The organism is Mesorhizobium sp. M1409 (assembly GCF_040317535.1).
Classification (GTDB): domain Bacteria; phylum Pseudomonadota; class Alphaproteobacteria; order Rhizobiales; family Rhizobiaceae; genus Mesorhizobium.
Window position 1 is genome coordinate 113487 of record NZ_JAMYKV010000006.1, and the last position, 111868, is coordinate 225354.

At 62.0% G+C, this 111868-nt stretch carries 113 protein-coding genes, 1 tRNA gene and 1 pseudogene (1 of these 115 running past the window's edge); 50 read left to right on the plus strand and 65 right to left on the minus strand.

Features of this window, described 5'->3' with window-relative positions; genetic code table 11:
• The first annotated feature begins 105 nt into the window (after positions 1-105).
• Positions 106-261, plus strand: a complete 156-nt coding sequence (locus NKG99_RS07450; protein ID WP_352865834.1) for a peptidoglycan-binding domain-containing protein — start codon at positions 106-108, stop codon at positions 259-261.
• 281 nt (positions 262-542) lie between these two features.
• Here NKG99_RS07450 and NKG99_RS07455 read toward each other — a convergent pair whose 3' ends face one another.
• From NKG99_RS07455 to NKG99_RS07475, 5 genes are all read right to left on the minus strand, one after another.
• A complete protein-coding gene (locus NKG99_RS07455; protein WP_352865836.1) occupies positions 543-1655 on the minus strand; it encodes a lactonase family protein in 1113 nt (370 codons plus the stop codon).
• 35 nt (positions 1656-1690) lie between these two features.
• A complete protein-coding gene (locus NKG99_RS07460; RefSeq protein WP_352865838.1) occupies positions 1691-3214 on the minus strand; it encodes a sugar ABC transporter ATP-binding protein in 1524 nt (507 codons plus the stop codon).
• Entirely contained in the window at positions 3211-4242 is a 1032-nt protein-coding gene (locus NKG99_RS07465) for a sugar ABC transporter substrate-binding protein (protein WP_352865840.1), read from the minus strand. Before NKG99_RS07465 ends, NKG99_RS07460 begins: the two co-directional genes overlap by 4 nt.
• A 68-nt stretch (positions 4243-4310) precedes the next feature.
• Positions 4311-5309, minus strand: coding sequence for an ABC transporter permease (locus tag NKG99_RS07470; protein ID WP_352865842.1), 999 nt, complete (start codon positions 5307-5309; stop codon positions 4311-4313).
• Between the two features lie 29 nt (positions 5310-5338).
• Positions 5339-6103 carry a FadR/GntR family transcriptional regulator gene (locus NKG99_RS07475; RefSeq protein ID WP_352865844.1) on the minus strand — a complete coding sequence of 255 codons (765 nt, stop codon included), beginning with the start codon at positions 6101-6103 and terminating at the stop codon, positions 5339-5341.
• Positions 6104-6246: 143 nt separating this feature from the next.
• Here NKG99_RS07475 and NKG99_RS07480 point away from each other — a divergent pair, with 143 nt between their 5' ends.
• The 9 genes from NKG99_RS07480 (at position 6247) to NKG99_RS07520 (ending at position 15161) form a co-directional block, all read left to right on the plus strand.
• Positions 6247-7161 (plus strand): substrate-binding domain-containing protein, encoded by a 915-nt coding sequence (locus NKG99_RS07480; protein WP_352865847.1) that lies wholly within the window; start codon positions 6247-6249, stop codon positions 7159-7161.
• Between the two features lie 8 nt (positions 7162-7169).
• A complete protein-coding gene (locus tag NKG99_RS07485) occupies positions 7170-8285 on the plus strand; it encodes a mandelate racemase/muconate lactonizing enzyme family protein (protein ID WP_352865850.1) in 1116 nt (371 codons plus the stop codon).
• Positions 8286-8302: 17 nt separating this feature from the next.
• Entirely contained in the window at positions 8303-9103 is an 801-nt protein-coding gene (locus NKG99_RS07490) for an SDR family NAD(P)-dependent oxidoreductase (protein ID WP_352865853.1), read from the plus strand.
• 23 nt (positions 9104-9126) lie between these two features.
• Positions 9127-9960: an amidohydrolase family protein gene (locus NKG99_RS07495; RefSeq protein ID WP_352865856.1), complete on the plus strand. Its 834-nt coding sequence runs from the start codon at positions 9127-9129 to the stop codon at positions 9958-9960.
• A 184-nt stretch (positions 9961-10144) separates the two neighbouring features.
• Positions 10145-11188 carry a sugar ABC transporter substrate-binding protein gene (locus tag NKG99_RS07500; RefSeq protein WP_352865859.1) on the plus strand — a complete coding sequence of 348 codons (1044 nt, stop codon included), beginning with the start codon at positions 10145-10147 and terminating at the stop codon, positions 11186-11188.
• Between the two features lie 91 nt (positions 11189-11279).
• A complete protein-coding gene (locus tag NKG99_RS07505; RefSeq protein ID WP_352865861.1) occupies positions 11280-12290 on the plus strand; it encodes an ABC transporter permease in 1011 nt (336 codons plus the stop codon).
• Between the two features lie 50 nt (positions 12291-12340).
• Positions 12341-13243, plus strand: coding sequence for an ABC transporter permease (locus NKG99_RS07510; protein ID WP_352865862.1), 903 nt, complete (start codon positions 12341-12343; stop codon positions 13241-13243).
• A complete protein-coding gene (locus NKG99_RS07515; RefSeq protein ID WP_352865865.1) occupies positions 13240-14748 on the plus strand; it encodes a sugar ABC transporter ATP-binding protein in 1509 nt (502 codons plus the stop codon). The genes NKG99_RS07510 and NKG99_RS07515 overlap by 4 nt, the downstream gene beginning before the upstream one ends.
• Positions 14749-14942: 194 nt before the next feature.
• Positions 14943-15161, plus strand: coding sequence for a hypothetical protein (locus NKG99_RS07520; protein ID WP_352865868.1), 219 nt, complete (start codon positions 14943-14945; stop codon positions 15159-15161).
• Between the two features lie 386 nt (positions 15162-15547).
• Here the strand turns inward: NKG99_RS07520 and NKG99_RS07525 are convergent.
• Positions 15548-15837 (minus strand): annotated as a pseudogene (locus tag NKG99_RS07525) (SOS response-associated peptidase family protein); the annotation flags it as partial.
• A 379-nt stretch (positions 15838-16216) separates the two neighbouring features.
• Between NKG99_RS07525 and NKG99_RS07530 the strand changes: the two are divergent.
• Positions 16217-17677 (plus strand): PAS domain-containing sensor histidine kinase, encoded by a 1461-nt coding sequence (locus tag NKG99_RS07530; RefSeq protein WP_352865871.1) that lies wholly within the window; start codon positions 16217-16219, stop codon positions 17675-17677.
• A 289-nt stretch (positions 17678-17966) separates the two neighbouring features.
• Here the strand turns inward: NKG99_RS07530 and NKG99_RS07535 are convergent, their stop codons facing one another.
• The 3 genes from NKG99_RS07535 to NKG99_RS07550 all read right to left on the minus strand — a co-directional run bounded on the left by NKG99_RS07535 (position 17967) and on the right by NKG99_RS07550 (position 20492).
• Complete coding sequence (locus NKG99_RS07535) at positions 17967-19067, minus strand: IS3 family transposase (RefSeq protein WP_502913689.1); 1101 nt, start codon at positions 19065-19067, stop codon at positions 17967-17969.
• A gap of 394 nt (positions 19068-19461) precedes the next feature.
• Positions 19462-19707, minus strand: coding sequence for a hypothetical protein (locus tag NKG99_RS07545; protein ID WP_352865876.1), 246 nt, complete (start codon positions 19705-19707; stop codon positions 19462-19464).
• An 83-nt stretch (positions 19708-19790) separates the two neighbouring features.
• Complete coding sequence (locus tag NKG99_RS07550; RefSeq protein WP_352865879.1) at positions 19791-20492, minus strand: Crp/Fnr family transcriptional regulator; 702 nt, start codon at positions 20490-20492, stop codon at positions 19791-19793.
• Positions 20493-20845: 353 nt separating this feature from the next.
• On the opposite strand from NKG99_RS07550, the gene tnpA reads away from it, so the two are divergent.
• Positions 20846-21274, plus strand: a complete 429-nt coding sequence (tnpA, locus tag NKG99_RS07555; RefSeq protein WP_352865882.1) for an IS200/IS605 family transposase — start codon at positions 20846-20848, stop codon at positions 21272-21274.
• Positions 21275-21767: 493 nt separating this feature from the next.
• Positions 21768-22714, plus strand: a protein-coding gene (locus NKG99_RS07560; RefSeq protein WP_352865884.1) for an IS630 family transposase whose coding sequence is annotated in 2 segments (ribosomal slippage) — positions 21768-22106 and positions 22109-22714 — 945 coding nt in all. Because the reading frame shifts where the segments join, the coding sequence is not laid out codon by codon here.
• A 33-nt stretch (positions 22715-22747) separates the two neighbouring features.
• Here the strand turns inward: NKG99_RS07560 and NKG99_RS07565 are convergent.
• On the minus strand, positions 22748-23074 hold the full coding sequence (locus NKG99_RS07565; protein ID WP_352865887.1) for a hypothetical protein: 327 nt from the start codon (positions 23072-23074) through the stop codon (positions 22748-22750).
• Positions 23075-23161: 87 nt separating this feature from the next.
• The gene (locus tag NKG99_RS07570) at positions 23162-23347 is read right to left on the minus strand and encodes a hypothetical protein (RefSeq protein WP_352865890.1); all 186 of its coding nucleotides are present in this window, start codon (positions 23345-23347) and stop codon (positions 23162-23164) included.
• A gap of 333 nt (positions 23348-23680) precedes the next feature.
• Here NKG99_RS07570 and NKG99_RS07575 point away from each other — a divergent pair, with 333 nt between their 5' ends.
• Positions 23681-24211, plus strand: a complete 531-nt coding sequence (locus NKG99_RS07575) for a hypothetical protein (protein WP_352865893.1) — start codon at positions 23681-23683, stop codon at positions 24209-24211.
• A gap of 21 nt (positions 24212-24232) precedes the next feature.
• Positions 24233-24382 carry a hypothetical protein gene (locus NKG99_RS07580; protein ID WP_352865895.1) on the plus strand — a complete coding sequence of 50 codons (150 nt, stop codon included), beginning with the start codon at positions 24233-24235 and terminating at the stop codon, positions 24380-24382.
• Between the two features lie 5 nt (positions 24383-24387).
• On the opposite strand, the gene NKG99_RS07585 is transcribed toward NKG99_RS07580, so the two are convergent.
• The gene (locus NKG99_RS07585) at positions 24388-24702 is read right to left on the minus strand and encodes a hypothetical protein (protein ID WP_352865897.1); all 315 of its coding nucleotides are present in this window, start codon (positions 24700-24702) and stop codon (positions 24388-24390) included.
• Between the two features lie 322 nt (positions 24703-25024).
• Between NKG99_RS07585 and NKG99_RS07590 the strand changes: the two genes are divergently transcribed.
• From NKG99_RS07590 to NKG99_RS07610, 5 genes are all read left to right on the plus strand, one after another.
• Entirely contained in the window at positions 25025-25216 is a 192-nt protein-coding gene (locus NKG99_RS07590; RefSeq protein ID WP_352865899.1) for a hypothetical protein, read from the plus strand.
• A gap of 932 nt (positions 25217-26148) precedes the next feature.
• Positions 26149-26556, plus strand: a complete 408-nt coding sequence (locus tag NKG99_RS07595) for a FixH family protein (RefSeq protein ID WP_352865901.1) — start codon at positions 26149-26151, stop codon at positions 26554-26556.
• A complete protein-coding gene (locus tag NKG99_RS07600; protein ID WP_352865903.1) occupies positions 26553-27980 on the plus strand; it encodes an efflux RND transporter periplasmic adaptor subunit in 1428 nt (475 codons plus the stop codon). Before NKG99_RS07595 ends, NKG99_RS07600 begins: the two co-directional genes overlap by 4 nt.
• A complete protein-coding gene (locus tag NKG99_RS07605) occupies positions 27977-31156 on the plus strand; it encodes an efflux RND transporter permease subunit (protein WP_352865905.1) in 3180 nt (1059 codons plus the stop codon). Before NKG99_RS07600 ends, NKG99_RS07605 begins: the two co-directional genes overlap by 4 nt.
• Before the next feature lie 471 nt (positions 31157-31627).
• Positions 31628-33058 carry an ATP-binding protein gene (locus tag NKG99_RS07610; protein ID WP_352865907.1) on the plus strand — a complete coding sequence of 477 codons (1431 nt, stop codon included), beginning with the start codon at positions 31628-31630 and terminating at the stop codon, positions 33056-33058.
• 46 nt (positions 33059-33104) lie between these two features.
• Here NKG99_RS07610 and NKG99_RS07615 read toward each other — a convergent pair whose 3' ends face one another.
• The 10 genes from NKG99_RS07615 to NKG99_RS07660 all read right to left on the minus strand — a co-directional run bounded on the left by NKG99_RS07615 (position 33105) and on the right by NKG99_RS07660 (position 37858).
• Positions 33105-33299 carry a hypothetical protein gene (locus NKG99_RS07615; RefSeq protein WP_352865910.1) on the minus strand — a complete coding sequence of 65 codons (195 nt, stop codon included), beginning with the start codon at positions 33297-33299 and terminating at the stop codon, positions 33105-33107.
• A 34-nt stretch (positions 33300-33333) separates the two neighbouring features.
• Positions 33334-33732 (minus strand): Cu(I)-responsive transcriptional regulator, encoded by a 399-nt coding sequence (cueR, locus tag NKG99_RS07620; RefSeq protein ID WP_352865912.1) that lies wholly within the window; start codon positions 33730-33732, stop codon positions 33334-33336.
• A gap of 70 nt (positions 33733-33802) precedes the next feature.
• On the minus strand, positions 33803-34021 hold the full coding sequence (locus NKG99_RS07625; protein WP_352865914.1) for a hypothetical protein: 219 nt from the start codon (positions 34019-34021) through the stop codon (positions 33803-33805).
• Positions 34022-34376: 355 nt separating this feature from the next.
• The gene (locus NKG99_RS07630) at positions 34377-35117 is read right to left on the minus strand and encodes a cytochrome c biogenesis CcdA family protein (protein WP_352865916.1); all 741 of its coding nucleotides are present in this window, start codon (positions 35115-35117) and stop codon (positions 34377-34379) included.
• 23 nt (positions 35118-35140) lie between these two features.
• Complete coding sequence (locus NKG99_RS07635) at positions 35141-35917, minus strand: DsbA family protein (protein ID WP_352865918.1); 777 nt, start codon at positions 35915-35917, stop codon at positions 35141-35143.
• Positions 35918-35984: 67 nt separating this feature from the next.
• On the minus strand, positions 35985-36656 hold the full coding sequence (locus NKG99_RS07640) for an SCO family protein (RefSeq protein WP_352865920.1): 672 nt from the start codon (positions 36654-36656) through the stop codon (positions 35985-35987).
• An 80-nt stretch (positions 36657-36736) separates the two neighbouring features.
• Entirely contained in the window at positions 36737-36958 is a 222-nt protein-coding gene (locus NKG99_RS07645; RefSeq protein ID WP_352865922.1) for a hypothetical protein, read from the minus strand.
• Between the two features lie 127 nt (positions 36959-37085).
• Positions 37086-37400, minus strand: coding sequence for a TlpA disulfide reductase family protein (locus NKG99_RS07650; protein ID WP_352865925.1), 315 nt, complete (start codon positions 37398-37400; stop codon positions 37086-37088).
• Positions 37295-37702, minus strand: coding sequence for a TlpA family protein disulfide reductase (locus tag NKG99_RS07655; RefSeq protein WP_352866081.1), 408 nt, complete (start codon positions 37700-37702; stop codon positions 37295-37297). The genes NKG99_RS07650 and NKG99_RS07655 overlap by 106 nt, the downstream gene beginning before the upstream one ends.
• Before the next feature lie 79 nt (positions 37703-37781).
• Positions 37782-37858: transfer RNA gene (locus NKG99_RS07660), tRNA-Met, on the minus strand.
• 239 nt (positions 37859-38097) lie between these two features.
• Between NKG99_RS07660 and NKG99_RS07665 the strand changes: the two genes are divergently transcribed.
• Positions 38098-39057, plus strand: coding sequence for a Gfo/Idh/MocA family protein (locus NKG99_RS07665; protein WP_352865926.1), 960 nt, complete (start codon positions 38098-38100; stop codon positions 39055-39057).
• Between the two features lie 190 nt (positions 39058-39247).
• Here the strand turns inward: NKG99_RS07665 and mnmA are convergent, their stop codons facing one another.
• The gene (gene mnmA / locus NKG99_RS07670; protein ID WP_352865928.1) at positions 39248-40438 is read right to left on the minus strand and encodes a tRNA 2-thiouridine(34) synthase MnmA; all 1191 of its coding nucleotides are present in this window, start codon (positions 40436-40438) and stop codon (positions 39248-39250) included.
• Between the two features lie 309 nt (positions 40439-40747).
• Between mnmA and sciP the strand changes: the two genes are divergently transcribed.
• Entirely contained in the window at positions 40748-41023 is a 276-nt protein-coding gene (gene sciP / locus NKG99_RS07675; RefSeq protein ID WP_013529904.1) for a CtrA inhibitor SciP, read from the plus strand.
• A 183-nt stretch (positions 41024-41206) separates the two neighbouring features.
• On the opposite strand, the gene NKG99_RS07680 is transcribed toward sciP, so the two are convergent.
• Positions 41207-41611: a hypothetical protein gene (locus NKG99_RS07680; protein WP_352866095.1), complete on the minus strand. Its 405-nt coding sequence runs from the start codon at positions 41609-41611 to the stop codon at positions 41207-41209.
• Between NKG99_RS07680 and NKG99_RS35930 the strand changes: the two genes are divergently transcribed.
• Positions 41538-42329 (plus strand): winged helix-turn-helix transcriptional regulator, encoded by a 792-nt coding sequence (locus tag NKG99_RS35930; RefSeq protein WP_502910978.1) that lies wholly within the window; start codon positions 41538-41540, stop codon positions 42327-42329. The genes NKG99_RS07680 and NKG99_RS35930 overlap by 74 nt on opposite strands.
• On the opposite strand, the gene NKG99_RS07690 is transcribed toward NKG99_RS35930, so the two are convergent.
• Positions 42222-42599 (minus strand): hypothetical protein, encoded by a 378-nt coding sequence (locus tag NKG99_RS07690; RefSeq protein WP_056595903.1) that lies wholly within the window; start codon positions 42597-42599, stop codon positions 42222-42224. The genes NKG99_RS35930 and NKG99_RS07690 overlap by 108 nt on opposite strands.
• 451 nt (positions 42600-43050) lie before the next feature.
• Here NKG99_RS07690 and ctrA point away from each other — a divergent pair, with 451 nt between their 5' ends.
• Positions 43051-43746, plus strand: coding sequence for a response regulator transcription factor CtrA (gene ctrA / locus NKG99_RS07695; protein ID WP_006203583.1), 696 nt, complete (start codon positions 43051-43053; stop codon positions 43744-43746).
• Between the two features lie 106 nt (positions 43747-43852).
• Here ctrA and NKG99_RS07700 read toward each other — a convergent pair whose 3' ends face one another.
• Both NKG99_RS07700 and chpT read right to left on the minus strand, forming a co-directional pair.
• Complete coding sequence (locus NKG99_RS07700; RefSeq protein WP_352865930.1) at positions 43853-44257, minus strand: response regulator; 405 nt, start codon at positions 44255-44257, stop codon at positions 43853-43855.
• 237 nt (positions 44258-44494) lie between these two features.
• Positions 44495-45124 (minus strand): histidine phosphotransferase ChpT, encoded by a 630-nt coding sequence (chpT, locus tag NKG99_RS07705; protein ID WP_352865932.1) that lies wholly within the window; start codon positions 45122-45124, stop codon positions 44495-44497.
• Positions 45125-45537: 413 nt separating this feature from the next.
• Between chpT and NKG99_RS07710 the strand changes: the two genes are divergently transcribed.
• Both NKG99_RS07710 and NKG99_RS07715 read left to right on the plus strand, forming a co-directional pair.
• Entirely contained in the window at positions 45538-46074 is a 537-nt protein-coding gene (locus NKG99_RS07710; RefSeq protein ID WP_352865935.1) for a DUF1134 domain-containing protein, read from the plus strand.
• A gap of 252 nt (positions 46075-46326) precedes the next feature.
• The gene (locus NKG99_RS07715; RefSeq protein ID WP_352865937.1) at positions 46327-47457 is read left to right on the plus strand and encodes a coiled-coil domain-containing protein; all 1131 of its coding nucleotides are present in this window, start codon (positions 46327-46329) and stop codon (positions 47455-47457) included.
• A 2-nt stretch (positions 47458-47459) separates the two neighbouring features.
• Here NKG99_RS07715 and NKG99_RS07720 read toward each other — a convergent pair whose 3' ends face one another.
• The 6 genes from NKG99_RS07720 to NKG99_RS07745 form a co-directional block, all read right to left on the minus strand.
• A complete protein-coding gene (locus NKG99_RS07720) occupies positions 47460-48263 on the minus strand; it encodes a TrmH family RNA methyltransferase (RefSeq protein ID WP_352865939.1) in 804 nt (267 codons plus the stop codon).
• A 167-nt stretch (positions 48264-48430) separates the two neighbouring features.
• Positions 48431-48775 (minus strand): ArsR/SmtB family transcription factor, encoded by a 345-nt coding sequence (locus NKG99_RS07725; protein WP_023760638.1) that lies wholly within the window; start codon positions 48773-48775, stop codon positions 48431-48433.
• 155 nt (positions 48776-48930) lie between these two features.
• Positions 48931-49710 (minus strand): HugZ family pyridoxamine 5'-phosphate oxidase, encoded by a 780-nt coding sequence (locus tag NKG99_RS07730; RefSeq protein WP_352866083.1) that lies wholly within the window; start codon positions 49708-49710, stop codon positions 48931-48933.
• A gap of 34 nt (positions 49711-49744) precedes the next feature.
• Positions 49745-50920: a CaiB/BaiF CoA transferase family protein gene (locus tag NKG99_RS07735; protein WP_352865941.1), complete on the minus strand. Its 1176-nt coding sequence runs from the start codon at positions 50918-50920 to the stop codon at positions 49745-49747.
• 6 nt (positions 50921-50926) lie between these two features.
• Positions 50927-51688, minus strand: coding sequence for a 3-hydroxyacyl-CoA dehydrogenase (locus tag NKG99_RS07740; RefSeq protein ID WP_352865943.1), 762 nt, complete (start codon positions 51686-51688; stop codon positions 50927-50929).
• A gap of 62 nt (positions 51689-51750) precedes the next feature.
• Positions 51751-52284 (minus strand): GNAT family N-acetyltransferase, encoded by a 534-nt coding sequence (locus NKG99_RS07745; RefSeq protein ID WP_352865946.1) that lies wholly within the window; start codon positions 52282-52284, stop codon positions 51751-51753.
• A gap of 268 nt (positions 52285-52552) precedes the next feature.
• Between NKG99_RS07745 and NKG99_RS07750 the strand changes: the two genes are divergently transcribed.
• On the plus strand, positions 52553-53545 hold the full coding sequence (locus NKG99_RS07750; protein WP_352865947.1) for a glutathione S-transferase family protein: 993 nt from the start codon (positions 52553-52555) through the stop codon (positions 53543-53545).
• A 1-nt stretch (position 53546) separates the two neighbouring features.
• Here NKG99_RS07750 and NKG99_RS07755 read toward each other — a convergent pair whose 3' ends face one another.
• Entirely contained in the window at positions 53547-54041 is a 495-nt protein-coding gene (locus tag NKG99_RS07755) for an NUDIX domain-containing protein (protein ID WP_352865949.1), read from the minus strand.
• Positions 54042-54094: 53 nt separating this feature from the next.
• On the opposite strand from NKG99_RS07755, the gene NKG99_RS07760 reads away from it, so the two are divergent.
• On the plus strand, positions 54095-55024 hold the full coding sequence (locus tag NKG99_RS07760; RefSeq protein ID WP_352865952.1) for a metallophosphoesterase family protein: 930 nt from the start codon (positions 54095-54097) through the stop codon (positions 55022-55024).
• Here the strand turns inward: NKG99_RS07760 and NKG99_RS07765 are convergent.
• The 4 genes from NKG99_RS07765 to leuA all read right to left on the minus strand — a co-directional run bounded on the left by NKG99_RS07765 (position 55008) and on the right by leuA (position 60415).
• Positions 55008-55625, minus strand: a complete 618-nt coding sequence (locus NKG99_RS07765; protein ID WP_352865954.1) for a hypothetical protein — start codon at positions 55623-55625, stop codon at positions 55008-55010. The genes NKG99_RS07760 and NKG99_RS07765 overlap by 17 nt on opposite strands.
• A gap of 115 nt (positions 55626-55740) precedes the next feature.
• Complete coding sequence (locus tag NKG99_RS07770) at positions 55741-56544, minus strand: alpha/beta fold hydrolase (RefSeq protein WP_352865956.1); 804 nt, start codon at positions 56542-56544, stop codon at positions 55741-55743.
• A 183-nt stretch (positions 56545-56727) separates the two neighbouring features.
• A complete protein-coding gene (locus NKG99_RS07775) occupies positions 56728-58476 on the minus strand; it encodes a tetratricopeptide repeat protein (protein ID WP_352865958.1) in 1749 nt (582 codons plus the stop codon).
• A 184-nt stretch (positions 58477-58660) separates the two neighbouring features.
• A complete protein-coding gene (gene leuA, locus NKG99_RS07780; protein ID WP_502910977.1) occupies positions 58661-60415 on the minus strand; it encodes a 2-isopropylmalate synthase in 1755 nt (584 codons plus the stop codon).
• A 677-nt stretch (positions 60416-61092) separates the two neighbouring features.
• On the opposite strand from leuA, the gene NKG99_RS07785 reads away from it, so the two are divergent.
• The 3 genes from NKG99_RS07785 to NKG99_RS07795 all read left to right on the plus strand — a co-directional run bounded on the left by NKG99_RS07785 (position 61093) and on the right by NKG99_RS07795 (position 64446).
• The gene (locus tag NKG99_RS07785) at positions 61093-62259 is read left to right on the plus strand and encodes an ATP-grasp domain-containing protein (RefSeq protein ID WP_352865960.1); all 1167 of its coding nucleotides are present in this window, start codon (positions 61093-61095) and stop codon (positions 62257-62259) included.
• A 4-nt stretch (positions 62260-62263) separates the two neighbouring features.
• Positions 62264-63040, plus strand: a complete 777-nt coding sequence (locus tag NKG99_RS07790) for an esterase family protein (RefSeq protein ID WP_352865962.1) — start codon at positions 62264-62266, stop codon at positions 63038-63040.
• A gap of 332 nt (positions 63041-63372) precedes the next feature.
• The gene (locus NKG99_RS07795; protein ID WP_352865963.1) at positions 63373-64446 is read left to right on the plus strand and encodes a siderophore-interacting protein; all 1074 of its coding nucleotides are present in this window, start codon (positions 63373-63375) and stop codon (positions 64444-64446) included.
• A 43-nt stretch (positions 64447-64489) separates the two neighbouring features.
• On the opposite strand, the gene NKG99_RS07800 is transcribed toward NKG99_RS07795, so the two are convergent.
• Positions 64490-65389, minus strand: coding sequence for a proline iminopeptidase-family hydrolase (locus NKG99_RS07800; RefSeq protein ID WP_352865965.1), 900 nt, complete (start codon positions 65387-65389; stop codon positions 64490-64492).
• A 111-nt stretch (positions 65390-65500) separates the two neighbouring features.
• A complete protein-coding gene (locus NKG99_RS07805) occupies positions 65501-66262 on the minus strand; it encodes a helix-turn-helix transcriptional regulator (protein WP_352865966.1) in 762 nt (253 codons plus the stop codon).
• A 291-nt stretch (positions 66263-66553) separates the two neighbouring features.
• On the opposite strand from NKG99_RS07805, the gene NKG99_RS07810 reads away from it, so the two are divergent.
• From NKG99_RS07810 to NKG99_RS07830, 5 genes are all read left to right on the plus strand, one after another.
• Positions 66554-68227, plus strand: coding sequence for an ABC transporter substrate-binding protein (locus NKG99_RS07810; protein WP_352865969.1), 1674 nt, complete (start codon positions 66554-66556; stop codon positions 68225-68227).
• A gap of 100 nt (positions 68228-68327) precedes the next feature.
• Complete coding sequence (locus NKG99_RS07815; protein WP_352865971.1) at positions 68328-69356, plus strand: ABC transporter permease; 1029 nt, start codon at positions 68328-68330, stop codon at positions 69354-69356.
• Complete coding sequence (locus tag NKG99_RS07820) at positions 69356-70330, plus strand: ABC transporter permease (protein ID WP_352865972.1); 975 nt, start codon at positions 69356-69358, stop codon at positions 70328-70330. Before NKG99_RS07815 ends, NKG99_RS07820 begins: the two co-directional genes overlap by 1 nt.
• Positions 70331-70334: 4 nt before the next feature.
• Positions 70335-71354: an ABC transporter ATP-binding protein gene (locus tag NKG99_RS07825; RefSeq protein WP_352866088.1), complete on the plus strand. Its 1020-nt coding sequence runs from the start codon at positions 70335-70337 to the stop codon at positions 71352-71354.
• Complete coding sequence (locus tag NKG99_RS07830; protein ID WP_352865975.1) at positions 71351-72334, plus strand: ABC transporter ATP-binding protein; 984 nt, start codon at positions 71351-71353, stop codon at positions 72332-72334. The genes NKG99_RS07825 and NKG99_RS07830 overlap by 4 nt, the downstream gene beginning before the upstream one ends.
• A gap of 8 nt (positions 72335-72342) precedes the next feature.
• Here NKG99_RS07830 and NKG99_RS07835 read toward each other — a convergent pair whose 3' ends face one another.
• From NKG99_RS07835 to NKG99_RS07860, 6 genes are all read right to left on the minus strand, one after another.
• Positions 72343-74448, minus strand: coding sequence for a TonB-dependent siderophore receptor (locus NKG99_RS07835; protein ID WP_352865978.1), 2106 nt, complete (start codon positions 74446-74448; stop codon positions 72343-72345).
• A gap of 170 nt (positions 74449-74618) precedes the next feature.
• Positions 74619-75722: an AbrB family transcriptional regulator gene (locus tag NKG99_RS07840; protein ID WP_352865980.1), complete on the minus strand. Its 1104-nt coding sequence runs from the start codon at positions 75720-75722 to the stop codon at positions 74619-74621.
• A 208-nt stretch (positions 75723-75930) separates the two neighbouring features.
• Entirely contained in the window at positions 75931-76176 is a 246-nt protein-coding gene (locus tag NKG99_RS07845) for a type II toxin-antitoxin system Phd/YefM family antitoxin (RefSeq protein ID WP_352865982.1), read from the minus strand.
• 38 nt (positions 76177-76214) lie between these two features.
• Entirely contained in the window at positions 76215-76523 is a 309-nt protein-coding gene (locus tag NKG99_RS07850) for a putative quinol monooxygenase (protein WP_352865984.1), read from the minus strand.
• 63 nt (positions 76524-76586) lie between these two features.
• Complete coding sequence (locus NKG99_RS07855; RefSeq protein WP_352865986.1) at positions 76587-77369, minus strand: SDR family NAD(P)-dependent oxidoreductase; 783 nt, start codon at positions 77367-77369, stop codon at positions 76587-76589.
• Positions 77370-77431: 62 nt separating this feature from the next.
• Complete coding sequence (locus NKG99_RS07860; protein ID WP_352865987.1) at positions 77432-77869, minus strand: DsrE family protein; 438 nt, start codon at positions 77867-77869, stop codon at positions 77432-77434.
• A 102-nt stretch (positions 77870-77971) separates the two neighbouring features.
• Here NKG99_RS07860 and NKG99_RS07865 point away from each other — a divergent pair, with 102 nt between their 5' ends.
• The 3 genes from NKG99_RS07865 to NKG99_RS07875 all read left to right on the plus strand — a co-directional run bounded on the left by NKG99_RS07865 (position 77972) and on the right by NKG99_RS07875 (position 79770).
• Entirely contained in the window at positions 77972-79075 is a 1104-nt protein-coding gene (locus NKG99_RS07865; protein ID WP_352865989.1) for a hypothetical protein, read from the plus strand.
• 66 nt (positions 79076-79141) lie between these two features.
• Positions 79142-79387: an antitoxin gene (locus NKG99_RS07870; RefSeq protein WP_352866090.1), complete on the plus strand. Its 246-nt coding sequence runs from the start codon at positions 79142-79144 to the stop codon at positions 79385-79387.
• Positions 79384-79770: a type II toxin-antitoxin system VapC family toxin gene (locus NKG99_RS07875; RefSeq protein ID WP_352865991.1), complete on the plus strand. Its 387-nt coding sequence runs from the start codon at positions 79384-79386 to the stop codon at positions 79768-79770. The genes NKG99_RS07870 and NKG99_RS07875 overlap by 4 nt, the downstream gene beginning before the upstream one ends.
• 6 nt (positions 79771-79776) lie before the next feature.
• Here the strand turns inward: NKG99_RS07875 and NKG99_RS07880 are convergent, their stop codons facing one another.
• On the minus strand, positions 79777-80724 hold the full coding sequence (locus tag NKG99_RS07880) for a cation diffusion facilitator family transporter (protein ID WP_352865993.1): 948 nt from the start codon (positions 80722-80724) through the stop codon (positions 79777-79779).
• 5 nt (positions 80725-80729) lie between these two features.
• Positions 80730-82919, minus strand: coding sequence for an anthranilate synthase (locus NKG99_RS07885; RefSeq protein WP_352865995.1), 2190 nt, complete (start codon positions 82917-82919; stop codon positions 80730-80732).
• A gap of 321 nt (positions 82920-83240) precedes the next feature.
• Between NKG99_RS07885 and NKG99_RS07890 the strand changes: the two genes are divergently transcribed.
• Positions 83241-84011, plus strand: a complete 771-nt coding sequence (locus NKG99_RS07890; RefSeq protein ID WP_352865998.1) for an isocitrate lyase/PEP mutase family protein — start codon at positions 83241-83243, stop codon at positions 84009-84011.
• A gap of 1 nt (position 84012) precedes the next feature.
• Here the strand turns inward: NKG99_RS07890 and NKG99_RS07895 are convergent, their stop codons facing one another.
• The 4 genes from NKG99_RS07895 to NKG99_RS07910 all read right to left on the minus strand — a co-directional run bounded on the left by NKG99_RS07895 (position 84013) and on the right by NKG99_RS07910 (position 88294).
• Positions 84013-85068: a M14 family metallopeptidase gene (locus NKG99_RS07895; protein WP_352866000.1), complete on the minus strand. Its 1056-nt coding sequence runs from the start codon at positions 85066-85068 to the stop codon at positions 84013-84015.
• A gap of 88 nt (positions 85069-85156) precedes the next feature.
• Positions 85157-86335, minus strand: a complete 1179-nt coding sequence (locus tag NKG99_RS07900) for an MFS transporter (protein ID WP_352866002.1) — start codon at positions 86333-86335, stop codon at positions 85157-85159.
• Between the two features lie 124 nt (positions 86336-86459).
• Entirely contained in the window at positions 86460-87836 is a 1377-nt protein-coding gene (locus NKG99_RS07905; RefSeq protein ID WP_352866005.1) for an FAD-containing oxidoreductase, read from the minus strand.
• Positions 87833-88294 (minus strand): DUF4126 domain-containing protein, encoded by a 462-nt coding sequence (locus tag NKG99_RS07910; RefSeq protein ID WP_352866008.1) that lies wholly within the window; start codon positions 88292-88294, stop codon positions 87833-87835. Before NKG99_RS07910 ends, NKG99_RS07905 begins: the two co-directional genes overlap by 4 nt.
• A gap of 185 nt (positions 88295-88479) precedes the next feature.
• On the opposite strand from NKG99_RS07910, the gene NKG99_RS07915 reads away from it, so the two are divergent.
• On the plus strand, positions 88480-89037 hold the full coding sequence (locus NKG99_RS07915; RefSeq protein ID WP_352866010.1) for a sugar O-acetyltransferase: 558 nt from the start codon (positions 88480-88482) through the stop codon (positions 89035-89037).
• Positions 89038-89052: 15 nt separating this feature from the next.
• Here the strand turns inward: NKG99_RS07915 and NKG99_RS07920 are convergent, their stop codons facing one another.
• Positions 89053-90045: a GlxA family transcriptional regulator gene (locus NKG99_RS07920; RefSeq protein WP_352866013.1), complete on the minus strand. Its 993-nt coding sequence runs from the start codon at positions 90043-90045 to the stop codon at positions 89053-89055.
• Positions 90046-90172: 127 nt separating this feature from the next.
• Here NKG99_RS07920 and NKG99_RS07925 point away from each other — a divergent pair, with 127 nt between their 5' ends.
• Positions 90173-90817 carry a cysteine hydrolase family protein gene (locus tag NKG99_RS07925; RefSeq protein ID WP_352866016.1) on the plus strand — a complete coding sequence of 215 codons (645 nt, stop codon included), beginning with the start codon at positions 90173-90175 and terminating at the stop codon, positions 90815-90817.
• Between the two features lie 66 nt (positions 90818-90883).
• Here NKG99_RS07925 and NKG99_RS07930 read toward each other — a convergent pair whose 3' ends face one another.
• From NKG99_RS07930 to NKG99_RS07970, 9 genes are all read right to left on the minus strand, one after another.
• A complete protein-coding gene (locus NKG99_RS07930) occupies positions 90884-92563 on the minus strand; it encodes a formate--tetrahydrofolate ligase (protein WP_352866019.1) in 1680 nt (559 codons plus the stop codon).
• A 313-nt stretch (positions 92564-92876) separates the two neighbouring features.
• Positions 92877-94001, minus strand: coding sequence for a DUF2333 family protein (locus tag NKG99_RS07935; protein ID WP_352866021.1), 1125 nt, complete (start codon positions 93999-94001; stop codon positions 92877-92879).
• A gap of 105 nt (positions 94002-94106) precedes the next feature.
• Positions 94107-95408, minus strand: coding sequence for a DUF6638 family protein (locus NKG99_RS07940; protein ID WP_352866023.1), 1302 nt, complete (start codon positions 95406-95408; stop codon positions 94107-94109).
• A gap of 109 nt (positions 95409-95517) precedes the next feature.
• A complete protein-coding gene (locus NKG99_RS07945; protein WP_352866025.1) occupies positions 95518-95934 on the minus strand; it encodes an endonuclease domain-containing protein in 417 nt (138 codons plus the stop codon).
• Positions 95935-96065: 131 nt separating this feature from the next.
• A complete protein-coding gene (locus tag NKG99_RS07950) occupies positions 96066-97976 on the minus strand; it encodes an AAA family ATPase (RefSeq protein ID WP_352866027.1) in 1911 nt (636 codons plus the stop codon).
• Positions 97977-98000: 24 nt separating this feature from the next.
• Positions 98001-99146, minus strand: coding sequence for a hypothetical protein (locus NKG99_RS07955; protein ID WP_352866029.1), 1146 nt, complete (start codon positions 99144-99146; stop codon positions 98001-98003).
• Positions 99147-99177: 31 nt separating this feature from the next.
• On the minus strand, positions 99178-100266 hold the full coding sequence (locus NKG99_RS07960; RefSeq protein ID WP_352866031.1) for a hypothetical protein: 1089 nt from the start codon (positions 100264-100266) through the stop codon (positions 99178-99180).
• Positions 100267-100576: 310 nt separating this feature from the next.
• Positions 100577-100966: a c-type cytochrome gene (locus NKG99_RS07965; RefSeq protein ID WP_352866033.1), complete on the minus strand. Its 390-nt coding sequence runs from the start codon at positions 100964-100966 to the stop codon at positions 100577-100579.
• A gap of 126 nt (positions 100967-101092) precedes the next feature.
• Entirely contained in the window at positions 101093-101704 is a 612-nt protein-coding gene (locus NKG99_RS07970) for a thymidine kinase (protein WP_352866036.1), read from the minus strand.
• A 400-nt stretch (positions 101705-102104) separates the two neighbouring features.
• Here NKG99_RS07970 and NKG99_RS07975 point away from each other — a divergent pair, with 400 nt between their 5' ends.
• The 4 genes from NKG99_RS07975 (at position 102105) to NKG99_RS07990 (ending at position 105529) form a co-directional block, all read left to right on the plus strand.
• Positions 102105-103040, plus strand: a complete 936-nt coding sequence (locus NKG99_RS07975; protein ID WP_352866039.1) for a choline ABC transporter substrate-binding protein — start codon at positions 102105-102107, stop codon at positions 103038-103040.
• Positions 103041-103160: 120 nt separating this feature from the next.
• Positions 103161-104015: a choline ABC transporter permease subunit gene (gene choW, locus NKG99_RS07980; protein WP_352866042.1), complete on the plus strand. Its 855-nt coding sequence runs from the start codon at positions 103161-103163 to the stop codon at positions 104013-104015.
• The gene (gene choV / locus NKG99_RS07985) at positions 104012-105193 is read left to right on the plus strand and encodes a choline ABC transporter ATP-binding protein (protein WP_352866044.1); all 1182 of its coding nucleotides are present in this window, start codon (positions 104012-104014) and stop codon (positions 105191-105193) included. The genes choW and choV overlap by 4 nt, the downstream gene beginning before the upstream one ends.
• 45 nt (positions 105194-105238) lie before the next feature.
• Positions 105239-105529 (plus strand): hypothetical protein, encoded by a 291-nt coding sequence (locus NKG99_RS07990; protein ID WP_352866047.1) that lies wholly within the window; start codon positions 105239-105241, stop codon positions 105527-105529.
• A gap of 117 nt (positions 105530-105646) precedes the next feature.
• Here the strand turns inward: NKG99_RS07990 and NKG99_RS07995 are convergent, their stop codons facing one another.
• Positions 105647-107053 (minus strand): ATP-binding protein, encoded by a 1407-nt coding sequence (locus tag NKG99_RS07995; RefSeq protein WP_352866049.1) that lies wholly within the window; start codon positions 107051-107053, stop codon positions 105647-105649.
• Positions 107050-107766 (minus strand): response regulator, encoded by a 717-nt coding sequence (locus NKG99_RS08000; protein ID WP_352866051.1) that lies wholly within the window; start codon positions 107764-107766, stop codon positions 107050-107052. The genes NKG99_RS07995 and NKG99_RS08000 overlap by 4 nt, the downstream gene beginning before the upstream one ends.
• Before the next feature lie 233 nt (positions 107767-107999).
• Here NKG99_RS08000 and NKG99_RS08005 point away from each other — a divergent pair, with 233 nt between their 5' ends.
• The 4 genes from NKG99_RS08005 to clpS all read left to right on the plus strand — a co-directional run bounded on the left by NKG99_RS08005 (position 108000) and on the right by clpS (position 109574).
• Positions 108000-108302 (plus strand): hypothetical protein, encoded by a 303-nt coding sequence (locus NKG99_RS08005; RefSeq protein WP_136615919.1) that lies wholly within the window; start codon positions 108000-108002, stop codon positions 108300-108302.
• Positions 108303-108341: 39 nt separating this feature from the next.
• Positions 108342-108575 carry a hypothetical protein gene (locus NKG99_RS08010; RefSeq protein WP_013529962.1) on the plus strand — a complete coding sequence of 78 codons (234 nt, stop codon included), beginning with the start codon at positions 108342-108344 and terminating at the stop codon, positions 108573-108575.
• A 219-nt stretch (positions 108576-108794) separates the two neighbouring features.
• Complete coding sequence (locus tag NKG99_RS08015; protein WP_352866054.1) at positions 108795-109133, plus strand: hypothetical protein; 339 nt, start codon at positions 108795-108797, stop codon at positions 109131-109133.
• A gap of 135 nt (positions 109134-109268) precedes the next feature.
• Positions 109269-109574 carry an ATP-dependent Clp protease adapter ClpS gene (gene clpS, locus NKG99_RS08020; protein WP_027039419.1) on the plus strand — a complete coding sequence of 102 codons (306 nt, stop codon included), beginning with the start codon at positions 109269-109271 and terminating at the stop codon, positions 109572-109574.
• A gap of 223 nt (positions 109575-109797) precedes the next feature.
• Here clpS and NKG99_RS08025 read toward each other — a convergent pair whose 3' ends face one another.
• On the minus strand, positions 109798-111868 hold the 3' portion of the coding sequence (locus NKG99_RS08025) for a hypothetical protein (RefSeq protein ID WP_352866056.1). It continues 8 nt past the right edge of the window; 2071 of the gene's 2079 nt are visible here — the last part of the coding sequence; its start codon lies off the right edge, out of view — the gene reads right to left on this strand; the stop codon is at positions 109798-109800.

Sequence of the window (111868 nt, forward strand, 5' to 3'; positions counted from 1 at the left end):
CGAAACGCTCCGCCAGGCGATCACGACGGAACGCCTCGGCAATGAATCGACGAAGACTCGTGTCTTGGCGGGCTGCAGCGTGTGACTTGCACAATAGATCGAGCGATGCTGGCCTTCGGCTACTACAACGGGGAGCTCAACGGCGTGCTTGGTCCAGACATGAGGGCTTCGCTCAAGAAGATGCCGGCGGACTACAATCTCAAGGTGACTGGGACGATCACGCCGGAAACGCTGACGGCATTGCGGATTACCGCGCGGTAGGTCCCAAGCCGAAAGGCGCGAGCCAACTGCCCCTTCAAAACTCGCTTGCCCGTAGAGACGGAGCGCAGATCATCCTCGACTTCGCAAGCATCGGTTCGCCGAAGAAGAAATCAGTTGCCCGAGCGTTTCGACGCCGTTGGGTGGTGGGACTTTACCTATGCCATTGCGTGCCAAAGGCGGCGAAGTGCAATTGCTGCTGCTTTGCCATTTCCTATGCAGCTGCGATAATCAGGATGGCTTTGTTTCCGAGAGTTCTGGCCATGGTCTGTACGGATTGCAACTCAAAGTCGACAGAAGACCACGTTGGTCGGGGTTCCAATGGGGATGTCGGCATCAATCGGCGTGAGTTCGCCTGTTTGTGGGGCCGTTTCGAAAATGCAGATTTGATCGCTGTCCTGGTTCGCCACAGCCATGAAGCGGCCCGAAGGGTCGAAAGCAAGGTGCCTAGGCGTCTCGCCGCCGCTTGGAACTCTCCGGACGAAGGACAACTCCCCAGCGCTGTTGCGCCGGAACAGTGCGATGCTGTCGTCGCCGCGGTTGGCGACATAGAGAGAATGGCCATCCGGACCGACCCGGATCTCCGAACAATGATTGTGAGATCGGGCTTCGATTGGCACGGTGGAAACCATCTGGAGCAAGGCAAGATGCCCACCGAGGACATCGAAGTTGAGCGTCGCTACAGTCGAGCTGAGTTCGTTCACGACATGGATGACATCGCCCTCAGGACCGAAGACGAAATGCCGTGGGCCTGAACCTGGCGGCAGGGATGTTGTATCCAATAGCTTGATCGCGCCGGAGGCGGCGTCGAAGCTGTAGACGACGAGTTGATCAAGGCCGAGATCGCTGGCGATAAGAAAGCGATTGTCGAGGGTGGTCCGCACCGCATGGGCATGAGGCCGATCCTGCCTGTCCGCTTGCGGCCCGGACTTGCCCAAATGAGCAGCCGAAGCGACTGCTGGATCAAGCCCACCGTCGCGTCGGATCGGCAGCACGGCAACGGACTGATTCGGCTGCTGCTCCAGCGAATTCAGACCATAATTGGCGACGAGGAGGAAGCGCCCCGATGCATCAAGGCTGATGTGGGCAGGCGTATTGCCCAGCGTTGGTTGGGTATTGATGCGCGACAGCAGGCCGGTTGTGGCATCAACGTCATAGGCCGAGACGGCACCTTCGTTCCAGGCCAACATCTCCGAATTGGCATAAAGTTTGCCCCGCTCAGGATCGACGGCAAGGAATGTGGGATTGTCGATATCCTCAACCAGGCTCACGAATTCAGCCTGACCTGTTACCTCATCGAACCTGTATGTAGCGATGCCCTTGCCGTTAGAAGATTTGAAATAGGGGGTAGGCCGGTTGCAACATCCGACGAACAGATAGGTGTGGGTCTTGGTCATGTTCCCTCCAGGCCAATATGGGTCATCACGTCACATTATTTCGAACCGGAACGGGCCTGGTCGTTGGAAGCAATCGACGCCAAGGTCAACAATGTGTGTTTGTCCAAACTGGAGCTGGGCAGATCCGCGATTATGCGCCCACTACGCATGCAGACGATCCTATCGGCAATATCGAGCAGTTCTTCCAGATCCGAAGAGGTCAGGCAGATCGCTATGTCATCATCGGCGAGTTCGCGTACCAATTGATGGATCGCCGCCTTCGCCTTCACATCGACGCCGCGGGTGAAGTCGCTTAGGAGCAAGATCTTCGGACGCAGATCCAGGCAACGGCCAAGCAGGACCCGTTGCTGGTTGCCCCCAGACAATCGCCCCGCGAACTCGCGAAGCGCACTGATGCGGACGCCGACCTGCGTCATGCATGCGGACGCCTCCCGGTCCATTCTGCCACGGTTGAGCCATTGAAAGGCGGGCATGCGTGAGACCGGGGCCGTGTTGATATTGAAGGCCGTACTGCGGTCGAGCCACAGCCCGCTCTTCTTGCGATCGGGCGGCATATAGACCACACCACGACTGATAGCCTGGCTGGGATGGCGGAAACCGACCGGTGCGCCCTCAACTTCGATCCGTCCGTCGACACGTTCCACGCCGCCCAGCATCTCCAGGACCGCCGAGACACCCGAACCTTCCAATCCGGCGAGCCCGACGATTTCGCCCGCGCGTAGGGATAGATCGACCGGCGGCAAGCCTGCCGCTGATCCGTTGACCGACATTATGACCTGGCCACTTGAGCCAGCCATGCGCACTGGCCTCAGTGCTTCAGCAGCGTCGCCGACCATGGCGCGGGTGATCGCCGGAATATCAACCTCAGCCGTACGCCATCTTCCGGCGACATGGCCGTCCCGTAGCACCGTGATGCCGTCGGTGATGGCGAAGACCTCGTCGAGGCGGTGCGAAACGAAGATTACCGCTGCGTCCTCCGCCACGATGGATCGGATCGCCGAGAACAAGCCCTCGGCTTCGGGCAGCGATAGCGCCGAGGTCGGTTCGTCGAGTACTAGCACGCGGCCGCCCGAACAAAGAGCCCGGGCGATCTCCACCAGTTGGCGATGGGAAAGCGGAAGCTCGTTGATACGTCGCCGCAGATCGATCACCGCGCCGACACGCTCAAGCGTCGCCTCTACCTTGCGCCTACGCTCGCGCGTATTGACGAAGCTGAGCGGCGCGACGGGCAGGGCGCCTGCGAAAATGTTCTCTTCCACGGTCCGGTCCGGAAAGAGCATGAGTTCCTGATGGACCACCGTGAGGCCCGCCTGCCGTGCCGCGGAGAGGGAACCCAGCGCAACATCGAGCCCGGCAACGCTCAGGGTTCCACTCTCGGGAAGGATCGCGCCCGACAGCACGCCGATCAGCGTGGATTTCCCGGCGCCATTCGCGCCGAGAAGCCCATGCACCTCGCCGGCCTTCACCTCCAGGGATACGTCGCTCAGGGCTTGGAATTCACCGAACCGCTTGCTGATGTTCTGTGCGGTGACCAACGCGGCGCCGGGATCCCCGATCATCCGCGAAACCGCTCTTCCCGGATCAGATATTGGTCGACATTGTCCTTGGTGACGATTTCGTTGGCGAGATAGAAGTTGCCACCCGGCAAGTCGAGCTTGGGCGCGCCAAGGACGACGCGCTGATAGGCGTATGTGATCGGCAGATAGCCTTGGAGATAAGGCTGCTGGCCGATGGTCGCGTCGATATGGCCGTCCTTGATCAGCTGGAGCGTTTGGTAGAGCAGGTCGGTGCCGACGATGGGAATATTCTTGCCTTGGTTTTTGCGTACCAGGCCAGCGGCGGCGGTGTCGGGACCGCATAGCGGCATCATCGCCGCAAGATCCGGATGAGCCTTGAAAATATCCTGGATGGTGCCGAGTTCGCTCGCCATGTCGGCTGGATTGGTGTTGTAGACGCCGACGGCCTCCATGCCGCCTTGCTGCACGCCCTGCTTTGCGCCCTGGACCCGCAAGTCCAGCGCCAGCGATCCAGGGGCGCAATTGGTCATGGCAACCTTGCCCTTGCCGCCGGCGAGCTTGGCAATCAGCTGACCCTGTGCGACTGCGGCAGCGACGAGATCCTGGCCGAAATAGAGTTCCCGTCCGCTCTTGGGAGTATCGTTGTTGGCGGTGAGGACAAGCACCCCCGCCTTCGTTGCCCTCTTGATTGGTGCGATCCAGGCATCGGGCTCGAAGGCCACGACCACGATCGCCTCGAAGCCGGTGTTCACCAGTTGCTCGAATTGGGCGATCTGGTTGATGGTATTGCCATCGGGAACGCCGCCCCATTGCATTTCGATGCCGAGTTGTGCACCTGCGTCCTCTGCGCCCGCCTTGAGGGGCGCGAAGTAGGGGTTGGTCGTTCCGGCGCAGGACACAGCCATCTTGATCGGCTTGCCGTAGAATTTGCTGACCCAGCCCTTCCAGTCCTCGGCCTGTTGCGCCAGTGCCGGCGTGCCGATTGCCGCAGCGGCGCCGAGGCCTGCGAGCCCCAAAAGCCTACCGAATTGGCGCCGGTCGAAGCCGTTCGATTTGCCATGCTCAGTCATTTCATTCTCCTCCTGATAGGGCCGCCCTGGTGGGCCGCCCTGTTTCGCTATCCTAATGGGGTGCTTCACTAGCGTGGATTGGTGCCTTCCCGCCTCGTCAGCCAAGTCAGGGTCATCGCGGCGATCAGCACCAGTCCGGACACACCTTGCGACCAGTTCGGTGAAATGCCCCAGAGCACGATCAGGTTCTGGATGACGCCGATAACGCACAGGCCCAGCAGCACGCCAAGGATCGAGCCTCGGCCGCCGCTCAGCTTGACGCCGCCGATGATGGTGGCGGCGAGAACGGAGAGTTCGTAGCCGGTGCCGCCCGTCGGTCCCGCTGTCTGCAGATAGGCGACGGCACAAACGCCCGATAGACCGGCCATCGCCCCGGAAAATGCCAACAGCAGGATACGAGTGCGCTCGACATGAAAACCGATCAGATGCGCCGCGTGCGGGTTGCTGCCAATGGCCAGCAGCCTGAAGCCGGAGGATGTCCAGCGCAGCATGATCTCGACGATCACGGCCAATGCGAGGAACAGCAGCGTGATATAGGAAACTTGACCGACACTGCCCTGGCCGAACCAGTCGAAGAAGTCGGGAATATCCGGTAGGCCGCCAACCGGCGAACCATTGGCAAGAACCAGCGCCAGCGCCCTGTAGATGCCGAGCGTCGCCAGCGTGATGACCACGACCGGGACTTTGATGATCTCGGCAACTATGCCGTTGATGAGGCCGCAGACAAGGCCAACCACCAAGCCCGCGGCAATAGCGGCAACGACCGGATACTCTGCTTTCAACAGCAGCGCGGTGACGATCGAGGAAAGCCCAAACACCGAGCCAACCGAGATGTCGATCTCGCCCGCCATCAGCGTCAGCCCTACTCCGATGCTGAGAAAGCCAAGGAAGGTGACGTTCTGCAGAATGCCGGTCAAATTGCCGAGGGTGAGAAAATAAGGACTGCTGAAAGAACCAACGACGAAGAACAACAGCACCGCAAGCGCGATGCCGAGTTCGTCGAAGGCGAGGCTAGCGATGCCGCGCCGCTTGAGGCCGTGAGTAACAGGATCCTGCGAACGTGCCATCGTCAAACTCGATTTCCTTCCGCGAGCGGCTACTTCGTCGTCGAACCCTTGATGAACGCACTCAGCACCGCGTCGAGGTGCTGCTTCATCGTCTTTCCGGCGGCTGTCGCATCGCCGGCGGCTATCGCTTCGAAGATCTTCTGATGTTCGGTGGCGGTCTGTCCCGGACGGTCGGGGCCTACGAGCATTTGCTCGAAGCGTTCGAACAGTGGCTTGGTCCGGTACTCCCAGAGTTTGGAGACAACCACTTCGTAAGCCGGGTTTCCGCTTGCGCGGGCGATCTCGACATGAAACAGGCGATCCCCCTCTCGATAGTTCTCCGAGGCGGCAGATTTTGCCGAGTCTTGCCGGTGCATCGCGGCACGCATGCCATCGAGATTTTCTTGCCTATGATTGACGGCTGCCAGTTCCGCGATCCGAGGCTCGATCACTCGTCTCGCCTCCATGATCTGTATTGGCCCGATATCCACTTCAGGCGGATTCTGTGCCGCTGGACGCTGGGGCCCCGCCAGTACCTGGACGCCATAGCCCTGTCGGATTGCAACGCGACCGGTTACCTCAAGGGCAATAAGGGCCTCGCGTACTGACGTCCGGCTTACCGCCAGTTGCTCGGCAAGCTCCCGCTCAGCCGGCAGGTAGGTGCCGGCGGGGAACAACCCCTGATCGATACGCGTCTCCAGGAGTTCGGCGATCCGCCGATAAAGACGGTTCGACTCCAACTGTGGCAGGCGCGCCGCGACCCTCTCCTCGGAAGAGGATGGCTGTGCCCGATCGATGGAGTCCTTGCTGCGCAAATTGATCCCTCTCCTACGTCGGTCTGAAAGGTCAGCGGCACATCGTCCAGCCTCTGGACTACCTGCTGCGACCTAATTGAAGTTTCTCGTTGACGACGTAAGCGAAGTCGGACTATTGGTCAAGTGGTTGGACCACTGGACAATTGGACCGCAGCCGCTGTGAACCGGAATCAGGGAGGAGCCGCATGACTGACGACAGACTGCGATTCCGTCTGATCACGATCGCCAGCGACGAGGAGCTGTTCCATGTTGTCAAGCGCGGGATGCGCGACGCGGCTGCCGCCTTGAGCGTGGATGCAGACCTGGTTGGCACCCCTGGCTTCGACATCGAAGATGTGGTCTGCCTTGTTCGATCTGCCATCCACGACGGCATTGACGGCATCGGGTTGAACGTCTTTCACCCGACGGCTCTGGCAGGCGTCATCGCCGAAGCGGAAGCCGCTGGCATACCGGTGGTCGCCTTCAACATCGACGCGGCCAAGACCGGCAGCGGCAATCTCAGCTACATCATGCAGGACTTCCTTGCCGCCGGCACGGTCCTCGGGCATCGCGCCGCGGCGTCTGTTGCCGATGGCGAACACGTCATCGTCGCCATGCATGACGAGGGGGTGGGGGCACTGGAGGAACGCGCAGCGGGGATCGAGGCGGGCCTCGCGTCGCGAAGCGTCGTTGTCACCCGCGTCATCACCGGGCGCGCACCGGCGAGAGGCGCCGAGATTCTCGACGCGGCTTTGGTCCGTTTGGGCGCTCACGCAATCATCGGCACTGGACAGCCGGACACCGAGGCCGCCGGGATAGTTGTCAGGGCGAGTCGGAAGCATGGCCTCTATGCGGCGGGCTTTGATCTATCGCCTGGGATCGTCGACCTTATCGCCGAGGGGCATCTCGACTGCGTCGTCGATCAGCAGCCCTACGCTCAGGGCTTCTATCCAACCGTACAACTCACTCTCTACCGGCGCTTCGGCCTGATGCCGTCATCTCTGGATGCCGGTGCCGCGATCGTCGATCGCCAGAACGTCGAGCTGGTTCGCCAACTCAGCAAGCAATCCATCCGCTAGGTCGCCACATGAAAATCACGTCCGTCGAACCCTTCATCCTGCATGCCCCGATCAACGTCCCGTCGATCTCGGATTCAACGCATACGATCACCCACTGGGGGATCGTTGGGGTCAAGATCGGCACCGACGACGGTCTCTTCGGCTACGGCTATACCGGCACCCACGCTCACCTTGAGTCCGACCGGCTTGTGACCGCCTGCATCGCCAAATCCTATGGGCCGATGCTGATGGGCGAGGACGCACTCGACGGCGATCGGCTGTGGCTGAAGCTGGCGCGCTTCCCTGCAGTCCAGTGGATAGGCAGGGCCGGCGTCACCCATATCGCGTTGGCGGCGATCGACATTGCCTTGTGGGATCTCCGCGCCAAAGCCGCCGGATTGCCGCTCTGGAAGCTTCTGGGCGGTGCCACGACCGAGCGGCTGGAAGCCTACAACACCGATATCGGCTGGCTCTCCGTTCCCAAGGACAGACTGGTCGATGGCTGCAAGCGGGCGATCGAGCACGATGGCTTTCGCCGTCTGAAGATCAAGGTCGGCCATGCGGATCCCATGATCGATATCGATCGCTTCGAAGCCGTGCGAGAGGCAGTCGGTGCCAACGTCACAATCGCAATCGATGCAAACGGCAAATGGGATCTGCCCACCTGTCAGCGGTTCTGCGCTCGGGCCGAACCGCTGGATGTGTTCTGGTTCGAGGAACCCATGTGGTACGATGATGTGGGATCGCACGCAGCCCTTGCGCGCTCGACGTCGATCCCCGTGGCTCTCGGCGAGCAGCTTTATACTGCCGACGCGTTCAACACCTTCATCGACGCCGGCGCGGTGCAATATGTGCAGCCTGACGTCACCCGCGTCGCGGGTATCACCGAGTACATCCAGGTCGCGCACAACGCGCATTCGCACCGCTTGCCAGTCGTCGCTCACGTCGGCGACATGGGGCAGGTGCATGTCCACCTTTCGTACTGGCATCCGGCGACCTCGATGCTGGAATACATCCCCTGGATCAAGGACTGTTTTGTCGAGCCCATCAAGGTCGAGGACGGCCACTATGTCAGGCCGCAGATGCCCGGGGCAGGTTGTACATTGACCGACCAGGCCGTGGCGGCATTCGGTCAGTCCTGCTAGTGGCGAAGGGGAGGATCATGCGGCTTCTACCAGTGGAGCGCGAGTTCGAGGGCCGAACGGCTTTTGTCCTCGGGGGAAGTTCCGGCATTGGCTTGGCCACCGCCCGGCTGCTTGCCGAACGAGGCGCCAACGTCGCCATAGTCGGCCACGCCGACGATACACTCGTCGTCGCCAAGCAGTTCGCTGACGATGGGCTCAAGGCTGTTGGCCTTGTCGGCGATGCCAGCCAATCCGCATTCGTCAGGCACGCGATCGATCGGACCGTCGAGGCCTTCGGCGGCCTCGACATACTGGTTTGCTCGGCCGCCATTCACCCCGTGGGCGATGTGCTGGAGACGGACGAAGCCACCTGGGACCGCACGTTCGCGGTCAACGTTAAGTCAATGTATCTCACATGCCACTACGGTGTGCCGCACCTGATTGCCAGCCGGGGCGGGTCGATCATCACGGTGGCTTCGGTGCAGGCTACTTCGAACACGCCCGGCGTCTGCGCTTACGCGACCACGAAAGGCGCCATAATAACCTTCACCCACACTCTCGCCGTGGACCTCGCCAAGTACAACATTCGCGCAAACACGATCTGCCCGGGATCGATCATCACGCCGATGCAGGAACACTTTGCCAGAGCCAATGGAAATGGACGCAGCGTCGAGGACATGTACCGCGAGTTCGCAAAACCGGTGCCTCTTGGACGCCTTGGTCACGCCTGGGAGATCGCCGAACTCGCGGCCTTTCTCGCAAGCCAGAGATCAGGGTTTTGCACGGGAGCGCAATTCACCGCGGATGGCGGCCTGCTGGCGGGCCTGCGGATTTTCTAGGGCGGTAGGGACGGAGGATCAGCATGCGCCGCATCGACACTCACTTGCATTTCTGGACCTTGGCGATGGAGCGATCGTATTCGCTGTGGATGACGCCCGACCTGAAGGTTCTCTACGGAGACTACGGTCCGCGTGATGCCAAGCCGCTGATGGCGGCGAACGGTGTCGAGGGCTGCGTGCTGGTCGCGGCCGGGTCCACTATCGAGGAGATGGGCTACCTCCTGGGGCTTGCCGCCGGACACGACTTTATCCGCGGTGTCGTCGGTTGGGTGGATATGCTGTCTCCCGGTGCGATCCGAGACCTCGAGCAATGGGCTCGTTCACCGGTGCTGAAGGGCATCAGACCTTACCTGCAGGATCTGCCCGATGATGATTGGATCCTGCGTCCCGAACTCGATGCGGTGGTGAGGAAGCTTCCCAAGCTCGGCCTGCGTTTCGATGCCCTGATCAAGCCCCGGCACATACTCAACACGGTCCGTTTCGTGGAACGCTACCCTGACCTCCCGGTCATCGTCGACCATATGGCGAAGCCCATGATCAATCAGGGAGAGCTGAAGTCCTGGGCCCGAGACATGGAGGAATTCCGTCAGCTCGATCATGTCCATTGCAAGCTCTCCGGTATCCTGACCGAAGACGGCCCGGAATGGACGCCCGAGCGGGTGCGGCCCTATCTGGAAACGGTCATCGATATTTTCGGACCGGACCGCCTCGTCTTCGGAAGCGACTGGCCCGTGGTCAATCTGGTTGCCGATTACGGCAGGTGGGTCGGTGTCGTCGATGCAGCGCTCAAGCACATGACGCGCGCCGACCAGCAAAAGATCTGGGCCACGAACGCCGAGAGGTTCTACGGCCTATAGGCCGAAAGTGAGCGACTTCGCGGTCTGATCGCGAGGTGGTGAAGCAGGTTGCCGATCTATGCTTGGACGAGGTTAAAACCCGGTCCATCGATGGTCGGGAAATGGGCGCAGAGCTGGGCGCCAGGACCACCAGCAAGCAACTTGGGAGGATGAATTGAAGATTGGACAAATAGAAACGAGATTCGTGACCGCCGGTGTGAAACGCGTCGGTCGGGGCGCACTCGCTGCGTGCGTTGCCGGCCCGCTGGCGCTGGCCCCACTCACAGCAAACGCTTCCGATCACCGGATTGCGCTCGTGCCGGGTGGTCCCCACCCGTACTTTGCCGGCTGGCAGCCCGGCCTGGCCGACGCCGCCAAGGATTTCGGCATTGCAAAGGTCGAGTATCAGGTGCCCGCCGAGTGGAAGCTCGAGGCACAGACGCAGTTGCTCGAAAGTCTCGCGGCACAGGGCACGACCGCCTTTGGTTTCTTCCCGGGCGATGCGGTTGGCATCAACTCTACCCTTTCAGAGCTGAAGGCGGGCGGAATTCCTTCGATCGCGATCGCCGGCTGCGCCAACGATCCGACTGACGCGGCATTCTGCTTCTCAACGGACGTGTCTCAGGCTGCCTATGTCGGCACCAAGGCGCTGATCGCGGCCATGGGCGGCAAGGGCGCCATCGTCCATGTGGCCGGGTTGCTGGTCGACCCGAACACCACGCTGCGCGAGCAGGCGGTACAGAAGGCGGTCGACGAGACCAAAGGTGCTGTCACGCTTCTTCAGACTGTCGGTGACACGGATAATCAGGAGCAGGGCGACCAAAAGATCAATGCACTGCTGGCCGCTCAGAAGGACAAGATCGGCGGCATTATCGCCACTGCGTATATCTCCTCCGTCGTCACCGCCACCGCGCTTCGCAATCTGGGCGACAAGCGGATCAAGATGGTCGGCATCGACGACGACAAGATCGTGCTCAACGGCATTCGCGACGGCTTTGTCGCAGGGACGATTGCCCAGAACCCCTATGGGCAGGCCTATATCGGCGCCTATGCGCTCGACCTGCTAGCGGGTGGTTGCACTGTCAAGGCGGATGCGCCGTGGATCACCACGCCACAGACCGCCCATTTCATCGATTCCGGCACGGTCGTGGTCTCGGCCGCCAATGTCGGCACCTATGCCGAGGACCTGAAAGCGCTGACCAAGAAAATGCAAGTGACCTTCAAAGACACCTACCTCGCTTGCAAATAAATCGTGCGGGCGGCTTTGATATTTGAGGCCGCCCATCCACCCGGCGCCGATCTCCATGCCGGAACAGACCAGGTCAGTTGCGAGAAGGTCAATGACAGCACAAGTCCCGGCAAGCTCGGGTGCATCCATTTCGTTCACGGGACTGCTGACGCGGGGCTCCACCCAGTTCGGTCTTCTGGTCATCCTGTTTGTCCTCTGGACGGTATTCGCGAGCCTGTCGCCGGGTTTCCTTTCGACCTTCAATCTCAATTCAATAGGCCGCTCGGTGGCAGTGGACGTAGTTGTGGGCTTCGCTCAGATGGTCGTCCTCGCGACCGGTGGCATGAACCTCTCCGTCGGTGCGATCGGCGTCTGTTGCGTCATGCTCGCCGGTTATCTTCTTGAAGTGCTGGGACTGCCCGTACCGCTCGCGATCGCTACGACGCTGGCCTTTGGTGGCGTGCTCGGGTGGCTCAACGGGACCGCCATCACCAGGACCGGCGTGAACAGCTTTGTGGTGACGCTCGCCACGGCCAGCCTGTTTTCGGGCGGCATGCTGATCCTCAGCCACGGTGTCCCGCTCAACGGACTGCCGCCCGAAATCGGCGCCTTCGGCAAGGCAATGGTCGGCCGCGTTCCAGCGCTTGCCATCGTGGCTCTGGCGATCGGTGGGCTGCTTTACATCCTGTTCGTTCATAGCGTTCTGGGGCGTCAGATCCTTGCGGTTGGCGCCAATTCCAGAGCTGCCGAGATGTCGGGCATAGCGGTGTCTCGCGTGATCGTTTTCGTCCATGTGTTATCTGGTGTTCTGGCTGCGGCCGCGGCCCTGATGCTGATGGCGCGGCTAGGAGCGGCAATGCCGGCAGTGGCCGGCGACGATTGGCTTTTGCCATCCTTTCTGGCGCCTGTCATCGGCGGCACTTCACTCGCCGGCGGCGCTGCATCGGTGATCGGCACGATCCTGGGTGCGCTGCTGGTTTCGACCATTCGAAGCGGGCTTTTGATCCTGCAATTCGCGAGCTTCTGGCTGCAGTTCTTCCTTGGTGTCTTCCTCCTTGCCGCCATCCTGGTCGAACGGTATCGATCGGTTCTGTCTGCCCGCGAACAGACGAGGCAGGCATGAGGCCGCTCGCATTCCTGCTTCGCCAGCAATGGTCAGGGATACTCCTCGCCGTGGTGCTCGGTATTGTGGCCTTGAGCATTGCAACCCCTACCTTCAACACGGAATTCAACTGGTTCGTGCTGCTACGCAGCATATGTGTGGTCGCGTTGGCGGCGTTCAGCCAGATGATCATGCTCGGCGTGGGTCAGATGAACCTCTCCGTCGGCGCGCTTGGAGGATTGGTTGCCATCCTTGTTGGGGGCATGATGGATGCGTGGGGGATCCCCGCCGTCCCGGCTGCATGCATTGCAGTCCTGGTCGGTGGCGCGGCCGGCTTGCTGAACGGCTGGCTGACGGTCAAAACCGGTATCAACGGCTTCGTGGTTACGCTCGCCACGGCTTCGGCATTCACGGGGATCAATCTCGGCCTCACCAAGGCTGTGCCGTTCTATGATTTGCCGGCCGACTTTGTCGCATTCGGCAATGGTCGCATTGGTGCTTTTCCACTCCTGATGATCGTCCCGGTCATCGTCACCGCTTTGCTCGCGATCTTCCTCAATCGCACCGTCAGAGGCCGTCACCTGCTTGCAGTCGGTGGCAACAGCAATGCCGCCGAGCTTTCCGGCATCTCGGTGTCGCGAACCATCATGCTGGCGCATTGTCTATCCGGCTTCATAGCCGCCAACGCGGGCGTGCTCGCGGTGGCGCAACTCGGATCGGCTCAGCCCACGATCGGATCGGACTGGCTGATCATCTCCTTCGCTGCGCCAATCATCGGAGGTGCGAACCTGGCTGGCGGATCAGTATCGATAACAGGGACCGTCATCGCCGTGGTTCTCATCGGCCTGATCCAGAACGCGATGGTCCTCCTCGCAGTCGATCCCTATTGGGTGAAGTTCCTGCTCGGCGCCTTGATCCTTGCCGCGGTCTGGATCAACCGGATTCGCACAGTCCGTATGGAGAGGGCACGATGAGTCTCGCCCTGCAGAGCATTACCAAGTCGTTTCCGGGGGTTCGTGCTCTCAATGACGCGTCCCTCACGCTCAAGCGGGGTGAGATCCATGCGCTGATGGGAGAGAATGGCGCGGGCAAGTCGACCTTGATCAAGATCATCACCGGCGTTCACCGAGCCGACGGCGGCACGCTCAAACTCGATGATCGTGACCTCGTTTTCAGCTCGCCGCGTGACGCGATCGCTGCGGGCATAGCGGTGGTCCACCAAGAGCGCAACCTCATCCCGCACTTTTCGGTGGCCGAGAACATTCTCCTGGAGCAACTGCCGACGCGCAATGGGCTGGTGGACTTCGCGCGGGCACATTCGGAGACAAGGCAGCATCTGGCGAAAGTCGGGCTCGAGATCGATCCGGCTGTGGAAGTCCGTCGACTGAGCGTCGCCCAGATGCAGATGGTCGAGATTGCAAAGGCTCTCAGCCACAAGGCAAGTGTCCTGTTGCTCGACGAGCCTACCGCGTCGCTTACCGAAGCGGAGACGGAGACGCTCTTTCGACTCATCCGTCAACTGCGGGAGGCGGGAACGGCGATCCTCTTCGTCAGTCACAAGCTCGAGGAGGTTCTGTCGCTCTGTGACCGGGTCACCGTTTTGCGCGACGGCGAGACGACTTTGATGGCCGCACCGGTGGCGGGCATGACGCGAGGCAATCTGATCCAGGCGATGATCGGCAGATCGGAACGTCCTGTCCTGCCGCGAAAGCGCGGGCCACAGCTGGATCAGCCGCGGTTGGGGGTTCAGGCGCTCGCCACTTCGTATGGGCACAAGGCTGTCGACTTTACCCTTCACAGGGGGGAGATCCTTGGTTTGTACGGCTTGGTGGGAGCGGGCCGTACTGAACTTGCCCGCGCGCTTCTCGGGCAAGGCCGAATCCGTTCCGGCCAGGTCCTGGTCGATGGCGCGGCGGTACGTGTGCGCTCGGTGCGTGACGCCATCAAGCGGCTTCGCATCGGCTATGTGAGCGAAGATCGGAAGTACGAAGGTGTGATCGTTGATCACCCCATTCGCAGCAACATCGCGATCACCGTTTGGGACGCGATCGCCCGTGCGCTCGGCCTGCTTACTCGTAACGATGAGGTTGCTCTAGCCGCGCCGTTGGCGGCGCGACTCGAAATACGTGCCCCGAACCTCGAACAGCGCGTTGGGAATCTGTCGGGCGGCAACCAACAAAAGGTATCGCTGGCGAAATGGCTGGCGGCCGACGTTGACATTCTCATCATCGACGAGCCTACCGTCGGTATCGACATCAAGGCCAAATCCTACATTCACGAGCTCATCAACGAGCTCGCGGACCGAGGGATGGCAATCCTGCTCATCTCAAGCGATATGCCCGAAATGGTGACGATGGCCGATCGCATCCTGGTGATGCACGAGTTCGTGCTGATCGACGAATTCGTCAATGACAGACGCTACGACGCAGCGAGCACCAGGATCATGGGCGCAATCCACTCCGTGACCACGGGTCACTGACCGGCGATACTAGGTTCCGCTCATCGAGTCTAAAGGCAACGGCCAGACTGACATCAAGTCTTAGGCAGGAACAGCGAGGCTCGCCAAAGCTCGCGGGAGTGACGCTAAGAACACAAAGCGCGCGGCTTCCGCGATCGCGCCACCACACCCCAGCCGAATCGGTCATATTTTCAGTCTTGCCCAGAGTCGAAGAGATGGCCCGCAAGGCGCTCAAGGACTGGACTATCGAGGTTGACCGAGATCCGTGTGATGCCCACGTTTTCGACCCGGCGGCTAGCGATGACGATGATGAATTGCGCATGGCGGCATGGCGCGATTTCGACGGCTCCTTGCATATGGAAAGGCCGCCGGCAAATCCTGCAATCGCGCTGACGCCGGCAATGATGCGCGGCCAGTCCATGAATTTCGAATAGTAGTCAAACGCAGTCGGGGCTCACCAACGCCATCGGTCATAGACCGCGACTGGCGACACCGGGTTGCGCTGCCGGATGACCTTTGCACCGACCGGAACTTCACCATGATCGCGAAGTTCTGCCAGGAATGAGGGCTTAAGCACCAGACGCGGCATGTGCAGGCGATATGGCCGAACGGCAAATATGAAACTTATCGGCTCCATTGCCTCAACGATGCCGAATCCGCATAGGCGTTTCTTGATCACTTCGAGGGGCTGATGTTCGAGCCAAGGCGGGATCGGGAGAATGGAAAGGTGCGCGGCGTCTGGCGCCGCACGGGCAAATACACGCCCGTTCTCGATCTCGGTCCGCTCAGCTCAGCATGCCGGAGATCCTGCGCCGCTGAGTCACGAGCTTTCGGAGCGAACTGTCTCGACCGATAGTGATCCGGAAGGAAATGGTCGCAGCAGCTCAGCCTCGGGCTTCGTCAGGTTGATCCAAGCCGCCCAATTCTCGGGCTGAACGACCACAACCTGACGATTGCGATATAGCGCGGCCCGGGATCGGTCGTCAGCATGGTGAAAGTGGGCGGCTTGTTACTAGCAGCTTCGCGCCAAAGCCCCGCGATGGCCAGAAAGGGATAGCCGTTCAGCGTGAAGCGATGTTTCGCCTTCGGATATTTCGTGCCCGTGAGCTCAGTTATGTGGACACGCAACATGTTTTTGACGCCTACGGTTTGTGGCGAGGTTCGCCGTGCGAAGCCATTCAAAACAAGCGCAGCACGACGGACCTCACCCCAAAAGAATTTCTGCTTTCGACCCCTCTGCTGCCTTTGCGGCGCGCAACGACAAGGCGCAGCTATGACCCAAGTCGGACATGATCGCACCGCGATTGGCTTGCCTCTGGGCTCCACGAAGATACAATTGTGCTCGGCGCCTTCAACCGGCCCAGGACCGAGCAAATCATTTGACGCGAGCAAATCATTCTCGATGCCGCCAAGGCGCTCACATGCCGGGCGATATCATCGCAATCTGCACGCCGAGGGCAGAATCATGATTTGGAATTCAGTTCCACTCATGACCGCTATCGATCTCCTGATCATCGCGGTCGCCATCTATGGCATATGGCGCTGTCGACTCTTCATCCCCGGTAGTCGACACACGGCCTCGCGAATTGGCGTTTGGTTGGTCGCCTCAGGACTACTGGTCGTCGGCCTGTTTTATGCTGCTGATCTCATGTCCATGCACACTCTGCCCGCCATTATGTCGGAGCAAGAGGGAATGGAGCTGATGGATACTTTCCATCGCCAACTCAGTTGGCTGGTCATTCTGTTGGCCGTGACCACCATCTCCACCGGATTTGTCATACTTCTTAGCGAGCTTCAGCTCGACTTGACCGAGCTCAAGTGCGCAGAGCAAGCAGTGCGGGAGAGCGAAGCGAAATTCCGCGACTACGCCGAAAGTGCCTCCGATTGGTTTTGGGAATTCGGTCCGGACCACAAATTCACGCGCCTGACCGAGAATGCGTTTAGCTCAGACGCCGCTGATCGAATCGGCAGGGCGTGCTGGGATGGCGCTCTCGATCTTGAAACGGAGCCCGAGAAATGGCGCTTTGTTTGGGCAGCCCTCGATGCACGTGAACCGTTCCGCGACTTCGTATATCGCGTGCTGGGAGGCGACGGCTCTCCCATGTACGTGAAGGCCAGCGGCAAGCCAGTGTTTGACCCTGACGGAGAATTCCGTGGCTATCGCGGCACCGGTACAGACGTGACAGCAATCATGCGCGCGCAGGAGGAGCATGAGAGGCTGCACCAGCTAGAGTCGGATCTCGCCCACATGAGCCGCCTGAGCGTAATGGGGGAACTAACCGCCTCGCTGGCTCACGAAATCATGCACCCGATTGCCGCGTCGCGAAACAATGCCCTTGCGGCCCTCAATTTTCTAGGCAAGCAACCGCCAGACCTGGACGAAGTCAGGGACGCGCTTCACTCTATCGTGGGTGATGCCGATCGAGCCGGAGATATCATCGACCGTATCCGTGATCATATCAAGAAAGCGCCTCCTCGAAAGTCTCGTTTCGATCTGAACAAGGCGATCGACGAAGTGATCGGATTGGCGCGAAGCGCGATCTCCACGAACGGAGTCTCGGTCCGAACCCGCCTCGCCGAGGCACTGATTCCTGTCAAGGGGGATCGTGTTCAACTGCAGCAAGTCGTGCTGAACCTGATCCTGAACGCCGTCGAAGCCATCAGTATGCTCCAGGCCGGGCCACGGGAGTTGTCGATCAGCACCGAGCAAACGCAGACAGGTGGCGTTCTGGTGTCCGTGCGCGATTCTGGGCCGGGTATTGATCCGGACCATGTCGATAGGGTTTTCCAGGCATTTTACACCACGAAGTCGAATGGAGTGGGGATGGGGCTGTCGATCTGCCGGTCAATCATCGAAGCTCATCAGGGACGCGTGTGGGCGAGCGCAAACGTGCCGCGCGGCGCCGCCTTTCAGTTCACGATGCCTGCCAGCCCAGATACTGGGTCGTGATTGCGAGACGGTCCCCCATTCTCAAGCGGGTCCATCGTGAACAAAGTCTGCTGCCTCGGCAGAAGAGCAGAAAGCGGATTGCCCAGATCTGTTTTGGTAAGTGGTCGCTTTGTACCAACGGTTTTGCCAGCGTTCCATGCCGCGCGACCTTGCATGACGGGATCATAGCGTGAGTAACCCATCTTCGTTCTCCTTGGCCTTGACTGGCCGAAGAGCAAAACGATTGAGGTTGACCTGAGACCCTTGTTCCCTCCATTTCAATGGAGAGTCCGGCGCTTTATTTCTGGCCTCATGCGGCCTGTTTTTCCAGCGCCATTTTTATGGCGAATTCGATGGGCGTGATGTTGCCCAGGGCTGAGTGTGGTCTGTTCTGGTTGTAGTCCTCCTTCCATAGATCGATTGCTGCCCGTGCTTGCGTGAGAGTGGAGAACAGCGTTTCGTTCAAGCATTCGTCGCGAAATCGGCCGTTGAAACTCTCCACGAATCCGTTCTGCATCGGCTTGCCGGGCGCGATGTAATGCCATTCGACGCCGCTCTCCTGGCACCATTTGAGGACCGCCATCGACGTCAGCTCGGTGCCGTTGTCCGAGACGATCGTGCGAGACCTGCTGCGGCGGGCGATGATGGCGTCCAGTTCCCGGACGACGCGGGCGCCCGACAGCGATGTATCCGCGACCAGCGCCAGGCATTCCCGCGTGAAGTCGTCGACGACGGCCAGAACCCGGAACCGCCGGCCGTCCGTGAAGGCATCGCTCACGAAGTCCAGGCTCCAGCGCTCATTGGTCCGACCCGGCGCGATCATCGGCCTTCTCGTTCCCAAAGCCCGTTTGCGGCCGCCGCGCTTGCGGACCTGGAGCTTCTCCTCCCGGTAAAGCCGCCGCAGCTTCTTCTGGTTCATCACGATCCCTTGCCGTTCAAGCATGATGTGGATGCGCCGGTAGCCAAAGCGGCGGCGCTCGGCAGCCACCGTCTTCATCGCGGCTCGAACGACGGCATCGTCCGGCCGGATGCTTGTATAGCGAACGCTCGAGCGATCGACGAAAAGAGCCTTGCACGCCCGACGCTGGCTCACCCCATGCTGCTCGCAGGCGTGGGCCACAGCGCATCGCTTGGCATCGGGCGTCACCATTTTTTTGCGGCGACATCCTTCAGGATGGCATTGTCCAGCATCTGCTCGGCCAGCAGCTTCTTCAGCTTGGCGTTCTCCTCCTCCAAAGCCTTCAGCTTGCGGGCGTCGGAAACGTCCATGCCACCGAACTTGGCCTTGGTATTTGTAGAAGGTCGCTTCCGAGATCCCATGCTTGCGGCAGACATCGGCGGTCTTCATTCCCGCCTCCTGCTCCTTCAAAATCGCGATGACTTGTTCTTCCGTGAACCGTGAACGCTTCATTCGTCCGTCTCCTTGAGCGGGACGGACTCTACCAAAAACTGGAGGAGCTTCAGGGTCTCAGGTCAAGGTGTTGAAGCTGGGGCCGCAATCTGACGGTCGGTGATTGGGAGCCACATGCTTAAAGCCGCTGTTCCGCTATTGAGCCTCGACAGGCGTCCTAGGGACCTGCGGCGTCGAATTCAATCGCAAATCCCGCGTCGATCGCGCTTCGCGCAATGAGATCACCAAGTTCCCAATCCGTGAGTTCGCAAAGCGGGAATATTCCCCTTACGGCGTGGCTAACCTCGGATATCGAAATGCACGGCCTGCCGACATTGTCGATCAGGTAGCGGACAATCGCCAGGCGAACGTCCGATAGAGTGGGCATCTGCGCGAGCGCAGGCATATTTATGGGCTACGAATGGAGCCGTGGTTCAACGCCATCGGCTGTTTTTGCATCGAAAGCGACGGGCACACCGTGAATGATGGATGCCGCCGCCAACAGCTCTTCCAACTCGCGGTCGGTAGCCTTGCAAGCGGGCATGAGTGTTCTGATAGCGCTGATCGCCTGTGCGATGGACAGGAACCGGGCCTTGCCTCTGGAGAGAACATAGGCTTCGGCGGCTCTTTCAACCGTGACTGCGCGAAGAGTGGTGGTCATCGACAATTCCTCCCTGAACCCTGACCAACACGATTTATGGCAGCAATTCGGCAGCCTGTAAGAGTTTGTCCGATCCCGGACAATCAGGCGGAGGCAAGGCCGAAGTGACTTTGTTCCTCCTCGCCGTAAGCACCGTGTGTGAGTTGTATCATTCCAACGCGGTCGATAATCGTGATCTCGCCGCGCTTGGCGTGAACCAGCCCCCGATATTCAAGCATTTGGAGTGCGGTGGTAACGCCGGGACGCCGGGCGCCAAGCATGGTCGCCAGAAATTCATGCGTCAGGTGGATCTTATTTCCTTCGACGCGATCTTGGACCATCAGCAACCAGCGGGCCAGCCGCTCCTCGATTTTCGAATGGCCGTTGACCAGTGCCGTCCGGGACAACTGGACGAGGAACGCATAGGCATAGCGTAGCAGTGACTCGCGAAGGGACAGGCTTTCTGCAATCGCTAAGCGAAGGTTTTCAACCGGGAGGATCCAGCCATTGCCTGCGACCTGGATATAAATTTCATTGGGAGACCTGTTTTGGCCGAGGATAACGGCAACCCCTGTCATGCCGTCGTGGCCGACGATGCCGACCTCGCTTTGCCGCCCACCGGTCATCGTGGCGACCACCGACGCGATGCCCATCTCTGGGAAATACACTCGTTCGATCGGCTGATATGGGTCTTCCAGACGGGCTTTGATGTCCAGTTCGACGTGATGCATTGACGGCCGCAATAATGCGAAATCCTCCGAGGAGAGGGTTTTCAATACATGGTTGCGAAGAAGGGATTGGGGCATGGCTCTCTCCCTGACGGGCAAGAGCACGTACCTCTTACTGTCGGCTGCGTCCGAAGGATCTGGCGGCCGATACAGCGAGCATAGGCTTCAAATGCGCGATTGGCAAAGAATCCGCCGGCGTATTGCGCTGGCGAGGAATTGTCGTGGGGCTCGGCGGACTCAAGGCGGCTGGCCAGACGTTGCGCGTCACCGCTGCGGCATCTCGTTGCGAGCCGGAGAGAACGGCCCGTTTTATGACAATCAGCCTGTGTCTCGGAAACGGCTTCCATCATTTAGAGTCCCCGATAGGGGATCAGGAAACCCCACGCCTTTAGGCGGCTGGGATCGCGGCGCTTGCCGTGTAGACTGGCTGGATGGAAGCGTACAAGCGTGGCAGCCACACGGTTTGGGACTGCAAGTATCACCTGGTTTGGGTGACGAAGTACCGTTACGGGGTGCTTGGCGGCGACGTTGGAAGCCGGTGCCGGGAGTTGCTGCGCGAGACGGCGCGCGCGCACGAGATGGTTGTGCATGCCGGCTCGATCAACCGCGACCATGTGCATATGCTGGTGTCGATCCCGCCGCGGCTGTCGGTGTCGCGCGCGGTGCAGCACCTGAAGGGGCGCAGCTCGCACAAGCTGCTGAGCGAGTTCGCAATACTGCGCAAGCGCTACTGGGGCCAGCACCTATGGGCGAGAGGCTATTGGGTGGTGAGCAGCGGGAATGTGACCGACGAGACGTGGGCCGAATACATCATGAACCAGGAGCCGCCCGAGCCCGACGACAACTTCAACGTGACGTGAGTTCGCGCTCTGTCCGCCGGACGGCGGACCGATCCGGCTTTAAGCCGTAACTTGAAGCCACCGCCTTTAGGCGGTGGAGTATTCACGATCGTCTAATATCTGGCGACGTCCATTTGGGCCTGACACCGAGTAGCACGGAATTCGACCGATGCAGGCTATGAGGCTATGAGGCTATGAGGCGTGGAGCGCCCGAACAGGCGGTCGCTGGGCCGGAACTCTGCAGTCGTAAGGTGGCTCGCGGGCCGGTCGGCCAATCTTTGGGTGAACGCGGCGAACTCACCATAGAAAGAGCCCCAGCGGAACATTGTCGAGGTGGGGGAGGCTTTTGCGATCAAACCCAATCACCTCAACGAGATCACATCAGAATCACAATCACGCGACATCGGAGTGCAAGTTGGATTAGAGCGGAATGAATTGAGGCTGAATCGGCGGGGATTCCCTTGGGCTTGCAAATCTGATTGAACCTGCTGGCTGGGTCAGGAGGCCAGCATGGATGGGCAAGCCTTATTCGATGGATCTTCGCGAACGGGTTGTTGCGTCAGTTGAGCAGGGTGGCCTGTCGCGGCGGCAGGCGGCAGTACGCTTTGAGGTTGGGATCAGCACCGTCATCAGATGGGTAAGCCGCTTGCGCGAGACGAGCAGTCTTGCGCCCGGCAAGATGGGTGGGCACAGACCGAAGAAGATTGCCGGAGAGCATCGGGAGTGGCTGCTGCTGCGCTGCCGGGCTGCGGACTTCACGCTGCGCGGTCTTGTGGCCGAACTTGGCGATCGCGGCCTGAAGGTCGATTACCGCTCGGTGTGGGAGTTCGTCCACGCCGAGAAGCTCAGTCACAAAAAAAGACGCTGATCGCGGCCGAGCAGGATCGCCCGGATGTGGCACGCCGGCGGGCACAGTGGGCAAAGTATCAGGATCGCATCGATGCTTCTCGTCTGGTGTTCATCGACGAGACCTGGACCAAAACCAAGATGGCGCCGCTCAGGGGATGGGCGCCGCGCGGCGAGAGGATCAAAGCCAAGGTGCCGCATGGCCATTGGAAGACCATGACCTTCCTGGCGGCGCTGCGCCACGACCGTGTCGAAGCACCATGGCTGATCGACGGACCGATCAACGGCGAGCGCTTCCAGCTCTATGTCGATGAGGTTCTTGTCCCAACCCTCAAGCCCGGCGACATCGTCATCATGGACAATCTCGGCTCGCACAAGGGTAAGGCCGTGCGCCGCGCCATCCGCTCGGCCGGCGCCAGGCTGTTCTTGCTGCCCAAATACTCGCCCGACCTGAACCCCATCGAGAAGCTCTTCGCCAAGCTCAAGCATTGGCTGCGCAAGGCTGCAAGGCGAACAGTTGAGACCGTCTGTGACGCCATCGGCCAAATCCTCGGCACCGTCATTTCAACCGAATGCAGAAATTACTTCACAGAGGCCGGCTATGCCCCAACCTAAATTCATCCCGCTCTAGAAGAACGAAACCGCTCATCATCTGGAAAGACTGTGTTCGACGACACGTTGCGGGTCATCAAGGAAACCCGCGACGAGCTCTTCCATAGCAATCCCATCAAGGACCGTAAGAAGGTCGTCGAGGCTTGTGAGCGCATGCTTAACGCGCTCCAGTTCCATCTCGGCGACTACGACGCCGACCTGGCGCCGCCCATCCTCATCACCATTGCGGGCAGTCCACCCGGCGCTCGGAATCTCGCAGGCGTCCATCCACAGCTCTTCAGATTCGTGCAGTCCCACGGAGATCGCGCCGTAAAGCGCGATCCGGCGGTATCGAAGTTCAATTTCAGTGTCAGTGTCAGCCATGTAGTCCTGCTCGTGTGTTACCGGAGTAGATGTCCCCGTATATGCAGCGCGTTCGGATGGCTGCGCCGCATAGGCCGGGATATCGCTTCAGGCAGCGTCGAGATCATCGAGGACGTCGCGGGCGACATAGCTGCAGACGTTGCGCTCGAGCGCGGCCATCCGTTCTCCGTCGCCGGCAGCCCAATCCGTCAGCCAGATCTCGTAGGCGTGGTAGACGGTGTCAGTTGAACCTCCCGAAACCCTGCGAGCCCCCGGGATCTCGTTCCAGGCCATCGGATGGCCCGCGAGGGATTCGATTTCCGCCTGCACGGCCGAGGCCGTCAGTCCCTGCGCGACGACCGCCCTTCCCGTTGATCAGTACAAAGCCCAGGGCCTTTCTCCTTCAAATGTCGGCTGCATTGCGCTTCCGATACATGAATGGCCGTATGTAATGACGGTAATGACAAGAGGATATCGAATTTAACTTTTGATTTTTGCAAAGTGCAAAGTAAAATTTACAAGCTTTTTCAGGAAACAGTAAACAATTTAATTTCATAAATCCATGTGTAATTTGCCAACTACTCCTTAATGATTGCCAACGCGATAACCCAAAGGAGAGTTCGTTTCATGAAAGCCATCATTCGCCTCGCACTCGAAGCAGTTGAAGCTATCTTCAAGGCAATTCTTGCGGCCGTCGCCGCGTTCTGCCGCCTGCTCGGGGTCTCCCCGCCATCGATGCCGCGGATGCCGCAGCCGACAACCACACCCGACGATGTCAGGTCCGAGTACCGGGACGAATACACGCGCGAGGTGGCGAACGACCATGCGCGCGCTTCCCACGTCGGGATGGCCGTGCATCAGTACGCGTCCGCTCTCGACCCGGCGACCCGGGGAGCAGTCGACATCTCGGGGCTCTCGGCCGAGCAGACGGATTGGCTATTGGGACTTCGTGAGCAGGACCTGCAGCGGCTAGTCATGGCAGGTCCGAAGGCCTGCGAGCTTGCCATAAACGGAAAACACTGTGGTGTCGTCGGGCTGCCGACCCCGCTGCCGGCTTCTCAGGTCGAAGGGCCGACGATCGTGAGGCACCCAGCGCGCGAGATGCTAATGACTCGAATCCGAGACGCTCATGCCGCTCGCCCGAAGCTGGTCACGTAACGCGTCCCAGGCCGCCTCGCGTTGCCGCAGTTCACGCTCGCGCATTTGGGCGAGGGCCGCATCCCGCGACTGGCCGCCGCGGATCGCGCGGTAGTCCCGGAGCGCGCGCTCGGCTTCCGGGACCTCCTGAAGCAGGTCCCTGAATTCTTCGAACAGCTCGTCGACCTCTGACTTCTTCATGCTGCCGCCCGGATGCGGTCGATGTATCCTTGGCGCTGTTCGAGCGCGCGGCGCAGCCTCGCATTCTCGGCACGCTCGATGGCGAGATCGCGAACGGCCTGCCGGGCGATCCGGCCGAGCTGGTCGGCGTTGCCGAGAGCGGCGAAAAGAGCAGCATCATAAGCCGCCTGCTCGCGCGCTTCACGGTCGGCGCGGACACGCTCCATGGCGTTCGCATGCCCGGTGTAAAGCATTGCCCCGATTCCGACGCCGAGGCTCGTTGCCTGCAAGCCGACGGCCGTGCCGACGTCCATTCCTCGATGCTGTGCCATGACGATCTCCTGTGTCGTTGGCACCCTACCTGGCAGGATCCAGGAGAGATCTAAAGAGGTCGATCGAATTGATTCCGCCTGAGTCGGGCGCGCATCCCAAAATCACGGCTGGATTTCTGGGTTCCGAAGCTCGAGGGCAACGCCGTCCGTGACACCGAGAATGAGCGTGCCCTACTGGCGGTCGGCTGGGACTTACTCATCGTATGGGAGTGCGAGACTGTGCCGACCCGGCGACAGGAGCTGGCTGACCGATTGCGGGAGTTCTTGGCGGCATAGGAATTTGTTCTTGTTTCGTGCCTATGTTCCGGCTACGACTCCCGCCATGGCGGACGACATCGAACTCCGTTTGAAATGGCGGCAGACGTGGCCCGACAAAGAGGCTGATTTTGTCGCCGAATCCTCCATCCGCCACGGCAGTGTTGGCAGGATATATCGCTTCGACCATGGACCTTCAGCGGGCCAATGGTTTTGGGCAATGAACCGCCCAAGGACGCTGGATTTCCGGGTCTCCTGAACGCGTAGCGCCGCTGCCCGGATATGCGGTGTCGCCTCGGGAAGCCGCGAAACTCGTCGAAACCGCTTGGTTCGAGGCGATCCGTGGCAGCAGCCTCGACGTCCCTGCGCCGGAAGCCAAAGCCACACGCAACGCTTACGAAGCCGCAAAAGCTCGGTTTAGTGAAGGACTACTGCCACATCCGTAGCATGCGGACTGACAAGACGCATGCGAGCCCTTCATTCCCGACGTTCGACGGTCGCCGGATGAGGATCGCGAACAAGGACGCCGGTCAAGGTTTCGAGTTCGCCATGGTCAAGGGCGAGGGTATGGTCAAGAGCCTGTATGCGGCTCTCATACAGTCAGAGGCCCTGGACCATTGGCCGCATCATCTGACGGAAACGTGAGCCCTGGTCGGCTTTGCTTGCAGTGCACCATATGCCACAGTGCCTGTGTGAAGTTCTGGACCGTATTCCCCCGCCTGCTTGCGATTCTGGCCATAGCAAGCCTTTTGACCGCGCCGCTGGTGACACCATCCGCTGCGGCGACGATGGCTGCCGACCCTATGGCGGCAATGACGCACATGGCATCCATGCCGGACGGCATGTCCAGTTGCCCGGACCAGAGTCTGCCCGACTGCCAGAAATCCTGCCCCCTCGCGGCCTTGTGTTTCGCCAAGTGCTTTCCTGGCGTGTCGACGGCTGCGCCAACCAATCTGACCTGGTTGTCCGTGGCTGATGTGATCGCGCCAGGCAGTAACGTCGGACGGGATATTCCGACTCCTCCGCCGCCTCCCAGACCTCCCCGAGACTGAGTTCATCGACGGCCCGTTTCCGGGCCGCTAGTCGCCGCATGGCTGACCGCCTTGTGGCGATGTGGCTTTGGCATGAGCCTAGTCACTTAGCCTGCCGTGCATTCCGCGCGGCGTGACGATGAACTTGGGAAATCAGACAATGAAGTTTTACAATGCGAAGCACGCCGCAGCCGCGGCGATGATCGGTCTTGCTCTCGGCGGGGGCATTTCGAAGGCCTGGGCCGGGATCGACGACTACGAGTTTCAGCTCGTTCAAAACGCGATCCAGAAGAGCGATGCCGCGATCGTCGCGGTCCGCCTCATCGACAAGCGCTCTGGCAATGTGGTGCCCGACGCGGTGATCTTTGCCCAGCGCGTCGACATGGCGCCAGACGGTATGGAGATGATGACGGCGCCAATCGAACCGTTGCCCTCGACGGAGCCCGGCATCTATCGTTTCAAGGCCAATCTGATGGCGCCAGGGGGTTGGCGCCTGTCGCTCGGCGCCAAGGTGCAGGGCGAAACCGGCTCTCTCGAAAACAAGCTCGAATTCAAGGCCACGCCATGAAACGCGCAGGCCGTACTGGCCTCACCCTCGCCGCCGTTTTGGCGGCGGGGGCTGGAGGCTATTGGGCGGGGCACCGCAATCTCGCGCTGGCCACTCCCTGGCTGCAAGCTGTCGCCTGGCTCGAAGGCAGTGCAGCGGCCCCGGCGAGCGCCAGCCCTGCGCCCACCGGACCCGTGATCTATTACCGAGACCCGGACGGCCCCCCGGCCTATTCGGCAACTCCGAAGAAGACCGCCGATGGGCGGGATTTCCTGCCGGTTCGGGCGGGGGAGGACCTGAGCTTCGAGGGCAAGCCGCCGGCCACCGTTGCGACAGCTGCCGCTGCCCCCGTGAACGGCGAACCCAAGAAGATCATGTACTACCGCAATCCGATGGGCCTTCCGGACACCTCGCCGGCGCCGAAGAAGGATACGATGGGGATGGATTACATCCCCGTCTTCGCGGGCGAGGATGAAGACGGTTCGAGCGTCAAGGTCGCGGCAGGCAAACTGCAGCGGACCGGCGTGCGATCGGAGGCTATTTCCGATCAGGTCATCGTCCGGCAAGTGCGCGTGCCGGGAACGGTGCAACTCGACGAGCGTCGCGTCTCAGTCGTGTCGGTTCCGACCGATTCATTCATCGCCAAAGTGGAGAACGTCACCACCGGAGACAGGGTGCGCAAAGGCCAGCCTCTGCTGCAGCTCTATTCGCCGGAGCTCGCTGCGGCGGCTGCCCAGCTTGTGATCAACCCCGGCTCCGAGGGTTTCCGCCGCCGTCTTCAGAACGTCAACGTGCCCGCGGAGGTGATCGCCGAGATCCAGCGGACCCGCCAGGTTCCGCTGGCGTTTAGTTGGTCGTCGCCGCGCGACGGCGTGGTGCTGGAACGCAATGCGACAGAAGGCATGAAGATGTCCGCCGGCGACGTCCTCTTCCGCGTCGCCGATCTGTCGACCGTATGGGTGCTCGCCGACGTGCCGGAATATGATCTGGCGAATGTGAGTGTCGGCCAGTCCGCGACGATTAGCGTCCGCAGCTTACCAGGGCAGACTTTCCAGGGTCGCGTGGCGCAAATCTATTCGCAAGTGGACAGCCAGACGCGTAGCACGAAAGTGCGCATCGAACTCCCGAATCCGGACGGGAGCCTGCGGCCCGACATGTACACCGACGTGGAGATCGCCGCGAGCGGCAGCCGTCCGGTCGTCGCGGTTCCAGACAGCGCCGTGATCGACACCGGCACCCGCCAAGTGGTGATCCTCGACAGGGGCGAAGGCCGTTTCGAGCCGCGTGAGGTCAAGATCGGCGCCCAGGGCGGCGGCTTCACCGAGATCCGGAAGGGAATCGCTTCCGGAGATCGCGTTGTGGTCGCGGCTAATTTCCTCATCGATGCCGAGAGCAACCTAAAGGCCGCGCTGACCGGCATGGCAACAACGGAGGGCACGCCATGATCGCCCGACTCATCGCGTGGTCCGCACGCAATCTCGTTCTCATCCTGGTCGGCACCGTCTTCGCCGTCGCGGCGGGCGTTTATGCCGTCAGGACCCTACCGCTCGACGCATTGCCCGATCTCTCCGATGTCCAGGTCCTCGTCTATACCGAATATCCGGGCCAGGCGCCGCAGGTGATTGAGGACCAGGTCACCTATCCCTTGACGACGGCGATGCTGACCGTTCCGAAATCGAAGGTGGTGCGCGGCTTCTCCTTCTTCGGCGTCTCCTTCGTCTATGTGATCTTCGAGGACGGCACCGATCCGTATTGGGCGAGGAGCCGCGTGCTAGAATATCTCAACACCGCCGCAAAGCGCATGCCGGCCGGCGTCACGCCGGGGCTCGGGCCGGATGCGACCGGCGTCGGCTGGGTCTACCAATATGCCGTCGTCGCCAAGGATTTGACGCTCGCCGAGCTGCGCTCGCTGCAGGACTGGAATATCCGCTTCGCCGCCTCGAAGGCGGAGGGCGTGGCCGAAGTCGCAAGCGTCGGCGGCTTCGTCAAGCAATACAACATTGTCGTCGACCCGCTGCGGCTGCGCGCCCAGAGCATTTCGCTGGCGGCGGTGCGCGATGCCGTGCGCAACAGCAATCAGGATATCGGTGGACGGACGGTCGAACTCTCCGAATTCGAATATGTCGTGCGTGGTCGAGGCTACATCAAATCGCTGGCCGATATCGAAAACATCGTCCTGAAGACCGCTCAAGGCGTGCCGCTGCGCATCAAGGACGTGGCCCGCGTCGAGATCGGGCCGGACGAGCGGCGCGGCGTCACGGAGCTTAACGGCGACGGCGAGGTGGCGAGCGGCATCGTGCTGCAGCGCTTCGGCGCCAATGCCTTGGACGTGATCGACAACGTTAAGCAGCGCTTGGCCGATATCGCCGGCAGCTTGCCGAAGGGCACCGAGATCGTGCCGGTCTATGACCGCTCGCATCTGATCGAAGCGGCGATCGAGACGCTGAAGCACACGCTGACCGAGGAAAGCATCATCGTGGCTCTCGTCTGCGTGATTTTTCTGCTGCATCTGAGAAGCGCGCTCGTCGCCATCCTGATGCTGCCAGTCGGCATCCTCATTGCCTTCATCGGGATGAAGCTGATCGGGCTCGGCGCCAATATCATGAGTCTTGGCGGCATCGCCATCGCAGTTGGCGCCATGATCGACGCCGCCATCGTCATGATCGAGAATGCCCATAAGCATCTTGAGCGCGCGCCGCCAGATAAGCCGCGCGTGCAGATCCTAATCGACGCGGCAAGCGAGGTCGGCCCGGCGCTGTTCTTCAGCCTCTTGATCATCACCGTCTCGTTCCTGCCGATCTTTACGCTGGAATCGCAGGAAGGACGGCTGTTCGGTCCGCTGGCCTTCACCAAGACCTTCTCCATGGCGGCCGCGGCGATCCTGTCGATCACGCTGGTGCCGGCCTTAATGGTGGTCTTCGTGCGCGGCCGGATCATCCCGGAGCACAAGAACCCGATCAACCGCTTCCTGATCTGGATTTACCGTCCCGTCATTCGCGGTGTCCTGAAGGCCAAGACCTTTACCATCGTCCTCGCGCTTGCCGCGCTTGCGGTCAGCATCTGGCCGGCGCGCCAACTCGGTTCCGAGTTCATGCCGAACATCAATGAAGGCACGCTGCTCTATATGCCAACGACACTGCCGGGCATCTCCGTGACCAGGGCGACGGAGCTTTTGCAGATGCAGGACCGGATCATCAAATCCTTCCCGGAAGTCGACTCGGTCTACGGCAAGGCCGGACGCGCGGCGACGGCGACCGATCCGGCACCCTCGGAAATGTTCGAGACGATCATCAACCTCAAACCCAAAGAGCAATGGCGGCCGGGCGTCACCATCGACGGCCTCAAGGCCGAGATGGACAAGGCGCTGCAATTCCCCGGCGTCTCCAATGCATGGACCATGCCGATCCGTGGCCGCATCGACATGCTCGCGACCGGCATCCGCACTCCGGTTGGCGTCAAAGTCTATGGAAACGACCTGACCGAGATGGAAAAGATCGCTCGCCAGGTGGAAGCCGTGCTCAAGACTGTGCCCGGTACGTCGAGCGCGTATGCCGAGCGCGTCATCGGCGGCTATTACCTCGATATCGTCCCCGATCGCGAGGCGCTCGGCCGCTATGGCCTCACCATCGGCGATGTGCAGGACGTTATTGCAACAGCGCTCGGCGGCGAGACTATCACGACGACAGTCGAGGGCCGCGAGCGCTATGGCGTCAACATCCGCTATCCGCGCGACCTGCGTTCGAACCCGCAGGCGATCGCGACCGACGTGCAGGTGCCGCTGCCTGGCGGCGGCACCGTTCCGCTCGGCGCGGTCGCGAATGTCGAACTCACGCGCGGGGCGACCACGATCCGCACCGAGAACGGCCAACTTGCGACCTATATCTATGTCGACATCGATGGCCGCGACCTCGGCGGCTATGTCGCGGACGCCCAGAAAGCAGTCACAGCCTCGGTGAAGCTGCCGCCGGGCTATTCGGTCGGCTGGAGCGGTCAGTATGAATCCCTGGAGCGGGCCGAGGCGCGGATGAAGATCGTCGTGCCCGTCACGCTGCTCATTATCTTTCTGCTGCTCTATCTCAACTTCCGGGCGCTCACCGAGACGCTGATCGTCATGCTGTCGCTGCCGTTCGCGCTGGTCGGCGGCGTCTGGCTGATGTGGTGGCTCGGCTTCAACATGTCGATTGCGGTCGCCGTCGGCTTCATCGCGCTCGCGGGCGTGGCGGCCGAGACTGGCGTCGTCATGCTGATCTACTTGGAGCAGGCTATGGCCGAAGTGAAGGCAGAGCGGGACGCACACAAGCAGCCGTTCATCCGGGCAGATCTCTATGATGCGATCATGCTTGGCGCTGTGGAGCGCGTCCGGCCGAAGATGATGACTGTCGTTGCCATCATGGCAGGACTGATCCCGATCCTCTGGAGCACAGGCGCCGGCTCGGAAGTGATGCAGCGCATCGCCGTGCCGATGATCGGCGGCATGATCTCGTCCACCCTCCTGACCCTGGTGGTGATCCCGGCCATATATGGATTGGTCAAAGGATGGAGATTGCCGAAGGGCGTTGCCTCGACTGGCGACGAGGTTGCGCTCGCGGAACCAGCAATGTTCGACCTCGCTGCCGAATGATGGGGCCGTGGTGACAGACACCTCGGGCTGATGTCGACCTGACGTTCCGCCGGCTGCCTCAAAAGTGAAGGCGTCGGCGGCTTGTGGTCGGCGGTTCCGAGCACGACCTGAGTACCCAGTCTGAACACCTTTGCTGCAATTCCGCCAGCAACCCATTTCCAATTCCGCCAGGTCACATTTGTAATTCCGCCGCCATTGCGCAGCTAGGAACGGCCGACGGGAAAGACGACGTTTGAATGACTGAGCCGATCTATCCCCGCCCTCTGAAAGCCGAGCTTATGCGCGGCCGAGGCCACCGCGCGCTCCGATAGTAGCAAAGTGCGCTTCGCTTCACGCTCTGAAACTCCCTGAGGGGCGGCGGTCGACTGGCCTCGCATGCCGGGGAATCATGGCATTCTTCTCCTTAAAATTAGCATAATCGTGATTATACTAAACGTAATTATGCTAATCGTGATTATGCTAAGGGGCGGAATGATGAGGTTTGTCGGCAGGGAACGCGAACTTGAACTTATCCGCAAGGAACTTGCCCTTCCTCGGCCATCGTTGATTGTGGCCTATGGCAGGCGGCGGATCGGGAAGTCACGGCTGCTGCGGGAAGCAGTAGACGGGACAAACGAAATCTACTTCCAAGCGACGCGTGTCTCGTCGACCTTGAACCTCGAAGCTTTCAAAGCCGAAACGGCACGTGTCCTTGGAAGCGATCCGCTGCTCCAAGCCATCGAGACTTGGGAGGGGGTGCTCCACTATGTGGCGGGCGTCGCCGGCAGCGGCCGCAGAGGGCTTGCCGTGATTATCGACGAGTTTCCATATATCGTTGACCAAGAGCAGGCACTGCCTTCGATCCTCCAGAAATTCTGGGATGGCGGCGCCGCCCGGAAAGGGAACCTCAAGCTTGTCATCTGCGGTTCGGCGATCACGCAGATGGAGGAACTGCTCGCAGAACGAAACCCACTTTATGGCCGCAAGACGATGACGCTTGAGGTGAAACAGCTTCCGTTGCGGGACGCCGCCTTGTTTTTTCCAGACTACGATTCGCGCCAGGCCATCGAGGCCTATGGCATTTTCGGGGGAATCCCCCACTACCTGCAGCTCTGCGACCCGGAGAAGAGCCTCAGGCAAAATGTGGTGGACCTGCTCTTGACGGAAACAGGCGCACTGGTGGACGAGCCTATGACGCTGCTCCAAAACGAGCTGCGGGACCCCGGCATGTATTCAAGCATCGTGGCCGCGATCGCGGACGGCTGTACGACATCAAGCGAGATTGCGGGAAGGCTTCGGGTGGATGCAGGGAGCCTGCCTCCGTACATTCAGAAACTTTCGAAGCTAGACCTCGTGAACGTGAACAAGTCTTTGGACGCAAGTGAGAAGGCGAGGAACCGCCGCTACACGCTAAATGACCCCATGATGGCCTTCTGGCACCATTTCGTCCGCCCGAACCTGTCTGCGATCAACAGCGGCTTTGGCGAGCAGGTATTCCAAGACGTGATCGAGTCCAGACTGCCTGAATTCATGGGCGGAGCGTTCGAGCGCATGTGCGTGGATCATGCCCGGGCGAACGCTCAGGAATCTCTCGGTTCTCCGGCGATCGAGGTCGGAAGCGTCTGGGGCCATGCGGACTTTGACATTGACGTTGCGGGTCGGACCCTGAACGGTTCCTTCTTTTACGGCGAATGCAAGTGGCGCTCGGTGGCGATGGATCTTGTGATGCTCGAAACCCTGCGAAATCGTTCGGAACAGACGACCTATGGCGCAGGGAAGAAAGGCAAGCGCTATCTGTTATTCAGCCGGAACGGCTTCCGTGCAGAAGTCGAAGAACTGGCAAAGACCGACGGATCGATACACCTTTTGCGACTGGATGACCTGGCCAGGCATCCGTTCCGAACACCTGCGCCCCGTCCATAAGGTCAATTCATGGACCGTTTCGCGGCCACCATGCAGCGCATCGCCATCAGTTTCCTGAGCTTCGCAGGTATTTGACGAGCGCCGCAATCGCGAGCAAAAGGGCAATGAACGCTAGAATCCAGATGACGGCCATGCCGCCCATCATCCACGCACTTGAACCACCCACCATAGCGGTTGCCTCTACAGTCGGCGAAAGCATCGGCGATTCTGAGTGAAATAGTTCGCCGTGGATTTCCGTCAAGACGACAGGGAAGCTCGACTGGGTGCCTGTCGCCCTATTGCACCGTACCCGGTCCGGCCAGTTCGTCGATGATCGGGCAATCCGGCCTCTCGTCGCCCTGGCAGTGCTCGACAAGGTGATGAAGCAGGCCACGCAGTCCGACCAGTTCAGCGATCTTCCGATCGATCTCCACCAGCTTGGCTTCCGCCAGCGCTTTCACGTCCGCGCTCTCGCGGTCCTTGTCACGATAGCGCGACAGCAGCTGACGGCACTCTTCCACAGAAAATCCCAGGCTGCGCGACCGCTGCAGAAATCGCAGGCGATGAACGTCGGCTGTTGAATAATCACGATAGCCGTTGTCTGTTCGGGCGGGGCTTAAGAGGCCGATATCCTCGTAGTAACGTATGGTCTTGGGCGGCAGGCCTGATTTCTCGGACGCGATCCCGATATTCATGACTGGAAATCTCCTTGGTCGAGGAGGGTAGACCTTCCTGCTGCTGGAAGGTCAACACGCGTTGGCAATCTTAATCGGCCCCGCCGCAGCCGTCCGACAGGTTCCATACGTCCACGATCTTCTCGCCCGTGAAGCCGTGTTCGTGGATCAGGTACTTCGCCAGTCCGCCGTAAGTCCTCCAGCGCCAGCATTGGCAGCAGCATGGTCCTTTCTCGTTGGAGTTGGCCATCGCGTGGTCGTAGGCCTTCTGCTCGTCTGCGGTGAGCTGCCTGTCGTAGTAAGGCATCATCTTCTGCGCGATGCCCGCCGGAATGTCTCGTAGGGATCGGCTGGGATCATCGCGATGTCGCGGTATTTGACCAGGCCATTGACCTGCTCGACATAACGTCCATCGGGCTGCAGCACGAGCTCTTGATCCGCGACGTGCTCGGCATGGTGGCGATCGATTCCGTGAACTTGCCCGAGCAGGTGCTGTTGCCATCTTCGCTGAGGTCTTTGAAGCGGCTTACCAAGGCGGGGTCCTCAGCGGCGAATGAATCCTTGATGAAGCCCACAGCCGTAGCGGCGCCAAAAATGCCGCCCAGAACGACCGTTCGTCTGTTTGGGTACATTGTCCGGATCATGGCAAATCCCTTTCCCGGCCTTCAGCCGATGCGCGTGAATATTGGGGACTGTTCGAGCAGCCAGAACGAGCACGTCGACATCTGCCCGGTGATCATGGCGAGCCCCATGACGACCATGACCGCGCCGGCGGCGGGCTGCAGCACCTGGCCAGTCTGGCGCATCGCCTTCAGCCGCCGCGCCAGACGGTCGGTGAACAGCGCAGCAAGCAGGAAGGGAACGCCAAGGCCAAGCGAATAGATCGCAAGCAAGGCGACTCCGTCGGCAACGGTGGCGGATGCCGCGCCGACGGTGAGTATCGAACCGAGGATCGGACCGATGCAGGGTGTCCAGCCGAAGGCGAAGGCTAGGCCGAGAGCGTAGGCGGAAATCGCCCTTCCGCCCGGAGCGGCCGCATGAAACCGCGCCTCGCGCATCATCCAGTTCGGTCGGATTAGCCCGATGAGAAAGACGCCGAAAAGGATGACGACGAAGCCGCCGACAAGGTTGAGTTTGACGCGGTAGCTGAGCAGCAGCCGTCCCAAAGCGATGGCGCTCGCCCCCAGCACGATGAAGACCGTCGAAAACCCGAGCACGAAGCACAAGCTCAGGCCGACGGTCGACAAGCGTGCTGCGGTTGTTCGATCGGGTGCACCGTTCATTGGCGTTCTGCCTGCGACATAGGAAACGTAGCCCGGCACCAGCGGCAGCATGCACGGCGAAAGAAACGAGACAATGCCAGCCGCAAAGGCGGCAAGAATGCTGATGTTGGAAATCGCGGGCATCGCTCAGCGCCTCGACTGTCGGCTCATTTGGCAGCCCTTGCCTGCCGGATCAGTTTTTTCATAGTTGCAAGATCGGTCGCACCCGGAAAAATCTGATCGCCGACAACGAAGCCAGGCGTTCCCGTGATCCTAAGCGCCTGGGCCAGCTCCGTGTTGCGGTCGATCAATGTCTGAATATCGGACTGCTGCATGTCGGTCTTCATGCGGACGACGTCGAGCCCGGCCTCGGCGGCGATCTTGAGCACGACCGCCTCTGTCACCCTTGTCCTGGACCCATAGAGCGCCCTGTGGAATTCCAGATATTTGCCGTGCCGTTCGGCCGCCAGCGCTGCCTTGGCCGCGAACAGGGAATCCGGGCCGAGGCTAGGGAATTCCTTGTAGACGATTTTGAGCTGCGGATCGTCGGCCACGGCCTGGTCCATGATGGGCGCCATCACACGGCAATAGGGGCAATTGTAGTCGAAGAACTCGACTAGGGTCACGTTGCCCTGCGTATTGCCGCCGACGGGGCTTTGCTTGTCGCGGAAGATATCGTCGGCGCGCGATACCAACACCGCCTTGGCTTGCGCTGCCTCCGCCTCGCGCTGGCGCTGGTCCAGACTTTGCAGCGCTTGCACGAGAACCTCCGGATGCGCGAGGATATAGTCGTGTATCCGCTGGTCGAACTGGTCCTGGGATATTTCGCCGGCCGCGATTGCCTGGCTGTGGAATCCGGGACCGAGCACCAGCCAGACCGTAGCGCTGGCCAGCATGAGGAAACGGGCCGTTTTGCCAAACAACTGCCTTGAACTATGGATCACGGGATTTTCCTTCCTTTGTTTCTTTCGCCGGACAGCCGGCACGTCCGAATGATGATGGTGGCGGTCATCAGAAGAGGTTCTTCAATTTTGCCAGCCAGCCCTCTTCCTGCTCATGGTGTGGGCGCTCGACGTTGTTGGTGAGCGCATTGACGAAGGTGACGAGATTGATCGGTGCGAAATCCAGGCCATGGAAATTCGCGCGCCAACGGCCCTCCTTGTCGATCACATGTGTGACGATGCCATGCGCCTGAATGCCGTCGTCTGTTTTGGTGAACTTGTGGCCGAAGGATTCCGCGAGCGTGCGGGTGACGTCCTCCGGCTGGTCCTGGGTGGTGGTCAGGAACAACCAATTGACGGGGTAGAGTCCATGCATTGGCCCGCACTTTCGCATCACGTCCGGTGTGTCTCTCGTCGGATCGGTGGTTATGCTGACAAAGGTGACCTGGTCCTTCATCGGCGTTCCGTTCACCATCTTCTGGATCTCGGCGATCTTTTCGGCATGCAGGGGACAAACGTCCGTGCACGACGTGTAGATGAAGTGGAGGACGACGACCTTGCCGCGTAGATCGGCCAGTCGCACGATGCGGCCGTCGGCGGTGCGCAGCGTGAAGTCGGGCGCTGGCTTGTCGATCGTCTGGAAATACTTCTCGTCGCCCTGAAGCAGGGCGTCGAGTTCTTCGAGCGAGTGGGCTTGCGCGCCATGTGCAAAGCCCATGATGAGCGCGGCTACGGCAACCATGTGCCGCAGCCGACGGATCCATTCGCCCAAAGCGACCGAAGCGCACCGAGCCTCTGGCCTGTGTCGGATCAGGACAAGCATCAAGCGTCGCCTTTCGGATTGGCAGGCACTGTTGGCAGTCCATCGGTGTCTTCGCCTGATTTCAGGGACGCGTCGTCGGCCGGACAGGCGCGGCCCGTCATCTTGTGCATGCACAGGCCAAGGGCGCACACTGCAACGCAGGGCAGCGCGGTGATGAGCAGTGGCGCGACGCCGACGGCGACCAGCCAGCTCCAGTTGAATGCAAGGCCTACGACGATCACGGTCGCGGCCGCTACGACGATGCCGAGGCGGCCTGTGAGGCGTGGCGGATCGTCGAGAGGACATCGCGTCGGCGCGAAGTCTCGGTGGCACGGGTCAGTTCCGTAGTGGTCACAGTGAATTCCTTTCTCAGTTGGCACCGAAATAGCTGCGGATGAACGCGACCATTTCGGGCGAATCCCATTCAGCCGGGCCGATCAACCGACCGATTTCGTTGCCCGTGCGGTCGATAAGCAATGTCATGGGAAGGCCGAGGGCGCCGAGCGTGAACATCGCCTTGCCGGACGTGTCGATGTTGAGGGCGAGATGCTCGATGCCGATATCGGCGAAGAACTTTTTCACCTTGTCCGGGCCGCCGCGATCCATCGACAGCGCGACGACCTCGAAGTCCGGCCCGCCGAGTTTGGCCTGCAGCCTGTCGAGTGTCGCATTTCCTTCCGGCACGGAGCGCACCATGTCGCCCAGATGTTGAGCAGCACGACCTTGCCACGGAAATCGGCAAGCGTTTGGGGTTGCCCGTCGCCGTCCTGGAACTGGATTTCCGGGAGCGGCTGCGGGGTCTCTTGAACGGCAAAATTCTGCGGTGGCTCGGCGGCGGTCGCGGGCCGGGCGGTTGCACCAGGCTTCGTGTGCTTTTCGACGTGTGGGGGAGGGTCATGTCGCGCCTCCGGGGTGGCACTCCCGCCAACTTTGTTGACCGTCGCAGCTATGCCTGAATCGACCCCTCGACGGTATGGAGACGGTATAAAGGATAGGGGTCACCTATAACGAAGGCAATTTAAGTGCCGATGTGACACCTAAATCTATGATATCTTTGGATAATTTTGGTAGCGGGAGAGGGACTTGAACCCCCGACCCCAGGATTATGATTCCCGTGCTCTAACCAACTGAGCTACCCCGCCAGGGCGGCGAAAGGCCCGAAATCCGCCTCAAATCGAAAGGCATGTCGGGGGCGTTCGCCAAGGTCGCGCGGATATAAGGTTGGGAGGGTGAGCCTGTCAAGCTTCGAAGCAACCAGCTTGCCGGCTTATCGTCATTATCGAAAAGCTTTGTCGCCCGGAGATTTGGTTGCCGCCGCCGGGGTTGAGTTCGCGGTGGCACGTCGCTATGTCTCGGCCACGAGTTTAAGAGTTTGAAACAGATGAAGCCGCGCATTGCAGTCCTCGGTTGCGGATACTGGGGCAGCAACCATATCCGCACCCTCAAGGCGCTCGGCGCGCTGCACGCGGTCTCCGACACCAACCGGGCCCGTGCCGAAGGCTTTGCCAGCGAGCAAGATTGCCTGGCGATCGAGCCGGACCAGCTGTTCGTCCGTGACGATATCGACGCTATCGTCATGGCACTGCCGCCGCAATTCCATGCCGACCTTGCCGTGCGTGCCGTCGAGAGCGGCAAGGACGTGCTGGTGGAAAAGCCGATCGCTCTGACGGTAGCGGACGCCGAGCGTGCGGTGCAGGCGGCCAAGGACAATGGCCGCGTCTTCATGGTCGGCCATGTCCTGCGATTCCATCCCGCTTTCGAGACGCTGAAAGGGCTGATCGACAAGGGCGAGCTCGGGGAAGTCCGCTACATCCACTCGCACCGGCTCGGGCTCGGCAAGTTCCACACCGAGAACGACGCGCTGTGGGACCTGGCGCCGCACGATCTGTCGATGATCCTGGCGATCACCGGCACCGAGCCGATCGAGGTGCGCGGCGAGGGCGCAGCGCTCCTCGACAATCTCAGCGACTTCGCGCATCTGCACATGCGCTTTCCCAACGGCCTGCGCAGCCATCTCTTCACCTCGCGGCTCAATCCCTATCGCGAGCGGCGGCTGACCGTGGTCGGCACCAAGGCGATGGCGGTGTTCGACGATGTCGAGCCATGGGAACGCAAGCTTGCCGTCTACCGCCACGCGGTGTGGCAGGACAGCGGCCAATGGGCCTTCACCACCAATGAGCCGTCCTATGTCGGGGTTGCCCAAGGCATGCCGCTGACGCGCGAGCTGGAGCATTTCATCCACTGCATCGAGACGCGGGCCGAGCCGCGCACCAGCGGCGAGGAAGCGATCAGGGTGCTGCGCATCCTGACCGCCGGCACAGTCACCCACACCAAGTCCTGAGACCGTTTGGAAATTCTACTCCGGCGGCCATCTGGTGGCGTTTTCTGCGCTTCCCCGTTCTACTACGTCGACGCAGTAGAACTGTGCTCACGGACCCAAATGTCCGCTCCGCGCCGGTTCTCAAAAACACCACTATATGACTCGACTCGCCAGAGCGAATTTCGAAACGGTCTCCGAGAGGACGGAGCCCCTATTCAGCGGGAATCTGCGCCGGCCTGGCGGCAAGACGGGTCAGCATGGCCTCGGCCTCGGCGCCGCGCTCCGAACGCTCGATGAAGCCGCCGCCGAACACGCGGGCCTCGTTGCCGTCGTCGGAGTAGAGCACGCAGGCCTGGCCCGGCGCGATGCCGGACTCGCCGTCGACCAATTCCACCCATGTGGCGCCGGCACGATGATGCAGCACGGCCGGGCGCGGCGGTCGCGTCGAGCGAACCTTGGCGAATAGCTCCAGGCCGCCGCTGGGGACGTCTGCGAGCGGTCCGTCGCCCAGCCAGTTCATGTTGCGCAGATAGATCTTGTGCGTCTCCAGCGCCTCGCGCGGGCCGACCACGACGCGGGCGCGGTCGGCATCGAGGTGGACGACGTAAAGCGGCTCGCCGGAAGCGATGCCGATGCCGCGGCGCTGGCCGATCGTGTAGCGCAGGATGCCCTCATGGCGGCCGAGCACGCGGCCGTCGATATGGACGATGTCGCCTGGATTGGCGGCGGTCGGCTTCAGCTTGGCGATGATGTCGGAATACTTGCCCTGCGGCACGAAGCAAATGTCCTGGCTGTCCTGTTTGGCCGCGACCGTCAGCCCCATCTCCTCGGCAATGGCGCGAACCTGCGGCTTCGACAGGCCGCCGAGGGGAAAGCGCAGATAATCGATCTGCGCCTGCGTGGTGGCGAACAGGAAATAGCTCTGGTCGCGGTCGGCGTCGACCGGCCGGTAGAGCGCGCGGTGGGCGCCATTGGCGCCGGAGCGGATGTAGTGGCCGGTGGCCAGCGCGTCGGCGCCAAGCTCCTTGGCGGTGGCCAGCAGGTCGGCGAACTTCACCGTCTGATTGCAAGACACGCAAGGGATCGGCGTCTCGCCGGCGACATAGCTTTCGGCAAAGGGATCGATGACCGCCTTGCGGAAGCGCTCCTCATAGTCGAGCACATAATGGGGGATGCCGAGCGTCTCGGAGACGCGGCGGGCATCGTCGATGTCCTGCCCGGCGCAGCACGAGCCGGCCCGGTGCGTCGCCGCGCCATGGTCGTAGAGCTGCAAGGTGACGCCGACGACATCGTAGCCTTCGCGCTTCAGCAGGCCAGCGACGACCGATGAATCGACACCGCCCGACATGGCGACGACGATGCGGTTGGTTTCGGGACGTCCGGGAAGATCGAGACTGTTCATGATGCTTTCGTTCTACGCGGCGTCTCAATGCCAATGTCGAGAATATAGGTCAAGCTTTACCGGCGCGCCAGCGGGCAGGGCGATTCATGGGGGCGATCGATCCGCGTGAGGGGATGCAATTTCCCGGGCCAACCGGGGTTTCTTCCCCGGCAAACCAGGGTTTGCGGGCAGATGGTTCAAATGCCGGTGAAAAGACTAACGCGGCGTTCATGATCCTTACCTAGTCATTAGGGTCTGCTTAGGCAATTTTTAAAGCTGTGGCGGTAACGTGGCGGGGATTGGGTCTTTGAGTTTTTTGTAGAGAGTACGATGACCGATCTGGTTAGACCGAGAGTCAAGTATGTTATTGGGCCTGACGGCAGTCCTCTTACGATTGCCGATCTGCCGCCGACGAATACACGTCGCTGGGTTATCCGGCGTAAGGCGGAAGTGGTTGCGGCAGTGCGCGGCGGGCTTTTGAGCCTGGACGAGGCATGCCAACGCTACAAGCTCACCACCGAGGAATTCCTGTCCTGGCAGGCGTCGATCGACGAATATGGCCTTGCCGGGCTGCGCACGACGCGCATCCAGCAATACCGGCACTAGCAAAATTCGCTTCAGGAACGGCGATCGTGAGTTAAGGGGCGGCGCAACCGCTGCTCTTCGCTCGCCTAGCCCATCGCGATCTTCGCTACATGGACATGCTCGCCGACCCGCGGAGGGCGAGACATGATCGCGCCCCTCTTCTTAAAAACTGCGAGATGAAGGCCGCACCCAGCGATCGGGAATCTATTTCACAAACGAGCCAAGAAAGTTGTCGACCAAATCCTCTTTCGTCTCCAAAAAAAGACTTTCGATGGTGAGGTCCATCTCTTTTTGAGCGATAATAGCGTCGATCTGTGCGGTTGGGAGGGGACTGGCGAATCGGCAACTCAGCGCGTGCTGTGTTCTTTGGACCAGATAGCAGCTCACCAGTTCGGATTTATCATCACCATATTGCAGGTAAAAGTAATCCGGACTGCCGGAAAAGCTGCCGACATACAGCGCCGCTCCACCTTCGGACAGGTCCAGCATGCGAAAATTGTTGCTCTGTACTTCGCGCAGGCCATGTGATGGAAAGATGAGGCGAACAAGGAAATTGACGTTCCTTCGAACCCATCTGCGCTTTTCCTCGACGCCGCCAGAATGTTCCACGAGTTCTGTTCCAATATCTAAGAATCCAAGTATTCCTCGGCCCTTACTTCGGTATCTTGGGTTAGAAACCTTAAGGACCGATAAGCGGTTCTGCTCGAATTGGTTCTTCCCGTATGACTTCGCGAGCGCGTATCCGCTTCTTCAACATCGCCGATCTCGCTTCACGGTCGAGCGAGACGATCGCGCCGCGGGTGTCTATCTGGTGGTTTGCGCGCTGCGCAAAGGCCGGCTGCGCAATGGCGAGCTTGCCCGCAAGCTCGAAGGCATCACGCCGAAGATGCTGACGCAGACGCTGCGCGTTCTCGATCGTGACGGACTGGTGCGGCGCGAGATCTTCCCGGGGATCCCGCCGCGCGTCGAATATGAATTGACGGATCTCGGCCAGAGCCTGGCGGGGCTGCTTACCCAGATGCTGCTTACCCAGATACGGTCATGGGCGGAACAGCATGCACCGGACATCAAGATGCCAGGGCGCGGGCGGCTGCCGAATATGAAGGCGATTTGGCCGCCTAGGTGGCTTCCAGTTCTCTTGGCGACCTTGCCGCCAAGGCTGGGCGAGGTCATGCGCCCGCCGGGTTGGCAAGCGCCGGAGCCGCGTGCGGGCCGGGCTTCAGCCGATCATGGCGCTGCGGCCGCCGACTTCGGCTTCGCGGATCTTGGTGTCACGCGATTCCAGCATTTCCGCCTTGGAAAGCTCCGCTTCAGCTTCGCCGAGTAATGATTCGGCAGTGCTTCGCTGCTGAGCGAGGTCACTTTGCGAATTTCTGAGGTTGTCGCGGCGCAAACGCGCCGCCTTGGCGAAGGTCGGATAGGCGAAATGGTTGATGTCGGTGATGCCGGCCTTCTTTTCTTCAGCGGTGATCTGAAGCTCCAGCTCGACGGCCATGCGTTCGAACTCGGCGATCATCATGTCGAGCTGCAGCAGCTGCCGCCGCTTCTCATTCACCTGAAATTGTTTCAGCCGAACGAGGTTTTCACGTGACTTCATGATTCGGTACTCCCGGAAACGCACACCCGCACTTATCGTCCAAACCACCTGGAAGGGCCCAGGCCGCACCCGTGTCCACCGCCTTTCCCCGAACTATGGGAAACAAAACCCTAAAGTTTTTTGCCGGCGGTAACCATTCGTTTACGGGCATTGTTAATCATACGGGTCAGGACTTAAGGCCGGGTAAAAATTCCGGCCGCCGATGCGGAAGCGATGTCGATGAGTCCCTGGAGTCACTTAGTCCAGATTGTTGATGTGTTGCATTAGGATTTGGTTCTGAGATTCGTTATTAGATTCAAGAGGGTGTAGAAAGAGGTTAAAAAATCTGGTACCGTCATGGACGGGAAATTAGGTTTTGTTAACCATTTAATGGCAGCCTCTGCACAAGGCAACCACTGCTCCGGGTCCGGACGGGTCGTGAAATGGTCCGGCAGCAGAAAAGGGGAATGAAATGCGTGTTCTGCTGATAGAAGATGACAGTGCAACCGCACAAAGCATCGAGCTGATGCTGAAATCGGAAAGTTTCAACGTCTACACGACCGATCTCGGTGAAGAGGGCGTCGATCTAGGCAAGCTCTACGATTACGACATAATCCTTCTCGATCTCAACCTGCCTGACATGTCGGGCTACGAGGTTTTGAGGACGCTTCGCCTTTCCAAGGTAAAGACGCCGATCCTCATCCTCTCCGGCATGGCCGGTATCGAGGACAAGGTACGCGGCCTCGGCTTCGGCGCCGACGACTATATGACCAAGCCGTTTCACAAGGATGAGCTGGTCGCCCGCATTCATGCCATCGTGCGGCGCTCCAAGGGGCACGCCCAGTCGGTCATCACCACCGGCGATCTCGTGGTCAACCTCGATGCCAAGACCGTCGAAGTCGGCGGCCAGCGCGTACACCTGACCGGCAAGGAATACCAGATGCTGGAGCTGCTCTCGCTGCGCAAGGGCACGACGCTGACCAAGGAAATGTTCCTCAACCACCTTTATGGCGGAATGGACGAGCCTGAGCTGAAGATCATCGACGTCTTCATCTGTAAGCTGCGCAAAAAGCTCGATGCGGCGTCCGGCGGCCAGAATTACATCGAGACGGTCTGGGGTCGCGGCTATGTGCTGCGCGAACCCGAAGACATCCGCGTCAGCGCCTGAGCGAAGAACACGTTCTAACTTATTCAATAAAAAACCCGGCTCTGCCGGGTTTTTTGCGTGATGGGCTGATAAGCATCCGTTTTACGCAATTACCAGCAGAAAACCGTCACGCACTCTTCCTGGAATTGCTCACCACCGCCGAATCAGGCGCGATCCTCAAGGCGCTAAAACGCTCAAGCAATTGCGAACGGTTGAACGGCTTCAAGAGATAGCCCTGGGCGCCGGCGCGCTTGGCCCGCATGATCGAAGCGATATCGAGCTCGACCAGTGAAATCAGGATCTGCGGCTTTATCGGGCTCTCCATGGCGCGCACGCGACGGATGAGATCGACCGCCGCCACGTCAGGCAAGGCGCCGTCGACGACGATGATGTCGGGCATATCGGCGGCGCACATCTCCAGCGCGTCAAGTCCGCTGGCGGCCTCGATGATAACCATTTCGGAGCCGCCCAGGATACGTTTTGCAACCTTCCTGATGACGCTTGAATCGTCGACGAACATGCAGCGTTTCATTTCCGGGTCCTCTTTGCCGTCTGGCAATCCGGCAGCGTCGGGGGCATCGAGAGGCACCATAGGCCAATCCGGTAAAGAAGCCGAAAAGGCGTTAGGTAAAATTTTTGCAAAGATGGCGGCTGCTGACTTTTATTCGCGAATGCTTCAATGCCGCCTAGGCAACTAAACGAATTTCATGCCAATCAGCCGGAATTACAGATTTCGATGTAAAAGTACTTTGGCTTCTCGACCGCGCTATCAGACCGCCGCAAACACGATTTCTTCAGGCGTCGCGTGGATCGATATCGTCATACCGGCTTCGCGCGCCAGAAGCAGCGTGTAATAGGGTTGCACGGAATGCGCGTCGATCGGTTCTTCCGGCTTGTGGCCGGAATGCAGTTCGAGGAATTTCGGCGGCACACGCAGCATCGGGCCAGCCGCGGCGAGCGCGAAACGCGGCTCGGTCTCGAGGTTTTCCAGGGTCACCGAGAGCTTGCCACCGCGCGGAATGGCGGCGTTGGCGACGAGGATCAGGTTGAGCAGCAGCTTGACCTTGTTCTTTGGCAGCAGCGCGCGGGTCCCGTTCCAGGTCAGTTCCGGCTTCTCGTTCTTGAGGAAGGCGATGGCGACCGCTTCGGCATCGCCGGTATCGATCAGCATGCCGGCCGAGCCGGCGGCGCCGAAGGCGATGCGGGCGAACTGCAGGCGGGCCGAAGCGTTGCGGGCGCTCTGACGGATCAGCTTCATGGCGTCTTCGTCGGCGCCGCCTTCATCGAGCAGTTCGAGCCCATTGTTGATCGCGCCGACCGGCGAGATGATGTCGTGGCAGACCCGGCTGCACAAAAGCGCCGCCAGATCGGGTGCGGAAAGGGTGAACAGATCGGCCATCGGCGAAAATCCCAGCAAAATTTTACAATTCATGGCCGAGCGATCGATCGTCGCCTGCCCACACGAATCACGCTCTCTCTCCTCGGACTTTCTGAATACACAGCGTCCGTGCGTGCAGCAACAAATCCAAATTGTGGCTATGGCAAATGGCGTTCACGAAGGCTGCCGACCCCACTTGAGCGACCCTAAACAGCCTTTGAACCGCCATGTTCATGTGGGAGCTTAATGGTTGAAAAAGGATTACGGCATAGTTTGCCCGTAACAGTTACCCTTAACGGCCGGCTAAAAGAGCCGTACGGGGTGCGAGGCGTCGGCGAAGGTGCTCCCTGACGGAGATTGGAAGCATGTTTTCCCGATTCTATGGCCGGACTTTTTTCCGTGTCCCAGACCGGACGGTTGTTCGTGTCATCTCAATGGCGATTGCGCTCATGGGCGTTCTCGCCTTCTCGACTTCAGCCCTACGGGCCCAGGAATACACCGCTCAGGAGATTGTCGATTCCGGTCACAAGTTCTTCGGCGCGACATCGGGCGGGCTCGCCACGGTCGTCGAGAAGATCTTTGCTTCCTACGGCCTGCCCAACGGCTATCTGCTGGGCGAGGAGGGCTCGGGCGCGCTGATCGGCGGTCTGACCTATGGCGAAGGCACGCTCTACACCAAGAATGCCGGCGATCACAAAGTATTCTGGCAAGGCCCGTCGCTCGGCTGGGACTTCGGCGGCGAGGGCTCACGGGTGATGATGCTGGTCTACAATCTCGATGATGTGGGCAGCCTCTACAACCGCTATGGCGGCGTCGCCGGCTCGGCCTATGTGGTGGCAGGTGTCGGCTTCAACGTGCTGAAGAACAATAATGTGATTTTGGTGCCGATCCGTACCGGCGTCGGTGCCCGGCTCGGCGTCAATCTCGGCTATTTGAAGCTTACCGAGCGCGCGACGTGGAATCCGTTCTGAGCTAAAGGTCTTTGGCTTTATGCATGTCGCTAGCCCAAAACCGGGCCACTTTTGGGCGACAAGCGTTAAACCCGTCAAGTTGCGGCAAGCCCTTGCCGCAACGCTGGATTTCCGCCATGTCAACGTGGCACGGTCAAAAGCGCTCGACGCGTTTTTGGTTTTATCTTGTTGCATGTCGTTGCGCCAAACCGGTTCTCATTTTTTGGACGACATGCATTGGTTTGATGGTTGCCGTCCACAACGGGTAGTCACTTGGTCCAGTCGGTCCTGTTCTTCGTTCTCGGCTTTCTCTGCGCCGGCTTTCTGGCGCTTATGGTGGCTCCGGCCATATGGCGTCGCGCCGTCACCCTGACGCGTCGACGTATCGAAGGCTCGATCCCCCTGACGCAAACCGAAATCCAAGCGGACAAGGATCGCATCCGCGCCGAGTACGCCATGTCGACGCGCCGCCTCGAAATCATCGTCAAGGCGTTGCGCGAGAAGGCAGCTGAGCAACTCGTGGAGATCAATCGCGGTCGTGAGGCCCTGAAGGGGCTGGCGGTCGAGCGCATGGACAAAAGCCAGGCGCTGACCGAGCTCGGCGTCACGACCGAGGCGTTGCATCAACGCGAGAGCGAGTTGCGGCAGCTTTCGGAGCGACTCAAGGAAACCGAACGCAAGCTGGAAAAACGCGCGCTCGAGCTGGAAAAGCTGGAGCGCATGTATGACGACGCCAGTTTTTCCTCCAGCAGCCGGCAAATCGAGCTCGTCGCGCGCGAATCCGAAATGCAGAAACTCGCCAGCGACATTGCGCTGCTGCGGGGCCAGCGCAAGGAGGCGGACAGGCGCGGCCAGGAGATCGCGGCCGAAAGCAAGGCAGCACGCGAAGCGCTGAAAGCCGAGAAGAAAAGGACCGCTGAGCTCGACAAGAAGGTCGAACGGCTGCTGGCGACGCTTGCCGACCGCGAGGACAAGCTTGAACGCCGCGAAAAGGAACTGGCGCGCATGCGAGAAAAATCGAAAGGCGAAGACAGCGCACCGGACTTGCGGCTGGTCGGCAAGGCTGGCGAAACCGCCAGAAGCGACGACCTCGACAAAGCGATCGCCAAGCTCGACAGCGATCGTGAGCGGCTAGAGGCGAGGCTGACGGCGCTGGCGCTCGAGAACAAGCGGCTGAAGGCGGATCTCACAGCGCTGGCCGCGTCCAATCCCGCGGAGGTCAGCTCCGCCCTGCGCGAGCAGATGAACGAACTGGCGGCGGAGGTCGTCCACCTGACGGCCAAGCTCGAAGGGCCTGGCTCGCCGATCGACAAGGCCTTGGCGGCCCCTTCGGATGTACGCTCCGGCAACCGGAGTCTTGCCGACCGCGTGCGGGCGCTGCAGAAGGCTGACGCGACAAGCTGAAATCAGGTCTCTTTTGCCGAAAAATGATGCAGGGTGATGGCTGATGCGGCTGCGACATTCAGGCTGTCGAAACCTTTCGACATGGTGATCCGCACGGTGTGCAAGCGCGCGAGCAGGCTGTCCGGCAAGCCTTCGCCCTCAGTGCCGAGATAGAGTGCCAGGCGTTCGCTCCTTTGCGCATCGCGGATGTCGGTCCGCCCGCGTGGCGTCAGTGCGAATTGTTCGAAGTTCCGCCGGCCAAGCATTGCCATGAAGCCGGCGGCGTCGGTGAACGACGCGAAAGGGATCTTGAGCGCGGCGCCGACTGAAACGCGGATCGCCTTGCGGTAGAGCGGATCGCAGCATGTCGCGTCCAGCAGTATGGCGTCGGCACCAAAGGCGGCGGCGTTGCGGAAGATCGAACCCATATTGTCATGATTGGCGATGCCGACGAGCACCACGACCAGTGCCCCGGCCGGCAAGGCATCGATCAGGGCCTCGGCGGACCGCGGCGTCCCCTTGCGGCCCATGGCCAGGATGCCGCGATGCATGTGAAACCCGGCGATTGCGTCCATCACCGCGCTGGTGGCGACATAGACCGGAAGGTTGGCCGGCGCCTTGCGCAGGATGCTCTCGAGGCCGGAGAGCCGGTTCTCCAGAACCAGAACCGATTCGGCGCCAAAGCGTCCGGCCGAGAACAGCAGGTCCAGCACCACCTTGCCTTCGGCGACGAAGCGGCCTTGCCGGCCGGCGAGATCGCGCTCACGGATGTCGAGATAGGCAGCGACGCGCGGATCTTGCGGGTCGTCGATGCGAATAGGGTCCATGCGTTCCTCGCCGCCGTCGCATCGGCTCGAAAATCCGGGCCGATTTCCCGGCGCTCACCTTTGGGTTCGGAAAGCACGATGCGACAATTCGGGACGGTCAGCTAGCTCCATGCGCCCTGATAGCGCATGTCGGCTCTGAAATCGCCGGCGAGGCGGCTACAGGACGGTCAGGTTCCGGCACGGCGCAAACGGTGCGCCATCTGGGACAAGTCATCCTTGCCGCTGCCGAAAATGCCGTCCAGCATGACAAGCAGTTCGCGCACGGCGTCGGATTTGCAGGAATAGTAAATCATCTGCCTGTCACGGCGGGTGTCGACGAGGTCGAGCGCACGCAACTTGGCCAGATGCTGGGATAATGCCGATTGACTGAGCATCACCTTCTCGGCGATGGCGCCGACCGACATTTCACCGTCGGCGAGATAGCTCATGATCAACAGCCGCTTCTCATTGCCCATCAGCATGAGAAATTCGGCCGCGGATTCGGCGTTGACGATTAGCTTTGTCGAGACCATTGATGCCCCATGCTTCTTGTTCATCCCGACGCCATGGGGGCAATGGCGTCTGATTCCATAAACTCACTTGTCAACCGGCGCTGGCGATTCAGCGCCACCAGCAAAAGGTAGAGCATTTCATTTAAATCTCAAGTGTTGCTTTTGATCAAACATAATTAAGTCCAGTCTCCGGCGTCGACCGAGGCCCGGCCGCTCTTGGCCATCTCGACCAGAACGTGTCGCAATTCGCGCGCTGCCACCAGGGGTTGCGGGAAGAAAACCCGGCAAGTGTCATCACCCGATACCAGATCCATGCCATCGGCATCGAAGCCGGTAATGGTCCAGCCGTTGGCGGATGCTGTCGCGAAATGCCGGGCATACACGGCGATTGCGTCAAGATGGTCGGCGTTCATGTGATCGATGGCGGATTGCTCGCTCGCCGCAAGCTCCTCGACGATCGGCCCGCTGGTGAGCAGATCCGACCGATCGAGATGATAGGCCTTGCCGAAACCTCCATTGAGGCTGGCGCGTTGCGGCTCGAGGCGAAAGATCGAAAAGTCGCCGAGACTGGCGTAAAGTTTCGCCTTGGGATTGTGGTTGAGATAACGGCGCTCGGCGCGGGCGTGTTCGCTTGATCCGCGATCGAGCCGTGCCGCCCGGCAGACCAGTGTCAGGCGCGGGTGCGCAAGCGGGTCGCCCTTGCCGGGTTCGCCAAGCAAAAGGGAGCAGCGCGGATCGGCAAGCAGGGCGCCGGTGTGCGCCGAGAGCATCGACACCAGGATCAGCGGCGCGCCGTCGATGTCGGTGGCCACGCCGACCCTGCTGGCCAGCGGTGAGCCGGTTTGCGGTTCGATCACCGCCAGCGCGCCAAAGCGGGCGTTGCGCAGAAGCGTCTTCGCCAGCCGGATCGCTTCGGCGTCCGTCTCGCGGATCACGTCCTTCTTCGGCTCGTCCAAGGCATCACTCAATAAGTGGATTTTCTTTCTCCAATTATCTGTCAAACAAACCGGATTTGGCAAGGTCGTCGATCTCGTTTTTCGAAAACCCGAAACGTGCCAGCACCTTCGACGGGGCGAGATCGCTGTCGGCGGGCCTGATCGCCGGTGTCGGCTGTGAGCCGGAGAAACGCGGCGCCGGGGCAGGGCGCTCAAGTGCGCCCGCCATCACGAAGGCGTTGCGCGCCCGATTGTGCGGGTGCTGCTTCGCCTCATGCAGCGACAGGACAGGAGCAACGCAGGCATCGGTTTGGGCAAACAGCAGGTCCCAGTCGTCGCGTGATTTCCGCCGGACCCGATCGGCAATGGCCGCGCGCATCGGCGGCCACAGCGCCTTGTCGTACTGGCCGGACACAAAGCGCTCATCGAGCGGCAACAGTCTGGCGAATTCGGCGAAGAATTGCGGCTCGAGGCAGCCGATGGCGATATGGCGTGCGTCCGATGTCTCATAGGTGTCGTAGAAGGGGGCGCCGGAGTCGAGCAGGTTCGCGCCGCGCTTGTCGCTCCACAACCCGGCAGCCATGAAGGCGTGCAGGGGCGCCGCCAGCATCGAGGCGCCTTCGACCATCGCGGCGTCGACGACCTCGCCCTTGCCCGTGCGCGAGCGTTGGAACAGCGCGGCCAGCAGGCCGGCTACCAGCATCATGGCGCCACCACCATGGTCGGCGACGAGGTTGAGCGGCGGGACAGGGCGGTCGTCCGGGTGGCCGATTGCGTGCAGCACGCCGCAATAGGCGAGGTAGGTGATGTCGTGACCGGCGCGGCCGGAGAGCGGGCCGTCCTGGCCGAAGCCGGTCATGCGGCCGTAGATCAGCGCCGGGTTGCGCGTCAGCACCGCCTCCGGGCCGAGGCCAAGCCGCTCCATGACACCGGGGCGAAACCCTTCGAGCAACATGTCCGCGTTTTCGGCAAGGCGCAGCAGCAGATCGGCGCCTTCCCGGCGCTTCAGGTCAAGACGCAGGATGGCGCGGCCGTGGCGGTCGATGTTGTACTCATCCGGGAGCGGCAAGGGCGGCTGGCTGGTCCCCGTCCGTTCGATGCGCAGCACTTCGGCGCCCATCTCCGACAGCATCAGGCCGGCCAGCGGCACGGGGCCTAGCCCGGCCATCTCGATCACCTTCAGCCCGGCAAGCGGGCCGGTCTTGCCGGCAGCGGACGGGCCGGTGCTCATGTCCGTCTATTTCGGCGCCATGCGGATGGCGCCGTCAAGGCGGATGGTCTCGCCGTTCAGCATCTGGTTCTCGATGATGTGCAGGGCGAGAGCGGCATATTCGGATGGTTCGCCCAGGCGCGACGGGAAGGGGACGGCGGCGCCCAGCGAATCCTGCACCTCTTGCGGCATGCCGGCCATCATCGGCGTCTTGAAGATGCCGGGCGCGATGGTGCAGACGCGGATGCCTGAACGGGCAAGGTCGCGCGCCACCGGCAGCGTCATGCCGACGACGCCGCCCTTGGACGCCGCATAGGCGGCCTGGCCGATCTGGCCGTCATAGGCGGCGACAGAGGCGGTGTTGACGATGACGCCGCGCTCGCCACCTTGCAGCGGCTCGAGCTTTGAAGCGCGCTCGGCGACGAGGCGGATCATGTTGAACGTGCCGATCAGATTGACCTCGATCACCTTGCGGTACTGATCGAGAGGATGGGGGCCATCCTTGCCGATCGTCTTCACGCCTATGGCGATGCCGGCGCAATTGACCAGGATCCGCGGCTCGCCAAGCTTGTCGGCGACGTCGGCAAGTGCAGCTGTCCCACTGTCGGCGCTGCTGACGTCGCACTGGACGGCAATGGCGTCGATCTCGGCCGCGACCTTGGCCGCGCGGTCAATACCGACGTCGAAGATGGCGACGCGGGCGCCCTTGGCGGCCAGCGCCCGCGCCGTTGCCTCGCCAAGACCGGAGCCACCGCCGGTAACGATCGCGATCTGGCCGTTCGGGTTCATGGCGTCATCCTTTTGATCTCAGGAACAGTGGAACGGATCAGGCGCCAGATCGATGGGGAAGGTCAAGCCATCGCCGCGATCGCGGCAACCCTGGCCTGATCGGCGTGACAGACCTCGCCCGAGAGCCTGGCGACCGCGCCCGGCACGATCTCGTGCGACAGCAACCGGTCGAGATCGACAGGGCGCGGCATCGAAATCTGGCCGCGCGGGATCCGTTTGAAACCGAGCGGACCGTAATAGGGTTCATCACCGACCAGCATGATCGCGGGCGCACCGGTCTTGGCGGCGGCCTCCAGCGCGATCGCCACCAGCCGGCGGCCGATGCCGAGATTCTTGAAGGCCGGCCGCACCGCAAGCGGCCCGAGCATCAGCGCGCGACCGGCGCCGGCGGCGATGCGGGTCATGCGCACCGAGGCGACGACGATGTCGCCCTCGACGGCGACAAAAGACAACGAGCGTTCGTGCCCTCCGGCTTCGCGGATCTTGTAGGCGGCCAGCACAAAGCGGCCGGGCCCGAAGGCTTCGTCGTTGATGGCTTCGATCTGGAGGTCGTGCGCCGGGGTTTCCGGCAGGTATTTTACGTCGGCAAGGCTCATGGTCTTTGCGTTCCGGTAAGGAGGAAAGGTTTGCTGCAAACGGCAGCATTCGCCAGTCAGCGCTAAGCGCGGGCGCCCTTTCGTCGTCGGTCAAACCGGATCAAAGCAAAGTCGAACATGCGGATTGTCCGCTAGCATCAATTTTCCGCCGCTGCAATCGGCCGTTTTTGTCCGTCGTTTCGGCCAAGTGACGGTCTGTTCAGCACCTGACGTCTTCGACAGGCCAATGTTGCGCTTAAATAGGCCAATGGGACGCAAGGAGATTTGCATGGGATTGCTGGTTGAAGGCAGGTGGCAGGATCGCTGGTATGATACCGCGGACAACGGCGGCAGGTTCGTGCGGACGCAGTCGCAATGGCGCGACTGGATCACCGTTGACGGGGCGGCGGCCGAAGGCCGAACGCGCGGCTTCAAGGCCGAGCCCGGCCGCTATCATCTCTATGTCTCGCTTGCCTGTCCGTGGGCACACCGGACGTTGATCTTTCGCGCGCTGAAGAAGCTGGAAGGCATCATATCGATGTCGGTGGTGCATCATTTCATGGGCGCCAACGGCTGGACGTTCGTGGCCGAGGACGGCGCCACCGGCGACACGCTTTACGGCCTCGACTTCCTGCACCAGATCTACGCCAAGGCCGATCCTGACTATTCGGGCAGGGTGACGGTGCCGGTGCTGTGGGACAAGAAGGAGCAAACCATCGTCTCCAACGAATCTTCCGAGATCATCCGGATGCTGAATTCGGCTTTCGACGAATGGGGCGATGCCAGCCTCGATTTCTATCCGCAGGCGCTGCGCGGCGAAATCGACAAGGTCAACGCACTGGTCTATCCCGCAGTCAACAACGGGGTCTATCGCGCCGGCTTCGCCACCACGCAGGCCGCTTATGAAGAAGCATTCGGAGAGCTGTTCTCCGCGCTCGATGCGCTGGAAGGCCGGCTGTCGAAGCAACGCTATCTCGTCGGCGATCGCCTCACGGAAGCTGATTGGCGGCTATTCACCACGCTGGTGCGCTTCGATCCGGTCTATGTCGGCCATTTCAAATGCAATCTGCGCCGTATCGCCGATTACCCGAACCTGTCCAACTATCTGCGCGATCTCTACCAGGTGCCTGGTGTCGCCGAGACCGTGAACCTGCACCACATCAAGGCGCATTATTACGGCAGCCACGAAACGATCAATCCGACGCGGATCGTGCCCGTCGGGCCGAAACTGGATTATGGCGCACGGCATGACCGGGCGCGGTTCAGCAGGGCGGCGGCTTGATCTACCAGTAAGGCGAGGGCTGCTCGCCGCCAAAAACCTCGGCGATCCGCCGCAGCGTCGCCGGCGTCGTTTTCTCGGGCAGGCGGTCGAGGGGGAAGAAGCCGGCTTCGGCGATCTCGTGGTCCGGGAGTTTTGGCGCCGTCTGGCTGAAGTGCTCGATCACGTAGAAGCCGACGTGGTCGCGCCGGCTGGCGCGGCGGTTGAAATGCATCGATTTGAGCATCGGCGGTGATGTCAGTGCGATGTTGCCTTCCTCGGCCAGTTCGCGTGCCAGCGCCTCGGCCAGCGTCTCGCCGACTTCGACACCGCCGCCGGGAAGCTGCCAGCCCGGCACATAGGTGTGGCGAATGAGGAAGATGGAATTGGACGCCATGTCGTGGATCAGACCGCGCACGCCGAGCGTCATCGGCCGCCGCAGCACGAAATGGAGATGGAACAGCCTGGCCCTCAGACCCGCCCAGCCGGTCTGGCGGAAGGCATCTTCAGGCTTCACCATCAGGCCCGAAACCGTGGCTGGAAAGCCAAGCGCGGGTCGCCTATGAAGGATGCATGTTCAGGCTCGCGCATATTTCCGATGTCCATCTTGGGCCGCTCCCCGATGTATCCTATCGTGATCTCGCCTCCAAGCGCGTGCTCGGCTACGTCAACTGGCAGCGCAACCGCCGCCGCCATATGCATGACGCCGTCATCGACACGATCGTCGCCGACATCAAGGCGAACACGCCTGACCACCTTGCCGTCACCGGCGACCTGGTCAATCTGGCGCTCGACGGCGAGATCGAGATGGCCAGGCATTGGCTGGAGACGCTGGGACCGCCGCATGATGTTTCGGTCGTTCCGGGCAACCACGATGCCTATGTGCCCGGGGCCTTCGACAAGGTCTGCCGATCCTGGGCGGCGTGGATGAGCGGCGACGGCGTCAACACGCCGGTCGACCGCAACGCGTTCCCCTATCTGCGGGTGCGCGGCGAAGTCGCCCTGATCGGCGTCTCGACGGCACGCGCCACGGCACCCTTCATGGCCAACGGTTTCTTCATGGAAGGTCAGGCGGCCCGGCTCGGCAAGCTGCTCGACGCAACGGCCAAACAAGGGCTGTTTCGGGCGATCATGATCCACCATCCGCCGGTGCGCGGCGCGGTCCCGCAGCACAAGCGGCTGTTCGGTATCGCCCGCTTTCACAAGATCATTCGGCGTCATGGTGCCGAACTTGTCCTGCATGGCCATTCGCATCTGCCGTCGCTGTTCTTCATCGGCGGTAGAGGCGTCAGGATCCCGGCGGTCGGCGTTGCTGCCGCAGGCCAGGCACCGGGCGGCAAGCACCCGGCGGCGCAGTACAATCTGTTCGACATCGACGGCGAAAAGGGCAATTGGCGGATACGGCTGACGCGGCGCGGCCTGACCGGGCCGTCCATACCGCCATCCGACCTGCAGACGCTGGAGCTTGGCACGGAGCCCGGAGCCGTTATGGCCGCAAGCTGATAATCATGGCGGCGATACGGTCCCAGAACAAGACGACCGACACCACCAGGCCGACCAGGGCACCGGCGGCGATCAGGCCAAGCCCGGACAGAAAGGCCGACCAGCCGTTGCTGCTCGTCACTGGGCGCAGCGGCGGTTCGGCTTCCGCTACATCGGCGCGTTTCATGCCGGCGACAGCCGGCTCGACCCCGCCTTCCATCATCCTCTGACGCTCGACGATGCGCTCGGCGACATAGCGCGTCACGGAATCGGCAACCGACTTCATCTCGGTGGATTCGGCAAGCACCACCCGGCCGATGCGGGTGTCCTTGAGGAAGCGATAGGTGCGGCGGTCGCGTCCCATGGCGACATGGCTGACGGCGTCGATCCACAGGCGCGGCTGCAAGCCGGACGAGACGACAAAGTCGAAATTGTCCATGTCGGCCGGAACATCGGCAAAAACCGGCGCCAGATCGGCGGCGAGCAGATCGAGGCGCATGCGATGCGCCTCGCGCATATCGACGACGACGTCATCGCGGTCGGCGAAGGCATTTTTCACATCACGGATGGCATCGGACAGCTTGTTCGACTGGTCGACGGTCTTCTCGCCTGCTTCCTTCATCGGCGTTTGCCTCGCGGGTTTGGTTAACATGGCGTTAACACAGCCGCCGGCAAAATGCACTGGAGAGATGGACGGGATTGAGGCGCGCACGAAGGTTGCTGTGCGCGAAAAAAGGTCAGTTGGCCGCCGCCGCGAATTTCTGGCGATGCGGCCTGGCGCGGCGGTTGGTGTTGCGGCGAATGATCTCGGCGACGAGGCCGGGTGCTTCCTCGGCCAGCATGTGGCCGGCCTCCAGCACATGGTGCACATGAAAATGCGTCGGCAGATCATGCGCCTGGGTAAAGGGCAGCACCGCGTCGTCGGTTCCCCACGCCACCATCACGGGTATGTTCAGCCCATCGAAACGATCATGCGGGATGACGCCTTGCCGATCGTCCATGGTCATGGCGGCTGCGATCTCGACGAGTTTTTCCAACTGGCCGGGCCGCCTGCGCATTTCCCAGAGGGTGTCCACGGTGTGATCGAGCGGCCGGGCTGATGGTCCCGACATGGCGGCGAGGCAGAACCGTATCTCGGACCGATCCGCTGCACCGGCATAGCGGCGCAACAGGGGTCCGTTGATCTCCGGGCCAATGCCGCCCGGCGCCAGAAGCGTCAGCGAAGCGACTTTTCCGGGCTCGGCCAACGCCATCAGCATTGCCACCGCACCGCCCATCGAGTGGCCCACGAGATGAACGCGCCTCAGGCGACGCTCCGAGAGATCGGCGAGCACGGCCCTTGCCGCCACCTTGGCCGGACCAGCGGCGGGAAAATCGAGCGACAGCCCATGCCCCGGCAGATCATAGGCCAGTGTGTGCGTTGCAGGCGCCAGGGAGGAAATCACCTCGCGCCAGACATCGTGGCAACCGCCGAAACCATGCAGCAGGACGATGGCTTTCGAGCCAACACCTTGTTCGGCGGCAAAAAGCGATGCAGTCATGAAAACTGATTTTTGTTATTGCGGGATGCGCGACACTAATTGTGCTGAATTGCTCCGAGTCTAGCGTGATGGCCAGTAAAATTTTCGCGATTTGTACGATTGCGGACAGAACTCGGCGACCAGCCGGTAGTGGCGATCAAATCCACTGGAACGTGGCGCCCAATCCGCGGATGTCGATTGGTGTCAGCTTGGGTTGCCGAGCCCGGCCGCGCGCAGCGCCTTGACCAGCCGGTCGGTCAAGTCGGCTGGATATTTCCGCTCGACGAAGGTCGCACGTGGATCGGCGGCAAATTTAGGGAACTCGGTGGTCAGTTGGTTCAGCAGCGTGCTCACCAGATGGTCCTGTCCGGCGGCCTTGGCGCCGATCAGCCGCGCCGCCAGATAGTGCGATTTCGTTGCCGTCGTTCTCAACGCCATGCTGGCCGCGATGGCTTTGTTCATGTCGCCGAGCATGAACTCACCGACGAATACCCCGTAATCCCACCATGTCGAGTGCCCGCTGAAGGTCTCCGCTGCATGGTCAAGGATCGGCGTTCCCTCCGCGTATCGGCCGGCGAAGATCAGCCCATAGCCGTAAGCAGCGGCCATGCCGAGGTCGTAGGGATTGAGTTCGTAGGCCTTGCGCATCCAGCGGATCGCTTCGTCCGTATTGCCGAGGCGCGAACTGACGTAGCCGTAGGAGCGATGCGCATAAGGGCTGGTCGGCCCCATCTGCACGCCGCGATGGGCAAACTCCACCGCCTTCTCGATCGTCGCATTGGGCGGATAGGTATAGTGATCGGAGACCGCCTCGAGATGCAGGGAGGCCAGTTCCGAATAGACGAGCGAGGATTTCGTGCCGCCATTGGCCAGCTTCTCAAGGCACCGATAGGCAGCCTCATGGGTTCTGGCGTTCTGGTCGAGATAATATTTGTCGTTGAGCAGCAGGCATTGCGTCAGACCATTTGGCGCACCGGTCTGCTCGATATAGTTGTAGATCGTGCCCGAGGCGGGAAGCGCTGAACTCAGCATGTCGGCGATACGGTCTTCGATCGCGGCAGGAGCGCTGTCGGCAGCGGTCAGATTGCGCGAAAGAAGCACCCGTCCGGACGCCATGCTTTGCAGTTCGATCGTGATGTCGCCCGTGTCCGGCCCGGGCAGGATGTCGAATATGAAGTTTGTGGCATCTTCGGCCGGATCGGCCACGGTGTCGCGGCCGATGAAGTCGATCGTATCGAAGCCGCTCAAGCCGGCGCGCAGCGACGCGGCGACACGGCTGGCGTACGTGCCCTCGGCCTTGAGGCCGATATAGACTTGCGGCAGGTCGTCAGCCATTGCCGATGACGCGATGCTTCCGGTCGCGCGGGCGGTCTCGAGCGTTGCCGACATATCGCCGCCCGTCAGCAAGGCACTCCCGCCCTGACGAAGGATCAGTACACCCAGCATGGCGATGACCAGGGCGATCGCCATCCAGAAGAAACGGAGATGGCGCACCACCGAGGGCGTGGGCGAGGGCGTCGCGGAAGTCAGCAGCGCCGCATCCGGCACACTGGCGTCGTTGGGTCGATCGGCGGATGCAGCGCCGTCCAGCTTCAGGTCCGGCAGCCTTATGGCGTTCAATTCATAGGCAGGAACATAGCCGCCGCGCGGAATGGCGATGCGGACAGGCTCGGCAACGCCCTCATTGGCAAAATAGTGCTGCAGAAGCTCGCGCAGCCTGCCTGCCTGCACCCGCACCACGGCATCGGTGGACGGATCGAAATCGCCATCCTTGCCGAAAACATCCATGGCGATGGAGAAGCCCTTGAGCCTGTCGGCTTCTCCGGCTTGTTCACGTTCGACAAGATAACGGAGCAACTTGCGCGCGCGTTCGGATCGTCCGAACGTTTGGCTGGCAAGCAGTCGCTCCAGTGTCTCGCGCACTGCGGGGGCGGCAGGCGTGGCATGCTGCAAGTGTCGATCCTCTCGAAGTCGGCACAGGTTGAGGCGCGATCATATAGGTCCCGCACCGCCACACAAGTATACACCCATTATGCGATCACATACCCCACCGGATAATTCTTCGGTGGTTAATGTCCCGAAAGATCGGAACCGATCACCAGGTTGCGGCAGTCCCGATCTTCGCTCTGGTCGTGCGTCAGCCGGCTTTTTTGCCAACGATCCGGTTGGCGGCAGACATCACCGCTTCCAGCGAGGCAGCGACGATGTTGGTGTTGATGCCGGCGCCGAACAGCTTGCCGTCAGGATATTCCATCTCGACATAGGAAATGGCCGACGCGTTCGAGCCGCGCTGCAACGAGTGCTCGGAATAGTCGAGCACCGACATCTCGACGCCGAGATGGCGCGACAGCGCATCGACGAAGCCGTCGATCGGACCGGTGCCGGTGCCCGATATCGTCACTTCCTTGCCATTGTCGAGGATGACCGCCTCGACAATGCGCCGGCCCTTGATTTCGGTGCTGGGATAGGTGTGGTGGTCGAGGAATTTCAGCCGCGCGGCAGGCTGATCGACATAAGTATCGAGAAAGCGCTCGTAGATGCGCCTTACCGGCACTTCCTTGCCCTCGGCATCGGTGATCGCCTGGATTTCCTGGCTGAATTCGATCTGCAGATTGCGCGGCAGGTTGAGGCCGTAATCGGCCTGCAGCACATAGGCGATGCCGCCCTTGCCGGACTGCGAGTTGATGCGGATGATGGCTTCGTAGCTGCGCCCGACATCAGCCGGATCGATCGGCAGATACGGCACTTCCCACAGGCTCGTATTGGCCTTCTTCAGCGCCTTCATGCCCTTGTTGATGGCATCCTGATGCGAGCCGGAAAAGGCGGTGTAGACGAGTTCGCCGACATAGGGGTGCCGCTCGGGGATCTTCAACTGGTTCGAATACTCGTAGACGTCCTTCATCCGGTTGATGTCGGAGCAGTCGATCCCGGGATCGACACCTTGCGTGTACATGTTGAGCGCCAGCGTGACGATGTCGACATTGCCGGTGCGCTCGCCATTGCCGAACAGCGTGCCCTCGACGCGGTCGGCGCCGGCCATCAGGCCGAGTTCGGTGGTGGCGATGCCGGTGCCGCGGTCATTGTGCGGATGCAGCGAGACCAGCAGGTTCTCCCTGTTGTCGAGGTTGCGGCACATCCATTCGATGCGGTCGGCATAGATGTTGGGTGTCGACATCTCGACCGTCGACGGCAGGTTGACGATCAGCTTGTTGTCCGGCGTCGGCCTGACGATCTCGGTGACGGCGTTGCAGATCTCCAGCGCCACTTCGAGCTCGGTGCCGGTAAAACTCTCCGGCGAATACTCGAAGCGAAAGCCGCCGCCGGCCTTGGCCGCCATGTCGGTGATCATCTTGGCCGCATCGGTGGCGATGCGCTTGATGCCGCCGACGTCCTTTTCGAAGACGACGCGGCGCTGCAATTCGCTGGTCGAATTGTAGAAATGCACGATCGGGTTGGTGGCGCCCTTGAGCGCCTCGAAGGTGCGGGTGATCAGCTCCGGCCGGCACTGAACCAGCACCTGCAGCGAGACGTCGGCGGGCACGTTGCCCTGCTCGATGCACCAGCGGGCAAAATCGAAATCGGTCTGCGAGGCCGAGGGGAAACCGATCTCGATCTCCTTGAAGCCCATGTCGAGCAGCAGGCCGAACATGCGCGCCTTGCGCTCGTGGCCCATCGGGTCGATCAGCGCCTGGTTGCCGTCGCGCAGGTCGACCGAACACCAGATCGGCGCCTTGTCGATGACCTTCGAGGGCCAGGTGCGGTCGGTGAGGCCGACGGTCGGATAGGGCTGATATTTGCGGGCCGCGTCAGGCATGCCCCTGTTCTGGATGCTTCTTTCCACACCCTTGCCAGCTATCTCGGCATCGGAGCGGATCTCTTCTCGTGCGTTCATCGTCTTTTCTCCCGGCGGCTCATGGATCCACCCTCGGGTGGATTGATGGCGAGCGGCGCCTTTACCAGAATTTCGTTCGCTTGATGTGATTGCCAAGGAGCATGCGCTTGCGCGGCGGTTCGACCGCCGGGCGCTCCTTCAGCGAACCCGGCGATCGCCGATAAGGCCGAGAAGAAGCAGGGTCGAAGTCAGCGCGCGCACGGTCTCGCCGGAAAAACCGGTCGGACGGGAAGCGTTGGTGGCGCGCGTGCTCATGGCTGATCTCATATAGGAGCGGCTTGTGGGAGGCAAGTGGGGCCCATGGCGGGTAGGGCTCCGAACTCAGGCTAACAAAAGACCTGACGACAGCCAGTTCGGCGGTGTTGGCAGTTTTTGTGCCGGCAGCTTTTCACGATAGGAATTTTTTCTTGATTCCGTGACCTCAGCTATGGTACATGTTCGTCCATGGTGCTGATTTGCGCCAGTGACCCGCCGCACAGGCGGGTTTTTCATTTGACGCTCCGTCAGCCAACGCGCCGGCGAAGGAACCCGTTAACCCGAGTTCGTTGCCCTGGCATTGCTGGCCGGATCTGCTGGATATTATCCCTACCGCACGTGCTCTTCCCCAGGCGCGGCAAATGCGCCAGACTTGGGCGTCGACAGGGTTGCGATGTCCTGTCGCCGGGAGGGAGTCGTCCATGAATTTCGTGTTCTTCTCGCCGCATTTTCCCGCCAATGGCGTGGATTTCTGCGACCGTTTGAAGAAGGCCGGAGCCAGGGTGCTCGGCATCGGCGACGCACCCTATGACGCGCTCGACGCCAAGCTGAAGGCGGCGCTTTCGGAATATTACCGTGTCGCCGACATGGAGGACTACGATCCGGTGTTCCGGGCGATGGGGTATTTCATACACAAATGGGGCCGGATCGATCGTTTCGAATCGCTCAACGAACACTGGCTGGAACTCGAAGCCAACATCCGCACCGACTTCAACATCTATGGCACCAAGCTCGATTTCGTGAAGAATTTGAAGCGCAAGAGCCGCATGCGCGCCTTCTTCCGCAAGAGCGGTGTCGACACCATCGCGCAGCGCAAATGCTCCGACCGCGCTGGGGCCATGACCTTTATCCGCCGCGTCGGCTACCCGGTGGTGGTCAAGCCAGACAGCGGCTCGGGCGCCTCGAACACCTTCAAGATCTCCAACGCCAAGGAGCTCGACCAGTTCTTCAGGGACAAGCCCGAGGACGTGACGTTCGTCATGGAGCAGTTCATCGAGGGGCTGGTGGTGACCTTCGACGGGCTGGTCAATCGCGACGGCGAGGTGGTGCTGGCGGCGAGCCATCGTTACGACCAGAGCGTCATGGAGGTGGTCAACAAGGATCGCCACATGAGCTACCTTTGTTTTCCCAGGATCAGCCCGGCGGTCGAGGAGGCCGGCCGCAAGATCCTGAAGGCATTCGACGTGCGCGAGCGCTTCTTCCATATCGAGTTGTTCGAGACCAAGGACGACCGGGTCATCGCGCTGGAGGTCAACATGCGCCCGCCCGGCGCCTGGATGACCGATGCCATCAACTACACCTTCGACATCGACGTCTATGCGGCATGGGCCGACATGGTGGTCAGGGATGCCGCCGGCGGTCCCTATGAGGGCAAGTATTTCACCGCCTACGCCAGCCGCAAGCGACGCCTCCACTATTTGCACAGCCATGAGGACGTGTTAGCCGCCCATGGCGACAAGATCGTCCATCATCAGGCCATCGAAGAGGTTTTCAGCCGCGCCATGGGAAATTACGCCTACCAGATGCGCTCGAAGGACGAAGCAGCGCTGCGCGAGGCGGTCGCCTATATCCACGCGGAAAAGGTGTGAGGCGATGGACATCTCCTATCACAAGAGTTCCTCGGGCAAGCTCGGCCGCGACATGGAGTACAAGCGCTACGGCCACGCCGGCCGGCCGGTGGTGGTGTTCCCGACCTCGCAGGGACGGTTCTACCAGTTCGAGGATTCCGGCGGGGTGGCTGCACTGGCCGAGTTCATCGACACCGGCCGCATCCAGCTGTTCACGGTCGATGGCGTCGATTCGGAATCCTTCTTCGACAAGCATGCGGACGCCGCGCACCGCATCGCCCGCCACGAGGCCTATTTCCGCTATGTGCGCGAGGAGGCGCTGCCGGAATTCCTGTCGGCAGCCGAGCAAGCCAATGGCGGACGCAAGCTGAAGCCGCTGTTTTCGGGCTGTTCGATGGGCGGCTACCACTCGTCGAACTTCGTCTTCCGCTTTCCCGAACTGGCCAGCGGCGTCATTGCGCTCTCGGGCGTCTATTCGGCCCGCGACTTCTTCGGCAAGGCGTTGGAAGGCGACATCTTCTACAATTCGCCGCTCGACTATCTGCCCGGCATCGTCGACCCCAAGCTGCTTGCCCGCCTGAAGGCGTTGCGGCTGATCTTCTGCTGCGGGCAGGGCGCCTGGGAAGAGCGGATGCTGGTCGAAACACGCAAGCTGGAACAGATCCTGCGCGACAAATCCATTCCCGCCTGGGTCGATTATTGGGGCGGCGATGTCAGCCATGACTGGCCGTGGTGGCACAAGCAACTGGTCTATTTCTTCGGCCGCTGGCTGGATGAAGACCTGATGCACAGGCTGGACTGACGTGCGTTGATATTCAGCCGGCCTGCGAAAGACGGCTCGGCCTGAATCTCAACACACCTCGGGCGCGGACGAATGAGCACATCCGACTTGGCCGTGTCCAGTTCAGGATGCTGTGGCCCTCCATCGCCATTTGTCGCTGAAGGTGCGCGTGTTCGTCGATTTCCTTCCTGAACGGCTTGCGGCGGCGGCAAGCGGCTCGTAGAGCGCCGTCCAGAAAAATATGACTATTCTAATCATGTTTCTGTGGAAACACCGGAGCGGCTGTGGCATGGCGGTGGCGGCGATGGCGCCGCGTGGCGTCTTGTCCCGAACCGTTTCGAAGGACTTGAGTGATGGACCAACTGAGCGCGCAAACCCGTATCCGCGACGAGGCGATCAGGTCGGCGATGGACAGGCTGCGTGCCGAACACGGCGAATTCGAGATCGACACCGGCGTCGCCGACCGATGGGAGCTTCGCCTGCATTATGGGTCGCTGATCGCCACGCTCGAGGATGACGGCATGCTGATCCGTGTCGCGGCAATGGACGAAACCTGCCTGTCCTACATGAAGATGACGGTCGCCGGCCATGTCGCCGAACATCTTGGCACGGCCAGCGGGCTGCGCTGGCAAGGCGACGGCGTTGACGCCGGCACGCCGGTCTTCTTTCGCGAGATCATGGTGATGGCGTCGACGCGGATCTCGGCGCATATGCAGCGCCTGCGCTTCGCCGGCAAGGATCTCGGCCGGTTCACCCATGGCGGCCTGCACATGCGGTTGCTGTTGCCGCCGCATGGGCGACGGCCGGTCTGGCCGTCGATGGGTGCCGACGGGCTGCTTGTCTGGCCCTCGGGCGACGATGTCCTTACCGTGCGGGTCTACACGATCCGGGCGGTGGATGCCGCACACGGCTGGCTCGATGTCGATTTCGTCCTGCACCCTGGCCAGAACACGCCCGCCGCCACCTTCGCGCAAAACGCACGGACGGGAGACGTCATCGGTATGATCGGACCCGGCGGCGGCGACACCCCGGTGGCGCGGACCCTGCTTCTGCTCGGCGACGACACCGCATTGCCCGCCATGGCCAGGATCCTCGAGCATCTGCCGCCGTCAACCCGCGCCGAGGTACTCATCGAGGTCGATGGCCCGGATGACCGGATCGCGCTGGCGCAAGGGGAAAATATCGACATCACCTGGCTTTACCGGCATGGCCGTGAAGCCGGCACCGCCGGCCTGTTGCCGGCCGCCTTGCGGGAGCGCAGTCACATCGCGCTTGCCGACGGCCTTTATGTCTGGGCCGGATGCGAATTCGGCGATTTCCGGGAGATCCGCAAGATCGTGCGCAAGCAATGGAACCTGTCGCGCGACCAACACCTGGTCACGGCCTACTGGCGCCGGGACGCGCACAGCGAGGGCGACGGCGAGTAACCGTCGATCTCCTGTCGACGTTCGCTACCGCGCGAAGCGGCGGTCAGTCATGGCGGGCCAGAAACGCCTCGGTGACCGCGATGCAATCCTGCCTTTCCTCGACATGCGGCATGTGGCTCGAGAGTGGGAAGACATGGCCTTCGACCGTGGGAATGTGGTCGAGGAAGGGCTGGACACAGGCGGCCGTGGCTTCATCGAAAAGGCCGCGAAAGGCCAGTGTCGGCGCTTCGATCAGCGGCAGGCGGTCGATGATCGACCAGTCGCGCATGGTGCCAACAACGTGGAATTCATTGGGGCCGTTCATCGTGTGATAGACGGTGGGATCGGCGTCGATGGCGGCAAAGGTACGCGCCACCTCGACCGGCCAAGGCACGACGCGGCAGACGTGCCGGTCGTAGAACGCCTGCGTCGCCGCGAGGTAATCAGGATGGTCCGTCGTCCCGTCCGCTTCGTGGCGATCGAGCGCCTGTCTCACTGCTGCCGGCAGCTGCGCGCGCAGTTGCCCCGCGCCTTCGACCCACAGCTTCATCGAGGCGAGCGAGTTGGCGAGCACCAGTGCCTTGAGGCCCGCTGGCCGGCGCACCGCATGCTCGGCGCCGAGCATGCCGCCCCAGGATTGCCCGAGCAGGGCGTAACGCTGCTGGATGCCGAGATGGGCGAGCAGCGCATCCAGTTCGCCAAGGAAGAATTCGACCGTCCAGAAGTCGCCGCCCTTGTGCGGCAGATGGGTGGATCGTCCGTTGCCGATCTGGTCGTAGTGGACCACCGCGCGGCCGAAGCCGGCAATGTCCTTGAAGCTGTCGACATAGTCGTGGGTGCAGCCGGGTCCACCATGGGCAACGACCAGCGGCAGCCTGCCCGACCCCAGGTCTCCCGTCACGCGGTACCAGGTCCTGTATGGCCCGTGGGCGCTGAACCCTTCCGATATTGCAAGGTCGTCCATCGTGTCCCTCCGCCTGGCTGGCTCATCGGCAGCCGCTCATCAACGGTCTCCGACGGTGTTCGCGGCAAAGGGTACAGAGGCGGACCGGCAAGCGACCAGCTAGCAATAACGTTAGTTTTGATGGCGCCGGCGGGACAGGTCCTGGTCCTGGCTGATCGGCCCGAGCAACCGGTAGTGGGCCGCCAAAGCGATGGCGTGGAAGCGGTTGCGGGCGCCGAGTTTGCGGCTGGCGGCGTTGAGATGCAGCGTCGCGGTCGGCACGCTGCGGCAGATTTCATGGGCGATCTGCTTGGCCGTCAACCCGCAAGCGGCGAGGCTCAGACACTGGCGTTCCCGTGACGTCAGGTGGAAATACTGACTTGTCCGGGTGCGCTGATCGAAACCGGCATAGACGCAATCGTGGAACAGGTGACCGAGGTCGCCAATGCCGGGCAGCATCCCTTGTGCCTCGGCTTCGAAATTCGGCTCCGGATCGAGGCGGATGGCGGTGAAGGTGGCGAGATCGCCGCCGTCGAAGCGGATCGGCACCGTCACGCCGCATGTCATCTTGGTGTCCAGCAGATAGCCTATCACCGGGTCATGCTTGCGTTGCAGAATGCGTCGCATGACCGGGCTCTGCGAGCCCTTATGCGACCACAGAAATGGTCGTGACACCGCGAGTGCCGCCTCCTGCACCGGATCGAGCTGATAGTAACCACCCTTGCACCACAGGTCCTGCATGTCGGACGGCACGTTGGCGAGGGCCATCAGCGAAGGCGTGATCAACTCGCCTTCATGACTGACCGGGACCGGCGTATAGTCATAAATCAGCGAGGTAAAACCTGCGGGCGCAAGCACGCGCATCGCCGCCGCCATCGCGGCGTCGATTCCCATGCCTGTGTGAAATTCGCTCTCGAAATCGCCGGACACGCCTTGCATGAGCAAAAGCTTACTCGCCAGCCAATGTTTGTCAAACAGGCATGTTCGTAAAATGCTCAACAAATGAGCACAGCACGATCACGGCTTGTTGTCCGCGACGCGTCTGGAGGGACAAAACTATCTTAATTCACAGCTATCCCGGCGGGTTTCGTGCGCCATACGCTGTGTACAATGGATCGCGGTCCGGCGTGTGCCACGGCGCACATCGTGGTTTGCAATCACCCACTTCCCCAGAGGAGCAAGACGATGCGGTCCCGGAATGTTTTTAGCGCAATGATGGCCGGTGTCGGCCTGGCTGGCCTGATGCTGATGGCGCCCGTGACAGGTGCGGCCGCGCAAGAAGGCAAGGCTGGCGGGACGCTGAAGCTTCTCGCCAACGCCGCTGCCGGCACGATCGATCCGCAAATCAACTACACACTGCAATATTTCCAGATCAACTACGTCCTCTATGATGGGCTGGTGACCTTCCGCAAGACCGGCGACAAGACCGGGTTCGAGGTGGTAGCGGACCTGGCCGAGAGCTTGCCCAAGCCGGAAGACGGCGGCAAGAAATACGTCTTCAAGCTGCGCAGGGGCATCAAGTTCGCCGACGGATCGGACCTGACGACGGCCGATGTCGTGGCGTCGTTCCAGCGCATGTTCAAGATCAGCGGTCCCACGACGGGTACGCTCTACAATGGCATCGTCGGCGCCGACACATGTCTCAAGACGCCGGCGACCTGCACGCTCGACGGCGGCGTCGTCGCCGATGAGGCGGCAAGCACCGTCACCTTCAATCTGGTGGCGCCCGATCCGGACTTCCTGCAGAAGATCTCGATCCCGCACGCCGCGATCCTGCCCGCCGAGGCGCCTCTCAAGGATTCGGGGACCGCGCCCATTCCCGGCACCGGGCCCTACATGATCGCCACCTACGATCCCAACAGCCTGCTCAAGATGGTGCGCAACCCGCATTTCAAGGAATGGAGCAAGGAGGCGCAGCCGGCCGGCTATCCCGACGAGATAGACTATGGCTTCGGTCTCACCGACGAGGCGGCGGTCACCGCCGTGGAGAATGGCCAGGCCGACTGGATGTTCGATCCGCCGCCGGCGGACCGGTTGGCGGAATTGGGCACGAAATACGCCAAGCAGGTGTCCGTGCATCCGCTGACGGCGATGTGGTATGCGCCGATGAATACCAATCTCGCGCCGTTCAACGACATCCGCGTGCGGCAGGCGGTCAACTACGCCATCGACCGGTCGGCCATCGTCAAGCTGTTCGGCGGCAGCAATCTGGCGCAGCCTTCCTGCCAGATACTGCCGCCGGATTTCCCGTCCTACGCTCCTTATTGCCCGTTCACGGCCAAGCCCGGCGAAAAGTGGTCGGCGCCTGACCTGGAGAAAGCCAAAGCGCTGGTCGCTGCCTCCGGCACGGCCGGACAGGAGGTGACGATCATCACCGAGGACACCGAAGTGTCGAAGTCGATCGGCGTGTACCTGCAGGATGTGCTGAACGGGCTGGGCTACAAGACCTCGATCAAGCCGATCTCGCAGAACATCCAGTTCACCTACATCCAGAACACCAACAACAAGGTGCAGATTTCCATCTCGCAGTGGTTCCAGGACTATCCCGCGCCATCGGATTTCCTGCAGGTGCTGTTCAGCTGTGCCTCGTTCACACCCGGCTCGGACGCCTCGGTCAACATTTCCGGCTTCTGCGACAAGTCGATCGACCAGAAGATGGGCGAGGCTCAGACCGCCACGATCGCCGATCCTGCCAAGGGCGCGCAACTGTGGACCGACGTCGACAAGGCGGTCACCGACGCAGCGCCGGTGGCCGTGCTGTTCACGCCGAAGCGCGTCGACCTGATCTCGCCGCGGCTGAAGAATTTCGTCTTCAGCCCGCAATTCTACTGGATCATGAGCCAGTCATGGGTCGAGTGACCGGGGGTTGAGTGATCAGGCCAAGTCAGATCCGCGGCGGAACGATGCGCAATCCTCCGCCGCGGTTGCTTTTCCCGCCGATCTGAAATTCATACCCATCATGGACAATTCGAGTGGCGGGCAAGCGCTGGTTCGGGGCCGCCGGGGCGCCGAGGGGCCATGGCGGACAGCGTGGCGCAAGCTCAGGGCCGACCGGGCTGCCATCATGGCGTTCGGCGTGCTGGTGCTGATCACCGCCGCTTCGCTGGCAGCCCCGCTTTATGCCCGCCATGTGGCACAGAGCGATCCTTTTGCCACCAACCTCAATGGCGAGATCGTCATAGGCGGCCAGACCAGGCAGGTGCTGGAGCCTTCGACCGAAGGCCTTGGCCTCGGATTCACGCCGCTTGGCCCGACCTGGGATTTCGGACCCTATATGCTGGGCGCCGACAATCAGGGTCGTGACGTCGCAGCGCGCCTGCTTTACGGCGGTCGCAATTCGCTGCTGATTGCCGGCGCCGCTGCGCTGATATGCCTTGGCCTGGCGACATTGCTCGGCGTCGTCTCCGGCTTTTTCGGCGGTCTGGTCGACACCTTGCTGTCGCGCATTCTCGACGTGCTATGGGCGTTCCCCATCTTCCTGCTGGCGATTTCGCTGTCGATCGTCCTGATCACGCAAAGCATCACCATCGGCCCGATCGAAATCCGCTCCGGCAGTCTCTGGCTGCCGATCTTCATCATCGGCATCGTCTATGTGCCTTACGTCGCCAGGCCCATCCGCGGTCATGTCCTGTCGTTGATGCAGGCCGAGTTCGTCACGGCCGCGATCGGCATTGGCGCGTCGCCGTGGCGTATCCTGCTCTATGATATCCTGCCCAATGTGATCACCCGGGTCATCGTTTTCGTGCCGCTCATCCTGGCGCTGAACATGATGACGGAATCCTCGCTATCCTTCCTGTCCATCGGCGTGCAGCCGCCCGATGCGAGCTGGGGTACCATCATCCAGGACGGGCAGGGGCTTCTCTATTCACGCCCGATCGTCGCCCTGGCGCCGGGACTGGCGATCGTCATCACGGTGCTGGCGCTGAACATATTGGGCGACGGCGTGCGCGATGCGCTCGACCCGAAGTCGTCGATCAGGGTCGTCTGATGCTGACGGCGCTCATTTCCAGGCTCGGCCAAATGGTGCTGGTGATGTTCGGCATCAGCGTCGTCGCCTTCCTGATCTTTTTCGCCACCCCGGGCGCCGATCCGTCGGCGCGCATCGCCGGGCGCAACGCATCGCAGGAGACGCTGGTCCAGGTGCGGCACGATTTCGGCCTCGACAGGCCGCTGCCCGTACAATACGCGCTGATGATGAAGCGGCTGTTCATCAGCCGCGATCTCACCTCCTTCGTCAATCGCGGCCAGAAGGTCGTTCCAACGGTGCTCGAGGCGATCCCTATCACTCTATCGCTGGTGCTTGGCGCCGCCGTCTTCTGGGTTCTCGGCGGGCTGATCGTCGGCGTTGTCGCCGGCGCGACGCGCGGCACGTGGCTCGACCGGACGCTGATGATCCTCAGCCTGATCGGCGTGTCGATACCGGTCTTCTGGCTGGGCGAGGTCGCCAATCTGGTCACGCAGAGCCGCTGGCATGACAGCTGGCTGTTCTCGTGGGTGCCGCCGCTCGGCTATATCCCCTTCACCGAGGATCCCTGGGGCTGGTTCAAGGCGCTTGTCATTCCCTGGTTCACGCTCGCCACGCTTTATATCGGACTTTACGGCCGCGTGCTGCGGGCCTCGATCATCGAGACCATGCAGGAGGATTTCATCCGCACCGCGCGCGCCAAGGGCATCGGCGAGCGGCGGGTGCTGCTGCATCACGGCTTAAGAACCTCGCTCGTCGCCTTCGTCACCATGTTCGGGCTGGATTTTGGCGCCCTGGTCGGCGGCGGCGCCTTGCTGACGGAGGTGGTGTTCGGCCTGCAAGGGGTCGGCAAGCTCACCTACGGGGCCTTGCAGTCGCTCGATCTGCCGATGATCCTGGCGACGGTCATCTACGCCTCGTTCTTCGTGGTGATGGCCAATTTCATTGTCGACATTGTCTTTGTCTTCATCGATCCGAGGGTTAGAGATGCCCACTGACAAGATGCCCACTGACAGGCCGCTGCTGGTCGTCGAGAATCTGTGCGTCTCGTTCCGCACCGAGGGCGGTGTGGTGCCTGCCGTCAGCGGCGTCTCGTTCTCGCTCGCGCAGCGCGAGATCCTCGGCGTCGTCGGTGAAAGCGGTTCGGGCAAGAGCCAGACCTTGCTCGCCATTCTGGGCTTGATCAGCAGTCCCAACGCCGTCGTCACCGGGTCGGTGCGTTTTCTCGGCCAGGAGTTGCTTGGGCTCAAGCGCCGGGCCCTCGACGCTATTCGCGGCCGGCAGATCGGGATGATCTTCCAGGATCCGATGACGGCGCTGACGCCGGTACATACGATCGGCGACCAGATCATCGAGCAGATCCGCGCGCATGAACGGGTGTCGCGCGCCGCCGCGCGCAAGCGGGCGGTGGACTTGCTCGATGCGGTTGGATTGCCGAGCCCCGACAGTGCCGTCGACCGCTACCCGCACCAGCTGTCAGGCGGCATGCGTCAGCGCGCCGTGATCGCGATGGCGCTGTCGTGCAATCCGGCATTGCTGATAGCCGATGAGCCGACGACGGCGCTCGACGTGACGGTGCAGGCGCAGATCCTGGAGCTGATCGGCCGATTGCGCAATGAGTTCGGATCCGCCGTCATCCTGGTCACCCATGACCTTGGCGTGGTCGCCGAAGTCGCCGACCGCGTGCTGGTGATGTATGCCGGGCGCGTTGTCGAGGAGGGCGGCAAGGGGCAGCTTTTCCGCGAGCCGCTTCACCCCTACGCGTGGGGGCTTTTCGGCTCGATCCCGCCGATGCACGGTCCGCGGCCCGCACGGCTGACGGCCATTCCCGGCAGCCCGCCGAAACTGAGCCAGATGCCGCAGGGCTGCGCTTTCGGGCCGCGGTGCACATTCCGCCATGAAGCCTGTGCCGCCCAGCCTGCGCTCGGTGGAGCGGGCGGGCATCGGTCGGCTTGCTTTCTTCCGCAGGACGGCCGCCAGGATCTGCGCCGGACGCTGGCTGGCAGGGCCGTGCCGGCATGAGCGAAACCAGGCCGAAACCGCTGGTGCGGACCAGCGATCTGTCGAAACACTATCCGGTCGGGCGCCCGCCCTTTCAACGGCGGATCGTCCATGCCGTGGAGCAGATCTCGCTCGACATCTTCCCGGGCGAGACGCTTGGTATCGTCGGCGAGTCGGGCTGCGGAAAATCGACACTGGGGCGCTGCCTCGTCCGTCTCACGGAAATCGCCTCCGGGTCACTGGAATTCGAAGGCCTCGATATCACCAGAGCCTCGCAGCGGCAGCTTCGGCCGATACGGCGCCAGATGCAGATGGTGTTTCAGGATCCCGCCGCTTCGCTCAACCCGCGCCGCCGCGTCGGCGACCTGCTGGCGGACCCTTTCCGCGTGCATGAAAGACTTTCGCGATCGGAAATGGCGGATCGCGTCGAGGAATTGCTGGTCCGCGTCGAACTGCTTCCCGAGCATGCCCAGCGTTTCCCGCATGAATTCTCGGGCGGACAGCGCCAGCGGATCGGCATCGCACGCGCCTTGGCGCTGCGGCCGCGGCTGATCGTTGCCGATGAGCCGGTGTCGGCGCTGGACGTGTCGATCCAGGCGCAGATCATCAACCTGCTTTGCGACCTGCGTGACGAATTCAACCTGACCTATGTGTTCATCGCCCACGACCTCTCGGTGGTCAGGCAGTTCTCGTCGCGGGTGGCGGTCATGTATATGGGTTCGATCGTCGAAACAGGGCCTGTCGACGCTGTCTTTTCAGCGCCGCGGCATCACTACACCATAGCGCTTCGCTCGGCGGTGCCGGTACCCGACGTCGACAACCGGCCAGGCCAGCGGATCATGCTCAAGGGTGATCTGCCGAGCCCGCTCGACCCGCCGTCAGGCTGCCGTTTCCATACGCGTTGCGTGGCGGCGACTTCGGTCTGCCGCCACGAGCGTCCGGTACTTTCGCTCGTCGACAAGAACCACTTCGTCGCCTGCCATCATCCGAGGGCGGGCTAGGCTCTCCGTCAGAAGCGGTAGCGCAGGCTGGCGAACAGCGAGCGGCCTTCGTCGCGGTAGCAATAGCCGGCGGAGCAGATGGTCTTCTGGCTGTCGAACAGGTTCTTGGCGTTGACCTGCAGCTTGACGCCTTCGAGCTTCGGATTGCGGTAGCCGAAATCATAGGAGAGCGAGGCGTCGACGAAGGCGCGGGCGCTGTTCTTGAACGTGTTGGTGTCGTCGCCATAGCTCGAACCGGCGAAGCGCACGCCCGTGCCGAGCCCCAGCCCTTCCAGCGTGCCGTTCTCGAACTGATAGTGGCCCCACAGCGACAAGATGTGGTTCGGCGTCGCCGATAGCTCCTTGCCATCGGTTCCTTCGGCGCCCTGCTCGATCCTGACGCGAAGATACGTATAGGAAGCGATGAAGCTGAAGCCGTTGTCGAGCGAGGCATTGGCTTCCAGTTCGAGACCGCGCGAATTCAGGTCGAGCTGGCGCTGCTTGTTGATGCCGGTCGAGGCATCGAAGACGACACCGTCCTTCTGGTCGATGTCGAACAGCGCGGCGCTGACGGTCGCATTGTAGTTCGGGATCTCGTATTTGACGCCGATCTCCTTCTGCGTCGCGATGGTCGGGCGGGCGACGCGGCCGACAGGGCTGGCAACGTCGTCATAGACGAAGCCGATGTTGGGTGAGAACGAGGTCGAATAGTTGACATAGGGCGTGATGCCCCATTCGGTCTGGTAGGACAGGCCGAGACGGCCTGAAAAGGCGCTGTCCTTCTGCTTCGACGTGCTGTCGTCGGCCGCTGTGGAGGTGGTGTCGACCCAGTCGTAGCGGCCGCTGGTGAACAGGGTGAAGTCGTTCCACTCCATCTGGTCGTGCAGGTAGACGCCGAGTTGGTTCATCTGCTGTCCGCCGGAGTGGGGAACCGGCATCGCCTTGATGTCATCGACAGAGATATAGGACAGGCCGCTGGCGGCATCATAGTCCGACCAGGCATAGTCGATGCCGCCGACGGCGATGTGCTTGACCGGTCCCGTGTCGAACTCGAACTGCGCCATGTTGTCGACGACGAAGTTCTTCATGGTCTCGGTGTAATGGCCCCAGTAGCGCCTCAAGTCGGCGCCGTCCGGATAGTGGCCGCTGTATTCGATGTCGCTGTCGACGGCGTTGTAGCGCAGGTTCTGGCGCACCGTCAGCAGGTCGTTGAAACGATGCTCGAACTCGTAGCCGATGCGGCCCTGGCTCTGGGCAAAATCGTTCCAGGCCGGATCGCCCTCATAGAGGTTGGACAGCACGCCATAGCCTGAATTGTAGAAGGCCGCCGTGCCGCCGGTGACCGATTTCGAATATTCGCCGAGGATGGTGAGCTTCGTAGCCTCGTCCGGCTTGAAGGTGATCGCCGGGGCCAGGTAGATCTTGTCGTCGGGATAGCCGGACAATTCGGTATTGCTTTTGCGGCCGAGGCTGGTGAAGCGATAGAGGATTGTGCCGTCCTCGTTCACGGGCCCGGAAGCGTCAAGGGCTGCCTGCAATCGGTTGTGCTCGCCGGCAAGCAGTTCGATCTCGCGGAACGGCTCATCCTTGGGGCGCTTTGTGACGACATTGACGATGCCGCCCGGGCCGCTGACACCGTAAAGCGACGATGCCGGGCCCTTCAGGATGGTGACGCCCTCGATGCCGTAGGGCTCGGTCCTGAACCAGGCCGAGGGGCCGTTGTACTGGCGCAGCCCGTCGCGGAACATGCCATTATAGAAGGCCTGGAAGCCGCGCAGGAAAAACGCGTCGTAGCGGGTGTCGAAGCCGAAGCTGTTGGGATTGGCGCTAGCCGTGTAGCCGAGCGTTTCGTTCAGCGTGCGCGGCTTCTGGTCTTCGATCTGCTTCTGCGTAACGACCGAAACGGCCTGCGGAATCCTGGCGAGCGGCGTGTCGGTCTTGGTGCCGATGCGGTCCTTCTTGGCGACGTAGCCATCCTGCTTCAGGATCTCGTTGCTCTGCGCGGTGACCTCGATCTTGCCGAGCATGGTGGCCGTTTCGCCGTCCTGGGCATGCGCGGCGCCGGACTGGCCGAGCATTGCCGCGCCGCCCAACAATGAGATCCCCTGGCGCCATGTCATCGGCCTTGTTCGCATCAACTCGTCTCCACCGTCTCATGCTTGATTGCGTTCCCGCGTTCTCAAATATGAGTATGTGAGTCAAGTATTTTTCTCCGCATCGGCCCAGGCTGTCATGGGCTGTTGCAGAGCGGCACTGCTAACGGATTCGACCGATCGGTTTTGAGTTTCTGGGGCGGCGGCTTTGACTAATGCCTGACGCTTCTCGCCACCAGGCGTGCGACGCTCGGGCCGACCAGCAGCACGATCAGGAATCGTGCCGATTGCAGCGCCATGACGAAGGAGATGTCGACGTTTTGCGCGGCGGCGGCGATGATGGCTATGCTGTCCATGCCGCCGGGGCTGGTTGCCAGATAGGCGGTCAGCGGATCGATGCCGAGCAGATGGCTGATCAAGAAGGCAAGGCCGCCGCAAAAGGCGATCAGCGCCATGATCGAGGCGATGATCTGCGGCAAGGCGCGCGTCGCATGACGCAGGATCGGCCCGGTGAAGTTCAGGCCGATCGACCAGCCGACCATCGCGTAGCTGACGGCCAGCAGCCATTGCGGCAATTGCATCTCCACGCCAAAGCCGAGATGGACGACGGTGCCGAAGATGAAGGTGCCGAGGAAGAAGGGCGAGGGCAGCCTCAGCAGCTTTCCCGCCAGGCCACCGACAACTGCGATGCCGATGGTGGCGGCGAAGGCTTGGACATCGATCGGCGGAAACCAGATGATGGCGGGGATTTCGATGCCCGATGTGTCGACCCACATCTTGGCAACGAGTGCTGCCGTCATCGAGACGAAGATGACGCGCAGATATTGCATGAAGGCGACGAGGCGCTGGTCGGCGCCGAAGGCACCGGCCATCAGCACCATGGCGGTGGCCGCACCCGGCGACGAGCCCCAGACGGCGGTGGTGCCTGGCAGGATGCGCCATCGACTGATCAGCCAGCCGAGCAGGCTGGAGGCCGTGACGGTGGCCACCACGACGCCGAGAAACAGCGGCCATTCCCGGTAGAAGACCGGAAAGATGTCGGCCGAGATCGACACCGCGACCAGGCAGCCGACGATCGCCTGGGCGGCGCCGAACAGAAGGCGCGGCACGCGCACCGTGGCGCCATTGGTGCCGGCGACGATGGCCGCCAGCATCGGCCCGATCAGCACCGCCGCCGGCAGGGCGGCGAGTTCCAGCGCGCCGGCAAACAGCAGGGAGACGATCAGCAGGGCCAGCCATTGCCAGAGCTTGCGCATCCGCGCCGTGCGCTCAAGTGTGGGCAGGTCCGGGGATGGCTGCTCGGCCGAGGAATCCATGTTCCGGTCTTAGACTCGAAGCGGGACGATGCGAACCCCGCTGCACCGAAAAAGGAAGCTGTGATGCGTGGTCTCTCAGTTAGCGAGAGCTATGCTGGTCAAATCTTCCGGGTAGGACCGGGGTCGCGGACGACCATAGTCCGTCCTCAGCAAAAGGACGTCTTCCACGATTGCCCGAGCGACAGCAACTGGGTGTCGAGTGATAGTTTCACGCGTTGGTGCCGAACAGTTGCTCGACCTCTCCGTCGCCCATGCGATCGAAATCGTCGGGGACGGAAAGCTGGCCGGCCATAAAACCGATCCGTCGTGCCTGCGCCGATGCAGGCTGGTCGATCGGCACGACTTTGACCAATGGTTTGCCCGCCTTGGCGATGATGAACGGCTCACCTTTGGCGGCCTGGTCAACGAGACGTGAAAGATTGGCCTTTGCATTGTGAATGTTCACGGTCTGCATCGCAGTTGGCTCCGTTGGCATGGCGCCGTCTGTCCTGGTCAGCCAGTCTTGCCGTCGGCCAGGCCGAAGCCGCCGACGGGGTGGGTTTCGACCTGGAATTCGAAGCCGGCGATGAACGGCCGCGCCTTGGCGATCGTCGCCTGGACTTCCGGAAGCTGCAGCGACGTCTTGTGGCTTTCGGCGTCGATCCACACTTCGGTCACCCAGATCGCATCGGCATCCGCGGGGTCGCGGGCGATAATGTAGCTCAGGCAACCCGGCAGGGCGCCGGTGCTGGCGCGCAGAAGGTCGATGACCGCGTCACGCTGGCCGCGCGCCGCCCGCATCTTGCCGATCAGTCCGTACATTCCGTTGTCTCCCTTTGAGGTTTTCGACAAGAACATGCAGATCGCCAGTATGCAGATAGCCGCTCAAGGCATCAACTGGCCGCCATTCACCTCGATCACCTGGCCGGTGATGTAGCCGCTCAAAAGATCGGAAGAGAGGAACAGATAGGCGCCGACGCAGTCCTGCGCCGTGCCCGCACGCCCCTGCGGAATCGTGGCGATCATGCCTTTCATCTGCTCGTCGGTCGAATAGCGCTCGTGGAAAGGGGTGAGAATGGTGCCGGGCGCCACCGCGTTGACGCGGATGCCGAAGCCGATCAGCTCCTTGGCCATGCCGCGCGTCACATTGGAGACGAAGGCCTTGGCCGAGCCGTAAAGCCCGGCGCCGCCGCCGGCACCATTGCGCGCGGCGATCGACGAGGTGTTGACGATGAAGCCGCCCTGTTTCTTCAGCCATGGGATCGCCTTGCGCGAGGCGGTCAGCACCGAGCGCGCGTTGAGATCCATCACCGCGTCGTAATGCGCTTCGGTCTGCTCGGCATAGGGCACGCGGCCAAGCATGCCGCCGGCATTGTTGACCAGCCCGTCGAGGCGGCCGAAATACCGCGCGCTGTCCTCGACGACGCGTTCGACATCGGCGGCAACGGAGAAATCGCCCTGGACGAGAAACACCTCGCCGCCCTTGTCGGCGATCGCCAAGCCGACCTTTTCGGCGGCGTCGCGGCTCGAGTTATAATGCAGCGCCACCTTGCATTTCTGCGCGGCATAAGCCAGCGCGAGCGCCGCGCCGATGCCGGTCGACGCACCGGTAACCAGCACCGCCTTGCCGGCAAGATCGGGTATGCTGAGTGTGGTTGTGGCTGGCACGGTTCTTCCTCCGGGATGTCGGCCCGTCCTTCGTAGGCCCTTGCCGCCCCGGTGTTCAAGCCTCACGGGCGCAGATAGGCGTAGCCCTGGCCTTGCAGTTCGGCGAGTTTGACGACGCCGCCCTTGTCGGCGGCATGGAAACCGGCGAGCAGGTCGGCGAGCGTAATATCCATGCCTTGCATGGTGTTGGCGCAGGCATGGGATTCCAGCCCCTGCCGCACCAGACCGGCGAAGCGCCCGGAAATCGCTGCCGATATGCCTTTCGACTTGAAGGCCGCCAAGGCAGGACCGTGCACGACCAGCACGATGTCGACATCGCCGCCGGTACCATCATAGTGGTTCTTGATGTTGCCGAGCACGAAGTTGACCTTTTCGACGTCGCTCAAGTGATAGGCGACCTTCTGCCTGGCAGGCTCGATGGTGGCTGCCTGCCCCGCCCCCAAGCCAAGAAGCGTTCCGGTTCCGGCAAGAACCGCGCGGAACATTTCGCGCCGGCGCATGGCATCCTCCTCGGCTTGGCGGCCCACCGCGAATTGCGTGGCCGCGGCCACAATACTAGCATAAATTGACGTTGCGTCCTGTCGATGCGGAGGAGAGATCACATGGCGTTCGGGGTGGGGGAATGGAAGACAATTGCCGGCGCCGGGTTTGGTGCGGCGCTGCTTGCCACGCTTGCCGGCTCGGCCTTCGCCGATGATGCGCTCAAGCTCGCCGAACTCAGTCCCGACGGCACTGACGCCTGTTTCGGCCGCGTCTATGACGCGGCGCACCTCAAGGCGCATCCGAAGCAGAAGGTGGGGCGGATCTTCTTCCTCTATGGTCATGATCCGGTGAGCCGTCCCAATGAGCAGCCCGCCGCAAGCTCCGACTCGTCCTATAACGGCTTCATCGCCACCACCGTGCGCGGCGCCAAGGCGCCGGAATGGGCCGGCGGCTGGTGCAATCACGAGTCCGAGGATGACACGTCCGGCCCGATCCGTTGCGGCATGGACTGCGACCGCACCATGGCCTCGCTGAAGCTCGACGAGAATGGCCGCCTGATTGTCACCGGTGTGTCCCCCGATCTTTATCTCGATGCGGGATCGGAAGACGAACTTGGCGAGGCTGAGTATGACAGGCAGGCGCTCGGCTCGGAGGACGACAATTTCCGCCTCGACCCGATGCCGGCCGCGACCTGCAAGGCGGAGTTCGCGCGCATCGATCCGATCGACCCGGCACTCGGTCCGCCGCTGCGCGAGCGGCTGAAGCCGGACCAGGCGTTCTGCTATGGCCGCGACTATGACGGATCGCACCTTGCCTCGCATCCCGACCAGCTGACGCAGTCGATCCGGGTTTTCCGCGGATCGGTCGAACTGGCGTCCTTTGCCTCGGGCGGCGACGCCGCCAACTGGCCAGACGGTGCCGATATTGCCGTTGCCGTCACCACACGGCGTAAATCGGCTGAGGTGACGCAGACCTATTCCTGCCAGGGCGAGGCCGACCAGTGGCGCTGCGCGGCGAGCTCGAAGATGAGCGATTTCTCCTGCGACATCGCGCGGAAAGAGATTTTCCTCAAGCGCGGCGCCGACGGCACGATGATGCTGGCCAATCCCAACAGCGCTCTCGCGATCGTCGACCTGTGTTCGAAGGCCGCCGACGGCAAGACCAAATCCGACGACAAGGTCTATCGGCTGCAGCCGATGCCGCAATCGGCCTGCGCGCCATGAGCCCGGACTTGTCTACATCGCCATGAAGGAATATATCTTTGCTATATCTCATCTGAGGATAGCATGATGGAAAAAGCAAAAGTGTTCTGGTCGGGGAGGTCACAAGCTGTACGCCTGCCCAAGGAATTCCGTTTCGAAACAGACGAGGTTTCGATCCGCCGTCACGGACAGACCGTTATCCTGGAACCGGTTGCGCAGGATTGGGCGTGGCTCGACCAAGTGATCGGACCACTTGATAACGATTTCGCCGAGGCAGCACTGGAACGTCAGGACGGCCAGGATAGACCCGCCTTGGATGACGTCTTCAAGTGATCTACCTGCTCGACACCAATGCCGTTATTGCGGTCATCAAGGGCGATGATGGTCTGCTGACACTACTCAAACAGCGCACGCCGCAGGATTTTGCCCTCTCGGCGATAGTGGTACACGAATTGTACTATGGTGCTGAAAAGAGCCAGCGAAGGCCCGAAAATTTGGCACGCATCGAAGCTCTGCAGTTCCCCGTCCTCGAATTTGACCGGGAAGACGCGAGACATGCCGGCGAGATTCGGGCAACGCTTGCGACGTTGGGAACTCCAATCGGTCCCTACGATGCGTTGATCGGCGGGCAGGCGCGCGCTCGGAACCTTACGCTGATGACCCGTAATGTCCGGGAATTCGAGCGGATCAAAAATCTTTCAATCGAGACCTGGTGAACCGCCTCAAGCGAACGGCACGGCCGTCGTGCCCTTCGGCAGCTTGGCCTCGTCGTCGGGCTCGACATGGATGGTGACGCGCACCGAGGGGATCTCGGCCTTCAGGGCGTCCTCGATGCGGTCGCAGATGACATGGCTGGCGCCGACCGACATGTCGGCATCGACGACCAGATGGAACTCGATGAAGGTGGCGCGGCCGGCGATGCGTGTCTTGAGGTCATGCACCTCGAGCGCGCCCTTGCAGTTGGCCGAGATGACGTCGCGGATGCGCATGTGCTCCTGCGTGTCGACGGCGCGGTCCATCAGGCCGTTCATCGACGAGCCGATGACATGCCAGCCCTGCCACAGGATGTTCAGCGCCACGAGGACGGCAAGCGCCGGATCGAGGATCTGCCAGCCGGTCAGGATCGCTCCGACGAGACCGCCGAAGACGCCGATCGAGGTCACCACGTCGGTCATGATGTGGTTGCCGTCGGCGACCAGCGCCGGTGACTTCTCGGCCCTGCCGGCACGGATCAGCGTCCAGGCCCAGAAAGCATTGATCACTGTGGCGACGCCGTTGACGGCAAGACCTTCCCAGGGCTGTTCGAGTGGCGCGGGACTCTGCCAGGACCGCCAGACCTCGTTGAGGATCAAAAGCGCGGCGAGCACGATCAGCACGCCCTCAAGCACCGCCGAGAAATACTCCGCCTTGTGATGGCCGAAGGGGTGATCCTGGTCGGCCGGCTTGTAGCTGACCTGGATCGCCCAGAAGGCGGCGACCGAGGCGATGACGTTGACGATCGATTCCAGCGCGTCCGAATAGAGCGCGACGGAGCCGGTGACGTACCAGGCGACGAGCTTCAGACCTAGCACGATTGCCGCAATGATGATCGACCAGAAGGCAAGGTTGGCGACCTTGCGCTTCGCGGCCGCCTTGGCCGCGATCGCCATTGTGTTCTCGGCTTCGGCCATGATTGTCAGGCGGCCTTTTCCTTGGCCTTGCGCGGCAGGTGGGCGACGATGTTCTCGATGATGCGCATGCCGGCATTGTGGCCGAGCGTCATGATCGATTCCGGGTGGAACTGCACCGCGGCGATCGGCTCCTTGCGGTGCTCGAAGGCCATGATGACGCCGTCCTCGGTCTCGGCCGTGACGATGAAGTCATCGGGCAACCGCACCGGGTCGGCAAAGATCGAGTGGTAGCGGCCGACGGTGACCTCCTTGGGCAGGCCGGAGAAGATGATGCCCGGCTTCGAGACGCGGATGCGCGACGGCTTGCCGTGCATCGGCACATGCAACTGCCTGAGCTCGCCGCCGTAGGCTTCGGCCAACGCCTGCAGGCCAAGGCAGACGCCGAAGATCGGCAGGTCGCGGGCGCGCGCTCGTCTGATGGTCGCGGCGCAATCGAAGTCCTTCGGCGTGCCGGGGCCGGGCGACAGCACGACGAGGTCGGGCTTCAGCCGGTCGAACACTTCCTCCGGCACCGGCGTGCGCACGGTCGAGACATTGGCTCCGGTCTGGCGGAAATAATTGGCCAGCGTGTGGACGAACGAATCCTCGTGGTCGACGAGCAGGATGTTGACGCCGTCGCCGACGCGCGCGGTGGTGCGCTCGGTACTGGCGGAATTGCCTGTCTTGGCGTCGCGGATGGCGGAGAGCATGGCGGATGCCTTCAGTTCGGTTTCGGCTTCTTCTTCCTCAGGAATGCTGTCGAAGAGCAATGTGGCGCCGGCGCGCACTTCGGCAATGCCGTCCTTGATGCGGATGGTGCGCAGGGTGAGGCCGGTGTTCATGTCGCCGTTGAAGTTGACCATGCCGATCGCGCCGCCATACCAGGCGCGCGGGCTCTTCTCGTTCTGTTCGATGAAGCGCATGGCCCACAGTTTCGGAGCGCCGGTAACGGTAACCGCCCAGGCATGAGACAGGAAGGCGTCGAAGGCATCCATGCCTTCGCGCAGCCGGCCTTCGATGTGGTCGACGGTGTGGATCAGGCGCGAATACATCTCGATCTGGCGGCGGCCGATGACGCGCACCGAACCCGGCTCGCAGACCCGCGACTTGTCGTTGCGATCGACGTCCGAGCACATGGTCAGCTCGGATTCGTCCTTCTTGGAGTTGAGCAGTTTCAGGATCTGCTCGGAGTCCGAAATGGCGTCGTCGCCGCGCTTGATGGTGCCCGAGATCGGGCAGGTCTCGACGCGGCGGCCGTTGACGCGCACGAACATTTCGGGCGAGGCGCCGATCAGATATTCGCCTTCGCCCAGATTGATGAAGAAGGAATAGGGCGAGGGGTTGATCGACTTCAGCTTGCGCGAAATCTCGGATGGCTGCGTCTCGCAGCGCTCATAGAACATCTGGCCGGGGACGACCTCGAACAGGTCGCCGCGCTTGAACGAATCCATCGCCTTGCGTACCAGATTGGCGTATTCGCCAGGTTCATGGTCGCCGCGCGGCGGGATGCGGTCAGGGCTCTTGAACGGCTCGGCGATTTCGTCGCGCGGCAACCCTTCCGTCGAAAACCCGTCGCCGGCATAGTCGTAGCGGTCGGTCCAGGCCTTGGCCGAATAATGGTCGACGACGAGGATCTCGTCGGGCAGGAACAGCACCAGGTCGCGCTGGCTTTGCTTGCGCTCGAGCTTGTAGTCGACCGGGTCGAACTGGAAGGCGAGGTCGTAGCCGAAGGCGCCATAGAGACCGAGATTGGCGTCTTCCTCGGTCTTGAACAGCGCGGTGATGGCGCGCAGGACAGTAAACACCGAAGGAACGCGGCTGCGCTCCTCCTCGGTGAACACACGGCCGGGTTTGGCGACGTCGAGGCGGATGAGCTTATTCGATGTCTCGGCGATTGTGACGTCGGCGAGGCCGCCCAGCGCCTTGCCGATGACCGGCAACAGCGCCTCGCCGCGGCGGTTCAGCGCCTCGATGCGCATGGCGCGGCCACGTGCCGAGATGACCAGCGGCGGGTCGATGATGGCGGTGTCCCAGCGCGTGTAGCGGCCGGGATATTCATAGTTCGAGGAAAACACGGCGCCCCGGCGCGAATTCAGGCCGTCGACGTAAGCGTCGATCGCGCCCGCATAGGGCCGGTCGTGGCGCTCGCGAGTGATGGTCACGCCACCCGCGGTCACGAAACTTTCCGCCCCGTTATCCAGAACCTTCATCGTCATTGCCGTCTCCATCAGCTTCTTTGGGGCAACGGACCCGGGAATGGCTTGGAAAAAACAAATGGCCGCCCGGACTTTCCGTTGCGGCCACCCTCTCTTTTCGCGCACGCGCGTTCGAACAGGCCGCTGTCAGCAGGCCCACCACCAAATGGTCTTGGTCGAACGCATATTCATGGCGAAATCCATAGCTGCGAAAGGGAGGATACGCAACTGGTTTGAAAAGCCTGTCCGGTGGCCGCCGCTTCTGCATCTCATGGCACATCGCCAGAGCCGACAGTGCGGCCTAGATTGTTTATGCAACAGCAGGAACATGGGAAAATACCAATGACCGAGCAGATCGAGCGCGCGCGCACGTTCCATTCCCTCCACGTCAAGGGAAACCCAATCGTCCTCTACAATGCATGGGATCCCGGCTCGGCCAAGATCGTCGAGAAAGCAGGAGCCAAGGCCATCGCCACCGGAAGCTGGCCGGTGGCGGCCGCCTTCGGATATGCCGATGGCGAGAAGATCCCGCTGGAGCTGGCGATCGACAACATCAGACGCATCGTCGGGTCGGTCGACCTGCCGGTGACGATGGACCTCGAGGGCGGCTACGGCGTCGCCCCGGACATCGTCGCCCGCACGGTGACGCTTGCCTTGCAGGCCGGGGCCATCGGCTTCAATTTCGAGGATCAGATCGTCGGCGGCACCGGCCTGCATGACATCACCGTGCAGGTGAAACGCATCGAGGCCGCGGCGGCCGCCGTCAGGCAATCGGGTATACCGGCTTTCCTCAACGCCCGGACCGACATCTTTCTCAAGGCGAAGCCGGATGCGCATGACAAGGCGCTGTTCGATCAGGCGATCGAACGGGCGCGGGCCTATGAAGAGGCCGGAGCGAACGGCTTTTTCGCGCCGGGCCTTGGCGATGAGGGCCTTATCGAGGCGCTCTGCAAGGCAACCGCGTTGCCGGTCAACATCATCGCGCTGGCGCATGTGCCGCCGCGCCAGCGGCTGGCCGAACTCGGCGTCGCCCGCATCAGCCACGGACCGGTGCCCTACCGGCAGATGGCGGAATGGCTGGAGGCGAAGGCGCGGCGGGCCATTTCTGGCTAGATCAATCTTCCAGCGTGCCCGACCTGGCGTCCGCGCTCTTCCTGTCGCCGACCAGCTTCAGCAGATCCTCGCCGGCGCGGATGATGCGGCGCGAGCGGCGGGTCAGGATGACGCCGCCCTGCGGCGCGAAGACTTCGGTGCGGCCATCGGCTTCGCCCGGCGCATGGACGATGGTGGCCAGCCTTGCGCCCTTGGCGACGCGGTCGCCGGGCTTCACGTCGTAGAGCACCGCGCCTGCCCGGGGTGCGGGCATCATGTCGATGTTCTCCAGGGGCGCGACGGTGCCGGTGAAGGGACCGGGCGCGGACAGGGTGCTATCGGCGATCACGCCGCGCCCCACCAGCAGGCGGTAGAGCCCTTCGGCGTCGGCGGCGGCCAGGGCACCGTCGACATCGAGGATGCCGCGATATTCGACCGTGGTGGCGACGCGGCGGTCGAGCCTTGCCACTTCGGCGGGAACGTTCTGGTAGGGCATGATCGCGGCGCTCTCGAAGGTACCATCGGTGTCCTCGCTCCACAGCACGACCGCATCGACGCCCATGGCGGCGGCACAATCGGCCATGGCCGGCCACAGGCTGGTGTGGACGTAGAGATAGGCGAGGCCCTCGTCGTCGCAATGCAGGTCGAGCACGATGTCATGGCCAAGCGACAGCTGCACCAGCCGGCTCTTCAGCCGCTGGTCGACCGTGCCAAGTGCGGTGTCGTGCAAGAGGGCTGTGTCGGGCGCGGCCAGCAGCGGAAAGCCGCGGTTGAAATTGGTGCGGGTGCCCAGATGGAAGCGGCCCTGATGTTCGCCGAAATGATATTGCGCCCGGCCGACCGGGTTGGCCCAGGGCACGATGGTGAGGTTGCCCTTGATGCGGCCTTCGGCTTCGGCCTTGTTGAGCATCGGCATCAGCGCGTCGATGGCGACGACGCCCGGCAATTCGCCGGCATGGAGCGCTGCCTGCAGATAGGCGGATGGGGCGGCCTTGTCCGCACCCGCAAAGCGGAACAGCGGGAATTCGTAGGAAACACCTTCGCTTTCGCCGGCGATGCGCTCGATCGATTTCTGCATGACGTCCTCCATCAAGAGCGACAAGACATGCCCATTTGAAGGTGCCGATGTCGATTGGTCCAGACTGCCGCGCTATGGGCGCAAGCGGCTACTCCGCGGGAGCCTGGAGAGGGATGACGGGCGCGGGGCGATCCAGCGCCTGCGACAGCACAGCGACGGTGACCGCCAGCAGGGCAAGTGCCGCGCCGACCAGCGGCAAATTGGCATAGGAGACACCGGTGGAAAGGGCCACGCCGCCGATCCAGGCGCCGCTGGCATTACCGACATTGAAGGCGCCCTGGTTCAGCGTGGCGGCCAGGTTCGGCCCCTCGGAGGCCGCCTCGACGACGCGGATCTGCAGCGGCGGCACGACGACGAAGATGAGCAGACCCCAAAGGAAGACGATGCCGATGGCAACGCTGGCTATGGCGCCGAACTGCATGAAGCCGACAAACAGCAACGCCAGCAACAGCAGGGTGCCGATGACCGTCGGCATCAGTTTCCAGTCGGCCAGCCTGCCGCCGATGATGTTGCCGATGGTCATGCCGGCTCCGAACAGCAGCAGCACCCAGGTGACCGCGGAGGTGGACAGGCCGGATACGTCGGTCAAATAGGGTTTGATGTAGGTGAAGACGGCAAACAGGCTGGCCGAGGCCAGGGCGGCGATCAGCATCGCCAGCCAGACCTGCAGTTTGCCCAGCACGCGCAATTCGCCACGCAGGCCGCCGCCGCTCGGTTCAGTGACATCGGATGGCACCAGCCAGGCGATCGCCGCGACCGAGATCAGGCCGATGCCGACCACGGCCAGGAAGGTGGCGCGCCAGCCGAGGGCTTCGCCAAGCGCGGTGCCAGCCGGAACGCCAAGGATGTTGGCCAGCGTCAGTCCGGCGAACATGAGCGCGATGGCGCTGGCGCGCTTGTTGCGCGGCACCAGGCTGGCGGCAACGACCGAGCCGATGCCGAAGAAGGCGCCATGGCCGAAGGCAGTGAAGACGCGCGCGGCCATAAGCGTCCAGTAATTGGGCGAGATGGCGCAAAACAAATTGCCGACGACGAACAGCACGGCGAGGCCAACCAGCACCGGCTTGCGCGGCAAATGCGCGGTGGCCATGGCGACAATCGGGGCGCCGAAGACGACGCCTAACGCATAGCCGGTGACCAGCAGGCCCGCGGAAGGGATGGACACGCCGAGATCGGCGGCGACCTCCGGCAGCAGGCCCATGATGACGAATTCGGTGGTGCCGATGCAGAAGGACGCAATAGCAAGCGCAAGGATCGGCAAGGGCATGGGGCGTCCAGACTGAATCGGTTCAAAATTGAGACTGCGCGAAGGACGCCACCGTTCGCAAGCTGCATTGCTGCATTGCAGCAATGCAGAAAAGAAAGGGCTTTGAAATAGGTCGCCGCTGCTCTCAAACCAGCGGCTTCAGCTCCTGGGCAATGGTCGGCAGCAATTCCGAGACATTGGGATGGATGTGCACGGCGCGCGCGAGCGTGTCGACGGGCGCTTTGGCGTACATCAGGTCGAGCACGCAATGCACCGCCTCGTCGCCACCGGGGCCGAGCACCGAGCAGCCGAGGATCTGCCTGGTGTCGGCATCGACCAGGATCTTCATGAAGCCTTGCGTCTCGCCCTTTTCGATGGCGCGGCCGACGCGGGTCATCGGCCGCTGGCCGACGAGTGCGCGACGGCCGGATTTCCTCACCGCAGCCTCGGTCATGCCGCAGCGGCCGAGCGGCGGGTCGATGTAGAGCGCATAGGCTTCGATGCGATCGCTGACCTTACGCGGATCGTTGTCGAGCAGGTTGGCGGCGACAATCTCGTAGTCGTTGTAGGAGGTGTGGGTGAAGGCGCCCTTGCCGTTGCAGTCGCCCATCGCCCAGATGCCGGGCACGCTGGTGCGCAGCTGGTCGTCGACAATGACGAAGCCGCGCCGGTCGACCTCGACGCCGGCCTTTTCCAGGCCGAGGTCGTCGGTGTTGGGCGTCCGCCCCAGGGCCAGCAGCAAATGCGAGCCGACCGCCGGCGGTTTGCCGGCCGAGAAGGTCACGGCAATATCCCCGCCCTGTTTGGCGAAGCTGATGTCGTCGGCACCGACATGGACTGTGATGCCTTCGTTTTCGAGGATCGACAGGATGGCGGCCGAGACGTCCTCGTCCTCGCGGCCGGTCAGGCGGAGGCTCTTCTCGATGACGGTGACTTCCGAGCCGAAGCGGCGGAACATTTGCGCGAATTCGAGCGAGACATAGCTGCCGCCGACGACGATGAGATGGCGCGGCAGCACGTCGAGCTCCATCATCGAGGAATTGGTCAAATAGTCGATGTCGTGGATGCCGGGCAGGTCGGGCACCGTTGCTCGGCCACCGGTGTTGAGAAAGATTTTCTCGGCGGTCAGAAGCTCGTCGCCGACGCGGACCGTGTTGGCGGATTCGAACCGAGCATGGCCACGGTAGAGCGTGCATTTGTCCATGCCTGCGATCCAGGTCTCCAGATTGGTGCGGGCGTCGATCGTCACCTTGTCCTTGCGCGCCTTGATCCTGGCATAGTCGATGCCGACCGGGCCGCCGAGCGTGACGCCATAGTCGGCCGCACGCCGCGCCAAGTGCGCGGCATAGGCGCTGGCGACCATGGTCTTGGTCGGCATGCAGCCGGTGTTGACGCAAGTGCCGCCAACCAGCTTGCGTTCGATCAGCGCCACGCTCATGCCTGCCGCATTCAGCCGGCCGGCCAGCGAAGGGCCGGCCTGTCCGGCGCCGATGACGATGGCGTCGAAGGTTTTCGTTGTCATGCCACCGCCGCTACGATCAGCAAGCCGCCGAGGATCGCCACCGCGTCCTCGATGAAGGCGGCGGGCCGATCCTTGCCGAAGGCTGCCGCCAGCCGTCCGCGTGCTTCGGCGCCGCCCAGCGTGCCGATGACAGCGCCGATGGCGCCGGCGATCAGGCCGCCGATGGTGGCGCCGCCTGTCGCGCCGATCACCGCGCCAGCGAAGGCACCCAAAATGATGCGGGCGCCGAATTGCTGCGGCACTTTCCGGCTTGGCGTAGACGGCAATTGGTCGGTGACCAGCTCGACGATGGCCAGTATGGTGAAGATGCCGACGGCTGCCCAATGGCTCATGAAGCTCGCCCAGGTGCCAGCAACCGACAGCCAGCCGAGCCAAGCGCCCCAGGCAACCGCGGCCGGCGCGGTCATGGCGCGAAGACCGGCAATGATACCGATCAGAAGTGCGAGAATGTAAAGCATCGTCGATCCCCCTCGATCGCCGGGCCAGGACAGTCCGGCAAGAGCAGGCTAGCATAGGTCCGGCATTTGACCAGCGCATGACTGCGAAAAATCCGAATGGATTTGCGCTGGTGCTGCCGGGGCGCTGGCACTTCCCCGTTCACTGCAATTGTGCTTTGGCAGTGGCGTCACATGGAGACATTGTCATGGCTGGAAGCGAGCGCGCAAGGATGGCGGCCGGCGAATGGTATACCTGCCTCGACGACGAACTGGAGGCTTTGCGGGCGATAGCGCGCGACGCGGTGTTCGAGCATAATCGCCTGCCGCCGCGTCAGCGCGGCAACCTCGGACCGGGCTTGAAGGTGCTGCTCGGCAAAGCCGGCGAGGGCGCCCGTATCGAGGCGCCGTTCCATTGCGCCTACGGTTTCAACATCTTTCTCGGCGACGGCGTCTTTCTCAATGCCGGCTGCACCATCCTCGATACGGCGAGCGTGCGCATCGGCAAGGGAACGCTGCTTGGTCCCAATGTTCAGATCTACTGCGCCGAGCACCACAAGGAGGCCAGCGGGCGGCAAGCCGGACTGGAGATCGCCAGGCCGGTCGAGATCGGCGCCAATGCCTGGATCGGCGGTAGTGCCGTCATCCTCGGCGGCGTCGGCATCGGTGACGGCGCGATCGTCGGTGCCGGTGCGGTGGTGACGCGCGACGTGGCCGCCGACACCACGGTGGTCGGCAACCCGGCGCGGGCGGTCAAGCGGGATTGAGCAGGATTGAACAGATCAGCAGGAAAGTGCCATGCGCTCGTCCCTCTGATCGGGCCGCCTGGAGAATTCGCGCCGGTATTGCGCCGGCGATGTCTTGAGCCGCGCGGCGAAATGCTGGCGCAGCGAGGTGGCGCTGCCGAAGCCGGCCTCGAAGGCCACCATGTCCATCGACTTTTCCGTCGCCTCCAGCAGCCGCTGCGCCAGTTCTATCCGCTGACCGGTCAGCCATTCGCCGAAACTGGTGCCGATCGATTTCTGGAAGCGGCGGGTGAAGGTGCGCCTTGTCAGACCGGCGGCATCGGCGACGCTGTCCAGGCTGTGCCTCTCTCCGAGCGTCGCGCGAACCGCGTCGAGGGCTTGGGCGAAACGGTCGGCATCCGCGCTCCTCGCCACCGGATGCTCGATGAACTGTGCCTGCCCGCCCTGCCGATGCGGGGAAAGCACGATCTGACGGGCGAGCCGCAGGGCGGCTTCCGCGCCATAGCGGGCGCGCACGATGTGGAGACAGCAGTCGAGACCAGCGGCGACGCCGGCCGATGTCACGACATCGCCATTGTCGACATAAAGCACCGTGGCATCGACGGTGATGTCGGGGTGGAGTGTTTGCAACTGTTCGGAATAAGCCCAGTGCGTGGCGGCACGGCGGCCCGACAGCAACCCGGCTGCGGCGATGGCAAAGGTTCCGAGGCACAGCCCGACAATCAAAGCGCCGCGCCGGTGTGCCTGGCGCAGCGCCTCCATCAGCAGCGGCGACGCCGGCTCGCCGAGATGATGCCAGCTTGGGATAATGACGATGTCGGCGCCATCAAGCCCTTCGAGCCCATGTGGGGCGGCAACGGTCAAGCCAGCCTCGGTGTGGATCGGGCCGGCCTTGACCGCGCAGATGCGGAAGTCGAAGCGCGGCAGACCAAGCGCCGTCCTGTCCTCACCGAACACCAGGCACGGCACGGAAAGATGGAATGGGCTGATGCCGTCGAAGGCGAGGACGGCAATGATCGGGTCGGTCATGGGTGCCTCCAGCGAGTGAGCGTGGATTGTCCCAATTCTTTCGGATGATGTCAATCGGGCCACTTTCAGCGGCCCGGCGGTCCGCCTATTTTCGGCCCATCGCATTCAAGCAGGAAAGGAAAACACAATGTCTGACCCAGCCAACACCACGCCACGACGGGCGCTGATCGTCGTGGATGCGCAGAACGACTATGACGGCGGCAATCTCGCCATCCAGCATCCGCCATTCCGCGACAGCGTCGTCAATGTGGCGCGGGCGATGGATGCGGCGGCAGCGGCCGGCATCAAGGTGGTGGTCATCAAGCAGATGGCGCCGGAGACATCGCCGATCTTCGCCAAGGGCAGCCATGGCGGCGAACTGCATCCCGAGATCGCCAGGCGCGAGCGCGACCACTATGTCGAAAAGAACCTGCCCAGCGCCTTCACCGGCACCGATCTCGAGGACTGGTTGCGTGCCAACGCCATCGATACGATCACGGTGGTCGGCTACATGACGCACAATTGCGACCTGTCGACCATCATACACGCCGTGCATATGGGCTTTGCCGTCGAGTTCCTGTCCGACGCCACCGGCTCGGTGCCTTACGCCAACAGCGCCGGCTACGCCTCGGCCGAAGAGATCCACCGCGTGGTCACGATCATCCTGCAGTCGCGCTTCGCCGCCGTGCTCAAGACCGCCGAATGGGTCGAGTGCCTGAAGACCGGCGCTCTGCCGGAACGCGATACCATCTTCGGCTCCAACCAGCGGGCGCTGTCGCGCAGTGCTGCTTAGGACTGTCCGAAAAGAGAAAAGGGCGCCGCATCGCTGCGGCGCCCTTTTTGTCGAAACTGCAAAATCTCAGAACAGGCCTTCGATCTGACCCATTTCGTTGAGGAAGATCTTCTCCGAGGACGGCGCCCTGGGTAGCCCTGGCATGGTCATGACCTCGCCACAGATGATGACGACGAAGCCGGCACCAGCCGAAAGCCTGACTTCGCGCACCGGAACGGTGTGGCCGGTCGGCGCGCCGCGCAAATTCGGGTCGGTCGAGAACGAATACTGGGTCTTGGCCATGCAGACTGGGAGGTGGCCGTAGCCGGCCTGCTCCCAGGCGTGCAACTGGTCGCGCACCGACTTGTCGGCAATCGCCTCCGAGCCGCGATAGATGCGCTGGACGATGGTGTTGATCTTCTCGAACAGCGGCATGGCATCGGGATAGAGCGGCGCGAACTGCGAGGCGCCGGATTCGGCCAGCGCCACCACCTTGTTGGCGAGGTCCTCGATGCCGGCCGAGCCATGGGCCCAGTGCTTGCACAGGATGGCTTCCTCACCCATCGAAGCGACATAGTCCTTCATCGCCTGGATCTCGGCGTCGGTATCGGAATAGAAATGGTTGATGGCCACCACCGCCGGCACGCCGAACTGGCGGATGTTCTCGATGTGGCGGCCAAGGTTGGCGCAGCCCTTCTTCACCGCTTCGACGTTTTCCTTGCCGAGGTCTTCCTTCTTGACGCCGCCATTCATCTTCATGGCGCGCACGGTGGCGACGATGACGGCGGCCGCTGGCTTCAGCCCAGCCTTGCGGCACTTGATGTCGAAGAACTTTTCCGCACCGAGATCGGCGCCGAAGCCGGCTTCGGTGACGACATAGTCGGCAAGCTTGAGCGCCGTCGTGGTGGCGACGACCGAGTTACAGCCATGCGCGATGTTGGCGAACGGGCCGCCATGCACGAAGGCCGGGTTGTTCTCCAGCGTCTGCACCAGGTTCGGCTGCATGGCGTCCTTCAGCAGTACGGCCATGGCGCCGTCTGCCTTGAGGTCGCGGGCATAGACCGCAGACTTGTCGCGACGGTAGGCGACGATGATGTCGCCGAGGCGCCTTTCCAGGTCCTTCAGATCGGTGGCCAGGCACAGGATGGCCATGACTTCCGAGGCGACGGTGATGTCGAAGCCGCCCTCGCGCGGAAAGCCGTTGGCGACGCCGCCGAGCGAGCAGATGATTTCGCGCAGCGCACGGTCGTTCATGTCCATGACGCGGCGCCAGACCACGCGGCGGTTGTCGATACCGAGCTCATTACCCCAGTAGATGTGGTTGTCGATCAGCGCCGACAAAAGGTTATGCGCGGTGGTGATGGCGTGGAAGTCGCCGGTGAAGTGGAGGTTCATGTCCTCCATCGGCACGACCTGCGCGTAGCCGCCGCCGGCAGCACCGCCCTTGACGCCGAAGTTCGGGCCGAGCGAGGCCTCGCGGATGCAGACGATCGCCTTCTTGCCGATGCGGTTCAGGCCGTCGCCGAGGCCGACCGTGGTCGTCGTCTTGCCTTCGCCGGCCGGCGTCGGGTTGATGGCGGTGACGAGGATCAGCTTGCCGTCCTTGTTGCCCTTCACCGACTTGATGAACTCGGCGGAGATCTTGGCCTTGTCGTGGCCATAGGGCAGCAGATGCTCGGTCGGGATGCCGATCTTCTGGCCGATCTCCTGGATCTGCTTTTTCCTGGCGCCGCGCGCGATCTCGATGTCGGACTTCACTTCGGCCATGACGGCTTTCCTCTGGATTGGACGGTGGAGGGGACGGGTTTGATGTCACTCGCAAGCAGGTTGGAACCGGGCGCGGGCATGTTCTAACCCTGTCGCTGCCGCGGCGTCAACTTGTATGCAACTAAGTTTCCTATAGAGAAAATTCCTCTGCGGACCGGCCGACCTGTCATCGGTTCTTCCTAGCTCCGTTGCCGCGCCGTATAGAAGCCAGAGGACGCGTCGTTCCGCCGTCTCAAAACAGCCGCACAATGCACGGAATGCGACAGAGGCGACGGCGCAAATTCGCCATCGCGTGGTGCCCAATGGAACAGCGTTACTGAGTCAGCACGTTGCTGATTTCGACCATGTTGGAGCGCACCCTGAGCACGTAGAAGCCCATTGTCGTCAGGTGCGTCGGCAGGATCCAGCCGTCCTCGCGGCCGTTGGCGATGATGAAGGGCTGGATGCGCAGCGCCGAGACGAACTGCGAGTCCATCGTGTCCCACAGGTTCTGCAGATGCTTTTCCTTGATGACGTCGTCGAAGTCCGCCTGGGCGCCCTTCATCAGGCCGTAATAGCCGTAGAGCTGGCCATAGGCGAACCAGAAGCGGTCGTCGGCGCGGAAATCGAACCAGCCATTGTTGTGGTTTTCAGCTCGTTCCTTGAGGATCGCCGAGGTCGAGCCGATGTCGGACGAGATACGGTCGATATATTGTTTCAAATTGTCGGCGCGGGCGTCGAACGTCGCCTGGCAGGTGGCAAGGCGAGCGTTGAAGGAACGCAGCATGCGGACGGCATCGCGATAGTAGCTTGGCGTCGGCGTCTTGGGGCCGAACGGGTTCAGGCCGAAATACCAGGTCTCCTCGTCGAACTGCAGATTGCCGCGGGCATTCTGCAGATCGCTGTCGATCTGCGAGGTGGTGCGCACACGGCCGAGATTGTCGGCGAGTTCGGTCGCGGTGCGCCGCACTGCCTGGTTGATGCCGCGCTGGAACGAGGCCTTGTTATCCATCCACGGCGTGTTGTCCCAGTCGATGCCGAACAGGCCGAGCTTGTAGAGGATCATCGACGAGATCCAGGCATTCTGGTTGACGTTGAAATCGGTCAGGTCGGCCGCCACCTGGGCGATGCCGGAGTTGCCGCAGGTCTTGGCCGTGTCGGTGCCGGAGCCCGCAGAGAGCTGTTCGCCGGCGGAGACGTTACGTTTCTCGAAAGTGTATGTGTCGGGGTAGTTCGGGTTGAAATTGTTCCACCACTGGGTGGCGTAGAAGAAATTGGCGTAGAGGCCGATCAGCACCAGCAAAGCCAGGCCGAGCGCCGCCTTGAGGATCCAGCCGCGCTGCGTGTACCAGCGCCCGGCCCACAGGAACGGCCACAGGATCGCGCCGATCACAAGCCCAATGCCGCGGCCGATCCACTGGAAAATCCGGGTGAAGAAGTTCACGATCGGATCGAGCATGGCAATGTCATCCCCTCAAAGCACGATGCCAAAAAGTTGCAGACTTTTTGGATAACATCATGCGCCAAAACAGTAAGTTAGAACGAAGTGACGGTTCATTTCGTTCTAGTCAGTCAGACCGTAAAGGCGTGTGCGAAACGCCACCTTGTCCTTCAAATATGTGGTTTTGAGAACGTCCACAACATGCGATCGCCAGGCGTCGCTGAAGCCGTCATAGTCCTTGTAGAAGCCCTGCTTGTTGAAGATGTAGCGCGAGACGAAGTCCGACGGCACGAAATCCGAGATCAGCCGGTTGGTCAGCCAGGCGTCGGGATGATCGGGCTTGGCGCGGATCACCAGGAAGCGCTGCTGCGGGAAGACATCCTCGATCTTGAGGTGGCCGAGCTGGGCGATCTCGCGCTTGGCGGCGTTGAGAAAGGGAAAGTTGCCGTCTTTGGTGATCATGTCGGCATGGCTCTGGATCCAGGTCTGCAGCCAGACCTTGTCGACGTCGGTCAGGTTGCGGTTCGGGTCGGCGTCCCGGATCAGCGCGCGCACCACCATCTCGGCGCGATGCTCGAGATAACCCGATGTCTCGACCCAGGAGGCGCGCGGCAGCTCGATGCGCCCGGTGGTGGCGAGGAATTTGAACACCTTGTCGGCATCGCTGATCGAGATATAGCTCACTTGCCACGGTCGCGAACGGCGGAAACCGGGAGCCGCCGGATCGCTGATCACGGTCGTCATATCAGGGTCGACGAACACGTAGAGGCCGCCGAAATGGCTGGTCCAGTAGGCGTTGTGGCGGAAGATCACCTGGTCGGGCACCAGCGCGTTCTCGCGGATGTCGCCGCAGATCTTGGCGAGCTCTACCATGCGGGTCAGCATGGCGTTGTCGCGCCAGGCGTCGGGCTCCTGCTTCAGCCGGTCGACGAGCTTGCCGAGTTCGGCGGCCTTGCCCAGCACATTCTCGGCCGACAGCACCTTGAACTCGACCTGGCTGATCGACAGCAGATCCTCGATGTCGTTGACCTTGGGAATGGAATCCTCGATCTCGCCGTAGATCACGTCCTTGATGGTCAGCGCGTCGATGGCGCGCTGGTTCTTGGACATGAACTCGAACATCAGCTGCGAGGTGTTGGAGAAGGCCGTGTGCACCACCGGCAGGTCGATCTGCGACGGCGTCAGGATGATGAAGCGGCGGTTGACCTCGTTGGGATCGAGATAGTCGTAGTCGCCGCATTCCTCGGCCACTTCGGGCGAGAAGCCGGTGCGGTCGATCTGAAAGCTTTTCAGCTTGGTGGGGTTCAGGCCGAACGCGGCGAGCGCTTTGTTGTAGCGCTGGATCAAGTGCGACTCGTCGACCGTCAGCAGCCGGCCATAAATCAGCTCATTGTCGCGCAGCAGATCGGGTTTCTTGGCGGTCATGTGGAAGGCTCCGAGGAGCTTTGCTTGGAGGGACGAAGCGCCAACGCTGACGCCCCCCTCTCCCCGTTCTTCACGGGGAGCGGGTAGGGGTGAGGGGCGGCGCTAACGGTCAAGAACATGCCTCCCCATAGCCTTTGGCGGCAACAAATCGAAGCTCGTGCGTTTCGATATGGTGTGCGAGACGTCCCCCGATCGCGGCCAGTATGGTGTCAAGTACAGCTTCCCGATCCTTCAAGACATCGACATTCCAGAAGCGGAGGACCGACCAATCATTTGAAACCATGAAGCGATCCCTGGCCTGATCATACTTATTGCCGGCATGCTGACTGCCGTCGACTTCGACAACTAGATGGCACTTCCTGCAGGCAAAATCGGCAAAATAGCTGCCTATCGGAAACTGCCGCACGAATTTATGGCCGTTCAGTCTGCGGTCACGCAATTCGAGCCAAAGTGCGTTCTCAGCGTCGTTGTCCGACTGGCGCAGACGTCTCGCTCGACCCGTTGTCTCAATTTCTGGTCCACGCATGCGCTGCCCCTCACCCTTACCCTCTCCCCGTGAAGAACGGGGAGAGGGGAGCGTCAGCGTTGGCGCCTCGTCCTTCGGCATCGCGATTGCAACTTGTCGATTGATGACGAGGATTCACAAGGGACGGAACGTCACGCATTCCAAAGCCCCTTCTTCTTCATCTCTTCCATCTCCCGCGCAGCCCGTTCGCGCAGGCGCGCGTCGCGCAGCAGTTTTTCCACGGCGGAGTCGTCGGACTTGTCGGAATAGCGGAACTCAGAGTCGGCGTAGCGGTTGATCTCCTGCATGACCATGTCCATCGAGAACGGCCCGCGCAGTTCCTCGATCATCGCTTTCTTCTCGTCGTAGCCCTTGTGCATGAAGACTTCCGGCTTCTCGAACCAGTCGTCGGGAAGTTCGATGTCCATGGCGCGCATCTTGATGGCGTCGGTGACGTTCTTGATGGCACGGCCGGTGAAGCGCGGTTCGGCATCCTTGATCAGGTGCAGATAGGTGCCGATGTCTGCCATCGATTTCGGCGCGCCGTTCTCCTTCATGTAGCGTTCGTAGACCTTCATCAGCCCGTCTTCCCGCGGTTTCTCGTGCTCCTCATAGGCCTCGGTCACGGCGCGCTGGATTTCCTGCGCGGCGTAGAGCTTATGGTCGCCGAGCGGGATCTTGTGGTTCTTGCCGGCAAGCAGCACGAAGATGTCGATGTAGTCGTCGCGGCTCTGTGGCCCGTCGACCAGCCAGCGGGCGCCGGCGCGCTGGCGCAGCGCGTCGTCGACGTTCTCGGGATAGTTGGAGAACATGCCGAACGAGCAGTTACCGCGCACCACGGTGGTGGCGCCCGCGAAGGCGTCCATCAAGACGCCGGTTATCTCCTGCTGGCCGGCCGAGGCGCGGTCGTCGGAGCGGCGCGCCGCCACCTGGTCGATGTCGTCGATGGTGCCGAAGCCGATGACGCGCGGGTTCAAGACATTGTTGATGAACTGGCGGCAGTTCTGGCCGGATTTGCCCTGATAGGACGAGATCTGGTCAACGCCGAAATTCTCATAGGCGAAGGGATAGCCGGCGACCTGGCAATAGCCGTTGACGAGGCCGGCGATCATCTGGATCAGCGTCGTCTTGCCGGTGCCGGGCGCGCCGTCGCCGATGAAGGTGAACAGGAAGCCGCCGAGCTCGACGAACGGGTTCATCTCGCGCTCGAAGTCGTAGGCCATCAGCATCTTGGCGAGCTTGACCGACTGGTACTTGGCAATGTGGTTGCCGACGACCTCCTCCGGCTTCTTGAAGGTCATCACCAGCGGCTTGGAGCGCTTGCCCGGCGCGACGTCGAAACCATCGAGGGTGAAGTCGTCGGCATCGATACGGATATGGGCGTTCTCGAACGGGCCGATGCCGTCGAAGCGGCCCTTGCGCGCCAGAAGCCCGTCGATGGCGACGCGGGCAAAGGCGCGCGCCCGGGTCATCAAGTCGGCGTCGTCGGACGATCCTGAGATCGCCTTGTCGAGGCCAGCGAGGATCGACTTCACCGCATCCTGCGGCGTGTCGAACAGGAAGTCGGGCTCGGGGATATCGTTGGGCGCCTCGCCGTCGCTGTCGATCAGCTGGAACAGATAGGAGGCGAGGCTGAAGGCGGAGATGTAAGCCGAGGCCGACAGAAGCTTCTTGAAGGTGGACGCCTCGTCGCCTTCGAGCGGGGCGCGGGTGTTCTTGGCCTGCAGGCTTTCGAGGTCCGAGCCTTCGGCGAAAACATCAGATATTGCGAGCGCGATCGCCGTGCCGCGCCGGGCGCGGAACAGGAGCGTGTGCTGCGGGATGGTCAGCAACTGGTCGTCGGGATGGACGGCGCCGACGGTCTTGGCTAGCTCGACTTCGCGCGTGCGGCGCACCGAACCGACCGAGACGGTCGAGACGAAGCGGCGGTTGGTGCCGGCAAGTGCCGTGCCCGATTCGCGTGACGGATCCTCCAGCACGACGATGCGGGTGATGAAGCTTTGCGCGGTTGCGCGGTGCTTTTCGATCGCAGCTTCCGGTATGGTGGTCAGGCCGGTATCCATGAAGGTTGCTCCGTGGTGTGACGGTCAGACGTCTGAGATGACCTGCCCGTTGGACAGGATGTGAACCTTGTAGCCGGCAAAAATCTTCTGCGCCTCGCCGACGGCATAGAGCGCCTGATAGGCCTCGTGCGGGATCAGCGCGTGGTTTTCGTAGCTCGACACGCCCTGGCGGGCGGCTTCCAGATCGTCGGTGTTGATGAAGAATTCCTGCGTTGTCTTCTCGCTTGAAAACAGCCCCTTGCGGCCCGGCTTCTCAGCCTTGGAATAGACCTCCTGGATGGTCCAGGTGAGCAGCCAGGCATTTTCGGGCTTGCGCACCTTGGCGAGCACCTCGGTCACCGTCGAATTGTTGTCGGTAATGCCAGCCGAATAGAATGGTCCGAGCACGACGCGGCGCAGCTGCTTGGGATGCAGCGGCTCGAAATCCTTGTCGAGGTTGACCGCGATGGTCGCCGGCGACAGGGTATAGGCGGAGTTCTTCTCGGTGAAATCGTCGAAACGGTGGGCGAGCTCGGGATTGAGCAGGCCGTCGACCGGCAGCGGAATGTCGATCGTCTCGTTCAGTTTGCCGTTTCTGTCGACAAGCTGTCGGACCATGTCTTCGGAAGAATCCTCCACCGTCACCATGTAGACCAGAGGCAGGTTGGCGCTGCCGTCGAACGTCGCCCAGTGGACGAGATAGTAGGGACGCCCCGTCTTCGGGTTGACCGAGACCTTGGCCGTTTGCGCCAGGGTGAACGGGCCGAACGTGTTTTCGCTCTTCACGTCCTCGAGATAGAGCCTCTCGGCCATCGACTTCTGCAGCGCCTCGGGGAATTCCTTGTGGCGCAGGATGAAGTCGGCCATCTCCTCGCGCAACTCGCCGGCCAGCGGAATGTTGGCCAGCCGCGCATCGGCCTGGCGGCGGTCATTTTCCAGTTCGAGCAGGTTCTGGAAGACCGGGAAGCCGCTTTCGGCCCGCGAAATGCGGAACGTGTCCATGAAGCCCAGCCGGTTGCGCCAGCAGGCGAATGACTTGTCGAGCCGGGCGATGTATTCGGCGACGATCTTGGCGACGATGCCATGCCGGTACAGCGGCGAGCGATCGTCGCGCATGAACACTTCAAGGCCACTGAGCGCGGCCGTGATGGCGGAGAAATACCGTGCCGCCGCTTCGTTTTCGCGGGTCATGCTTGTGTGCTCGCGGGCAGTCCTGTCACTCCTAAGACTGCACGTAGTTCGCCGAATTGTGCTTCTTCAGCACCTCGTCGAAGCGGCGGGCAAAGGCATCGTCGGCCAGCTTCTTGCGGCGCTGGATGTCGGCAGTGGCGACCATGTTCTTCTCGTGCATCTCGAGCAGGTCGCCGATGTGCTTTTGCGAGGCGGCACCGATGCCGGCCATGGTTTCCTCGGCGGTGTTGTCGACCTGGCTGCCCAGCGTGTTGATCTTGTGGGCGACGTCCTGCTGGGCGGCGGTCTTCAGCGAATCTTCGAGCGCCTTGTAGAGGACGATGCGTTGCTCGGTGTCGATGGTCAGCTTGTTGATCAGCGTCGACTGCGCGGCGATCTGGTTGTTGAGCGAATCGACGAAGGTCTGGAACATCGAGGTGTAGCGCTCGAGCGTCTGGCTCTCGGCCAGCAGCTCCTGTTCCTTGGCCTGCTTTTCATTGTATTCCGTCGCCAGCTTGGAGCGCTCGCCTTCGAGCTGCGTGCGCTCCTTCTGGCTGGTCGAAGCGGCGATCTTGTTTTCGATGTCGAGCAGCATCGGGTTGAGTTCCTCGATGCGCTTCTGCACGGCTTCGAGGTTGGTCATGGTGGTCTTACGGCGCTCGATGACCTGTGACAGGCTGGTCTCGGAGGTCTTGTAGCGCTGGTCGAGGACCCCTTTCTGCGCCTTCAGGATGCCGACGATGGTGTCGGACTTGACCAGCAGTTCCTGCAGATTGCCGGCCAGCGACATGTTGCGGACGCGGTCGGTGCGCATGCGCTGCTTGCTCTGGCTGGAGAAGACGCCGATGAATTTTTCCCAGCCGGTGTAGTTCTTCATGCTCTCGAACTCGGCGCCGAAGACGTTGGTGGCGTCCTCCAGCCCGATGATCAGGTCGGCGATGTTGCCTTCCATCACCTTCTGCTGCTTCAGCACATCCTCGATGCGGGCGTTCTCGATGTCGAAATTGGCGTCGCCGATCTTCTTGTCGGCGGTGGCGAGCGTATCAAGCACGGTGCCGGACTGCTCGATCTTGGTGCGCATGTCCTGCACGACCTGCTTGGTCTTGGCAATTTCGGCGTCGAAATTCTGCAATGTCGCCATTGGGGCCTCCCGCTTCGGCATCACGTCGCTGGTCGCGAACAGCGGCGAATATATGTGGGGCATCCGGGGATTGAAAGACGCAAGACAAGACCCGCCCCGAAAACAAAATATTCGGTCACGGTCTTGAAAGGCAATGGAGGCGAGGTCATGGCGTGATTAGCCTGCCGGCCAGGCTTGGTTCAACTGCCATTGAACTTCTAAGCCGCAAAACGACGGCGAACGGATGCCTTTGTATTTGGCAAGCCAATGCAGCAATAGCGGCCGCGACATGCGAGGCGGAAGCCGGCTTTACAGCGGCGTGCGCGGCGGATCAGGGCTTGGGATCGGCCTTCAGATAGGCGATGACATTGGCGATGTCGTCGTCCTTGGTCAGGCCGGCAAACGCCATCTTGTTGCCGGGCACTTTCAGCTTGGGAGCCTTGAGATACTCGGCGAGATTGGCTTCATCCCAGACCAGGCCGGCGGCACCGGCACTCTTCATCGCCTCGGAGTAGTGACCAAGAAAACTCTCGGCGCTACCGGCGGTGCGACCGACGACGCCCGACAGATGCGGGCCGACCTTGTCGCGGTCGGTGGCTGCTTCGTGGCAGGCGATGCACCGGTTGAAGACCTTCTTGCCAAGGGCCGGGTCACCGCCGGCATGGGCGGCAAGTGAGGTGGCAAGGAGAAGAATGCTGGCGGACGAAGCGGCTCGAAACATGGCTGACCCCGGAGAGCTCTGGCTGGGGCCTTATAGTGCCGAGGCCTTAACAAACGCTGCATCGCGGCGCGATCGCGGTAGGTGTCGATCGGGCTGCACCGGGCCCGGGCAAGGTCGCCGGGGCCGTCAGCCCTTGATAAAGCCGATGAAGTCGTCGGGTGCGGCGCGGCCCATCTCTTCCTCCCAGTGGCGACGGCAGAGCGAGACATAAACGTCCTTGCCGATCGCCACCTGCTCGCCCTGGCGCGCCACCTTGCCGTCAGGTCCAAGGCGCACCACCATCGTCGCCTTGCGGCCACAGCGGCAGATGGTGCGCACTTCGCGCAAATCGTCGGCGATGGCCAGCAGCGCACGAGAACCGGAGAACAGATTGCCCTGGAAATCGGTGCGCAAGCCGTAACACATGACCGGGATGTTCAGCCGGTCGGCAATGCGGGCGAGCTGCCAGACCTGCTCCTCTTCGAGAAACTGCGCCTCGTCGACAAAGACGCAATGCACCGATGTATGCGCGTGATGATCGGCGACGCGGGCGAACAGGTCGTCGCCATCGCGGAACATGTCGGCTTCCGTCTCCAGGCCGATGCGCGACGAGATCAGGCCGGTATCGCCCTTGCGGTAATGGCCGGCGACGAACAGCATCGTGCGCATGCCGCGCTCGCGATAATTGTACGACGCCTGCAACAGCATCGTGGTCTTGCCGGCGTTCATCGTTGCATAGTGGAAGTAGAGCTTGGCCATGCCGTCCTTTACGGTCTGTTGATATTCAGGTGATGCCGGCCTGCAAATGGCGGTTCCTGCGCTTCCGGTGCTCACGTACCCGAAAGTACGCTCCGCTCCGGTTCTCGGAGCCCACCATTTTCGGCGCGGCCTGACCTGAATCTAAACAGACCTTAAGCCGACTTGGTGTCGTGCGGGGAGGGGCCACGGCAGCCTTTCTACGAAAAAGCCGCCTCGCTCCTGAAAAAACTGTCCGGCAAGACAAAAGCGTCAGCCGTGTCGCTGATTGGCCAGTCCGCGCCGTTGATCGTGATTGCCTTAACGCTTGAAACCGCACCAGAATGGTGTTTGGCTGACGAAACAAGGCGGGCAGAGAAACCGCAGCTGCGCTTCGCCAAAGAATCACAATGGGAGAATACCTATGTCGCGTATGAACTCTTTCGTCGCCGGCCTCGGCCTGGCGGCTTTTTTGTCCACGAGCGCTGCATTCGCCGGTGATCCGGCGAGCTGCAAGGCGGTGCGTCTTTCCGATGTCGGCTGGACCGACATCCAGGCGACGACCGGCATCGCTTCCGTGCTGCTGACCGCACTCGGCTACGAGCCGCAGGTGATCCAGCTATCGGTGCCGGTGACCTATGCGTCTCTGAAAAACAAGGACCTCGACGTCTTCCTCGGCAACTGGATGCCGTCGATGACCAACGACATCAAGGACTACACCGCCGACGGCTCGGTCGAGACCATCAGCGAAAACCTCAGCGGCGCCGGCTACGGCATCGTCGTGCCGACCTATGTGGCGGACGCCGGCGTCAAGACGCTGACCGACCTCGGCAAGTTCAAGGACAAGTTCGACGGCAAGATCTACGGCATCGAGGCCGGCAACGATGGCAACCGCATCATCCTCGACATGATCAAAAACCCGAAGGACAATCTCGAAGGCTTCGAACTGGTCGAATCCTCGGAAGCCGGCATGCTGACGCAGGCCGAACAGTCGATGAAGAACAATGAGTGGATCGCGTTCCTCGGCTGGACGCCGCATCCGGTGATGGGCGCCATGAAGATCACCTATCTCGACGGCATGGGCGACAGCGGCTTCGGCGCCGCCACCGTGCATACCAATGTGCGCAAGGGATATACCACCGAGTGCCCGAATGCCGGCAAGTTCATCGCCAACCTGAAGTTCAATCTCGATATGGAAGGCGAGATGATGGACGCGATCCTCAAGGGCAGCGACGCCAACACGGCCGCGACCGACTGGCTGAAGAAGCATCCGGACGCGGTCGCTCCGTGGATTGCCGGCGTGACCACTTTCGATGGCGGCGACGCGGCTGCGGCGGTGAAGACCGCGCTCGGGAGCTGAGCCGACTTTGAATCCGACATGACGCGAGTGAGGGCAGCCATCTAGAAAAGGCTGCCCTTTTTTATATCCTGTGACAAGATGACTGTCCGGCAAGGACGGCGGCTGCCAAAGAGGGGCTAGATGGATCCGATTTCAAAATTCTTTGTCAGTTATAAAATTCCCATCGGCGAATGGGGCAAAGCGTTCTTCACCTTCCTCACCGACAATTTCAACACCTTCTTCCGCGGCCTCTCAGGCGGCCTGAATTTCCTGCTCGACGGCGTGGTCGACACGCTGCTGCTGATACCGCCCGTCCTTCTCATCGCCCTGATTGCGCTGCTTGCCTATTATCTGCAGCGATCGAGAGGCCTGGCAGTGGCGGTTTTTCTCGGATTGCTGTTCATCCTCAACCAGAATCTCTGGAAGCAGACCGTGGAGACGCTGGTGCTGGTGGTTGCCGCTGCCGCCGCCTCGATGGCCATCGGTGTGCCACTCGGTATCTGGGCGGCTCACAAGCCGAAGGTCTACCGCATCATGCTGCCGGTGCTCGACCTGATGCAAACGTTGCCGACCTTCGTCTATCTGATCCCGGTGCTGACGCTGTTCGGCCTTGGCAACGCGCCCGGTCTCATCGTCACCATCATCTTCGTCATCCCGACATCGGTTCGTCTCACGCATCTGGGCGTCGTCTCGGTGCCGAAGTCGATCGTCGAGGCAGGCGAGGCGTTCGGCGCCACCAAGAGCCAGTTGCTCTGGAAGGTGGAGCTGCCCTCGGCCCTGCCGACCATCATGGCCGGTCTCACCCAGTCGATTATGCTGTCGCTGTCGATGGTGGTGTTCGCGGCTCTCATCGGTGCCGGCGGCCTCGGCACCGAGATCAACCGGGCGCTTGGTTCGCGCAAGATCGACCTCGGCCTTGAAGCCGGCCTGGCCATCGTCGTGCTGGCCATCGTGCTCGACCGCATGACGCGCATCGGCGTTGGAGGCAAGAAATGACCGTCGCCGTCGATTTCAGGAACGTCGATATCGTCTTCGGCGCCGACCAGGCCGGATCGTTGGCGATGATCGACGCCGGCGCCAGCCGCGCCGATATCCTCGAAAAAACCGGTAATGTGCTCGGCTGTGCCGGCGCCAGCCTGACCATCAACGAGGGCGAGATCTCGGTGCTGATGGGCCTGTCCGGTTCGGGCAAGTCGACATTGCTGCGGGCGGTCAATCGGCTCAACGTGGTGTCGCGCGGCCAGGTCCTGGTCAAGGATGGCGACAAGACCGTCGATGTCGTCACTTGCGATGAGGCGACCTTGCGGCGCCTGCGCCAGAAACAGGTGGCGATGGTGTTCCAGCAGTTCGGCCTGCTGCCGTGGCGCACGGTGGAGGAGAATGTCGGCCTCGGCCTTGAACTCGCCGGCGTGCCGGAGCTAGAGCGCAAGGAACGGGTGCAACGCCAGCTCAAGCTGGTCAATCTCGACCAGTGGTCGAAGAAATACGCGCACGAGCTTTCGGGCGGCATGCAGCAGCGCGTCGGCTTGGCCCGTGCCTTCGCCACCGAGGCGCCGATCCTTCTGATGGATGAGCCGTTCTCGGCGCTCGACCCGCTGATCCGCACCAAGCTGCAGGACGAGCTGCTGCAATTGCAGGCCGAGCTGAAGAAGACCATCATCTTCGTCAGCCACGACCTCGAGGAGGCGCTGAAGATCGGCAGCCACATCACCATCATGGAAGGCGGTCGCATCGTGCAGACCGGGGCGCCGGAGGACATCGTGCTGCGGCCCGCCAACGACTATGTCCGCGACTTCATCGCCAATGTGAACCCGCTGTCGGTGCTGACCGCCTGGAACGTCATGCGCGACCGCCGCGACCTGGAACATGGCGACAATGGCTGGGTGTGGCTCGACCGGCGCAAAACGACGCGCTTCAAGATCGATGAGCACGGGCTGGTGGCGGCGGCCGAACGCGACGGCAAGCCGGCGGTCTGGGTGTCGTGCGCCGATCTCGAAGGGCAGCCGGAGGAAGCGGCGCAAGTGTTCTGGGCCAACCCCGGCACCTCGCTGAAAACAGTGATGCTGGCCATGCACCGCTCGCAGACAGCACCCGTGGCACTGTTCGATGATCAATCGCGCTTTGTCGGCGCGATCGGCATCCGCGACGTGCTGAGTGCGGTCCTGCGGCGGTAGGAGCCGCGAGAACTCCAGGACCGTCGGCTATGAGGGAAAGGCGCTTTGGAACGGATTTGGGGTTGGCTGTCTAAACCGCGGACCGCGCAAACGGCGCTCGGGGTACTGCTTGTGATTGCGATGCGATCGATCCTGGAGTTTTTCAGGATCGGCGGTGCGACCGGCACGCAACTGACTGCAAATCAGCTCTTTTATATCGAAGGGACGCTCGCGGCGATCAGTGCCGCGTTGGCGGTTCTTGCCCTGCATGCGTTCGAGCGGCATGGTTTGGCGACCCTCTCCAGCGCAGCGGCAATCGTTGCCCTGCTTGCATGGAAGATCGCCGTCATCCATTGAAAACGGGAACACATCGCTTGTCCTCGCGCCGACCTTGATATCTCGCTGCCGGCCTCCCGGGTTTCCGCGTATGCCGGTCCAAAGCCGCGCCTTGCGAGGTCGGCACTTTGGGCTGCGTCAGGCCGCCAATGGCAGGCGCAGTTGCGTCAGCAGACCGCCGCCCGGGTTGTTGGACAGGCTGACCTCACCGCCAGCGGCGCGTGCGATGTTACGGGCAATGGTCAGGCCGAGCCCGAGACCGCCGGTCTGGCGGTTGCGGGATTGTTCGAGGCGCACGAAAGAGCCGAACACGGCGTCGATCTGCGCCTGAGGTATGCCCGGTCCTTCATCGCGGATGGTGAGCAGGATCGTGTTTTGCGACAGGCGCAGGGAGAGATGCGCCTTCTTGCCGTAAGTGACCGCGTTCTGGAGCAGATTGGTGACGCAGCGCTTGAGCGCGACCGGCCGCGCCATGCAGACGAGGCCGCGTGAACGGGTATCGTCGTCGAACGAGACGTCGTCATAGCTGTCGGCGATCGACTCCACGAGCGACCAGAAATCGATGCGCTCGTTCTTCTCCTCGGTCACCTCGAAGGTGGCGAAGTCGATCACCGAGCTGGCAATGCTCTCGACATCGGCGAGATCGTGCGCCAGCGCCTCGCGAACCGCCGATTTGCGCAACAGCTCCAGGCGCAGCCGCATCCGCGTCATCGGCGTGCGCAGATCGTGCGCCAGCGCCGCCGCCAGATGTTCGCGGTCCTCGACATATTCGCGCAGCCGGGCCTGCATGGCGTTGATCGCCTTGGCGGCGGCACGCACCTCGCGGCTACCGCCTTCGGCGATCGGCGGGCTCTTCAGATCCTTGCCGATCCGGTTCACGGCGGTTTCCATCATCCGGTAGGGCGCCGTCAGCCGGCGTAGCGACCAGATCGACATGATCACCACCAGTCCGGCGATCAGCGAATAGAGCGGCAGGCTGTCGAAGCTCAGTATCGGGCCGACAGGCGTGATCGGCTCGGTGAAGTTCAGCCATTGGCCGTCGGCGAACCGCAACGACGCCGTCAGCTTGTCACTCTGGGCGAAGTCGGCGGCCAGCACCAGAAGGTCGCGTTCCACCTGGCCGATATCGGGCCCTGGCGCCGTGCCGTCGGCGTCGTCGGCCTCGCGCGTCGCCGGGTCGCGCCGCACGCGCGCATCGGTGATGCCGAACTTCGACAGCCGGCCGACGAGGATGTCTTCGAGTTCCGCCAGTTCGTCGTCGCTTGCGATCGACGAGGTGACCGCCGGCGTGTCCGAGACAGTGAGCGCGTAGGTGGAGTTGAACAGACCGGTCGCCGTCGCCTTGCGTTCCTCCGGCGTGGCGTCATGCATCAGCTGCACCAGCGAGAAGGCGCGGTCGTTGAGGCGGTAGAGGTCGACCACGCCATTGGCTACGGCGCGGTCGCGCGACACGATGTAGAGGGTCGCGACCTGGCTGATCAGCAGGCCGGCAATGACGATCAGCAGCACCCAGACAGGCAAGGTCTGCGGCAGGAAACGTCTCATTCGGAGGTCGTCTCGGGCAGGAACTGGTAGCCGCCGCTGCGCACGGTCAGGATCAGCTTGGGCGTTTTCGGGTCGTCTTCCATCTTGCGCCGCAACCGGCTGACGAGGATGTCGACGCTGCGGTCGAAGGAGTAGTCGCTGTCGCCGCCGGAGAGTTCGATGAGCTGGTCGCGGGTCAGCACGCGCTGCGCGCTTTTGACAAAGGTCTGCAGCAGGTTGAATTCGGCCATGGTCAGCTCGACCCTGATATCGTCGGGAGCGATCAGCCGGCGGCGCGAGCAGTCCATCGTCCAGCCGGCAAAGCGGTAGATCTGCCTGGTGGTTGCGCGCTTGGGCTCGGCGCCGCCATTACGCCGCAGCACGGCGCGGATGCGCGCCAAAAGCTCGCGCGGATCGAAGGGTTTGGGCACATAGTCGTCGGCGCCCATTTCCAGGCCGACGACGCGGTCGGTGGTCTCGGTGACGGCGGTCAGCATGATGATCGGCGTCGAATACTGGGCGCGCAGGTCGCGGCACAGCTCCAGCCCGCTCTTGCCGGGCAGCATCACGTCGAGAACGATGAGATCCACCTGCGCGCGGCGCAGGATAGTCTCCATCTCGATGCCATCGGCGGCAACCGAGGTGTGCAGGCCCCGCTTCTGGAAGAATTCCTGCAGCAGGTCGCGGATGCCCTTGTCGTCGTCGACGATCAGTATGTGCGCGTCGGATTTCACTTGAGCCCTGTCATTGTTGATTGCCAAGCCCTTCTGTCGCAACCCACACGATAGAATTCAGGCCATATGTTGGCCAGTGGTGATGATGGGTTCACACCGGCTCTCTCAGACACAATCCAGAAACAAAATTCTACAGTTCAGAAAAACTCCTGAAAAATTTCAAGGGCATAACTGATCTCGTGGCGGTCAGGTCATCGGCTGCGACGCTAGTCTCCGGGTTTACGGATAAACCGATGCCAAGGTTGTCGATCAGTTTGTTGGGTGCGTTGCTGGGCCTTGGCCTGGTCACTGCCGCTGTCGGACAATCGGACGCAAAGGTGACGCTCACCACCCGGAGCGAACGGTGCGCCAATCTCAGCCACCAATTCGATGAAGCCCTCGAAACCCATGCCACGGCAACGCAGGTCACCGCGGCAAAGGCACTTCAGAGAAAGGGTAACCGGTACTGCGCCGCCAAGAAACAGGCACAGGGCATCCGGATGCTCGCCAATGCTTTGAAGCTGCTTGGAGTGACACCGAACGACCCGGTCCAGTGACACTCGAAAACTCGACCCGCATGAAAAGGAAATGAAGCCATGAAAAAGTCCATCCTCTCCGCAACCGGTCTCGCCGTCGCTCTCGCTTTCGCAATGCCGGCTCTCGGCAACGCCGCTGCCACCACGACCGCTGCTCCGGCGGCTTCGACGACCACTGCTCCGGCTACCGCCGCTCCGGCCAAGGCTGCTCCGAAGAAGGTCGTCAAGAAGACCGTCAAGAAGCACAAGAAGGCTGCCGAGAAGGCCGTCAAGAAGGACGCCCCGAAGACGTAATCAGGTCCGGCATAAAATGCTAACCTGTTGACCAAGGCCGCTCCAGTCGGTTTCGGCTGGAGCGGCCTTCTTCCTGTCCAAGCCGTTGAGAAAGCCTGATATCGGCGATCAATCGGACTGATGGGATCGATCGATATCTGGCCGAAGTCTGGCACCGGAAGCTTCCGCCTCGACTGACACTTAACCCGTTTGCAACGCCGGCGGTGTAAGACAATCCGCATGAAGAAGCGGCTTTCGTCCATTCTGCGCTCGATGGTGCTCGGCGGCCTGGTGGCCACCGGGGTCGCCAGGGTGCTGATCCTGTTCACCGCCAGCCCGGTGCCCGATCCGGCCAGCGGACGCACCGAGCCTTCGCTGTTTGCGCCGGCGATTTCCACCAATTGGGACTACATCACGCCGGCGCAGACCTGGTTGCTGATCGTGCTGACCGGCGCGACGCTGATCTGCGTCGTCGCCTGGCCGATCACAGCCTGGCTGGAACGCCGGGCGGATGCCGGGGGAAACCGCTTCCGGCCCGACAGGCCTAGCCGCCGCGTGTTCAGCCGCCAGGGCCGTTGAACGGCGACCGACGGTTTCCCACATAGTAGCTGGCCGCGCCCACCGGATACCGGTTGGCGCGTCGATCAAAATGGACGGCCGCTTTTCCCGGTGCCAGAATGGCGGCCACGTCGCTTACGCAAATTGCCGGTTCCAATGCCTGAAATCACCACAAAACCGCGTGTCCAGGTCAAGCCGCAGGTCGAACGGCCGAAGCTCTACAAGGTCATCCTCATCAATGACGATTTCACACCGCGCGAATTCGTGGTGACGGTGCTGAAGGGCGAGTTCAAGCTCAGCGAAGACCAGGCGCACCGGGTGATGATCACCGCGCATCGGCGCGGTGTCTGCGTCGTCGCCGTCTTCACCAAGGATGTCGCCGAGACCAAGGCGACGCGGGCCACCGACGCCGGCAAGGCCAAGGGCTATCCGCTGATGTTCACGACGGAGCCGGAAGAGTAGGGCGGGGGTAGTCTTTAACGCTGACAATTGGCGAAACCATCCGCGACAGCATCTTTCTCCCCGTCACTATACGGGGAGAAATGTCCGGCAGGACAATGAGGGGCGGCGCCGGGGGTGACAACAGTTCATTTGCGCGATCGCCAATCACTTCAGGCTGGAGCTGCCCCTCATCCGCCCTTCGGGCACCTTCTCCCCGTGAACGGGGAGAAGGAAAAAGGTGGCGCTACCGTCCCTCGCGGTACCACATCGAACCCATCGCCAGAAGCAGCAGGCCGAGGCCGAGGAAGCCGCCGAAAAGCGGCACGCGCGAGACGGCCTTGAGCACGCTGTCGTCCGTGGTGCGCAGGCCGATCCAGTCGCTGCCGGACGCGGCGCCGGCCGAGCGCACCGGCACAATGGAGGGCAGCGTCACATCGCTGCCAAGGGCCGTGGATGACGCCAGCCGGCGCACGCTGCCGCCGGTGGCTTCCGCCGGCGCCTTCAGCCGGTTTTCGGTGGAGATGACATCGGCGAACTCCGGTGCGTTGACCGGTCCGACATGGGCGAGCGCGGTCAGGTCGCCATTGGCGACCTGATAGAGGCCGATCTCGCTTGTCTCGACACTGCCGAGGAAGACGCCGGGCTCGGATTTCGCGAGCTTGACGGTCAAGGTCTTGCCGGACGGGGTGATGATCTGGGCGGGGCCGGGGTCGTCGGCCATCGTCTGGCGACGGATTTCCAGCACCATGCCGCGACCGTCGGCGGTCAGCCGCTCCTCCTCGAGTTCGGGCTCCTTCATCAGCCAGTGCGCGATGCGCCGATAGAGCTGGACATGCGGGCCGCCACCTTCGAAGCCGCGCGCCCACAGCCAGCCCTGATCGGACAGAAGCATGCCTACGCGGCCTTCACCCTTGCGGTCGAGCAACAGAAGGGGCCGGTTGTCGGCGCCCTTCATCACCACCTCGCCTTCCGGGTTCTGCACGCCGATGGTGCGGAACCAGCGGCTCCAGCGCGGCGGCTCGGCGGCCGAGCCATCCAGCCCACGTGTCACCGGATGGCGCTGGCCAAGATCGGTGAGACGTGGATAGAAGGCCTTATCTACAACCTCACCGGTCGGCATCGCCGGCAGGGCCGACATCAGCGGCGTGCGCGCGATCGAGCTTTCGCCGGCATATTCGGGGCCAGCCGCGATCAGCAGCGCGCCGCCCTTTTCGACATATTCGGAGATGTAGTCGTAATAGAGAATCGGCAGCACGTCGCGGTGCTGGTAGCGGTCGAAGATGATGAGGTCGAAATCCTTGATCTTCTCGACGAACAGCTCGCGGGTCGGGAAGGCGATCAGCGACAATTCGTTGATCGGCGTGCCGTCCTGCTTTTCCGGTGGCCGCAGAATGGTGAAATGCACGAGATCGACCGAGGCGTCGGATTTCAACAGATTGCGCCAGGTGCGCTCGCCGGCATGCGGCTCGCCGGAGACGAGCAGCACACGCAGGTTCTCGCGGATACCGTCGATGAGCGCGATGGCGCGGTTGTTGGTGTCGGTCAGTTCGCCCGGCTCGCGGTCGATGGCGAGTTCGACGATGTTGCGGCCGGCACCGGGAATGGTCACTTGCAGCGGCATGGCCTGGCCGACGGCGGCATGCTCGACCGCGACCTGCTCGCCATTGACCGAGACGCGCACGTCGACCGGACCGGTCTCCTTCTCGGTCGAGATGACGCGGTAGGTCATGTCGAGCGGCTTGCCGACAAGGCCGAAGCGCGGCGCGTTCTCGAAGCGGATGCGGCGATCCTTCTCGTGGTCGTTGCCGGTGACCAGGGCATGCAGCGGGGCGTTGAAATCGGGGACGCCCGGGGGGGCGTCATGCACCTCGCCATCGGTGATCATGATGGCGCCGCCGATGCGCGAGGGAGGCACGTCGCGGAAGGCGCCCTCGAGCGCGCCGAATAGCCGCGTTTCGGTGCGCTCTTCGGCGGCTTCGGATTTACCCGCCTCGACGACGCGCACGTCGAACTGCTTGAAGCGGCCAAGACGCTGCTGCAGCCCCGCCAGCGCCTCGTCGGTTTGTTTGGTGCGGTCGCCGATATCCTGGCTCTGGCTGCGGTCGACAACGAGGGCGACAACGCTTTTCAGTGGCTCGCGCTCCTCGTTGAGGAACACCGGGTTGAACAGGGCGGCGGCGAGCGCCATCAAAGCGATGAAGCGAAAGACCGAGCCGCGCTGGCGAAACCACAGGCCAACGAGCCCCAGCAGCGCCAGCGGCACCAGCGCCAAGACCAGCCAGGGCCAGGAGATCAGCGGTTCGAAGGAGATAGAC

Coding starts and splice junctions, on each gene's coding strand:
- NKG99_RS07450 (WP_352865834.1), top strand. CDS start 106: ATGCTGGCCTTCGGCTACTACAACGGGGAGCTCAACGGCGTGCTTGGT.
- NKG99_RS07455 (WP_352865836.1), bottom strand. CDS start 1,655: ATGACCAAGACCCACACCTATCTGTTCGTCGGATGTTGCAACCGGCCT.
- NKG99_RS07460 (WP_352865838.1), bottom strand. CDS start 3,214: ATGATCGGGGATCCCGGCGCCGCGTTGGTCACCGCACAGAACATCAGC.
- NKG99_RS07465 (WP_352865840.1), bottom strand. CDS start 4,242: ATGACTGAGCATGGCAAATCGAACGGCTTCGACCGGCGCCAATTCGGT.
- NKG99_RS07470 (WP_352865842.1), bottom strand. CDS start 5,309: ATGGCACGTTCGCAGGATCCTGTTACTCACGGCCTCAAGCGGCGCGGC.
- NKG99_RS07485 (WP_352865850.1), top strand. CDS start 7,170: ATGAAAATCACGTCCGTCGAACCCTTCATCCTGCATGCCCCGATCAAC.
- NKG99_RS07490 (WP_352865853.1), top strand. CDS start 8,303: ATGCGGCTTCTACCAGTGGAGCGCGAGTTCGAGGGCCGAACGGCTTTT.
- NKG99_RS07495 (WP_352865856.1), top strand. CDS start 9,127: ATGCGCCGCATCGACACTCACTTGCATTTCTGGACCTTGGCGATGGAG.
- NKG99_RS07505 (WP_352865861.1), top strand. CDS start 11,280: ATGACAGCACAAGTCCCGGCAAGCTCGGGTGCATCCATTTCGTTCACG.
- NKG99_RS07515 (WP_352865865.1), top strand. CDS start 13,240: ATGAGTCTCGCCCTGCAGAGCATTACCAAGTCGTTTCCGGGGGTTCGT.
- NKG99_RS07520 (WP_352865868.1), top strand. CDS start 14,943: ATGGCCCGCAAGGCGCTCAAGGACTGGACTATCGAGGTTGACCGAGAT.
- NKG99_RS07530 (WP_352865871.1), top strand. CDS start 16,217: ATGACCGCTATCGATCTCCTGATCATCGCGGTCGCCATCTATGGCATA.
- NKG99_RS07535 (WP_502913689.1), bottom strand. CDS start 19,067: ATGAAGCGTTCACGGTTCACGGAAGAACAAGTCATCGCGATTTTGAAG.
- NKG99_RS07545 (WP_352865876.1), bottom strand. CDS start 19,707: ATGACCACCACTCTTCGCGCAGTCACGGTTGAAAGAGCCGCCGAAGCC.
- NKG99_RS07550 (WP_352865879.1), bottom strand. CDS start 20,492: ATGCCCCAATCCCTTCTTCGCAACCATGTATTGAAAACCCTCTCCTCG.
- tnpA (WP_352865882.1), top strand. CDS start 20,846: ATGGAAGCGTACAAGCGTGGCAGCCACACGGTTTGGGACTGCAAGTAT.
- NKG99_RS07565 (WP_352865887.1), bottom strand. CDS start 23,074: ATGGCTGACACTGACACTGAAATTGAACTTCGATACCGCCGGATCGCG.
- NKG99_RS07570 (WP_352865890.1), bottom strand. CDS start 23,347: ATGGCCTGGAACGAGATCCCGGGGGCTCGCAGGGTTTCGGGAGGTTCA.
- NKG99_RS07575 (WP_352865893.1), top strand. CDS start 23,681: ATGAAAGCCATCATTCGCCTCGCACTCGAAGCAGTTGAAGCTATCTTC.
- NKG99_RS07585 (WP_352865897.1), bottom strand. CDS start 24,702: ATGGCACAGCATCGAGGAATGGACGTCGGCACGGCCGTCGGCTTGCAG.
- NKG99_RS07590 (WP_352865899.1), top strand. CDS start 25,025: ATGGCGGACGACATCGAACTCCGTTTGAAATGGCGGCAGACGTGGCCC.
- NKG99_RS07595 (WP_352865901.1), top strand. CDS start 26,149: ATGAAGTTTTACAATGCGAAGCACGCCGCAGCCGCGGCGATGATCGGT.
- NKG99_RS07600 (WP_352865903.1), top strand. CDS start 26,553: ATGAAACGCGCAGGCCGTACTGGCCTCACCCTCGCCGCCGTTTTGGCG.
- NKG99_RS07605 (WP_352865905.1), top strand. CDS start 27,977: ATGATCGCCCGACTCATCGCGTGGTCCGCACGCAATCTCGTTCTCATC.
- NKG99_RS07610 (WP_352865907.1), top strand. CDS start 31,628: ATGATGAGGTTTGTCGGCAGGGAACGCGAACTTGAACTTATCCGCAAG.
- cueR (WP_352865912.1), bottom strand. CDS start 33,732: ATGAATATCGGGATCGCGTCCGAGAAATCAGGCCTGCCGCCCAAGACC.
- NKG99_RS07625 (WP_352865914.1), bottom strand. CDS start 34,021: ATGATGCCTTACTACGACAGGCAGCTCACCGCAGACGAGCAGAAGGCC.
- NKG99_RS07630 (WP_352865916.1), bottom strand. CDS start 35,117: ATGCCCGCGATTTCCAACATCAGCATTCTTGCCGCCTTTGCGGCTGGC.
- NKG99_RS07640 (WP_352865920.1), bottom strand. CDS start 36,656: ATGGTTGCCGTAGCCGCGCTCATCATGGGCTTTGCACATGGCGCGCAA.
- NKG99_RS07665 (WP_352865926.1), top strand. CDS start 38,098: ATGAAGCCGCGCATTGCAGTCCTCGGTTGCGGATACTGGGGCAGCAAC.
- mnmA (WP_352865928.1), bottom strand. CDS start 40,438: ATGAACAGTCTCGATCTTCCCGGACGTCCCGAAACCAACCGCATCGTC.
- sciP (WP_013529904.1), top strand. CDS start 40,748: ATGACCGATCTGGTTAGACCGAGAGTCAAGTATGTTATTGGGCCTGAC.
- NKG99_RS35930 (WP_502910978.1), top strand. CDS start 41,538: ATGAGGCGAACAAGGAAATTGACGTTCCTTCGAACCCATCTGCGCTTT.
- NKG99_RS07690 (WP_056595903.1), bottom strand. CDS start 42,599: ATGAAGTCACGTGAAAACCTCGTTCGGCTGAAACAATTTCAGGTGAAT.
- ctrA (WP_006203583.1), top strand. CDS start 43,051: ATGCGTGTTCTGCTGATAGAAGATGACAGTGCAACCGCACAAAGCATC.
- NKG99_RS07700 (WP_352865930.1), bottom strand. CDS start 44,257: ATGAAACGCTGCATGTTCGTCGACGATTCAAGCGTCATCAGGAAGGTT.
- chpT (WP_352865932.1), bottom strand. CDS start 45,124: ATGGCCGATCTGTTCACCCTTTCCGCACCCGATCTGGCGGCGCTTTTG.
- NKG99_RS07710 (WP_352865935.1), top strand. CDS start 45,538: ATGGCGATTGCGCTCATGGGCGTTCTCGCCTTCTCGACTTCAGCCCTA.
- NKG99_RS07720 (WP_352865939.1), bottom strand. CDS start 48,263: ATGGACCCTATTCGCATCGACGACCCGCAAGATCCGCGCGTCGCTGCC.
- NKG99_RS07725 (WP_023760638.1), bottom strand. CDS start 48,775: ATGGTCTCGACAAAGCTAATCGTCAACGCCGAATCCGCGGCCGAATTT.
- NKG99_RS07735 (WP_352865941.1), bottom strand. CDS start 50,920: ATGAGCACCGGCCCGTCCGCTGCCGGCAAGACCGGCCCGCTTGCCGGG.
- NKG99_RS07740 (WP_352865943.1), bottom strand. CDS start 51,688: ATGAACCCGAACGGCCAGATCGCGATCGTTACCGGCGGTGGCTCCGGT.
- NKG99_RS07745 (WP_352865946.1), bottom strand. CDS start 52,284: ATGAGCCTTGCCGACGTAAAATACCTGCCGGAAACCCCGGCGCACGAC.
- NKG99_RS07750 (WP_352865947.1), top strand. CDS start 52,553: ATGGGATTGCTGGTTGAAGGCAGGTGGCAGGATCGCTGGTATGATACC.
- NKG99_RS07755 (WP_352865949.1), bottom strand. CDS start 54,041: ATGGTGAAGCCTGAAGATGCCTTCCGCCAGACCGGCTGGGCGGGTCTG.
- NKG99_RS07760 (WP_352865952.1), top strand. CDS start 54,095: ATGTTCAGGCTCGCGCATATTTCCGATGTCCATCTTGGGCCGCTCCCC.
- NKG99_RS07765 (WP_352865954.1), bottom strand. CDS start 55,625: ATGAAGGAAGCAGGCGAGAAGACCGTCGACCAGTCGAACAAGCTGTCC.
- NKG99_RS07770 (WP_352865956.1), bottom strand. CDS start 56,544: ATGACTGCATCGCTTTTTGCCGCCGAACAAGGTGTTGGCTCGAAAGCC.
- leuA (WP_502910977.1), bottom strand. CDS start 60,415: ATGAACGCACGAGAAGAGATCCGCTCCGATGCCGAGATAGCTGGCAAG.
- NKG99_RS07785 (WP_352865960.1), top strand. CDS start 61,093: ATGAATTTCGTGTTCTTCTCGCCGCATTTTCCCGCCAATGGCGTGGAT.
- NKG99_RS07790 (WP_352865962.1), top strand. CDS start 62,264: ATGGACATCTCCTATCACAAGAGTTCCTCGGGCAAGCTCGGCCGCGAC.
- NKG99_RS07795 (WP_352865963.1), top strand. CDS start 63,373: ATGGACCAACTGAGCGCGCAAACCCGTATCCGCGACGAGGCGATCAGG.
- NKG99_RS07800 (WP_352865965.1), bottom strand. CDS start 65,389: ATGGACGACCTTGCAATATCGGAAGGGTTCAGCGCCCACGGGCCATAC.
- NKG99_RS07805 (WP_352865966.1), bottom strand. CDS start 66,262: ATGGGAATCGACGCCGCGATGGCGGCGGCGATGCGCGTGCTTGCGCCC.
- NKG99_RS07810 (WP_352865969.1), top strand. CDS start 66,554: ATGCGGTCCCGGAATGTTTTTAGCGCAATGATGGCCGGTGTCGGCCTG.
- NKG99_RS07815 (WP_352865971.1), top strand. CDS start 68,328: ATGGACAATTCGAGTGGCGGGCAAGCGCTGGTTCGGGGCCGCCGGGGC.
- NKG99_RS07820 (WP_352865972.1), top strand. CDS start 69,356: ATGCTGACGGCGCTCATTTCCAGGCTCGGCCAAATGGTGCTGGTGATG.
- NKG99_RS07825 (WP_352866088.1), top strand. CDS start 70,335: ATGCCCACTGACAGGCCGCTGCTGGTCGTCGAGAATCTGTGCGTCTCG.
- NKG99_RS07830 (WP_352865975.1), top strand. CDS start 71,351: ATGAGCGAAACCAGGCCGAAACCGCTGGTGCGGACCAGCGATCTGTCG.
- NKG99_RS07835 (WP_352865978.1), bottom strand. CDS start 74,448: ATGCGAACAAGGCCGATGACATGGCGCCAGGGGATCTCATTGTTGGGC.
- NKG99_RS07840 (WP_352865980.1), bottom strand. CDS start 75,722: ATGGATTCCTCGGCCGAGCAGCCATCCCCGGACCTGCCCACACTTGAG.
- NKG99_RS07845 (WP_352865982.1), bottom strand. CDS start 76,176: ATGCAGACCGTGAACATTCACAATGCAAAGGCCAATCTTTCACGTCTC.
- NKG99_RS07850 (WP_352865984.1), bottom strand. CDS start 76,523: ATGTACGGACTGATCGGCAAGATGCGGGCGGCGCGCGGCCAGCGTGAC.
- NKG99_RS07860 (WP_352865987.1), bottom strand. CDS start 77,869: ATGCGCCGGCGCGAAATGTTCCGCGCGGTTCTTGCCGGAACCGGAACG.
- NKG99_RS07865 (WP_352865989.1), top strand. CDS start 77,972: ATGGCGTTCGGGGTGGGGGAATGGAAGACAATTGCCGGCGCCGGGTTT.
- NKG99_RS07870 (WP_352866090.1), top strand. CDS start 79,142: ATGGAAAAAGCAAAAGTGTTCTGGTCGGGGAGGTCACAAGCTGTACGC.
- NKG99_RS07880 (WP_352865993.1), bottom strand. CDS start 80,724: ATGGCCGAAGCCGAGAACACAATGGCGATCGCGGCCAAGGCGGCCGCG.
- NKG99_RS07885 (WP_352865995.1), bottom strand. CDS start 82,919: ATGACGATGAAGGTTCTGGATAACGGGGCGGAAAGTTTCGTGACCGCG.
- NKG99_RS07890 (WP_352865998.1), top strand. CDS start 83,241: ATGACCGAGCAGATCGAGCGCGCGCGCACGTTCCATTCCCTCCACGTC.
- NKG99_RS07895 (WP_352866000.1), bottom strand. CDS start 85,068: ATGCAGAAATCGATCGAGCGCATCGCCGGCGAAAGCGAAGGTGTTTCC.
- NKG99_RS07900 (WP_352866002.1), bottom strand. CDS start 86,335: ATGCCCTTGCCGATCCTTGCGCTTGCTATTGCGTCCTTCTGCATCGGC.
- NKG99_RS07905 (WP_352866005.1), bottom strand. CDS start 87,836: ATGACAACGAAAACCTTCGACGCCATCGTCATCGGCGCCGGACAGGCC.
- NKG99_RS07910 (WP_352866008.1), bottom strand. CDS start 88,294: ATGCTTTACATTCTCGCACTTCTGATCGGTATCATTGCCGGTCTTCGC.
- NKG99_RS07915 (WP_352866010.1), top strand. CDS start 88,480: ATGGCTGGAAGCGAGCGCGCAAGGATGGCGGCCGGCGAATGGTATACC.
- NKG99_RS07920 (WP_352866013.1), bottom strand. CDS start 90,045: ATGACCGACCCGATCATTGCCGTCCTCGCCTTCGACGGCATCAGCCCA.
- NKG99_RS07925 (WP_352866016.1), top strand. CDS start 90,173: ATGTCTGACCCAGCCAACACCACGCCACGACGGGCGCTGATCGTCGTG.
- NKG99_RS07930 (WP_352866019.1), bottom strand. CDS start 92,563: ATGGCCGAAGTGAAGTCCGACATCGAGATCGCGCGCGGCGCCAGGAAA.
- NKG99_RS07935 (WP_352866021.1), bottom strand. CDS start 94,001: ATGCTCGATCCGATCGTGAACTTCTTCACCCGGATTTTCCAGTGGATC.
- NKG99_RS07940 (WP_352866023.1), bottom strand. CDS start 95,408: ATGACCGCCAAGAAACCCGATCTGCTGCGCGACAATGAGCTGATTTAT.
- NKG99_RS07945 (WP_352866025.1), bottom strand. CDS start 95,934: ATGCGTGGACCAGAAATTGAGACAACGGGTCGAGCGAGACGTCTGCGC.
- NKG99_RS07950 (WP_352866027.1), bottom strand. CDS start 97,976: ATGGATACCGGCCTGACCACCATACCGGAAGCTGCGATCGAAAAGCAC.
- NKG99_RS07955 (WP_352866029.1), bottom strand. CDS start 99,146: ATGACCCGCGAAAACGAAGCGGCGGCACGGTATTTCTCCGCCATCACG.
- NKG99_RS07960 (WP_352866031.1), bottom strand. CDS start 100,266: ATGGCGACATTGCAGAATTTCGACGCCGAAATTGCCAAGACCAAGCAG.
- NKG99_RS07965 (WP_352866033.1), bottom strand. CDS start 100,966: ATGTTTCGAGCCGCTTCGTCCGCCAGCATTCTTCTCCTTGCCACCTCA.
- NKG99_RS07970 (WP_352866036.1), bottom strand. CDS start 101,704: ATGGCCAAGCTCTACTTCCACTATGCAACGATGAACGCCGGCAAGACC.
- NKG99_RS07975 (WP_352866039.1), top strand. CDS start 102,105: ATGTCGCGTATGAACTCTTTCGTCGCCGGCCTCGGCCTGGCGGCTTTT.
- choW (WP_352866042.1), top strand. CDS start 103,161: ATGGATCCGATTTCAAAATTCTTTGTCAGTTATAAAATTCCCATCGGC.
- choV (WP_352866044.1), top strand. CDS start 104,012: ATGACCGTCGCCGTCGATTTCAGGAACGTCGATATCGTCTTCGGCGCC.
- NKG99_RS07995 (WP_352866049.1), bottom strand. CDS start 107,053: ATGAGACGTTTCCTGCCGCAGACCTTGCCTGTCTGGGTGCTGCTGATC.
- NKG99_RS08005 (WP_136615919.1), top strand. CDS start 108,000: ATGCCAAGGTTGTCGATCAGTTTGTTGGGTGCGTTGCTGGGCCTTGGC.
- NKG99_RS08010 (WP_013529962.1), top strand. CDS start 108,342: ATGAAAAAGTCCATCCTCTCCGCAACCGGTCTCGCCGTCGCTCTCGCT.
- NKG99_RS08015 (WP_352866054.1), top strand. CDS start 108,795: ATGAAGAAGCGGCTTTCGTCCATTCTGCGCTCGATGGTGCTCGGCGGC.
- clpS (WP_027039419.1), top strand. CDS start 109,269: ATGCCTGAAATCACCACAAAACCGCGTGTCCAGGTCAAGCCGCAGGTC.